General features: G+C 62.0%; 105 protein-coding genes (1 of these 105 running past the window's edge). 72 read left to right on the top strand and 33 right to left on the bottom strand.

Annotation, left to right across the window (positions count from 1 at the left end; translation table 11 throughout):
• Together Q1J79_RS15625 and Q1J79_RS15620 are read right to left on the bottom strand one after the other, a co-directional pair.
• A protein-coding gene (locus Q1J79_RS15625) for a putative hydro-lyase (RefSeq protein ID WP_300302161.1) crosses the window boundary here: on the bottom strand, positions 1 to 228 show its beginning. It extends 573 nt beyond the left edge of the window; only the first 228 of its 801 coding nucleotides appear in the window; it begins with the start codon at positions 226 to 228; the stop codon falls past the left edge of the window.
• 110 nt (positions 229 to 338) lie between these two features.
• Positions 339 to 1,253, bottom strand: a complete 915-nt coding sequence (locus Q1J79_RS15620) for a LysR family transcriptional regulator (RefSeq protein WP_300302158.1) — start codon at positions 1,251 to 1,253, stop codon at positions 339 to 341.
• A 124-nt stretch (positions 1,254 to 1,377) separates the two neighbouring features.
• Between Q1J79_RS15620 and Q1J79_RS15615 the strand changes: the two genes are divergently transcribed.
• From Q1J79_RS15615 to Q1J79_RS15605, 3 genes are read left to right on the top strand one after another with little or no spacing between them, the layout of a single operon-like run.
• Positions 1,378 to 2,319 carry a MurR/RpiR family transcriptional regulator gene (locus Q1J79_RS15615; RefSeq protein ID WP_300302156.1) on the top strand — a complete coding sequence of 314 codons (942 nt, stop codon included), beginning with the start codon at positions 1,378 to 1,380 and terminating at the stop codon, positions 2,317 to 2,319.
• On the top strand, positions 2,316 to 3,650 hold the full coding sequence (locus Q1J79_RS15610) for an aspartate aminotransferase family protein (protein ID WP_300302155.1): 1,335 nt from the start codon (positions 2,316 to 2,318) through the stop codon (positions 3,648 to 3,650). The genes Q1J79_RS15615 and Q1J79_RS15610 overlap by 4 nt, the downstream gene beginning before the upstream one ends.
• The gene (locus Q1J79_RS15605) at positions 3,650 to 4,516 is read left to right on the top strand and encodes a 3-keto-5-aminohexanoate cleavage protein (RefSeq protein ID WP_300302153.1); all 867 of its coding nucleotides are present in this window, start codon (positions 3,650 to 3,652) and stop codon (positions 4,514 to 4,516) included. The genes Q1J79_RS15610 and Q1J79_RS15605 overlap by 1 nt, the downstream gene beginning before the upstream one ends.
• A gap of 4 nt (positions 4,517 to 4,520) precedes the next feature.
• On the opposite strand, the gene Q1J79_RS15600 is transcribed toward Q1J79_RS15605, so the two are convergent.
• On the bottom strand, positions 4,521 to 5,777 hold the full coding sequence (locus tag Q1J79_RS15600; protein WP_300302151.1) for a D-amino acid dehydrogenase: 1,257 nt from the start codon (positions 5,775 to 5,777) through the stop codon (positions 4,521 to 4,523).
• Between the two features lie 185 nt (positions 5,778 to 5,962).
• Here Q1J79_RS15600 and Q1J79_RS15595 point away from each other — a divergent pair, with 185 nt between their 5' ends.
• The 4 genes from Q1J79_RS15595 to queC all read left to right on the top strand — a co-directional run bounded on the left by Q1J79_RS15595 (position 5,963) and on the right by queC (position 11,482).
• Complete coding sequence (locus Q1J79_RS15595) at positions 5,963 to 6,886, top strand: LysR substrate-binding domain-containing protein (protein WP_300302149.1); 924 nt, start codon at positions 5,963 to 5,965, stop codon at positions 6,884 to 6,886.
• Positions 6,887 to 7,123: 237 nt separating this feature from the next.
• A complete protein-coding gene (locus tag Q1J79_RS15590; protein WP_300302146.1) occupies positions 7,124 to 8,101 on the top strand; it encodes a TAXI family TRAP transporter solute-binding subunit in 978 nt (325 codons plus the stop codon).
• A gap of 88 nt (positions 8,102 to 8,189) precedes the next feature.
• Positions 8,190 to 10,772, top strand: a complete 2,583-nt coding sequence (locus Q1J79_RS15585; RefSeq protein ID WP_300302144.1) for a TRAP transporter permease — start codon at positions 8,190 to 8,192, stop codon at positions 10,770 to 10,772.
• A complete protein-coding gene (gene queC, locus Q1J79_RS15580; protein WP_300302142.1) occupies positions 10,769 to 11,482 on the top strand; it encodes a 7-cyano-7-deazaguanine synthase QueC in 714 nt (237 codons plus the stop codon). Before Q1J79_RS15585 ends, queC begins: the two co-directional genes overlap by 4 nt.
• Positions 11,483 to 11,503: 21 nt before the next feature.
• Here the strand turns inward: queC and Q1J79_RS15575 are convergent, their stop codons facing one another.
• The 4 genes from Q1J79_RS15575 to Q1J79_RS15560 all read right to left on the bottom strand — a co-directional run bounded on the left by Q1J79_RS15575 (position 11,504) and on the right by Q1J79_RS15560 (position 15,632).
• A complete protein-coding gene (locus Q1J79_RS15575) occupies positions 11,504 to 12,079 on the bottom strand; it encodes a VUT family protein (protein WP_300302140.1) in 576 nt (191 codons plus the stop codon).
• Positions 12,080 to 12,162: 83 nt separating this feature from the next.
• Positions 12,163 to 12,585, bottom strand: a complete 423-nt coding sequence (locus Q1J79_RS15570) for an EamA family transporter (RefSeq protein ID WP_300302139.1) — start codon at positions 12,583 to 12,585, stop codon at positions 12,163 to 12,165.
• Entirely contained in the window at positions 12,586 to 14,142 is a 1,557-nt protein-coding gene (locus Q1J79_RS15565) for a gamma-glutamyltransferase family protein (RefSeq protein WP_300302138.1), read from the bottom strand.
• Positions 14,143 to 14,165: 23 nt separating this feature from the next.
• A complete protein-coding gene (locus Q1J79_RS15560) occupies positions 14,166 to 15,632 on the bottom strand; it encodes a M81 family metallopeptidase (protein WP_300302137.1) in 1,467 nt (488 codons plus the stop codon).
• Between the two features lie 233 nt (positions 15,633 to 15,865).
• Between Q1J79_RS15560 and Q1J79_RS15555 the strand changes: the two genes are divergently transcribed.
• Genes Q1J79_RS15555 through Q1J79_RS15525 form a run of 7 tightly spaced genes read left to right on the top strand, consistent with a single transcriptional unit; the run spans position 15,866 to position 24,584 of the window.
• Complete coding sequence (locus tag Q1J79_RS15555) at positions 15,866 to 17,467, top strand: ABC transporter substrate-binding protein (protein WP_300302135.1); 1,602 nt, start codon at positions 15,866 to 15,868, stop codon at positions 17,465 to 17,467.
• A 33-nt stretch (positions 17,468 to 17,500) separates the two neighbouring features.
• A complete protein-coding gene (locus Q1J79_RS15550; RefSeq protein WP_300302132.1) occupies positions 17,501 to 18,442 on the top strand; it encodes an ABC transporter permease in 942 nt (313 codons plus the stop codon).
• A complete protein-coding gene (locus tag Q1J79_RS15545; RefSeq protein WP_300302129.1) occupies positions 18,442 to 19,284 on the top strand; it encodes an ABC transporter permease in 843 nt (280 codons plus the stop codon). The genes Q1J79_RS15550 and Q1J79_RS15545 overlap by 1 nt, the downstream gene beginning before the upstream one ends.
• A gap of 3 nt (positions 19,285 to 19,287) precedes the next feature.
• Complete coding sequence (locus tag Q1J79_RS15540; RefSeq protein ID WP_300302126.1) at positions 19,288 to 20,922, top strand: ABC transporter ATP-binding protein; 1,635 nt, start codon at positions 19,288 to 19,290, stop codon at positions 20,920 to 20,922.
• 44 nt (positions 20,923 to 20,966) lie between these two features.
• A complete protein-coding gene (locus tag Q1J79_RS15535) occupies positions 20,967 to 22,265 on the top strand; it encodes an ArgE/DapE family deacylase (protein WP_300302124.1) in 1,299 nt (432 codons plus the stop codon).
• Between the two features lie 19 nt (positions 22,266 to 22,284).
• The gene (locus Q1J79_RS15530; RefSeq protein ID WP_300302122.1) at positions 22,285 to 23,673 is read left to right on the top strand and encodes an amidase; all 1,389 of its coding nucleotides are present in this window, start codon (positions 22,285 to 22,287) and stop codon (positions 23,671 to 23,673) included.
• Positions 23,674 to 23,723: 50 nt separating this feature from the next.
• Positions 23,724 to 24,584, top strand: a complete 861-nt coding sequence (locus Q1J79_RS15525) for an NAD(P)-dependent oxidoreductase (protein WP_300302120.1) — start codon at positions 23,724 to 23,726, stop codon at positions 24,582 to 24,584.
• Here the strand turns inward: Q1J79_RS15525 and Q1J79_RS15520 are convergent.
• Genes Q1J79_RS15520 through Q1J79_RS15495 form a run of 6 tightly spaced genes read right to left on the bottom strand, consistent with a single transcriptional unit; the run spans position 24,581 to position 29,631 of the window.
• Positions 24,581 to 25,156 (bottom strand): CatB-related O-acetyltransferase, encoded by a 576-nt coding sequence (locus Q1J79_RS15520; RefSeq protein ID WP_300302117.1) that lies wholly within the window; start codon positions 25,154 to 25,156, stop codon positions 24,581 to 24,583. The genes Q1J79_RS15525 and Q1J79_RS15520 overlap by 4 nt on opposite strands.
• Position 25,157: 1 nt before the next feature.
• Positions 25,158 to 25,694 (bottom strand): dTDP-4-dehydrorhamnose 3,5-epimerase, encoded by a 537-nt coding sequence (gene rfbC / locus Q1J79_RS15515; RefSeq protein WP_300302116.1) that lies wholly within the window; start codon positions 25,692 to 25,694, stop codon positions 25,158 to 25,160.
• 2 nt (positions 25,695 to 25,696) lie between these two features.
• The gene (locus Q1J79_RS15510; protein ID WP_300302114.1) at positions 25,697 to 26,920 is read right to left on the bottom strand and encodes a class I SAM-dependent methyltransferase; all 1,224 of its coding nucleotides are present in this window, start codon (positions 26,918 to 26,920) and stop codon (positions 25,697 to 25,699) included.
• Positions 26,917 to 27,966, bottom strand: coding sequence for a CDP-glucose 4,6-dehydratase (rfbG, locus tag Q1J79_RS15505; RefSeq protein ID WP_300302112.1), 1,050 nt, complete (start codon positions 27,964 to 27,966; stop codon positions 26,917 to 26,919). The genes Q1J79_RS15510 and rfbG overlap by 4 nt, the downstream gene beginning before the upstream one ends.
• 4 nt (positions 27,967 to 27,970) lie before the next feature.
• Positions 27,971 to 28,744 carry a glucose-1-phosphate cytidylyltransferase gene (rfbF, locus tag Q1J79_RS15500; protein WP_300302110.1) on the bottom strand — a complete coding sequence of 258 codons (774 nt, stop codon included), beginning with the start codon at positions 28,742 to 28,744 and terminating at the stop codon, positions 27,971 to 27,973.
• Positions 28,741 to 29,631 (bottom strand): glycosyltransferase family 2 protein, encoded by an 891-nt coding sequence (locus tag Q1J79_RS15495; RefSeq protein ID WP_300302108.1) that lies wholly within the window; start codon positions 29,629 to 29,631, stop codon positions 28,741 to 28,743. The genes rfbF and Q1J79_RS15495 overlap by 4 nt, the downstream gene beginning before the upstream one ends.
• A gap of 150 nt (positions 29,632 to 29,781) precedes the next feature.
• Between Q1J79_RS15495 and hutC the strand changes: the two genes are divergently transcribed.
• The 3 genes from hutC to Q1J79_RS15480 all read left to right on the top strand — a co-directional run bounded on the left by hutC (position 29,782) and on the right by Q1J79_RS15480 (position 32,712).
• Entirely contained in the window at positions 29,782 to 30,540 is a 759-nt protein-coding gene (gene hutC, locus Q1J79_RS15490; protein WP_300302106.1) for a histidine utilization repressor, read from the top strand.
• Between the two features lie 14 nt (positions 30,541 to 30,554).
• Positions 30,555 to 32,231 (top strand): urocanate hydratase, encoded by a 1,677-nt coding sequence (hutU, locus tag Q1J79_RS15485; protein WP_300302104.1) that lies wholly within the window; start codon positions 30,555 to 30,557, stop codon positions 32,229 to 32,231.
• 145 nt (positions 32,232 to 32,376) lie between these two features.
• A complete protein-coding gene (locus tag Q1J79_RS15480; RefSeq protein WP_300302102.1) occupies positions 32,377 to 32,712 on the top strand; it encodes a hypothetical protein in 336 nt (111 codons plus the stop codon).
• A 27-nt stretch (positions 32,713 to 32,739) separates the two neighbouring features.
• Here the strand turns inward: Q1J79_RS15480 and Q1J79_RS15475 are convergent, their stop codons facing one another.
• Both Q1J79_RS15475 and Q1J79_RS15470 read right to left on the bottom strand, forming a co-directional pair.
• On the bottom strand, positions 32,740 to 33,882 hold the full coding sequence (locus tag Q1J79_RS15475; RefSeq protein WP_300302100.1) for a glycosyltransferase: 1,143 nt from the start codon (positions 33,880 to 33,882) through the stop codon (positions 32,740 to 32,742).
• Between the two features lie 138 nt (positions 33,883 to 34,020).
• Positions 34,021 to 35,775: a glucan ABC transporter ATP-binding protein/ permease gene (locus Q1J79_RS15470; RefSeq protein WP_300302098.1), complete on the bottom strand. Its 1,755-nt coding sequence runs from the start codon at positions 35,773 to 35,775 to the stop codon at positions 34,021 to 34,023.
• A 102-nt stretch (positions 35,776 to 35,877) separates the two neighbouring features.
• Between Q1J79_RS15470 and Q1J79_RS15465 the strand changes: the two genes are divergently transcribed.
• Genes Q1J79_RS15465 through Q1J79_RS15420 form a run of 10 tightly spaced genes read left to right on the top strand, consistent with a single transcriptional unit; the run spans position 35,878 to position 46,566 of the window.
• Positions 35,878 to 37,188, top strand: coding sequence for an amidase (locus Q1J79_RS15465; RefSeq protein ID WP_300302096.1), 1,311 nt, complete (start codon positions 35,878 to 35,880; stop codon positions 37,186 to 37,188).
• On the top strand, positions 37,127 to 37,927 hold the full coding sequence (locus Q1J79_RS15460) for a winged helix-turn-helix transcriptional regulator (RefSeq protein WP_300302094.1): 801 nt from the start codon (positions 37,127 to 37,129) through the stop codon (positions 37,925 to 37,927). The genes Q1J79_RS15465 and Q1J79_RS15460 overlap by 62 nt, the downstream gene beginning before the upstream one ends.
• Complete coding sequence (locus Q1J79_RS15455) at positions 37,924 to 38,421, top strand: transcription termination/antitermination NusG family protein (protein WP_300302092.1); 498 nt, start codon at positions 37,924 to 37,926, stop codon at positions 38,419 to 38,421. The genes Q1J79_RS15460 and Q1J79_RS15455 overlap by 4 nt, the downstream gene beginning before the upstream one ends.
• Positions 38,422 to 38,466: 45 nt before the next feature.
• On the top strand, positions 38,467 to 39,813 hold the full coding sequence (gene rimO, locus Q1J79_RS15450; protein ID WP_300302089.1) for a 30S ribosomal protein S12 methylthiotransferase RimO: 1,347 nt from the start codon (positions 38,467 to 38,469) through the stop codon (positions 39,811 to 39,813).
• A gap of 9 nt (positions 39,814 to 39,822) precedes the next feature.
• Positions 39,823 to 40,725, top strand: coding sequence for a hypothetical protein (locus tag Q1J79_RS15445; RefSeq protein WP_300302087.1), 903 nt, complete (start codon positions 39,823 to 39,825; stop codon positions 40,723 to 40,725).
• Positions 40,722 to 41,951, top strand: a complete 1,230-nt coding sequence (locus tag Q1J79_RS15440; protein WP_300302085.1) for a glycosyltransferase — start codon at positions 40,722 to 40,724, stop codon at positions 41,949 to 41,951. Before Q1J79_RS15445 ends, Q1J79_RS15440 begins: the two co-directional genes overlap by 4 nt.
• Positions 41,936 to 43,276 (top strand): O-antigen ligase, encoded by a 1,341-nt coding sequence (locus Q1J79_RS15435; RefSeq protein WP_300302083.1) that lies wholly within the window; start codon positions 41,936 to 41,938, stop codon positions 43,274 to 43,276. Before Q1J79_RS15440 ends, Q1J79_RS15435 begins: the two co-directional genes overlap by 16 nt.
• Positions 43,266 to 44,345 (top strand): peptidoglycan bridge formation glycyltransferase FemA/FemB family protein, encoded by a 1,080-nt coding sequence (locus Q1J79_RS15430; RefSeq protein WP_300302081.1) that lies wholly within the window; start codon positions 43,266 to 43,268, stop codon positions 44,343 to 44,345. The genes Q1J79_RS15435 and Q1J79_RS15430 overlap by 11 nt, the downstream gene beginning before the upstream one ends.
• On the top strand, positions 44,335 to 45,078 hold the full coding sequence (locus tag Q1J79_RS15425) for a bifunctional 2-polyprenyl-6-hydroxyphenol methylase/3-demethylubiquinol 3-O-methyltransferase UbiG (protein WP_300302079.1): 744 nt from the start codon (positions 44,335 to 44,337) through the stop codon (positions 45,076 to 45,078). Before Q1J79_RS15430 ends, Q1J79_RS15425 begins: the two co-directional genes overlap by 11 nt.
• A gap of 6 nt (positions 45,079 to 45,084) precedes the next feature.
• On the top strand, positions 45,085 to 46,566 hold the full coding sequence (locus tag Q1J79_RS15420; RefSeq protein ID WP_300302076.1) for an oligosaccharide flippase family protein: 1,482 nt from the start codon (positions 45,085 to 45,087) through the stop codon (positions 46,564 to 46,566).
• Positions 46,567 to 46,581: 15 nt separating this feature from the next.
• Here the strand turns inward: Q1J79_RS15420 and wecB (Q1J79_RS15415) are convergent, their stop codons facing one another.
• Both wecB (Q1J79_RS15415) and Q1J79_RS15410 read right to left on the bottom strand, forming a co-directional pair.
• Positions 46,582 to 47,628 carry a non-hydrolyzing UDP-N-acetylglucosamine 2-epimerase gene (gene wecB / locus Q1J79_RS15415; protein ID WP_300302237.1) on the bottom strand — a complete coding sequence of 349 codons (1,047 nt, stop codon included), beginning with the start codon at positions 47,626 to 47,628 and terminating at the stop codon, positions 46,582 to 46,584.
• 69 nt (positions 47,629 to 47,697) lie between these two features.
• A complete protein-coding gene (locus Q1J79_RS15410) occupies positions 47,698 to 48,873 on the bottom strand; it encodes a glycosyltransferase (RefSeq protein ID WP_300302073.1) in 1,176 nt (391 codons plus the stop codon).
• 807 nt (positions 48,874 to 49,680) lie between these two features.
• On the opposite strand from Q1J79_RS15410, the gene Q1J79_RS15405 reads away from it, so the two are divergent.
• The 40 genes from Q1J79_RS15405 (at position 49,681) to Q1J79_RS15210 (ending at position 92,304) form a co-directional block, all read left to right on the top strand.
• On the top strand, positions 49,681 to 50,379 hold the full coding sequence (locus Q1J79_RS15405) for an NTP transferase domain-containing protein (RefSeq protein ID WP_300302071.1): 699 nt from the start codon (positions 49,681 to 49,683) through the stop codon (positions 50,377 to 50,379).
• The gene (locus Q1J79_RS15400) at positions 50,373 to 51,374 is read left to right on the top strand and encodes a Gfo/Idh/MocA family oxidoreductase (RefSeq protein WP_300302069.1); all 1,002 of its coding nucleotides are present in this window, start codon (positions 50,373 to 50,375) and stop codon (positions 51,372 to 51,374) included. Before Q1J79_RS15405 ends, Q1J79_RS15400 begins: the two co-directional genes overlap by 7 nt.
• Before the next feature lie 42 nt (positions 51,375 to 51,416).
• On the top strand, positions 51,417 to 52,562 hold the full coding sequence (locus Q1J79_RS15395; protein ID WP_300302067.1) for a DegT/DnrJ/EryC1/StrS aminotransferase family protein: 1,146 nt from the start codon (positions 51,417 to 51,419) through the stop codon (positions 52,560 to 52,562).
• Positions 52,559 to 53,587, top strand: coding sequence for an NAD(P)-dependent oxidoreductase (locus Q1J79_RS15390; RefSeq protein WP_300302065.1), 1,029 nt, complete (start codon positions 52,559 to 52,561; stop codon positions 53,585 to 53,587). The genes Q1J79_RS15395 and Q1J79_RS15390 overlap by 4 nt, the downstream gene beginning before the upstream one ends.
• 59 nt (positions 53,588 to 53,646) lie before the next feature.
• Positions 53,647 to 54,657: an N-acetylneuraminate synthase family protein gene (locus tag Q1J79_RS15385; protein ID WP_300302062.1), complete on the top strand. Its 1,011-nt coding sequence runs from the start codon at positions 53,647 to 53,649 to the stop codon at positions 54,655 to 54,657.
• 6 nt (positions 54,658 to 54,663) lie between these two features.
• Positions 54,664 to 56,526: an asparagine synthase (glutamine-hydrolyzing) gene (asnB, locus tag Q1J79_RS15380; RefSeq protein WP_300302059.1), complete on the top strand. Its 1,863-nt coding sequence runs from the start codon at positions 54,664 to 54,666 to the stop codon at positions 56,524 to 56,526.
• Positions 56,523 to 57,149: an imidazole glycerol phosphate synthase subunit HisH gene (hisH, locus tag Q1J79_RS15375; protein WP_300302055.1), complete on the top strand. Its 627-nt coding sequence runs from the start codon at positions 56,523 to 56,525 to the stop codon at positions 57,147 to 57,149. The genes asnB (Q1J79_RS15380) and hisH overlap by 4 nt, the downstream gene beginning before the upstream one ends.
• 8 nt (positions 57,150 to 57,157) lie before the next feature.
• Complete coding sequence (gene hisF, locus Q1J79_RS15370; RefSeq protein WP_300302052.1) at positions 57,158 to 57,895, top strand: imidazole glycerol phosphate synthase subunit HisF; 738 nt, start codon at positions 57,158 to 57,160, stop codon at positions 57,893 to 57,895.
• Positions 57,896 to 57,908: 13 nt separating this feature from the next.
• Positions 57,909 to 59,018, top strand: coding sequence for an N-acetyl sugar amidotransferase (locus Q1J79_RS15365; RefSeq protein ID WP_300302049.1), 1,110 nt, complete (start codon positions 57,909 to 57,911; stop codon positions 59,016 to 59,018).
• Positions 59,019 to 59,021: 3 nt separating this feature from the next.
• Positions 59,022 to 59,888, top strand: coding sequence for a class I SAM-dependent methyltransferase (locus tag Q1J79_RS15360; RefSeq protein WP_300302046.1), 867 nt, complete (start codon positions 59,022 to 59,024; stop codon positions 59,886 to 59,888).
• The gene (locus tag Q1J79_RS15355; protein ID WP_300302043.1) at positions 59,881 to 60,657 is read left to right on the top strand and encodes a GNAT family N-acetyltransferase; all 777 of its coding nucleotides are present in this window, start codon (positions 59,881 to 59,883) and stop codon (positions 60,655 to 60,657) included. Before Q1J79_RS15360 ends, Q1J79_RS15355 begins: the two co-directional genes overlap by 8 nt.
• A gap of 16 nt (positions 60,658 to 60,673) precedes the next feature.
• Positions 60,674 to 61,957 carry a DegT/DnrJ/EryC1/StrS aminotransferase family protein gene (locus tag Q1J79_RS15350; RefSeq protein WP_300302041.1) on the top strand — a complete coding sequence of 428 codons (1,284 nt, stop codon included), beginning with the start codon at positions 60,674 to 60,676 and terminating at the stop codon, positions 61,955 to 61,957.
• Positions 61,958 to 61,976: 19 nt separating this feature from the next.
• Positions 61,977 to 62,723 (top strand): glycosyltransferase family protein, encoded by a 747-nt coding sequence (locus Q1J79_RS15345; RefSeq protein WP_300302038.1) that lies wholly within the window; start codon positions 61,977 to 61,979, stop codon positions 62,721 to 62,723.
• Positions 62,723 to 63,745: a Gfo/Idh/MocA family oxidoreductase gene (locus Q1J79_RS15340; RefSeq protein ID WP_300302035.1), complete on the top strand. Its 1,023-nt coding sequence runs from the start codon at positions 62,723 to 62,725 to the stop codon at positions 63,743 to 63,745. Before Q1J79_RS15345 ends, Q1J79_RS15340 begins: the two co-directional genes overlap by 1 nt.
• A gap of 2 nt (positions 63,746 to 63,747) precedes the next feature.
• Positions 63,748 to 64,842 carry a hypothetical protein gene (locus Q1J79_RS15335; RefSeq protein ID WP_300302032.1) on the top strand — a complete coding sequence of 365 codons (1,095 nt, stop codon included), beginning with the start codon at positions 63,748 to 63,750 and terminating at the stop codon, positions 64,840 to 64,842.
• A 3-nt stretch (positions 64,843 to 64,845) separates the two neighbouring features.
• Positions 64,846 to 65,370, top strand: a complete 525-nt coding sequence (locus Q1J79_RS15330) for a GNAT family N-acetyltransferase (protein ID WP_300302030.1) — start codon at positions 64,846 to 64,848, stop codon at positions 65,368 to 65,370.
• Positions 65,371 to 65,383: 13 nt separating this feature from the next.
• Entirely contained in the window at positions 65,384 to 66,565 is a 1,182-nt protein-coding gene (locus Q1J79_RS15325) for an acylneuraminate cytidylyltransferase (RefSeq protein ID WP_300302028.1), read from the top strand.
• Positions 66,562 to 67,389 carry a sugar phosphate isomerase/epimerase gene (locus tag Q1J79_RS15320; protein ID WP_300302026.1) on the top strand — a complete coding sequence of 276 codons (828 nt, stop codon included), beginning with the start codon at positions 66,562 to 66,564 and terminating at the stop codon, positions 67,387 to 67,389. Before Q1J79_RS15325 ends, Q1J79_RS15320 begins: the two co-directional genes overlap by 4 nt.
• A gap of 6 nt (positions 67,390 to 67,395) precedes the next feature.
• A complete protein-coding gene (locus tag Q1J79_RS15315; RefSeq protein ID WP_300302024.1) occupies positions 67,396 to 68,172 on the top strand; it encodes an SDR family NAD(P)-dependent oxidoreductase in 777 nt (258 codons plus the stop codon).
• A gap of 24 nt (positions 68,173 to 68,196) precedes the next feature.
• Positions 68,197 to 69,024, top strand: coding sequence for an SDR family oxidoreductase (locus Q1J79_RS15310; RefSeq protein ID WP_300302022.1), 828 nt, complete (start codon positions 68,197 to 68,199; stop codon positions 69,022 to 69,024).
• Positions 69,018 to 69,848 (top strand): SDR family oxidoreductase, encoded by an 831-nt coding sequence (locus Q1J79_RS15305; RefSeq protein WP_300302020.1) that lies wholly within the window; start codon positions 69,018 to 69,020, stop codon positions 69,846 to 69,848. The genes Q1J79_RS15310 and Q1J79_RS15305 overlap by 7 nt, the downstream gene beginning before the upstream one ends.
• 61 nt (positions 69,849 to 69,909) lie before the next feature.
• The gene (locus tag Q1J79_RS15300) at positions 69,910 to 70,797 is read left to right on the top strand and encodes an N-acetylneuraminate synthase family protein (protein WP_300302018.1); all 888 of its coding nucleotides are present in this window, start codon (positions 69,910 to 69,912) and stop codon (positions 70,795 to 70,797) included.
• A 24-nt stretch (positions 70,798 to 70,821) separates the two neighbouring features.
• Positions 70,822 to 71,532, top strand: a complete 711-nt coding sequence (locus tag Q1J79_RS15295) for a formyltransferase family protein (RefSeq protein WP_300302016.1) — start codon at positions 70,822 to 70,824, stop codon at positions 71,530 to 71,532.
• Positions 71,532 to 72,437: a polysaccharide deacetylase family protein gene (locus Q1J79_RS15290; RefSeq protein WP_300302014.1), complete on the top strand. Its 906-nt coding sequence runs from the start codon at positions 71,532 to 71,534 to the stop codon at positions 72,435 to 72,437. The genes Q1J79_RS15295 and Q1J79_RS15290 overlap by 1 nt, the downstream gene beginning before the upstream one ends.
• Before the next feature lie 114 nt (positions 72,438 to 72,551).
• A complete protein-coding gene (locus Q1J79_RS15285) occupies positions 72,552 to 73,808 on the top strand; it encodes a hypothetical protein (RefSeq protein WP_367182992.1) in 1,257 nt (418 codons plus the stop codon).
• Between the two features lie 91 nt (positions 73,809 to 73,899).
• Positions 73,900 to 74,799 (top strand): phytanoyl-CoA dioxygenase family protein, encoded by a 900-nt coding sequence (locus Q1J79_RS15280; protein WP_300302010.1) that lies wholly within the window; start codon positions 73,900 to 73,902, stop codon positions 74,797 to 74,799.
• A gap of 43 nt (positions 74,800 to 74,842) precedes the next feature.
• Positions 74,843 to 75,595 carry a class I SAM-dependent methyltransferase gene (locus tag Q1J79_RS15275; RefSeq protein WP_300302007.1) on the top strand — a complete coding sequence of 251 codons (753 nt, stop codon included), beginning with the start codon at positions 74,843 to 74,845 and terminating at the stop codon, positions 75,593 to 75,595.
• Between the two features lie 100 nt (positions 75,596 to 75,695).
• Positions 75,696 to 77,195, top strand: coding sequence for a hypothetical protein (locus Q1J79_RS15270; RefSeq protein WP_300302004.1), 1,500 nt, complete (start codon positions 75,696 to 75,698; stop codon positions 77,193 to 77,195).
• A gap of 104 nt (positions 77,196 to 77,299) precedes the next feature.
• Positions 77,300 to 78,520 (top strand): radical SAM/SPASM domain-containing protein, encoded by a 1,221-nt coding sequence (locus Q1J79_RS15265; protein ID WP_300302002.1) that lies wholly within the window; start codon positions 77,300 to 77,302, stop codon positions 78,518 to 78,520.
• Positions 78,521 to 78,567: 47 nt separating this feature from the next.
• Positions 78,568 to 79,122 carry a DapH/DapD/GlmU-related protein gene (locus Q1J79_RS15260; protein ID WP_300302000.1) on the top strand — a complete coding sequence of 185 codons (555 nt, stop codon included), beginning with the start codon at positions 78,568 to 78,570 and terminating at the stop codon, positions 79,120 to 79,122.
• On the top strand, positions 79,119 to 79,940 hold the full coding sequence (locus tag Q1J79_RS15255) for a phytanoyl-CoA dioxygenase family protein (RefSeq protein WP_300301998.1): 822 nt from the start codon (positions 79,119 to 79,121) through the stop codon (positions 79,938 to 79,940). The genes Q1J79_RS15260 and Q1J79_RS15255 overlap by 4 nt, the downstream gene beginning before the upstream one ends.
• 31 nt (positions 79,941 to 79,971) lie before the next feature.
• Positions 79,972 to 81,015, top strand: coding sequence for a hypothetical protein (locus Q1J79_RS15250; RefSeq protein ID WP_300301996.1), 1,044 nt, complete (start codon positions 79,972 to 79,974; stop codon positions 81,013 to 81,015).
• Positions 81,016 to 81,018: 3 nt separating this feature from the next.
• Positions 81,019 to 82,803, top strand: coding sequence for an ABC transporter ATP-binding protein (locus tag Q1J79_RS15245; protein WP_300301994.1), 1,785 nt, complete (start codon positions 81,019 to 81,021; stop codon positions 82,801 to 82,803).
• A gap of 8 nt (positions 82,804 to 82,811) precedes the next feature.
• On the top strand, positions 82,812 to 84,449 hold the full coding sequence (locus Q1J79_RS15240; protein WP_300301991.1) for a hypothetical protein: 1,638 nt from the start codon (positions 82,812 to 82,814) through the stop codon (positions 84,447 to 84,449).
• Positions 84,437 to 86,092 carry an asparagine synthase C-terminal domain-containing protein gene (locus Q1J79_RS15235; RefSeq protein ID WP_300301989.1) on the top strand — a complete coding sequence of 552 codons (1,656 nt, stop codon included), beginning with the start codon at positions 84,437 to 84,439 and terminating at the stop codon, positions 86,090 to 86,092. The genes Q1J79_RS15240 and Q1J79_RS15235 overlap by 13 nt, the downstream gene beginning before the upstream one ends.
• Positions 86,089 to 87,354, top strand: a complete 1,266-nt coding sequence (locus tag Q1J79_RS15230) for a glycosyltransferase (RefSeq protein WP_300301987.1) — start codon at positions 86,089 to 86,091, stop codon at positions 87,352 to 87,354. Before Q1J79_RS15235 ends, Q1J79_RS15230 begins: the two co-directional genes overlap by 4 nt.
• Positions 87,355 to 87,358: 4 nt before the next feature.
• The gene (locus Q1J79_RS15225; protein ID WP_300301985.1) at positions 87,359 to 88,597 is read left to right on the top strand and encodes a glycosyltransferase family 4 protein; all 1,239 of its coding nucleotides are present in this window, start codon (positions 87,359 to 87,361) and stop codon (positions 88,595 to 88,597) included.
• Positions 88,597 to 90,429 carry an asparagine synthase (glutamine-hydrolyzing) gene (gene asnB / locus Q1J79_RS15220; RefSeq protein WP_300301983.1) on the top strand — a complete coding sequence of 611 codons (1,833 nt, stop codon included), beginning with the start codon at positions 88,597 to 88,599 and terminating at the stop codon, positions 90,427 to 90,429. Before Q1J79_RS15225 ends, asnB (Q1J79_RS15220) begins: the two co-directional genes overlap by 1 nt.
• A gap of 31 nt (positions 90,430 to 90,460) precedes the next feature.
• Positions 90,461 to 91,573 (top strand): glycosyltransferase, encoded by a 1,113-nt coding sequence (locus Q1J79_RS15215; RefSeq protein ID WP_300301981.1) that lies wholly within the window; start codon positions 90,461 to 90,463, stop codon positions 91,571 to 91,573.
• A gap of 32 nt (positions 91,574 to 91,605) precedes the next feature.
• Positions 91,606 to 92,304 (top strand): methyltransferase domain-containing protein, encoded by a 699-nt coding sequence (locus tag Q1J79_RS15210; protein WP_300301979.1) that lies wholly within the window; start codon positions 91,606 to 91,608, stop codon positions 92,302 to 92,304.
• A gap of 14 nt (positions 92,305 to 92,318) precedes the next feature.
• Here Q1J79_RS15210 and Q1J79_RS15205 read toward each other — a convergent pair whose 3' ends face one another.
• Positions 92,319 to 93,269 (bottom strand): Gfo/Idh/MocA family oxidoreductase, encoded by a 951-nt coding sequence (locus Q1J79_RS15205; RefSeq protein ID WP_300301977.1) that lies wholly within the window; start codon positions 93,267 to 93,269, stop codon positions 92,319 to 92,321.
• Positions 93,270 to 93,525: 256 nt separating this feature from the next.
• On the opposite strand from Q1J79_RS15205, the gene Q1J79_RS15200 reads away from it, so the two are divergent.
• From Q1J79_RS15200 to wecB (Q1J79_RS15190), 3 genes are read left to right on the top strand one after another with little or no spacing between them, the layout of a single operon-like run.
• Entirely contained in the window at positions 93,526 to 94,884 is a 1,359-nt protein-coding gene (locus Q1J79_RS15200; protein ID WP_300301975.1) for a DapH/DapD/GlmU-related protein, read from the top strand.
• Positions 94,779 to 96,011 (top strand): DegT/DnrJ/EryC1/StrS aminotransferase family protein, encoded by a 1,233-nt coding sequence (locus tag Q1J79_RS15195; RefSeq protein ID WP_300301973.1) that lies wholly within the window; start codon positions 94,779 to 94,781, stop codon positions 96,009 to 96,011. The genes Q1J79_RS15200 and Q1J79_RS15195 overlap by 106 nt, the downstream gene beginning before the upstream one ends.
• 59 nt (positions 96,012 to 96,070) lie before the next feature.
• Positions 96,071 to 97,150, top strand: a complete 1,080-nt coding sequence (gene wecB / locus Q1J79_RS15190; protein ID WP_300301971.1) for a non-hydrolyzing UDP-N-acetylglucosamine 2-epimerase — start codon at positions 96,071 to 96,073, stop codon at positions 97,148 to 97,150.
• 53 nt (positions 97,151 to 97,203) lie between these two features.
• On the opposite strand, the gene Q1J79_RS15185 is transcribed toward wecB (Q1J79_RS15190), so the two are convergent.
• From Q1J79_RS15185 to Q1J79_RS15145, 9 genes are all read right to left on the bottom strand, one after another.
• Complete coding sequence (locus Q1J79_RS15185; protein ID WP_300301969.1) at positions 97,204 to 98,301, bottom strand: hypothetical protein; 1,098 nt, start codon at positions 98,299 to 98,301, stop codon at positions 97,204 to 97,206.
• A 234-nt stretch (positions 98,302 to 98,535) separates the two neighbouring features.
• On the bottom strand, positions 98,536 to 98,907 hold the full coding sequence (gene hpxZ / locus Q1J79_RS15180; RefSeq protein WP_300301967.1) for an oxalurate catabolism protein HpxZ: 372 nt from the start codon (positions 98,905 to 98,907) through the stop codon (positions 98,536 to 98,538).
• 7 nt (positions 98,908 to 98,914) lie between these two features.
• A complete protein-coding gene (locus Q1J79_RS15175; protein ID WP_300301966.1) occupies positions 98,915 to 100,312 on the bottom strand; it encodes an AtzE family amidohydrolase in 1,398 nt (465 codons plus the stop codon).
• A 9-nt stretch (positions 100,313 to 100,321) separates the two neighbouring features.
• On the bottom strand, positions 100,322 to 100,510 hold the full coding sequence (locus Q1J79_RS15170; RefSeq protein WP_300301964.1) for a DUF4089 domain-containing protein: 189 nt from the start codon (positions 100,508 to 100,510) through the stop codon (positions 100,322 to 100,324).
• Positions 100,507 to 101,574: an ABC transporter ATP-binding protein gene (locus Q1J79_RS15165; RefSeq protein ID WP_300301962.1), complete on the bottom strand. Its 1,068-nt coding sequence runs from the start codon at positions 101,572 to 101,574 to the stop codon at positions 100,507 to 100,509. Before Q1J79_RS15165 ends, Q1J79_RS15170 begins: the two co-directional genes overlap by 4 nt.
• On the bottom strand, positions 101,571 to 102,542 hold the full coding sequence (locus Q1J79_RS15160) for an ABC transporter ATP-binding protein (RefSeq protein WP_300301960.1): 972 nt from the start codon (positions 102,540 to 102,542) through the stop codon (positions 101,571 to 101,573). The genes Q1J79_RS15165 and Q1J79_RS15160 overlap by 4 nt, the downstream gene beginning before the upstream one ends.
• Before the next feature lie 31 nt (positions 102,543 to 102,573).
• Positions 102,574 to 103,419 (bottom strand): ABC transporter permease, encoded by an 846-nt coding sequence (locus tag Q1J79_RS15155; RefSeq protein WP_300301958.1) that lies wholly within the window; start codon positions 103,417 to 103,419, stop codon positions 102,574 to 102,576.
• Positions 103,416 to 104,429, bottom strand: a complete 1,014-nt coding sequence (locus Q1J79_RS15150; protein WP_300301955.1) for an ABC transporter permease — start codon at positions 104,427 to 104,429, stop codon at positions 103,416 to 103,418. The genes Q1J79_RS15155 and Q1J79_RS15150 overlap by 4 nt, the downstream gene beginning before the upstream one ends.
• Positions 104,430 to 104,473: 44 nt before the next feature.
• Complete coding sequence (locus tag Q1J79_RS15145; protein ID WP_300301952.1) at positions 104,474 to 106,099, bottom strand: ABC transporter substrate-binding protein; 1,626 nt, start codon at positions 106,097 to 106,099, stop codon at positions 104,474 to 104,476.
• 334 nt (positions 106,100 to 106,433) lie between these two features.
• Between Q1J79_RS15145 and atzF the strand changes: the two genes are divergently transcribed.
• Entirely contained in the window at positions 106,434 to 108,257 is a 1,824-nt protein-coding gene (atzF, locus tag Q1J79_RS15140; protein WP_300301950.1) for an allophanate hydrolase, read from the top strand.
• Here atzF and Q1J79_RS15135 read toward each other — a convergent pair.
• The 6 genes from Q1J79_RS15135 to Q1J79_RS15110 form a co-directional block, all read right to left on the bottom strand.
• The gene (locus Q1J79_RS15135; protein ID WP_300301948.1) at positions 108,211 to 108,921 is read right to left on the bottom strand and encodes a GntR family transcriptional regulator; all 711 of its coding nucleotides are present in this window, start codon (positions 108,919 to 108,921) and stop codon (positions 108,211 to 108,213) included. The two genes, atzF and Q1J79_RS15135, sit on opposite strands and share 47 nt — an antisense overlap.
• 77 nt (positions 108,922 to 108,998) lie before the next feature.
• The gene (locus tag Q1J79_RS15130; RefSeq protein WP_300301946.1) at positions 108,999 to 109,661 is read right to left on the bottom strand and encodes a cysteine hydrolase family protein; all 663 of its coding nucleotides are present in this window, start codon (positions 109,659 to 109,661) and stop codon (positions 108,999 to 109,001) included.
• 10 nt (positions 109,662 to 109,671) lie between these two features.
• Entirely contained in the window at positions 109,672 to 110,592 is a 921-nt protein-coding gene (locus Q1J79_RS15125; RefSeq protein WP_300301944.1) for an ABC transporter permease, read from the bottom strand.
• Positions 110,592 to 111,674, bottom strand: a complete 1,083-nt coding sequence (locus tag Q1J79_RS15120; protein ID WP_300301942.1) for an ABC transporter permease — start codon at positions 111,672 to 111,674, stop codon at positions 110,592 to 110,594. Before Q1J79_RS15120 ends, Q1J79_RS15125 begins: the two co-directional genes overlap by 1 nt.
• Positions 111,671 to 113,251, bottom strand: a complete 1,581-nt coding sequence (locus Q1J79_RS15115; RefSeq protein ID WP_300301940.1) for an ABC transporter ATP-binding protein — start codon at positions 113,249 to 113,251, stop codon at positions 111,671 to 111,673. Before Q1J79_RS15115 ends, Q1J79_RS15120 begins: the two co-directional genes overlap by 4 nt.
• A 22-nt stretch (positions 113,252 to 113,273) precedes the next feature.
• Positions 113,274 to 114,266, bottom strand: a complete 993-nt coding sequence (locus Q1J79_RS15110) for a BMP family protein (RefSeq protein ID WP_300301938.1) — start codon at positions 114,264 to 114,266, stop codon at positions 113,274 to 113,276.
• Between the two features lie 274 nt (positions 114,267 to 114,540).
• On the opposite strand from Q1J79_RS15110, the gene Q1J79_RS15105 reads away from it, so the two are divergent.
• The gene (locus Q1J79_RS15105) at positions 114,541 to 115,341 is read left to right on the top strand and encodes a cysteine hydrolase (RefSeq protein WP_300301936.1); all 801 of its coding nucleotides are present in this window, start codon (positions 114,541 to 114,543) and stop codon (positions 115,339 to 115,341) included.
• The last annotated feature ends 2 nt before the right edge of the window (positions 115,342 to 115,343 follow it).

Genomic DNA, 115,343 nt, shown 5'->3' with positions numbered 1-115,343 from the left:
CGGCAGGCGCGGATCGCCCGGCTCGCTGGCGGCCAGCAGCGGACAGGGCTTGGGGTTGAAGTGGCAGAAGCGGAAGAAATCGTCGGCCAGCGCCTTGGGCAGGATGGCGAGATTGCCCTGCACATAGCCCGGCGCGATGCCGGCGGTGGGGCCGCGATGCTCGCCGCGCCGCACGGCCTGGCGCGCCGCATGGCCGCTGCCGTAAACCCTGGCCGTCATCGCATTCATGCAATCCCCCATGCCGATGTGACAATCCGGTTATGCCATCATGGCGGGCACCATGCTGTCCAATCGCGGTTTCGGATGGAGTGCGATAAGAAATTCTTATGGCTTAAAAATCAGGCGCGACGCTGCTTATTCCGGCGTTTCACCTCTGCCTGCGCCAGTTCGCGGGCGATTTCCACCACCGCCTCGGCCATGTAGCTGTCGGGCTTGAGCGGGTAGCTGGCGGAGAAATTCAGATCCGGCAGGCTCTGCTCGGCGCGCACCAGCCGCAGGCGTTTCTCGGCCAGTTCGCGGCGGATCACCACCGGCGGAATCGCGCTGATGCCGATGCGATCCAGCGTCATGCGCACGATGGTGCTGAGCGAGGCGTTGCCATACATGCGCAGGTTGGGCAGATCAGAGCGCGTCATCATTTCGCGGATGGTGATGAACGGCCGGGTGTTGCGCGGATAGGTGATGATCGGCCAGCGGGCCAGCATGCTCAGCGGTACCGGTTCGGGCCCGAGCTCCAGATCGGGGCTGGCAACCCAGGCCAGCGGATAACTGGAGAGCGCGACATTCTTGATCCGCGGCTCGCTGACCGGGCCGAGCAGGAAGGCGATATCGAGCTGATGCGCCACCAGCCGCTCGCGCAGGATCGGCGAGGTATCGACCTCGATTTCCAGCGTCAGCGCCGGATAGACCGCATGCATGCGCTCGATCAGCCGGGCAAGCCAGGTATGCACGATGGTTTCAGCGACGCCGAGCCGCACCACGCCACGCATGGCGCGTTTCTCGCGCGCCGCCTGCAGCAGGTCGGCGCGCAGCTGCAGCATGCGCTCGGCATAGGGCAGCAGCTCGTTGCCCTTGAGCGTCAGCGCCACGCCGCGCGGTTCGCGGTCGAACAGCTTCACGCCGAGTTCGGATTCCAGCAGGGCGATGCGCTGCGACACCGCCGGCTGGGTGGTGTTGAGCCGCTCAGCGGCGGCGCGGAAGCCGCCGAGATGGGCGACCCAGACGAAGGTTTCCAGGTTGCGCAGGTCAGCCATAGCAATCTCCCGCAATAAAGCCGTCTCAACTATAAGCATTGCTTATGGGAAACGCAGCCCCGGCAGTTGAAACAACTGTTTCAATATATAATTTAATGAATCACTTGTTGCATGAGCGGCCGAAATGGGCTTCACTGACCCGATGCCTGCCGTCCGCCATGTCCAGCCCGACTCGCTGCCGACCCGCATCGCGGCGGCTTTCGAGACGCTGCCGCCGCAGTTGAAAGCCGCGGCGCGGTTCGTGCTGGACCATCCCGACGACGTGGCCCTGCTGTCGATGCGCGAGCAGGCCCGCCGCGCCGGCGTGCCGCCGGTGACCATGACGCGACTGGCACGCCAGCTCGGATTCAGCGACTTCGCCGCCTTCCGCGACGTGCAGGCCAGCCTGCTGCGCCGCAGCCCGGGCAAGGCCTTCAGCGCCGAATTCAGCAACCGCGCCGGCCGCCTGCAGCAGCGCCAGCAGCAGGGCGGCGACGCCGCGCTGGCCGGCCAGATCGGCTGGGCGATGGCCGAGCATATCGCCGAAAGCCATGACGATGCCGGCATCACCGCCCTGGTGGCCGCCGCCAAGCTGCTGGAGGGCGCACGGCGCGTGCATTTCCTCGGCCTGCGCTCCTGCCATGCGGTGGCCTTCCATGCCCATTACATCTATGGCCTGTTCCGCGCCAACGGCCTGCTGCTGGACGGCGCCGGCGACACCGGCATCGATGCCCTGCGCCATGCCGGCCGCGGCGATGCCCTGCTGGCGATCAGCGTCGCGCCCTATGCCAGCGCCACGGTGGAGCGCGTCGCCTATGCCCGCCAGCGCGGCCTGACCGTGGTGGCGATCACCGACAGCCGCGTCTCGCCGGTGGCCGGCCTGGCCCAGCACGGCCTGCTGATCTCGACCGACACGCCCTCGTTCTTCCATGCCATAACGCCAGCTTTCGCCATGGCCGAAACCCTGGTGGCGCTGATCGCCGCCCGCGCCGGCGAGGAAGCGTTGGCCGCCATCCGCAATGCCGAGGTCCAGCTCGGCGCCTTTTCCACCTACTGGTCTCCCAAGCGCAAGAAAGCCACGCCATGACTAGCCGCATCCTGCACCGCATGATCAACCACGCCTATCCGGTCGCCGTCGGCGGCGAAGGCATCGAGATCATCGATTCCCAGGGCAAGCGCTACATCGATGCCTCGGGCGGCGCGGCGGTGAGCTGCCTCGGCCACGGCCATCCCGACGTGACGCGGGCCATGCACGAGCAGGCCGACAAGCTGGCCTTCGCCCATACCAGCTTCTTCACCACCGAACCGGCCGAGAAGCTGGCCGACAAGCTGGTCGGCCATGCGCCGAAAGGCATCAGCCACGCTTATTATGTCTCCGGCGGCTCGGAGGCGATCGAGGCGGCGCTGAAAATGGCGCGGCAGTATCATGTCGAGCGCGGCGAACCGCAGCGCCGCCATTTCATCGCCCGGCGCCAGAGCTATCACGGCAACACGGTGGGCGCGCTCTCCGTCGGCGGCAACGCCTGGCGGCGCCAGCAGTTCGCGCCGATGCTGATCGACGCGCATCACATTTCTCCCTGTTTCGAATATCGCGACCGCCGGCCCGACGAGACGGCGGAGGAATATGGCCGGCGCGTCGCCGAGGAACTGGAGGTCAAGATCCTGGAACTGGGCAAGGACAGCGTGATCGCCTTCATCGCCGAGCCCGTGGTCGGCGCGACGCTCGGCGCCGTCACCGCCGTGCCGGGTTATTTCAAGCGTATCCGGGAAATCTGCGACACCTACGGGGTGCTGCTGATCCTCGACGAGGTGATGTGCGGCATGGGCCGCACCGGCACGCTGCATGCCTGCGAGCAGGAAGGCATTTCGCCCGACATCATGACCATCGCCAAGGGCCTGGGCGGCGGCTACCAGCCGATCGGCGCCGTGCTGCTGGGCCAGCATATCTTCGATGCCTTCAGGAATGGCACGGGCTTCTTCCAGCATGGCCATACCTATCTGGGCCATCCGATGGCCTGCGCGGCGGCCCTGGCGGTGCAGGAGGTGATCGAGCGCGACCACCTGCTCGACAACGTCAAGGCGATGGGCGCGCATCTGATGGACCGCCTGCAGGAGCGGTTCGGCAACCACCGCCATGTCGGCGACATCCGCGGCCGCGGCCTGTTCCAGGCCATCGAGCTGGTGCAGGACCGCGCCAGCAAGGAAACCTTCGACCCGGCGCTGAAGCTGAATGCCCGCATCAAGGCGGAAGCGATGAAGATCGGCCTGATGTGCTATCCGATGGGCGGCACCATCGATGGCAGGCATGGCGACCATGTGCTGCTGGCGCCGCCCTTCATCTGCAAACCCGGCGATATCGACATCATCGTCGAGCGGCTGGGCGACGCGGTCGACACCGCACTGAAGGGCATCGCCTGATGCCGGCCCCGTCGACGAAGATGGTTCCGATCCTGCCCGCCGTGGTGGCGCCCGCCATCATTGCCGTCGCCCCCAATGGCGCCCGCAAACTCAAGGCCGATCACCCGGCGGTGCCGCTGAGCGCCGACGAGCTGGGCCGCTGCGCCGCGTTATGCCAGGATGCGGGGGCTGCGATGATCCACCTGCATGTGCGCCAGGCCGATGGCCGGCATTCGCTGGATACCGACCTCTATCGCGCCGCCATCATTGCGGTGCGCCGCGAGGCCGGCGACGACATCATCATCCAGGCCACCTCGGAGGCCGCCGGCATCTACAACCGCCATGAGCAGATGGCGGCGATGCGGGCCCTGATGCCGGAGGCCTGCTCGCTGGCGATCCGCGAGATCGTGCCGGATGCACAGGCCGAGACCGAGGCCGCCGCCTTCCTGGCCGAGCTGCACCAGGCCGGCGTGATGATGCAGTATATCCTCTATTCCGACAGCGACCTGCATCGTTTCCACGACCTGAAGGCGCGCGGCATCGTGCCGGGCGAGAAGCATTCCGTACTGTTCGTGCTCGGCCGCTACAGCGCCGGCCAGCGTTCGGAACCCAGCGACCTGCTGCCCTTCCTGCATGACTGGAGCGGCGCCGACGGCGCCTTCGCCGTCTGCGCCTTCGGCCCGAAGGAATCGGCCTGCGCGCTGGCGGCCCTTGGCCTGAACGGCCATGCCCGCATCGGCTTCGAGAACAACATCCTGCTCAGCGACGGCAGCGTGGCGGCGGACAATGCCGCGCTGGTGCGCCAGACCGTGCAGCATGCCGGCCTGATGGGGCGCGCCATCGCCGATGCGAGGATGGCGCGGGGCGTCCTGGCGGCCTTGCGCTGAGCGCCTAAGCCGCCGCCAGCGCAAAATCCCGCTCGGGCACCGGCGCCGGCCGGCCGGCCAGCCTGGCGGCGATGGCCTCGGCCGAGCCAAAGGCGAGCGTGAAGCCGAGCGCGCCATGGCCGACATTGAGCAGCAGGTTGTCGATGCCGCTGTCGCCCAGGATCGGCAGGCCTTTCGGCGTCGCCGGCCGCAGGCCGGTCCAGGGCTCGATCTGCTGCCAGGTGGCGACATGGGGAAAGGCCTCGCGCGCCTGCGACACGAGCTGGCCCAGCCGGGCCGGGTCGATCTCGTCATTGGCGCCAACGATATCGGCCATGCCGGCCACCCGCAGGCGCGACCCCAGCCGGGCATAGACGGTCTTGCAGGCCGTGTCGGTGATCGAGACGCGCGGCGCAGCGGCATCGTCGGCGATCGGCAGCGACAGGCTGTAGCCCTTGATCGGATAGATCGGCAGGTCAAGGCCCGCGCTCAGCCCGATCCGGCGGCTGGCCACGCCGGCGGCCAGCACATAGGCATCGGCCTCGTAGACGCCGGCCTCGGTCTGCACGCCGAGCAGATGCCGGCCGGCCCGCAGCAGGCCACGCACTTTTGAGCCATAGACGAAACGCACGCCGGAATTGGCGCCCGACAACAGGTTTTCGATGCCGAGGCAGAGCCGGTAGGGATCGGCCGCCTCGTCGCCAGGCGTGAACACGCCGCCATGGATGCGATGGGCAATGGCGTCCAGCGCCGGCTCGATGGCCAGGCAGCCGTCGCGGTCGAGCACCTGCTGCTCGCTGCCCAGGCGGCTCTGGTATTCCGCCTGCGCCCGGGCACCGGCCAGGCCGGCCGCGTCGCCCTGCAGCACCAGCTTGCCGGCGCGGCTCCACAGGAAATCGAGCGCGCGGATGTCCTCGGCGGCATGCAGCACGTCGCGGCTCAGATAGGCCAGCCGCAGCAGCTTCTCGGTGGTGGCGAGCGCTTCGGCGCGCGTGCAGGCGGCGAGGAACTTCAGCAGCCAGCGATACTGGAACAGCTCGAAGCCGGGCCGGAAGCGCACCGGCGATTGCCGGCCGAACAGATATTTCGGCAGGTCGAGCCACACCCCGGGCGCGGCCAGCGGCGCGACATAGGAATAGCTGAGCTGGGCGCCATTGGCATGGCTGGCGCCCTGGGCGGTGGCGCCGGCGCGGTCGACTACGGTGACGCGATGGCCATCACGCGCCAGCCGCCAGGCCGTCGTCATGCCCACCACACCCGATCCGATCACCACGATATCCATGCCGTACTCCAGGGCGCCGGCCCATTGGCGGGCGCCTGTATCCAACCTAGGCGTATCCAACCTAGGTAGCCCGGACTGCCACAGCCACTGCCGATGCAGCCGGCAGCCATAACATCGGGTTATGCCGACCCTTGGGAGAAAGCCATAGCAAAGCTAGAGTGCGGGCGGCAGAATCGGAACCCATCATGCAACTGCGCCATCTCGAAGTCTTCCACGCCATCATGCTGACCGGCACGATCACGGCCGCCGCCAAGCTGCTGAACATCTCGCAGCCGGCCGCCACCCGGCTGCTGCTGCGCGCCGAGGACCAGCTGGGCTACAAGCTGTTCGACCGGGTGAAAGGCAGGCTGCTGCCGACCCGTGAGGGCCAGGTGCTGCATGCCGAGAGCGAACGCATCATCAGCGGCCTGGAGAACCTGCGCAAACTGTCGCGCAACCTGGGCGCCGCCACCAGCGGCCACCTGCGCATCGCCGCCGCGCCGGCCCTGTGCATCGACCTCGTGCCGCTGGCAATCAGTCGCTTCCGCCAGAAGCACGCCGATGTCAGCTTCGAGGTGGAAACCCGGCAATATGCCGATCTGGTGCGCGTGGTGCTGAACCACGAGGTCGATCTGGGCATCGGATTCGACATCCAGCCGCATCCCGGCCTCGACATTCAGCTGCTGGCCGAAGCGCAATTCTACGGTATTTTTCCGAAGACCATGGAAAACCAGGTGCCCGCGAGTGTGAAACTCGACTGGTTCCGCAAGCATCCCTTCATCGGCCTGCGCAGCGACGACCCGCTGGGCGCGGCGTTCAGCGCCGCGCTCAAGCTGTCCGGGGTCGACCTGCAACCCATCGTCGAGGTCAAGACCAACCAGATCGCGCTGTCGCTGGTGGCGCGCGGCGCCGGCGTCGCCATTGTCGACCAGTATACCGCCGCGGCCCATGACCCGCGCCAGGTCATCGCCCGCCCGCTGCTGCCGCACATCGATTTTGCGGTGCACGTGATGCGGGCCAAGCACCAGCCGGCCTCGGTGCTGGCGCGCAAATTCGGCGCCGTGCTGGCGCAGACGGAAAAATCGGTTTCTGCCGCACTTGTGACCCCCGGCAAGCCACAACGGACTTGACGAAACCGGTCGGACCGGTGTCCATACCATCGGGTTATGGACACGGTACCGATACGCATGGCGGCAGGCTTGGTCTTTCCGCTATCACAGGGGCGTATGGGCCGGTATGCCGCAACGGGGTGCGGCCTGCCATTACACAGTTCCGGGCCTGTGCCGGCGCGGCCGTATCGGCCGGCGATCATCAATCAATCCGGCTGCCGTCAACCTGACCGCAGTCCATTACGGAGGAGAAACAACATGCAGTTTGCAACCAAGCACCTGCTGGGCGGCGTGCTCGGCGCGGCCCTGCTGGCCGCCCTGCCCGGCGCCGGCTTCGCGCAGCAGAAATTCGTCACCATCGGCACCGGCGGCGTGACCGGCGTGTATTACGCGGCCGGCGGCGCGATCTGCCGCCTGCTGAACAAGGACCGCAAGGCGCATGGCATCCGCTGCTCGGTCGAATCGACCGGCGGCTCGGCCTACAACATCAACACCATCAAGGCCGGCGAGCTTGATTTCGGCATGGCCCAGTCGGACGTGCATTACAACGCCCTGAAGGGCGTCGGCGCGTTCAAGGATGCCGGCGCTTTCGCTGACCTGCGCTCGGTCTTCTCGGTGCATCCCGAGCCGTTCACCGTGCTGGCCCGCAAGGAAATCAACGCCACCAAGTTCGAGGACCTGAAGGGCAAGCGCTTCAACGTTGGCAATCCGGGCTCGGGCACCCGCGCCTCGCTGGAAGAACTGCTCGGCGCGCTGGGCTGGAAGCTCTCCGACTTCTCGCTGGCCTCCGAGCTGAAGGCCGACGAGCACGGCCCGGCGCTCTGCGACAACAAGATCGACGGCTTCTTCTATGGCGTCGGCCATCCGTCGGCCAACATCCAGGACCCGACCACCACCTGCGGCGCCAAGCTGGTCTCGATCACCGGCCCGGCCATCGACAAGCTGGTGGCGGCGAATTCCTTCTACGCCAAGGCAACCATCCCGGCCGGCCTGTACAACAACAACCCGCAGGCGACCCAGACCTACGGCGTGCTGGCCACGCTGGTCTCCTCGGCCAAGGTCGACAACGAGACGGTCTACCAGCTGGTGAAGGCCACCTTCGAGAATTTCGATGAATTCAAGAAGCTGCACCCCGCCTTCTCGGCGCTGAACCCGAAGAACATGGTCAAGGACGGCAACTCGGCCCCACTGCATCCCGGCGCCGTGAAGTACTACAAGGAAAAGGGCTGGATGTAATCCGGCACTACACTGTTCAGCCGGCCCGTGTCGCAGCGGGCCGGCTTTTTTTTGAGCAGACCGGGCGACTGATTTTCGAGGACCGACCATGAGCAACGCAGCAACGCAACGCCAAGCCACCGAGCAGGACTTGCAGCAACTCGTCGCCGACGCCGATCTGGGCGGACGCGACCCCAAGGGCGCGGTCGCCAAACTGATCCTCGCCATTGCCGTGGCCTGGTCTGCCTTCCAGGTCTGGTATGCCTCGCCGCTGCCCTTCATCTTCGGCGTCTTCATCCTCAACGACACCGAGGCGCGCGCGATCCACCTCGGCTTCTCGGTCTTCCTCGCCTTCACCTGCTATCCGGCCTTCAAGCGTTCGCCGCGCAGCCATATTCCGGCACTTGACTGGATCCTGGCCATCGCCGGCGCCATCGCGGCCTCCTACCTGTTCCTGTTCTACGCCGCGCTGGCCACCCGCCCGGGCCAGCCAACCTGGTATGACCTCGCCATCGCCGGAGTCGGCCTGCTGCTGCTGCTGGAATCGACCCGTCGCACGCTCGGCCCGCCGATGGTGATCGTCGCCGCCGTCTTCATCCTGTTCACCTTCGCCGGCCCGTGGATGCCCGAGGTGATCCAGCACAAGGGCGCCTCGCTGACCAAGTTCCTGCAACACCAGTGGCTGACCACGGAGGGCGTCTTCGGCGTGGCGCTGGGCGTCTCGACCGGCTTCGTTTTCCTGTTCGTGCTGTTCGGCTCGCTGCTCGAGAAGGCCGGCGGCGGCAACTGGATGATGCAGATCTCCGTCGCCCTGCTCGGCCATCTGCGCGGCGGCCCGGCCAAGGTGGCCGTGGTGTCGTCGGCGCTGAATGGCGTGGTATCCGGCTCGTCGGTGTCCAACGTCGTCTCGGGCGGCATCTTCACCATCCCGATGATGAAGCGCACCGGCCTGACCGGCGTGAAGGCCGGCGCCATCGAGACGGCGTCCTCGGTGAACGGCCAGATCATGCCGCCGGTGATGGGAGCGGCCGCCTTCCTGATGACCGAATATGTCGGGCTGCCCTATGCCGACATCGTCAAGCACGCCTTCCTGCCGGCCGTAATTTCCTATATCGCGCTGTTCTATATCGTCGACCTCGAGGCGCAGATGATCAACGCCAGACCGCTGGAGCGCGCGGTGAAACGCGGCCGGCGCGAATACTGGCTGCGCCAGGGCCTGGGCTGGAGCGGCAGCATCGCGGTGATCTGCGCGCTGTATTACGGCATCCTCGGCATCCAGGCGGTGACCGGCGCGGCGGCGCCCTGGCTGCTCGGGATCGGCGGCGGCGCGCTGTATCTGCTGTCGCTGTGGTATGCGGCGAAATTCCCCGACCTCGAGCTGGACGATGCCAGCAACCCCGACATCAAGGTGCCGGAAGCCTGGAGCGTGGCGCGCACCGGCCTGCATTTCCTGCTGCCGATCGTGGTGCTGCTGTGGTGCCTGATGGTGGAGGAGCTTTCGCCCGGGCTGTCGGCCTTCTGGGCAACCGCCACCGTAATGGCCATCGTCGTGACGCAGCGGCCGGTCATCGCCTTCTTCCGCGGCACGCAACAGCTTGGCGATGCGGCCCGCCTTGGCATTGCCGATCTGGTCGAAGGTTTCAACCTTGGCGCCCGCAACATGATCGGCATCGGCATCGCCACCGCGACGGCCGGCATTATCGTCGGCACCGTGACCCTGACCGGCATGGGCCTGATGATGACCGACTTCGTCGAATTCATCTCGGGCGGCAACGTGATCGCCATGCTGCTGCTCACCGCATTCATCTGCCTGATCCTCGGCATGGGCATCCCGACCACGGCCAACTACATCCTGGTCGCCACCCTGATGGCGCCGGTCATCGTGGAACTGGGTGCCCAGGCCGGGTTGGCGATTCCGCTGATCGCCGTGCATCTGTTCGTGTTCTATTTCGGCATCATGGCCGACGTGACGCCGCCGGTCGGTCTGGCCTCCTTCGCGGCGGCGGCGATTTCCGGCGAGGACCCGATCAAAACCGGCCTGCAGGGCACGATCTATTCGATGCGCACCGCCGTGCTGCCCTTCGTGTTCATCTTCAATCCGCAAATCCTGATGATCGATATCGACCATACGGCCGAGGCGATCCTGGTGATCGTCATCGCCACGGTGGCGATTCTGGTCTTCGCCGCCGCGACCATGGGCTGGATGCTGACCAAAAGCCGTAAATGGGAATCGGCGCTGCTGCTGCTGGTCTGCTTCGCGATGTTCCGCCCCGGCTTCTTCTGGGACAAGCTGTATGAACCCTATACGGAAGCGCCGGCGAAGCAGGTCTTCGAGGTCGCCGGCAGACTGCCGGCGGACGGTCGCCTGCTGATGGTGGTGGCCGGCACGACGCTGGAAGGCGACGACGTCACCAAGACGATCAGCCTGCCGCTGGCAGCGCCCGGCGAGGCCCGCAAGCGGCTGGCCGATGCCGGGCTGACCCTGACCACGCTTGGCGACCGCGTGCAGGTTGGCGCCATCAAATTCGGCTCGGCCGCCAAGCGCGTCGGCCTGGAAAGCGGTTTCACCATTGAACATGTGCTGCTGCCGGCCGACCGGCCGAGCAAGCACTGGGTGTATCTGCCGGCATTCGCCCTGCTCGGCCTGGTCATGCTGCTGCAATGGCGGCGCAGGAAAGCCGCAGCAGCATGAAGGCCGTCGTCCTCTGCTCGGGCGGCATTGACTCGGTCACGCTGGCCTACCGGATCGCAGCCGAGAACGGACTGGAGCGCCTGATCTCGTTTGATTACGGCCAGCGCCATCGCCGCGAGATCGAACATGCCGCCGGCATCGCCGCCGCGCTCGGCGCGCGCCACGACGTGGTCGACATTGCCGGCCTCGGCCGCTTCCTCACCTCATCCTCGCTGATCAGCGGCGGCGACGCGGTGCCCGACGGGCATTATGCCGAGAGCAACATGAAGTCGACCGTGGTGCCCAACCGCAACGCCATCATGCTGAGCATCGCCTTTGGCATCGCCGCTGGCGCCAGGGCCGATGCGGTCGGCATCGCCGTGCATAGCGGCGACCACTTCATCTATCCCGATTGCCGGCCGGCCTTCGTCGAGGCCTTCCGCGCCATGCAGGCCTGCGCCCTGGAAGGCATGTGGGAGGTGCAGCTCTACGCCCCGTTCGTCGGCTTCACCAAGGCCGACATCGTGCGCGAGGGCGCGCGCTTACGCGTGCCCTACGAGAAGACCTGGAGTTGCTACAAGGGCGGCGCGAAGCATTGCGGCCGCTGCGGCACCTGCGTCGAGCGGCGCGAGGCCTTTTATCTGGCCAATGTGGCGGACCCGACCGACTACGAGGATCCAGATTACTGGCTGCAGGCGATCGCCAGGATGAAGGCTGAGCGCGGCGCCTGAGCCAGTCCCGGGTGCCGCGCCTCAGGCGGCGGCGGTGATGCCGAGCCGCTGGTCGCGGTCGCGCAGCAGCCGGATCACCGGGATGCTGAGCAGCACCATCCAGGCCTTGCCGATGATCTGGCCGGCCAGATAGTCGAGGCTGCCGAAGGCGAGATACAGGAACACCACCGAGTCGACGCACAGGCCGACCAGGCTGGAGAGCAGAACGGCGCGCACCAGGCCGCGCTTCTGCAGCGGGGTATAGACGGCAAAATCGGCCAGCTCGGAGAGCAGGAAGGCGACAGCCGAGGCCATCACCAGGGCCGGCGGGGCAATCAGGCCCGACAGCGCCGCGCCAACGGCGATGGCGCCCAGCGTCCAGCCTTTGCCGAGCCGGCGCTGCACCAGGTCGCGCAGCACCAGAGCCAGGCCGATCATCAGCACGCCACTGGGCGCGGTGATTCCCCCGGAAATGCCAAAACTGGGTGCGACGGGAATCAGGCAGGGGCCCTGCGGCACGCAGATGGTGCCCAGATTGCCGATCAGCCAGTTGGCCGCCGGCACGCAGGCGATGAACGCCGCTAGAAATGCATAACCCTCGAGACGCACGCGATCCATGGCCGGAAACCCTTTCATTCCGGCGCGGATATACGGCGCGGGCCGGGCTCGTGCAAGTGCGAAGGGATTAGTGCCTGATCCGCCTAGCTTTTACGGGCCAGAACCCCGCTGGCCAAATACACGCCGACCATTGTGCAGAGGATGCCGGCCAGCACCAGCGGCTTGGGGATTTCGCCCAGCACCAGGCCACCACCCAGCGCGGAGAGCACCGGCACCAGCGCGCCGACGGCGGCGGCCCGGCTGGGGCCGATATGATGCACCCCGAGGGCGAAGGTCCACAGGCCGAGCAGCCCTGCAATCACCCCCTGCCAGCAGGCCTGCAGGATCACGTCGGCCGTCGGCGCCTGCAGCACGGCCGGGATGCAGTAGCGCAGCAGAGCCAGGTCGACCGGCGCCAGCGTGGTGGTGGTGCCCAGGCGGGTCGCCACCTGCCAGCCCGCGCCGATCACGCAGGCGCCAATGGCGGCCGCAAAGCCGATGATCGTGCCGCGCCGCGACGGCTGCACTCAGGCGCCTGCCATGCCGGCCCAGGGCTGGGCGATTTCGGTCATGCCGATGCGGTTGCCGTCGGGTTCGATCATCACCGCCGAGGGACAGGCATAAGCGAGCGGAAACGGATCGCGGCGCTTTTCGCCAGCCTGGGGGAAGCGCGCCTTCACCGCCGCGCGAGTGGCGGCATCAAGCAGCGGATCGCAGAAAGGCTGGCCCGGGATGCTGGCGTCGATGCGCGGCTGATGGAAGGCGGCATCGAGCGGCATGCGGTAATCGATCAGGAAGGACAGCAGTTGCATCACGGCCGGCATGATGCGACGGCCACCCGAGGCACCGATCGCCAGCCACGGTTTATCGCCATCCACCGCCAGGCTGGGCAGCATGTTGGAAAGCGGGCGCTTCGCCGCCCCCAGCGAATTCGGCCTGCCCGGGCGCGGATCGAACCACATGATGCCGTTATTCATCAGCACGCCGCTTTCGGGCAGCATGACGCGGCTGCCAAACAGCGACAGCAGCGTCTGGGTCAGCGCCACCATGTTGCCCTCGCCGTCGATGACGCAGAGATGGGTGGTGCAACTCTTGCCGTTGTCGCTGTCGCCCATGCCGGCCAGGCGCTTCTCATAGGCCGCGGTCAGGCCTTCGGCATAGGCGACGAAGCTCTGCGGCGACAGGCCGGCACGATCCAGCTTTGGCCCGGCGGCTTCCAGCGCATCGCGCAGACTGGGCCCCGCGGTGAGGCCGGGCGGCAGCATCAGGGTCTTGTCTCCATACGCATAACGCAGTGGTTCGGCGAGGCGGGCGCGGTAGCCGGCCAGGTCCGCGGCGGCGATCTTCGAGCCACCGGCCTGCAGGTCGCGCACCAGTTTTGTGGCCAGCTCGCCCTCGTAATAATCGCGCGCACCGGCCGTGCTCAGGCGCTGCAGGCTGGCCAGCAAAGCATCGTTCTTCAGCCGCGTTGTCGCGCCGCCCCAATCGGCTGCCGGCGGCAGGCCATCGGGCAGGAATACGCCGCGCGAGGCCGGGAAGCGGCCGAGATCTTTCGCCGCCGAAGCAACGACGGTGCTGAGGAACCAGTCGGCCTCCATGCCCTCGCGGGCCAGTTCGATGGCCGGGCCGAGGCTCTGCTGCCAGCTGCGGCTGCCGAAGCTTTCCAGCGCCAGCCGCATGCCCTCGGGCTGGCCCGGCACGGCGATGGAGGGATAACCCAGGATGTTGCGGTCCTCGACCACCAGAGGCCAGCCGAACAGGTCGCCGCCTACGCCCTCGGCCAGCGGATAATCGGCCGGGTCAAGGCCGGCGGCGCTGACCATGCCGAAATCGACCACATGGCCTTTCTGCTTTTTCGCATCCCAGACCAGCATGAAACCGCCGCCGCCGATGCCGCTCATCCACGGCTCGAGCACGGCAAGCGAAAAGGCGGTGGCCACGGCGGCATCGATGGCGTTGCCGCCGCCACGCAGCACTTCGGCGCCGATATCGGCCGCCTTCTGGTTCTGCGCGGCGACAACGCCGCCTTTGCTGCGCACGGGCTCTTTGCTGTAACGCAGGGAACGGCTCAGATTCTGCGACATGGTCTGATGGCTCTCTTTTTTGGTTATGCAGCGGAAAACGGATCGGCGACGCGCGGCCAGTACGGACCACGCACTTTCTGGAACGGGATATCGGCGAAATCCGAGCGCATCGCGCCCGGCGCCTCGACATACAGAATGTCGCCGGCGATGGGAGCGAAGCCGGCATGGAAATGCTGGGTCGATTTCACCACCACCATGGCCTTGTCGGCGAGCCGGATGCCGAATTGCTCGAAAGCGCCGGGATGGAAGGTCTGGGTGCGCAGGGAATTCAGCACCAGGTCGCGGCCGCCTGCGGCCTGGATCCAGACCGAGGGCCCCATCGGCAGACTGCCGGTCAGCGCCGGCTGGGCAGCGTCCATGATTATGGACTTGACCGTGACACGCAGATCGAGCGGATCGCCCGAGGTGACGCCGCATTTGCCGCCGACCCGCAGATCGAAGCTGGCCCCCTCGCCGGCATCGCAGCAGAAGCGCACCGCCATCGGATCCCAGTAGACGCCGCTGGCCACGTTCTCGATGCCACGCTCGATGATGCGACGCAGGATGAACGTGGCGTCGCCCGCCGCGCCGCCGCCGGGATTGTCGGTGATGTCGGCCAGCACCACCGGCCGCCTGCCGGTGTGGCCGAGCGCGCGATCCAGCGCCGCATCGATGCTCAGATTCTTTGGCGCTGTCTGCTCGCGCAGCGACCATATTTTGTGGCCGAGCCGTTCCGCCAGCGCCTGCGCCCTGGCCTTGTCGCCATCGGCAACCACGATCATCTTGGCCGTGGCGTCCGGCACGTCCTGCATCGGGAAGCCATGGGCAAACGATACCGACAGGATGCCGTCGCGGCCCTCGCAGGCCTGCATCTCGCGCACGAAGGAGGCCATCGGCTCGACCGGCGTGCGCCACAGATTGATCATCCGGGTATCGAACACCGCCATCACCGGCTTCGCGCTGCCCTGCTGTTTGGCCAGCAGGATATCGTAGAGTTCCTGCGCCCGCGCATTGCTGTCGACATGCGGGTATTCCTTGAAGGTGACCAGCGCATCGGCATTGGCCAGCATCTTTTCGGTGATCGAGCAATGCAGGTCAAGCTCAGCGCCGACCGCCGCCATTGGTCCGACAATGGTCCGGATTTTCTCCAGCAGGTCGCCTTCGCAATCGTCATAGCCATCGGCCACCATGGCGCCATGCAGGCTGAGCAGCACCATGTCGACCGGCATGGCCGCCTTCAGGTCGGCCAGGATTTCGTCGCGGAAGCCTTCATAGACCTTGCGGACGGTGACGCCAGCGGGCTGGGCGAATGCCGACAGGCTCTCCGCCACTTCTGCCTGCTGCGCCTCTGCCGCGCGCCGCCAGACATGCAACGGGCCGGAGAACAGATTCTCCGGATGCCGGGTTGCATCGCCGCGATACAGCATCCATTCCGAGAATCCCTGCTCGCCGGTCGGCAGCGGCGAGAAGGTGTTGGTTTCCGTGCCCAGGCAGGCGATGAAGACTTTCATCGGCCACGCGGCTGTTGCGCCGCTCCCTGAATCCGGACCTGCGTGTAATCGACAAGATTCGACATGGACCAATGTCTCCCGGTTATATGCGGAACGCCACGCCAACGAGCATGCTGCACAGCGAAACGGCATTCGAACGATAGCTTGCGAAAACGGCAAAGAGCCGCTTGACCTCCGTATGCATACCATGATCAGCTTTCGTTAGAGGTCGAACAAATACAAGGGGGAGTGCCATGCGTCCGCGTCATTTTCGTCAACTCGTATCCGTTATCGGTTTGAGCATCGGGCTGGGCCTGCTGGCCGGCGCCGCCACTGAAGCCGTCGCCCAGGATAAAAAGGTCCTGCGCTTCATCCCGCATGCCGGTCTGCGCATCACCGATCCGATCCTGACCACCGCCTTCATGTCGCGCAATCACGGCTACATGATCTACGACACGCTGTTTGCGGTCGACGACAAGATGCAGGTCAAGCCGCAGATGGTGGAGAAGTACGAGGTCAGCGGCGACAAGCTGACCTATACCTTCACGCTGCGGGCGGGCCAGAAGTTCCATGATGGCGCCCCGGTCACCTCGGCCGACGTCATTGCCTCGCTGGCGCGCTGGGGCAAGAACGACACCATGGGCCAGAAGCTCTTCTCCTATACCAAGGAGTGGAAAGAGGTCGACGCCAATACCTTCCAGCTCGTGCTGAAGGAGCCCTACGGCCTGGTCCTCGACTCACTGGGCAAGCCCAGCTCGAACGTGCCTTTCATCATGCCCAAGCGCATGGCCGACACCCCGGCCAACCAGAATGTGCCCGATGAGATCGGCTCAGGCCCCTACCGCTTCGTCAAGGCTGAATTCCAGCCCGGCGTGAAGGTGGTTTACGAGAAGAATCCGGACTACAAGCCGCGCAGCGAGCCGCCCAGCTTCACCAGCGGCGGCAAGGTCGTGAAGGTGGACCGCGTCGAGTGGACCAGCATCAGCGATCCGCAGACGGCGATGAACGCCCTGATCAAGGGCGAAGTCGATATCTGGGAACAGCCGGCCTTCGACCTGCTGCCGGAGCTGAAGAAGCAGAAGGATATCGAAATCCGCAACCTGCAGCCGCTCGGCATGAATTACATGCTGCGCATGAACTGGCTGCAGCCGCCGCTGGATAACGTGAAGGTGCGCCAGGCCATCCTGCATGCGATCCAGCAGGAGGATTACCTGGCCGCCCAGGTGGGCGATCCGGACTACTACAAGGTCTGCGGCGCGATCTTCGGCTGCTCGACCCCGCTGAAGACCGAGGAAGGCGCCGTCGGCATCAAGAAGGCCGACGTTGCCAAGGCGAAGAAGATGCTGGCGGAAAGCGGCTACAAGGGCGAGAAGATCGTCATCATGGCGCCGACCGACCTGAACAGCATCAACCAGCTGCCGCTGGTCTCGGCCCCGCTGCTGCGCGCCATCGGCATGAATATCGAAGTGCAGTCGATGGACTGGCAGACCCTGGTGGGACGTCGCGCCAAGACCGACCCGATCGATCAGGGCGGCTGGCACATCTTCCACACCGCCTGGGGCACCGCCGACATGATGAACCCGATCACCAATGCCGGTGTTAAGGGTCTCGGCAAGGTCGGCGGCTTCTTCGGCTGGACCGAAGACGCAGTGATCGAGAAGCTGCGTGACGACTATGCCCGCGAAACCGATCCCGCCAAGCAGAAGGCGATCGCGACGGCCGTGCAGAAGCGTCTCTACGAGATGGTCCACTACATCCCGCTCGGCGAATATTTCCAGCCGTCGGCGGTGCGCAAGAACATCAAGGGCACCCTGCCCTCGCCGGCCTTCGTCCTGTGGAACATCGAAAAGAACTGACGTAGTGGCATGATAGTTGCGTAAGCGTTTTCCATGCTTCGTCTGATTCTTTCACGTCTGGTGGCCGCCATCCCCGTCATGGGGGTGGTGGCCATTTTCGTTTTCCTGCTGCTGCGGCTCAGCCCCGGCGATCCGGCCGCGATTTTGGCCGGCGACGCCGCCACGCCGGAGATGATCGCCGCCATCCGCGCCGATCTTGGCCTCGACCGGCCGATCTGGGAGCAGTTCATCACCTGGGCCGGCCAGCTGGCGCAGGGCGATCTCGGCAAATCGGTGCTGTCCAAGCAGCCGGTCGCGCACATGATCGGCCAGCGCATCGAGCCGACCATCTCGCTGGCGCTCACCACGCTGCTTTTCGCGGTGATCGTGGCGGTGCCGATCGGCATCATCGCCGCCTGGAAACAGGGCGGCTGGATCGACCGTGGCATCATGGCCCTGTCGGTGGTCGGATTCTCGATCCCGGTCTTCGTGCTGGGCTATATCCTGATCTATTTCTTCTCGATGAAGCTCGACATCTTCCCGGTGCAGGGCTTCGCCTCGCTGAGCGAAGGGCTGCTGCCGTTCCTGGAGCGCATCGCCCTGCCGACGCTGACCCTCAGCTTCATCTACATCGCGCTGTTCGCGCGCATCACCCGCGCCGCCATGCTGGAAGTACTGGGCGAGGATTATATCCGCACCGCCCATGCCAAGGGGCTGAATGAGAGCACCGTGCTGGTCCGGCACGCCCTGCGCAACGCCGCCGTGCCGATCGTGTCGGTGATCGGCATCGGCTTTGCCCTGCTGATCGGCGGCGTGGTGATCACCGAAACCGTGTTCAACATCCCCGGCGTCGGCCGCCTGGTGGTCGAGGCGGTGCTGGCGCGCGACTACCCGATCATCCAGGGCGTCATCCTGCTGTTCTCAGGCGTCTACGTGCTGATCAACCTGGCCATCGACGTCGCCTACGTCCTACTCGATCCGCGGATTCGTTACTGATGCGTGCCCTGTTCCGTCATGCGATCTTTCGCAATACATCCGTGCTGATTGGCGGTGGCATCCTACTGCTGCTGCTGATCATTGCCCTGCTGGCGCCAGTGCTGTCGCAATTCGATCCGGGCCAGATCGCGCCGCGCTTCCGCCTCAAGCCACCCTCGGGTGAGTTCCTGATGGGTACCGATATGCTGGGTCGCGATGTATGGACCCGCGTGCTGCATGGGGCGCAGGTCTCGCTGCTGGTCAGCGCCTGCGTTGCCGCCATCGCCATCAGCATCGGCCTGACCATCGGCCTGGTGGCCGGTTATATCCGCTGGCTTGACGGCCCCGTCATGCGCGCCATGGACGGCCTGATGGCAATCCCGGGCATCCTGCTCGCCATCGCCCTGGTGTCGCTGTCGGGCGCCACGCTGGTCACCGTGATCGTCGCCATCGTGATCCCGGAAATTCCGCGCGTCGCCCGCCTGGTGCGCGGCGTGGTGCTTTCCATCCGCGAGGAGCCTTATGTCGAGGCGGCGATCGGCCTCGGCACGCCGACCCCGAAAATCCTGATCCAGCATATCCTGCCCAACACCATCGCGCCGCTGATCGTGCAGGGCACGTATATCTGCGCCTCCGCCATCCTGGTGGAAGCCATCCTCAGTTTCCTGGGCGCCGGCCTGCCGCCGGAAATCCCGACCTGGGGCAACATCATCGCCGAGGGCCGCGGCGTGTTTCAGCGCGCGCCATGGATCATCCTGTTCCCCGGCGGCTTCCTCGCCTGCACCATCCTGGCGGTCAACATCCTCGGCGACGGCCTGCGCGACACGCTTGATCCGCGCATGAAGAAACGGCTGGGGGCCTGAGCCATGTCCGACACCAAGAGCGCGCCGGTCCTCAGCGTCAAGAACCTGTCCGTCGCCATACCCAAGGGCGGTGATCGCAGTCTCGCCGTGCAGAATGTCAGTTTCGACGTGATGCCGGGCGAGATCGTCTGCCTGGTCGGCGAGTCCGGCTCGGGCAAGTCGGTCACCGCGGGCACCGTGATGGGGCTGGGCAGCCTGCCGATCACCAACGGCGAAATCCGCCTGGAGGGCGAAGACCTGCGTCAGGCCAGCAAGGCGCGCATGCGCGCCCTGCGCGGCAGCCGCATGTCGATGATCTTCCAGGAACCGATGACCGCGCTGAACCCGGTGCACCGGGTTGGCGAACAGGTTGCCGAACTGATGCGCGCCCATGGCTGGGACTCGAACAGCCAGGGCCGCGGCCTGAGCGTCGAGGAACGCGTCGAGCAGCTGTTCGGCGACGTGCATCTGCCCGACCCGAATCGCCTGATGCAGGCCTATCCGCACCAGCTGTCCGGCGGCCAGCGCCAGCGCGTGATGATCGCCATGGCGCTTGCGCTGGAACCGGCCCTGCTGATCGCCGACGAGCCGACCACGGCTCTGGACGTCACCACCCAGGCACAGATTCTGGTCCTGCTGCGCGAATTGCAGCAGAATCATGGCACCGGCGTGTTGTTCATCACCCATGATTTCGGCGTGGTGGCCGACATCGCCGATCGCGTGGTGGTGATGCGGTATGGCGAGGTGGTGGAAAGCGGCAGCGCGAAAGACGTGCTGTACAATCCGCAGCACGACTATACCAAGATGCTGATCAAGGCCGTGCCGCGCCTGACCCCGCGCCAGGCCACGCCGATTACCGATGCGCCGTTGCTGCATGCCGAGAACCTGACCAAGACCTACACCACGACCAGCATGTTCAAGGGCACCCGCGTGGTGCATGCCGTGGCTGGCGTGACCCTGGACCTGCATAAGGGCCAGACGCTGGGCATCGTCGGCGAGTCCGGCTCGGGCAAGTCGACCGCGGCGCGCTGCATCGCCCGGCTGATCGAACCGAGCGGCGGCAGCATCATGCTGGACGGCAAGGATATCGCCTCCTTAAGCGAACGCGGCCTGCATCCCTTCCGCCGCCGCATCCAGGTGGTGTTCCAGGATCCCTATCGTTCGCTCAACCCACGCCGCACCGTGGGCCAGTCGATCATCGAGGGGCCGCTGAATTATGGCATATCGCATGCCGAGGCGATGGAGCGGGCACGTGGCCTGATGCAGACCGTCGGGCTCGACGGCGCCGCGCTCGACCGCTATCCGCACCAGTTCTCCGGCGGCCAGCGCCAGCGCATCGCCATCGCCCGCGCCCTGGCGATGGAGCCGGAAATCCTGGTCGCGGACGAAGCGGTGTCGGCGCTGGATGTCTCGGTGCAGGCCCAGGTGCTCGACCTGCTGGAAAGCATTCGCGACCAGTTCGGCATCGCCATCCTGTTCATTACCCACGACCTGCGCGTCGCCGCGCGGCTATGCGACCGCATCGCGGTGATGCAGAGCGGCAAGGTGGTTGAGTTCGCCGAGACGGCCAGGCTGTTCGCCAGCCCGCAGCACGAATACACGCAGCAGCTTTTTGCCGCCCTGCCTGGACGGCACTGGCTGGAGGCGGCTGCCTCCTGAGCCTGCGGTTACGAGCAGGCCCGGACGCAGGAAGGAGGAACGTCATGTCGGATATCCTGGATGCGCCCGTCGATCAGGCGCAGATCGAGGCCGCCGTCGCGACATTGCGCGGCGAAGCCGTCGATCTGCTCTGCGATCTGGTGCGCCACCCTTCCCTGCTCGGCGCGGAACGGAGCGCGCAGGATCGCATGCGCGGCGTATTCGAAGGCATGGGCCTGCGGGTGGATGAATTCGCCATCGATGAGGCAAAGATCAGGGATCACCCGGGCTACTCGCCCTCCATCGTCTCTTATGACGGCCGCCACAATATCGTCGGCCTGCATGAGCCCAGGCATGGCCGGCACGGCCGTTCGCTGATCTTCAACGGCCATATCGACGTCGTGCCGGTGGGGGCCGAAAGTCTGTGGACCAGACCGCCGTTCGAGCCCTGGATCAAGGGCGACCGCCTCTATGGCCGCGGCGCCGGCGACATGAAGGCCGGGATCGTCGCCTATACCATGGCGCTGAAAGCGTTGCAGAACCTCAAGCTGGAACCGGCCGCGAAAGTTATCCTGCAGTCGGTGGTGGAAGAGGAATGCACCGGCAACGGCGCCCTGGCCTGCCTGGTGCAGGGCTATACCGCCGATGCGGCGATCATCCCCGAACCCACGCCGGGCATCCTGCAGGCGCAGATGGGCGTGATGTGGCTGGCGCTGGAAATCTCGGGCAAGCCGGTGCATGCCTCGGTGGCCCATACCGGCGTTGGCGCCATCGATTTCGCCGCCTACATGTTCGGCGAACTGAAAAAACTGGAGCAGCAATGGAATGCGCCGGAAGGTCGCCATGCCTGCTACCACAAGCACGAGCATCCGGTAAATTTCAACCTCGGCAAGATCCAGGGCGGCGAATGGGCCTCCTCGGTGCCGACCGCGGCCCGTGCCGATATCCGGCTTGGCTTCTATCCGGGCAAATCGCCGTCGGAGGTGCGAGCCGAGGTGGAGGCCCTGCTGGCCGATGCCTATCGCCGGCATCCGATGAGCAACAGCCTGACCTACAAAGTGATCTACGAGGGCTTTCAGGCCGAAGGCTTCGAACTGGACATGAACCAGCCGGTGATCACCACCCTGAGCGACTGCTTCCACGCCGTCACTGGCAAGACAGCCGAATATACCGCCTTCACCGGCACCACCGATGCCCGCTTCTTCAATCTCTATGGCAACACGCCGGCCACCTGTTACGGCCCCTATGCCGAAAGCATCCATGGCATCGACGAATGGGTCTCCATCGACAGCATGATGGAAGTCGCCAAGGTGCTGGCCCTGTTCATGACGCGCTGGTGCGGCGTGAATCGTCTCGACAGCTGACCAGACCCGGAGAACGAGCATGACCGCGCTGCATGACCTGACTGCTCATGACCTGTGGATGGGCTACCGCACCGGGCGGCTGTCGCCGGTCGAGGCAACCAGGGCCGCGCTGGCCCGCATCAAGGCGTGGGAACCGAAGCTCAATGCCATGTACCGGACCGATGAGGCTGGAGCACTGGTCCAGGCGAAAGCCGCCGAACAGCGCTGGCGCAAAGGCGAGGCCTTAAGCCCGCTGGACGGCGTGCCGATCACGCTGAAGGAGAATATCGCCAGCCAGGGCGTGCCGACGCCGATCGGCACGGCGGCCGCCGACCTGACGCCGAGCGCGGTCGACGCGCCACCCGCCGCCCGCGTGCGCGAGGCCGGCTGCGTCATCCTCGGCAAGACCACGATGCCGGATTTCGGCATGCTCGCCTCGGGCGTTTCCAGCCTGCACGGCACCACGCGCAATCCCTGGGACACCCGGCGCAACACGGCCGGCTCGTCATCGGGCGCCGGCGCCGCCATCGCCGCCGGTTATGGCCCGCTGGCGGTGGGCACCGATATCGGCGGCAGCGTACGCCTGCCGGCGGCCTATAACGGCATCTTCGCACTGAAACCCAGCCTGGGACGCATCCCGATCAGCCCACCCTGGCTCGGCCGCGTCACCGGTCCGATGACCCGCACGGTGCTGGATGCCGCGCTGCTGATGAACCATCTGACCCGGCCGGATGCACGGGACTATATGGCCCTGCCCTATGAGGACCTGGACTATCCCAAGCTGCTCGACGGCGAGGCAAAGGGCAAACGCATCGGCCTGCTGCTCGAGATCGGCCACGGCACCAAACCGCAGCCGGCGGTACGTGAAGCCGTGGAGCGGGCAGCCAAACTGTTCGCCGCTGCCGGCGCCCATGTCGAACCTGTCAAACCCTTCATGACGGCCGCGATGGCCAAGGGACTCGATGCCGTGTTCCAGGCTCGCGCCTGGGCCGATTTCGAACTGATGGCGCCGGAGCGACAGGCGAAAGTACTGCCTTTCATCGCCAGCTGGTGCCGCGGCGCCGCGAAACTCAGCGCCGCCGATGCGATGCGCGGCCTGGCCCAGGTCTTTGCCCTGCGCGAAGCGGCCGTGGCTGCCACCCAGCCCTATGATTTCCTGCTGTCGCCAACCTCGCCGATCACCGCTTATGCAGCGGAAGAGGCCTGCCCCGGCAACGACCCCGAGCATCCCTTCGACCATATCTGCTTCACGGCGCCCTTCAACATGTCGGAACAGCCGGCCGCCTCGATCTGCGCCGGCTATGACGAAGACGGCCTGCCGATCGGGCTGCAGATCGTTGGTCACCGCTTCGACGATGTCGGCGTGCTGCGCATGGCACATATTTTCGAACAGATGCGCCCCTCCCTACGGCCCTGGCCCGAGCCTTAAAGCCGCCGAACGGGCTTCCGCCGCGGCGAAAAACCCGCTAAGCATCCGCCATGACCATCCTGGTTTCCGGCGGCACGGGCTACATCGGCCGGCATCTGGTGCGGCACCTCATCGCACAGGGTGAGACCGTGCATGTGCTCTGCCAGCCGGATTCGGACACGACTTTCCTGCCGGCCGCCGTAACCATCCACCGAGGCATACAGGCCGCCGACCTGCCGGCGGTGCTGTCCGGGCTCCGGCCGCAGACCTGCTTCCATCTCGCGACGCGCTACCAGCATGACTACGGACCGGCCGACATCGCGCCGCTGCTGGACAGCAACCTTGTGTTCGGCACCACCCTGGCCGATGCCGCCATGCGGTCCGGGTGCCGCAGCTTCATCAACGCCGGAACCGCCTCGCAGATGGATCGCGACGGCAACTACGCCCCCGCCTCGCTCTATGCCGCAAGCAAGCAGGCCTTCGAGGATCTGCTGGCCTATTTCGCCCTGCGGCGCGGCATGGCCTGCCGCACCGTCCTGCTGTACGACACCTATGGACCACAGGACACCCGCGGCAAGCTGCTGATGAACCTGATCGCCAGCGCCAGAACCGGGATGCGGCTGGAATTGTCGCCGGGCGAGCAGGAGGTCGACCTCCTGCATATCGGTGATGCCATCGACGGATTGCTGGCCGCGGCCGCGGCCACGGATCAGATGGCGCGCTATGCGCTGTCATCCGGCAGCCCGCTCAGCCTGCGGCAGCTGGCGTCGATGATCGAGAGGATTGCGGGCCGGGCGCCGAATATCGCCTGGGGTGCGCGGCCCTATCGCGATGGGGAGATCATGCAGACCTGGAAGACCGGCACGCCACCGCCCGGATGGCGCCCGCAGCGGCGGCTGGAAGATTTCCTGCGCGCCGAACTGGGCGGCTAGCCCCGCGCCCGGGCGATGAAAGCCTCGACCGGGCCGTAGAATTCCGCTTCGAAGCTGCGGATTTTCTCATCCGGCCAGTCCCACCAGCGGATCTGCAGCAAGGCGTCGATCATCTCGGGCGCGAAGCGGTATTTCGCCAGCCGCGCTGGATTGCCGACGACGATGCCATAGGGCGGCACGTCGCGCGCCACCACCGCACCGGCGCCGATGATGGCGCCATCGGCAATCGTGACTCCGGACATGACCATGGCGCGGGCGCCGATCCAGACATCGTTCCCGATCACCACCCCGCCCTTGGTGATGGCATCGACGTTGCCGGCATCGGGATCAAGCAGCATGGTACGGAATGGGTAAGTGGATGGCAAAGCAACAGGATGATCGGCCTGGCCGAAGATCAGCACATCGGGCCCAATCGAGCAGAACTGCCCCACCGTGACCGGGGCCTGCGCCGACGGCCGCACAAAACTGTTGCGGTGCAGGCCATAGGTGTGGCGGCCGACGGCCACATGCGGCGGCCATGCTTCCGCCCGGCGCAGCCCGAGTCTTTCCCTCAGTTTGCGGAAGGCAGCCATGTCAGCTCTCCGATCTGAAATCCGGCCATTCGGCATCGCGCCGGTTGATCACCGCCGGTTCCAGCGGCCAGCGGATTGAGAATGCCGGATCATTCCAGCGCAAACCGGCCGAAAGCTCGCGCCGCTCGCCCGCACCAAGCTCATAGAGCACGTCGGTGTCGTCAACCAGGGTGATGAAGCCGTGGGCGAAGCCGCCGGGTATGAACAACGCGCGGCTGTTCTCCGGCGTCAGCTCCAGGCCATACCATTGTCCATGCGTGGCCGAGCCGGACCGGATATCGACGGCGACATCAAAAATCGCGCCGGCCAGGCAGCGCACCAGCTTGGCCTGTTCGGCCGGCGCCTTCTGGTAATGCAGGCCACGCAGGGTGCCGCGCCGCAGGTTGCGGCTGATGCCGCTCTGGCGCGGCAGGAAGTCGATTCCGGCATCAGCAAAGCTGTCGGCATCGAACAGGCGGTGAAAAAAACCGCGCTCGTCGCCCTGCGGTTCGGTCTCGACCGTGAAGAGTCCGGCCAGGGGCGTCGGCGCGATCTGCATGGTCAGAAAACCTGCAGCTTGGGGATCGCGATCACGAAGCGGCCCTGCCAGGCGCGAATCTGCGCCTGCTCGGCTTCGATCTCGGCGCGCAGGTTCCAGGGCAGGATCAGCAGGTAATCCGGCCGGTCGGTGGCGATGGCGGCCGGATCGCGAACCGGGATATGTGAGCCAGGCAGCAGATGGTCCTGCTTGTGCGGATTCTTGTCATAGACGGCAAAGATGTCGGCGCTCGTCACGCCGCAGTAGTTGAGCAGGGTATTGCCCTTGGCCGCCGCGCCATAGGCCGCCACGCGCCTGTTTTCGCGTTTTGCCTGCGCCAGGAAATCGAGCAGCTGGCGGCGGACCCCGGCCACGCGGGGGGCAAAATCATCATAGGCGGGCAGTTGGTCGAGGCCGGCCTTTGCCTCCCTGGCACGGATAAGCGCCAGTCCGGCGCCCTCGGCATGAGCCGCATCCCGGTGGCAGATGAACAGGCGGAGCGAGCCGCCATGGGTGGGTAGTTCCTCGACGTCGAACACCCGCATGCCGTGGGCGCCGAACACCTTCTCGGCAACCAGCAGCGAGAGATAGGAATAATGTTCGTGATAGATCGTGTCGAACTGGACCTGCTCGATCAGGTTCAGCAGGTGCGGGAATTCGACCGTCAGAACACCCTGCGGCTTGAGCAGGATCGGGAAACCGGCCACGAAGGCATTCAGCTCCGGCACATGGGCCAGCACGTTGTTGGCGGCCATCAGGTCGGCGGCAAATCCGGCCTGGTGCAGCCGCTGCGCCGTGTCGCGATTAAAAAATGCCACCTCGGTGCGGATGCCCTTCTGCTCGGCGACGGCGGCGACATTGGCTGCGGGTTCGATACCGAGCACCTCGATCCCCGCCGCCCTGAAATGCTGCAGCAGATAGCCGTCATTGCTGGCCACTTCCGCCACCAGCGAGCCGGCGCCAAGGCCGAAACGCGCCTGCATCGCCACGGCATAGCGGCGGGCATGCTCCACCCAGCTGGTGGCATAGGAGGAGAAATAGGCATAGTCGGAAAAGATCGCCTCGGCCGGCACGTCATGATCGACCTGCACCAGCAGGCATGTTTCGCAGACGCGGGCATGCAACGGATGGCGCGGCTCGGGCTGGTCCGCCTTCCCGGCCGGCAGATAGGAATTGGCCAGCGGCTGCAGCCCGAGATCCACGAAGCTGCGGTTCAGCGGCGCATGGCAGAAACGACACTCACTCATAAACGATCCTCGAATGCGGCAATCTGGCGATCGGTCATCGCGGCCGGATTTTCGCCCGCCAACCAGTCCTTGTACCAGTTCACTGTCTCGGCCAATGCCGCCGCGGTGCTGAAATGCGGCCGCCAGCCAAGCGACTGCACAGCCAGACGCGCATCCAGGCCAAGCTGGCCCTTCTCGGCGATGGCGGGCTGCGGTTCGGTACGCCAGGCCGGCGCGTCGAAGGCCTGGGTCAGTTGCGTGGCGATGGTCCCGACGCTGATCTTCTCGTCTTCCAGGGGGCCGAAATTGAGGCCGCCGGGCAACTCGCGCCGGACGAACAGCGCCTCGGCATAAAGCAGATAGCCGTACAGCGGATCGAGCACATGCTGCCACGGGCGCGTCGCTTCCGGCCGACGCAGCAGCACGGCTTCGCCGCGTTGCGCCGCCCGCACGATATCGGGGATCAGGCGTTCGGCCGACCAGTCGCCGCCGCCGATCACATTGCCGGCCCGTGCCGTCGCCAGCGCCACGCGCTGACCGAGGAAACTCTTGCGCCAGCTATGCACGGCGATCTCGGTGGCCGCCTTGGACGCCGAATAGGGATCATCGCCACCCAGCGGCGCGGTTTCCGGGAAAGCCAGGCCACGCTCGTCGTTGGCATAGACCTTGTCGGTGGTGACGATCAGGGCGGCAAGCGGGCGGTCGTAGCGCCGCATGGCCTCCAGCAGGTTGATCGTGCCGATCACGTTGCTGGTCCAGGTGCCAAGCGGGTCACGGTAGCTGGCCGGCACCAGGGCCTGGGCCGCCAGATGCAGCACAACATCCGGCGCGGCAACCCGCAGCGCCCGCTCCACCGCCGGCGCATCGCGCAGGTCAGCGAGGGTTTCACCGGCCAGCGGCGTCGCCAGCAGGCGGCTCAGATTGGGCTCACCCTCGGGCGGCAAGGCAAAGCCGTGCACCTCCGCGCCAAGCCGGTGCAGCCAGCGCGCCAGCCAGGCACCCTTGAAGCCGGTATGCCCGGTGAGCAGAACCCGCCGGCCGCGCCAGAAATCGCGGTTCAGGCCCATGAGGTCAGGCCCAGGTCTTCCACGGCGCCTGCCCCGTGGCCCAGAGATTCTCCAGCACCGTGCGTTCGCGCACGGTATCCATTGGCTGCCAGAAACCGTCATGGCGGAAGGCGCGCAACTGGTCTTCCTCTGCCAGTCGCTCGAGCGGCATGCGTTCCCAGACGGTGGTGTCGTCGGGGATGTAGTCAAGCACACGCGGCGACAGCACGAAGAATCCGCCGTTGATCAGGCCACCATCGCCTCGCGGCTTTTCTTGAAAGCCCGTAATCCGGTCGCCCGCCAGGGTCAGCGCGCCGAAGCGGCCGGGCGGACTCACCGCCGTCATGGTGGCCAACCGGCCATGCTTGCGATGGAACGCGATTGACGCCGCCACATCGATATCGGCGACGCCGTCGCCATAGGTCAGACAGAAGGCATCCTCGCCCTGCAGCCAGCGGGCGACCCGCCGCAGGCGGCCGCCGGTCTCGGTATTCTCGCCGGTCTCGACCAGGGTGACGCGCCAGGGCTCGGGCGCGCCATTCAGATATTCGATGCGGTTGGCGGCCAGGTCGACGGTGACATCAGCGGCATGCAGCACGTAATTGGCGAAATATTCCTTGATCATGTAGCCCTTGTAGCCGAGGCAGATCACGAAATCGGTGATGCCATGGGCCGCATAGATCTTCATGATATGCCACAGGATCGGCCGCCCGCCGATTTCAACCATCGGCTTGGGTCGCAGGATGCTTTCCTCGGCAATGCGCGTGCCGCGCCCGCCGGCGAGAATGACAGCTTTCATTTCGATTTCATGCCCAGCAGAAAAGCCAAGGTGCCACACCAGCGGGCCGTATCGCGCAGCCCCTTCTGGCGAAAATCCGTCAACAGGTAGAATGGCGCCTTGGCGCCGAAACGCAACAGCGCCGGCAGCGCAATGCGCCAGGCAGCGGCCCAACCGCGATATTTCCGCTCGACATAGAGCCGCGACCAGGCCATATGCCAGAATTTCTCCCAGTGCTTGTCCCAGCTGCGCCTGATCGAGCCGCCGCCGACATGGTCGACCACTGCATCCGCTACCCGCACCAGCGTCCAGCCGGCCTTGCGCAGGCGGATGCAGAAATCGTCATCCTCATAATAGAGGAAGATCGCCGGATCGAAGCCGCCCACCACATCCAGCGCCTGGCGGCGCAACAGCATTGCCGCGCCGGAGACATAATCGGCGCAGATATCGCCCTCGGGCTCAGGATCGAGCCGGCGGCGCGGATAGCTGGCGCGGAGAAACATGTCGACGTCATGGGACACTTCCCAGTCCCCGGCCGGAGTCTTCAGCGCCGGCGCCAGCACGCCAGCCTTCGGGTACCGCTCGGCGGCGGCGAACAGCCGCTCCAGACAACCCGGCTGCAGTTTGGCGTCAGGATTGATCAGCAGCACGAAATCGGTCTGCGCGCGGGCCAGGCCCTGGTTGGCGGCATTGCCGAAGCCGACGCCAACCGGATTGGCGATGACCGTGGCGTCCGGGATCACGCGGCGGATGATCTCGCGCGTCGCATCCCCGCTGGCATTGTCCGTCACCACCACCGGCACGCCCGGCGGCAGGGTGGCCAGGCATTCGCCGATCACGCGCTCGCTGAAATGCGTCACCGTCACGATGGTCAGCGCTGGATGGGAGGGGGTGGCGGCCTGGGTCACTTGGATGCCTTGAGGGGTAGGATTGCACCGGGGTTTTACACAGATTCGCCGGGCCATGCGAGAAGCAGCCGCGGGATAGCGGCACAACCCGGCTGGACTTGTATATACAATTGAACCTATACTTCCGCCACAAGACAGGGGCAGGAAGACATGACCGGGCAAGACGCGCATAGCGGGCCGACCCCGCGCTATCGCCGGGTCAAGGAATTCATCGTCAAGCATATCGAGGCCGGCGACTGGCGGGCCGGCGACCAGGTGCCGTCGGAAAGCAACCTGGTCCGGCAACTGAAAGTCAGCCGCATGACCGTCAACCGCGCTTTGCGCGAACTGACCCATGAAGGCCTGCTGGTCCGCGTGCAGGGCACCGGCACGTTCGTGGCCGAGAAGCGCCCGATCTTCAACCTGGTCGAGCTGCGCAACATCGCCGAGGAAATCCGTGAGCGCGGCCAGCGCCATGCAGCCCGCGTCGAACTGCTGCAGGCCGAGAAGGCGACCACGGAAACCGCCCGCGACCTCGGGCTGAATGCCGGCACCGGCGTCTACCACTCCGTCCTGGTGCATCTGGCCGACGGCATCCCGCTGCAGGTCGAGGACCGCTTCGTCAATCCGCAGACCGCGCCGGGTTATCTGGAGGCGGATTTCGAGGCGGTCACGCCAAACGAATTCCTGATGCGCGTCGCCCCGGCCTCGGAAGTCGAGCATATCGTCGAGGCCGCCATGCCGGATACGCGCATCCGCAAGCTGCTGAAGATGGCTGCCAGCGAGCCCTGCCTGCGCCTGCGCCGCCGCACCTGGTCGGGTGCCCAGATCGTCTCGGTCGCCACGCTCTGGTATCCCGGCCACGCGCATCGCTTCGCCACCCGTTTTTCCTATCGCGCCGACGGCACGTCGAAACGCACCTACCTGTGAGTCAGAGGCACCCCATGTCCGCACCATCTCGCCGCGACAATTCCCGCGTCATCCGCAGCCCGCATGGCAACGACCTGCACACCAGCAACTGGCAGATCGAGGCCGCCTACCGCATGATGCGCAACAATCTTGACCCCGATGTGGCCGAGAAGCCGGAAGAGCTGGTGGTCTATGGCGGCATCGGCCGGGCGGCACGCAACTGGCAGGCCTTCGACCAGATCCAGAAGGCGCTCACTACGCTCAAACCTGACGAAACCCTGCTGGTGCAGTCGGGCAAACCCGTCGGCGTGTTCCGTACCCACGAGGACGCGCCGCGCGTACTCATCGCCAATTCGAATCTGGTGCCAGCCTGGGCCAACTGGGAGCATTTCAACGAGCTCGACCGCCTGGGCCTGATGATGTACGGCCAGATGACCGCCGGTTCATGGATCTATATCGGCAGCCAGGGCATCGTGCAGGGCACCTACGAAACCTTTGTGGAAATGGGCCGCCAGCATTATGGCGGCAGCCTGAAGGGCCGCTGGATCCTCACTGCCGGACTCGGCGGCATGGGCGGCGCCCAGGCGCTCGCCGCCACCATGGCCGGCGCTTCGATGATCGCCATTGAATGCCAACCCTCGCGCATCGAGATGCGGCTGCGCACCGGCTATCTCGACAAGCAGGCCAGCAGTCTCGATGAAGCGCTGGCCTTGCTGGACGAGGCCAGGATTGCGGGAAAGGCGATTTCCATCGGCCTGCTTGGCAATGCCGCCGAAATCCTGCCCGAGATGGTGAAGCGCGGCATCCGCCCTGACGCAGTGACCGACCAGACCAGCGCCCATGATCCGCTGAACGGCTATCTGCCGGCCGGCTGGAGCCTGGACCGGTGGGAACGCGCCAAGGAAACCGATCCGCAGGCAGTGGTAAAGGCCGCAAAAGCCTCGATGGCCGGGCATGTGCGCGCCATGCTCGATTTCCAGAAGATGGGTATCCCCACTTTCGATTACGGTAACAACATCCGCCAGATGGCCAAGGAAGTGGGCGTGACGGAAGCCTTCGACTTCCCCGGTTTCGTGCCGGCCTATATCCGGCCGCTATTCTGCCGCGGCATAGGCCCATTCCGCTGGGTGGCACTGTCGGGCGACCCCGACGATATCTACAAGACCGACGCCAAGGTGAAGGAACTGATCCCTGACGACCCACACCTGCACACCTGGCTCGACATGGCGCGCGAACGCATCCACTTCCAGGGCCTGCCGGCGCGCATCTGCTGGGTCGGCCTCGGCCAGCGTCATCGCCTCGGCCTCGCCTTCAACGAGATGGTCGCCAAGGGCGAGCTGAAAGGCCCCATCGTGATCGGCCGTGACCATCTCGATTCCGGTTCGGTCGCCAGCCCGAACCGCGAAACGGAGGCGATGAAGGACGGTTCGGATGCCGTATCGGACTGGCCTTTGCTGAACGCCCTGCTCAACACCGCTTCGGGCGCCACCTGGGTGTCGCTGCACCACGGCGGCGGCGTCGGCATGGGTTTCTCGCAACATGCCGGCGTGGTGATCGTGGCCGACGGCACCCCGGCAGCCGCACGTCGACTGGAGCGCGTGCTGTGGAACGATCCTGCTACCGGCGTGATGCGTCACGCCGATGCCGGCTATGACATCGCGGTGCAATGCGCCCGGGATCAGGGGCTGAATCTGCCGTTTTTGCAAAAATAAACCGACTCTCCCGTGGAACGCCCTGCCACCGCCGAGGGATTCCGCGTTATGCTGAAAGCCTCAGCGCGGAGATCACGCCATCACGCCGCACGCCTTTCTCAGCCGGTTGAATCGCCGCCACCTTGCGGCCAGCGGTGGTGCATTGGTGATTCTGCTGCTGCTCGGAACCGTAGCCTGGCTGATCCGGCCCGGCAGTACCGGACGAGAGGACCGTTATTACGTACCCGGCGTAACGCCCAGCCGGGAAGACTGCGTGATCGCGAAGATGAAGAACTATAACCGCATCGACCGCCTGGTGATGCAGGCCATCGCCACCGAATGCGAATTGACGGTACAGAGCATCGAGGGGCATGAAACCCTGCGCAAAGCCTGGGAAGCGCGCCAGGCAGTGCGCGAAGCGGCGCCAAAACCGGCAGCGCCGTCGCCGGTCGCCGAGCCTGCGCCGCCAGAGGGCGACCGGGTGCGGCGGGTATGGCGCTAAGGCCGTGAGCGGAAAACCTGCCGGCTCTCAGCCAGCCCGGCCTGTGAGCCTGTTATAGATCGCCCGATACCCGCTCACGCAGGCCTCCAGCGAATAATGCTCGGCAACCCGCTGCTGCGCAGCCCGGCCCAATGCCTGGCATTCTCCGGCATTGCCGGCCAGGCGGTTGATCGCGGCCGCCAGGGCGGCTGGCTGGCGAGGCGGAACCACAATGCCGGCGCGGCCCGCATCAACTGCTTCGGCATTGCCGCCTACATCCGTGACGATCACCGGCAGCCCGACAGCCATATACTCGATCACCGCATTGGAGAACCCCTCTTCATGCGATGTCAGCAGGGCGATATCAGCAGCAGACAGAAGCCGCGGGATATCGGTGACTGGTCCGAGAAACCGGACGTGATCGGCCAATCCAAGCTGTTCCGCCTGCGCCACAAGCCGGGAACCGATCCCGTCATCACGCCCGGCGCAGAGCAGAACCCATTTATCCGGCAATGACGGCTTGGCTATCGCCAGCGCCTCCAGCAGGTCGCTGTGTCCCTTATACCGCAGCAGATTGGCCACAATCACGAGAACAAGCGCTGATTCATCGAGGCGCAATTCACCACGAACCGTTTCCTTTGCAGGAAGATTGGCGAAAGCGGCGGCATCAACCCCGTTGTACAAAAGATGCAGCTTATGTTCAGGAACGCCCTCGTCACGCAACTGGGCCACCACTGGAAGGGAGTTCCCGACAACGGCATCCATGCATTTGTGCAACAGCCGCTCCGCCCGGCCGATCCAGCGCGAGCTATGCTGATAATTGTTCTGGCTACGGCGGCTCATCACCTTGATGCGGCAGAACGTCAGCAATGCGATCGGCGCCCCGATGATATAAGCTGACGGCAAAAAGAAATGGACAATGTGGGGGCGGCGCATCAGAAGGTGGAAGAATAGCATCAACGCACTCAGCCCCAAGGCGAAAAGGCGCCGCATGCCAGGCTTGGGGCGGGAGTTCCTGCCGATCACCCCGACGCCCGCCGCCTCCAGTCCGGGGGCCAGCTCGCCTTTCTGCATCAGGCAATAGACTTCGACGTCGTAACCTTGCCGTACCAGTTGCGGCAGTACCTGCGCCAAGTGACGTTCGGCACCCCCGCGCTCCAGAGAGCCTATCACAATCAATAAACGTTGCATGGTATGCGACAAGCAGCCCGATCAGTATCCAGCATGAATGGTTATGCGCCGCAGCATGATAAAAGACATCCCAAGGAAAGTATATTCCCTATGGATATCCGCGCCGCGGCTGCCATGAACGCACGCGCGGCACCGATTTCAATGTGCACCCTGGAACTGGGTGCGGACCAGATCAGCGAACAAACCACCCTGTTGTACCAGCTCGTCGAAGGTACCGCGCTCCACCGCACGGCCATTCTGCAGCACAAGGATCAGATCGGCCTGGCGCACCGTGGCCAGCCGGTGAGCGATAATGAAGGTGGTGCGGTTCTGCATCAGGGCATCCAGCGCCTTCTGGATCCGCGCTTCAGTGGCGGCATCCAGCGCTGAGGTCGCTTCGTCGAGAATCAGCACCGGCGGATTCTTAAGCAGGGCACGGGCGATCGCCAGTCGCTGGCGTTCGCCGCCACTTAAATTCACGCCGCGCTCGCCCACCAGCGTGTTGTAGCCCTGGCTCTGGCGCGTGATGAAATCGTGCGCCTCGGCCAGCCTGGCCGCCTGCTCGACCTCGGCGTCACTCGCTTCCGGCCGGCCGATGCGGATATTGTCCGCTATGGAGCGATGGAATACCGCGCTGTCCTGGAACACCACGCCGATATTGCTGCGCAGACTCTCCAGCGTGAAATCGCGAATATCCGTGCCGTCGATCAGGATGCGGCCCGATTGCGGGTCCCACAGACGGCTGAGGAGCGCCATCGACGAGGTTTTGCCAGAGCCGGTCGGGCCGACCAGCGCCACCGTCTTGCCGGCCGCAACCTCGAAGGTGAGATCGGTCACCGCCGGTCGCTTGTCGTCGTAGGAAAGCGTGACATGCTGGAAAGCAACATCGCCGCGCAGATGCCCGGCCACGCGCGCACCGGGTCGGTCCCGCACGGCAGCCTCGGTATCGAGCACCTGGAAAAACTCACCCAAACTGTGCATCTGGAAGAACATGCGACTGATGAAGCCCATGGCAGCCTCCAGCCGGCCGATCAGCATCGTGGCAAAGCCCATGAAGCTGACGATCTCGCCCACGCTGGTCTGGCCGTGCAGATGCAGCCAACTGCCCAGCATGAAAATGGCGATGATGGTGATGGTGGAGGCCATGCGGCTGAGCACGGTCATCAGCGCCCAGAGATTGAGCACCGGGAACTGCGCCTTCAGCAGGCGCTCCATCACCGCGGCCAGGTCGCGCGCTTCCAGCGCCAGGCGCACGAAGCTCTGCACCAGCACGACATTGCCCAGCGCATCGCCGGCGCGCGCCGCCAGTTCGGAATGATAGGCCTCGACACGACCCTGTGCCTTTTCGGTTTTCGCCACCACGATGGCGCTGACCAGGGCGAACACCACGATCAGGCCGATCAGCAACAGGCCAAGCCGCCAGTTGAGATACAGCGACAACGGCAGCAGCGCCAGCACGGCCACGAAAGTCGAGAGATGCTCGCGGAAGAAGGCCAGCCAGAGGCCGAACAGGTTATCGGCGCCATTCAGCATGATCTTCAGCAGGGTGCCGGAATGGGTCCCACTGTGGAACGCGGCCGGCAGGCTGAGGACGTGTTCGAAATACAGCGCCATCGCCGCCAGGCGGCGACGATGCGCCAGACGGTCGGCATGCAGGGCAACCAGGATACCCGCCAGGATGCCGGCAATACCGGCGCCGCACCAGACCAGCAGCAGTTCGATGGTCTGGGCCCAGCTCTCGTCGGACGACAGGCCAGCCGTATTCGACAGCACGTCGATGATGCGGCCGAACAGGATCGGCTCAATGAAGCCGACGCCGGCCAGGCCGATATTGGCCAGCGCCAGCACGATCGCCAGCGGCCGCTCCGGCTTCAGCAGGGCCAGCACCCGGGCATAGATGTGCACGAAATTCATGGCGTGAGTATGGAACGCGCCAAAGCGGCCCGCTAGGCCTTGCCGCCGGGTGCGGATCGGCGATAGTGCGCCCTGCCTGTTTGCCCAGCCGGAGACGACCCGATGACCGCGTCCGCCAAACCCGCCACCGCCCGGGAACGCCTGGAAGCCTGCCTGGCAAGGATCGCGGATCCGGCCGGTGAAGGCAGCAGGGCCTTCACCCGGCTCTATGCCGACCGGGCCCGCACCGAGGCCGAGGCTGCCGATGCCCGGGCCCGGCAGGGCCTGCCGCTGGGCCCGCTGGATGGCCGGATCGTCTCGGTGAAGGACCTGTTCGACATGCCAGGCGAACCGACCACCGCCGGCTCGAAACTGCTGCGCGATGCCAGCCCGGCCACGACCATGGCGCCGGCCATTGCCCGCCTGCGCCAGGCCGGCGCGGTGATCATTGGCAAGACCAACATGACCGAATTCGCTTTTTCCGGCGTCGGCATCAACCCGCATTACGGCACCCCGGGCAACCCGGCCGACCGCAGCCGCATTCCCGGCGGGTCCAGCTCGGGCGGCGCCGTCTCGGTGGCCGATGGCATGGCCGAGATCACCATCGGCTCGGATACCGGCGGCTCGACCCGCATTCCGGCGGCGATGTGCGGCATCGTCGGGCTGAAACCGAGCCAGTACCGGGTGCCGACCGCCGGGGCCTTCCCGCTGTCCTTTGCGCTGGACAGCATCGGCCCGATGGCACAAACGGTGGCCAACTGCGCCCTCGCCGACGCGGTGATGGCCGGCGAAACGCCCCTTCCCCTTACCCCCGCACCGCTGGCTGGCCTGCGCCTCGGGATCCCGCGTGGTCCTTTGCTGGAAAATATGGAACCTGAGGTGGCGCAGGCTTTCGGAACCGCCATTGACCGCCTGGGCAAGGCAGGTGCCGCGCCGGGTGAGCACCCGCTGCCCCTGCTGGCCGAGATGCAGGCGGTGAACGCCAGAGGCGGTTTTGCTGCCTCGGAAGCCTTTTTTGTCCATCGCGCGGCATTGGACAAGCGCCCGGATGAGTTCGACCCCATTGTGCGCGGGCGGATCGAGCGTGGCCGGGCCATCCCCGCGGCTGACTACATTTTTATGCAGCGCCGACGGGCCGAGCTGATCCGGGCCATGGACGCCGCTCTGGCCGACCTGGATGCCCTGATCCTGCCGACCACCCCGATCCGGGCGCCGAAAATCGCCGATCTGGCCGCCAGCGAAGAGGCATTCACCGCCGCCAATACCCTGCTTCTGCGCAATACCGCGGTTATGAACTTCTTCGATCTCTGCGCCATTTCCCTGCCCCTGCCGGTGACTGGATTGCCGGTAGGCCTGATGCTGGTAGCGCGGAATGGCCATGATCGCCGGCTGCTGCGGATGGCGGCAGGGGTGGAATCCTGCATCGCAGGCTAAATCTGCAAGCTTAATCAAACTCATATTCTGTTTGACCGAGCTGGCAGCGCAGTTTATCGTTCACGCTATGAACGGAAAGTCAGGGAACGACAAAAGCGACGCGCCCGAGTCAGACGCGGCCACCATGGTCGCCCTGCTGGCGGCGGTGGACGATACCGACCAGCATAGTCAGCGCAGTCTGGCGACCCAGCTCGACATGGCCCTGGGACTTGCCAATGCCTTGCTGCGCCGTTGCGTGTCAAAAGGCCTGATCAAGATCCAGACCGCCCCGGCCCGGCGTTACGCCTATTACCTGACGCCCAAAGGTTTTGCCGAGAAAAGCCGCCTCGTGGCGGAATACCTGGCCACATCGCTGAATTTCTTCCGCCATGCCCGGGGCCAGTATGAGGATGCCTTTCAGGGACTGCTGGGCCGTGGCATGACCAAAGTAGCCATCGCCGGCAATGGCGAACTGGCGGAAATCGCCCTTCTGTCGGCCTCTGCCGCCGGCATTACCGTGGCTGCGATCATCGCTCCGGGCCGCAATATCGAACTTTTCCACGGCCGCCCGGTGGTTGGCGATCTGGATGCCGCCATCGCGCTTGGCGCCGAGGCCGTCGTGATCGCCGACAGCATCGCGCCGCAACGGATACATGACCAGCTTTTCACCCTGCTGGGACCGGATCGCCTGATCGCGCCAAGACTGCTGCACATCACGCCGCGGGCTGCATCTCCCCAGAAGCGGGAGCGCGCGGCATGATTCAGTGGTATGCCGTTTATACTCAGCCGGGCCGGGAAGCGATGGCCGCGCGCGAGCTCGCAAATCAGGCCTTTGGCGTCTATCTGCCGCGCTATCAGAAGATGCGCCGTCATGCCGGCCGAACCAGCATCGTCGATGCCCCCCTGTTTCCCCGCTACCTCTTTGTCGGCATTGATACGGAAACGCAGCGCTGGCGCTCAGTCAACGGAACACGCGGCGTCATCGGCATGGTGATGAGCGGGGAACGACCGATCCCCGTTCCGGATTCTGTAATTGCCGAAATCCGCGCCCGCGAGGATGAAAAGGGATATATCCAGCTGAACCCGCCCGGCTTCCGGCGTGGTCAAGCCCTGCGGATCGTCGAAGGACCAATGGCCGATACCGAAGCCTTGTTCGAAGAAGCCGTGGATGGCAACCGCGCCATTCTGCTGGTTTCACTGCTAGGCCGGCTGGTGCGCACCAAAATGCCGCTCCGGCAGGTTGAGGCGGCCTGATAATGCCTAGTCAGCCCGCCGTTTCGGGCGTATAAGCCCGCCGCCATGACTAAACTCGCCCCGCCTCAGGCCGCAGCCAAGATCGGTATTGTCAGCCTCGGCTGCCCGAAGGCGCTGGTTGATTCCGAACGCATCATCACCAAGCTGCGATCGGAAGGCTATGCCATTTCCGGTTCCTATGACGCGGCTGATGTGGTGCTGGTCAACACCTGCGGCTTCCTCGACAGTGCCAAGCAGGAATCGCTGGAAGCCATCGGCGAGGCGATGCGCGAAAACGGCCGGGTGATCGTCACCGGCTGCATGGGCGTCGAGGCCGACAAGATCCGCGGCATGTTTCCCGACGTGCTGGCGGTAACCGGGCCACAGCAATACGAGGCCGTAGTCGAGGCCGTGCATGAAGCCGCACCGCCCGCGCACGACCCTTTTGTCGACTTGGTACCGCCGCAGGGCATCAGACTGACGCCACGGCATTATGCTTACCTGAAGATTTCCGAAGGCTGCAACCACAGCTGCAGCTTCTGCATCATCCCATCCATGCGCGGCAAACTGAAAAGCCGCCAGGCAAACGATGTGCTGTTCGAGGCCGAACGCCTGGTGAAGGCCGGCGTGAAGGAACTGCTGGTGATTTCGCAGGACACTTCGGCTTATGGCGTCGACCTGAAACATGCCGAAAGCCAGTGGCGTGACCGCAAGGTGAAAGCACGGCTAACCGAACTGGCCGATGCGATGGGCGCCCTCGGCGCCTGGGTGCGGCTGCATTACGTCTATCCCTATCCGCATGTCGACGAGCTTATCCCGCTGATGGCCCAGGGCAAGCTGCTACCTTATCTGGATATCCCGTTCCAACATGCCGAGCCACGCGTGCTGAAAAGCATGCGCCGGCCGGGCAACCAGGAGAAAGTGCTGACCCGGATCAAGGCCTGGCGCGACATCTGCCCTGATCTGACCATCCGCTCAACCTTCATCGTCGGCTTCCCCGGGGAAACCGAAGCCGATTTCGAATTCCTGCTGCAATGGCTGGAAGACGCCGAGCTGGACCGTGTGGGCTGCTTCAAATACGAGAATGTCGAAGGCGCCAGCGCCAACGATCTGCCGGGCCATGTGCCGGATGAGGTCAAGCAGGACCGCTGGGAGCGCTTCATGGTGACCCAGCAGACAATCAGCGCACGACGCCTGAAACGCTTTGTCGGCCGCACTCTGGATGTGCTGGTGGACGAGACGAAACGGACCACTGCCGTTGGCCGCAGTTTTGCCGATGCGCCGGAGATCGACGGCATCGTGAAAATCAAGAATGCGGCCGGCCTGAAGACCGGCGACATGGTCAAGGTGAGAATCGAGAAGGCGGGGGCTTACGATCTGAGCGGGGTGTGCGTCAGGGCAGAAAACACATAGAGGATTGGCTTGGTTTCGGCGGCGCAAATTGAAAAAGCGATGCAGGACCCATGGATGGCGATGACATGGGGTCTTTGCCGTGCGTGGCCGAACTACTACCGCTCCCGACTGTTACGTCTCGCCTCCGACTGCGGGATATCCAGGCCCGGTTTCATTCTGTCTTTTGATTGCGACACTGATCACGACAGCGCAGTAGTCGAGAAACTGCATTTCCGACTTCGCCGCCTGGGATTACATCCAATCTACGCCGTGCCTGCAGAAGTACTGCGGTCTGCGCTGCCGGCATACAAGGCTCTGGCGGAAGATGGAGCCGAGTTCCTCAATCACGGTTTCCGTCGCCATGCCGCACGGACAGAAAACGGCACGGCCATCTCGACCTTTTTCTATGATCCGACGCGCCCTGAGGAATGGGAGCAGGATATCCGCCGCGGTCATCATGCCGTGGTGGAAGCATTGGGCCAGGTGCCGCGCGGCTTCCGCACGCCTCATTTCGGCAGCTTTGAGGCCGGAGCGACTCTTGATCGTCTGTGGCGGTTTCTGGCGGGGATGGGCTACCTCTACTCATCCTCAACCCGTCCGCTATTCGCCGCGAAACACGGCCCGGCCTTTCGGCGCCATGGGGTCACTGAAATACCCGTCAGCGGCTGCCTTGACCAGCCAGCGCAGATTCTGGATAGCTGGGGTCTGCTATCCAATGGCGCCGGCGGTAGCAGCCGGCTGATCGCCCAGCTCGATGCCTATCGCGCCATCATGCAGGCTGGCGCACCAGTTCTGCTGAACATCTATCTCGACCCGGCTGATGTGGCAGAGAAAGAACAGGTTATTGCAGCGCTGGGGCGCATGGCGCCATATGAAACCGAAGGCGGCTTTAATCGACTGGCCATTCCTGCAGCCGGGCATACCATCTCATGAAGCGCCTACTGGCAGTCTCCTATTGCTTTCCGCCCGTCGCCAGCCCGGAGGCTTTTGTTTCCGCCAAGCTGATGGGGGCATTGCAGGGTTTCAAGGTTGATGTGATCTCGGCCAGCCCCGACCTGTTCCCCGGCCGGGCGGATACAAGCCTCGATCAATACGTCAAAGACAGGTTCGGGCGGATAGAGCGCCTGACCACCTCATGGCCGCTCCGCAAACTCATGCTCATGCCACGGCTTCCGCTGCGGCCTGATCGTTATGTATTGCTGAAATCGTTGGCATTGCGCCGCGCTCTGGACATGCAGCCTGCCAACTACGACGCCGTGATGACACGTTCGCAATACCATTCGTCACACCTTGTCGGCCTGGCGCTAAAAAAGCTTTTCCCGCGCCTGCCATGGATCGCAAGCTTCTCCGATCCATGGACGGGGGGGATTTATGAAAGAACAATCCCCTTCCTTTCCGCTTACAGCCTGCATCTGGAGAAGGAAGCATTGACGCATTCCGATGCACTTATCTTTCCCACAGCTGAAATGCGGGATTTTGTCGCCCGCCAGCATCCCGGATTGCAGATAATTGCGCGCAGCACAGTCATTCCGCATGGCTTCGACCCCACCCTGTACACCCCTCCTGTTCCGCCACAGCATGAAAAAGTGAGCCGGATTAGCATGTTTGGCAGCTTCTATGGGCCGCGCAGCCCGGAACCCCTGCTGAATGCCGTGGCGAGGCTGGCTGAAAAACCCGGAAAACCAAATTTCACGGTGGAAATATACGGCCGGAATTCAGATGTGCTGCATTCCGCCCTTGCCCGCTATCCGCAACTCAGAGACATCGTCCGGCATATGGGAGAAGTCGATCACGTCTCTGCTCTCAGAGTCATGGCGGGCGCCGACATCCTCGCAATGATTGATGCCCCGATGCCTCCGCCTTCCATTTTCATGCCCTCCAAGCTGGCCGACTACATTGGCGCAAACAGGCCCATTCTAGCCATCACTCCTGAAGGCGCGGCCGCAGATATCGCGCGCATGGTGGGTGGCGTGGTCGCATCACCCAATAATTATGCGCAGATTGCTGAAGCATTGGAGCAACTCCTGGAGAAGGCCAAATCCGAGCCCGACAGCCTGTCCAGTGCAGAAAGCCATCGTGATGCCTTTCGCATTTCTGAGTTGTCAATCAGCCTGGCCACCACCATAGAGAGAGCCATTGCCAAATGCGCTTCTCGCTGACATCGGATCAGGCAATCCGTCATCAGATGGCTTCGACCGCGTTACTCCTCGCTGTCGCCACCAGCCAGATCGGTTTCCTCGGATATCACACCAGCACTGGCTTTCAGACGATGCCGATCGGGCTTGTCATCGGAACGCTGATGGTCACTGGCCTGCTCGGGTTCCTTGCTGATTACAGAGCCTTCATTGCGAACCTTCCGCGACTGCTGCCGCTTCTCCTGTTTGCCGTCTGGGCAGCCATAACCTGTTTGCAGGCCGAAGACGCCTCAACCGCACTGCGGCGATACGCCATGGTATTCTTGCCTGGACTGCTGATTGCCGGGCTTGCATCCTCTGACGCCTTTCCAGCACGAACCTTTGCGAAAGTCGCCTGGGTCCTGATTGGCATATCCCTCGCCTCGCTTGCCTTTTCCCTGCTATGCAGCATTATTGGAATACGCATCCGCACAGATAACATTGATATAATATGGGCCCTGTGGGACGATCCACATGCTCCAGGCGTCGCGTTGGGCAGCAGGCAGATACATGCCCTGCTCATAAAATTCATGCGACCGTCCGGCTTTTCAAGCAATCCAAATGGCGCCGGCCTGCTCGCAGCCCTATCGATTGCGTTCTTGATATTGATGTACATTCTAGACCGACGCCGCGGAAAGATGCTCCTGTGGCTTGCTCCGCTCTCATACGGCCTGCTTATCACCATATCGCGCGGAGCACTGCTTTTCATCGTAACCTTCATCGCCACATACGCCCTCATGCGCATGCGCGCGAAGAAACTATCGGCTGGCATAATAATTCTCGCAGCCCTCCTGCCGGCTGGCCTGCTTGCCGCGATGCAGCTCAGCATTCTGGGAACTCCTCTTCCGCGCGGCGCCCCTCCCGACGTATCGTCGGCAGCCGCGTTATATGAAGCCTTTCACCTTACCGAGCGGCTGGAAGTCTGGCGCATCGCGTATGATGCGCTGTCGGATTACTGGATTACGGGAGCCGGCTTTGGCATGGTCCAGGAATCAGTGTACGCCCCCCTCGGACTTGCAACAGCCGCACATTCGATCCCGCTCAGCATTCTCCTGGAGACCGGGCTGATTGGCTTCATTCTTATGCTGGCGGTTTGGTTCAGCCCCGTCATTTCCGTTCTGAGGAATGCCGCCCCAGGCGCCCTGCACATCGGCATTGCCGCAATTCTGGTCGGGCTTTATGCCCATCAATCCTTTGATAGCTCCATTTTCCGGTTCCATCCGCTACATTTCATGTTCTGCTACCTGATCGGGCTGGCCGCAAATCCCGCCCTGGACTTTCGGCAGACAGGCCCATCGCATGTCTCTTGATCATCTTGCGTTACTCCAGCGCCGAGACATTCCGATGGCTGATTGGAATGCGGCCGCGGATATCTTTCCGAATGCGTGGCTGTGGCATAGGGCAGAAGCCATTGAAGCCTATGCAAGCTGGCCCAACAATTCGGATTGCAGCTTTGCCATTGTCGATCAAGCCTCTGGCGGACAGATCGTAGCAATCCTGCCACTGCTCCGCAGTCGCAGCCACCGCCTTCTTTCCCGCCTCGAATCAACTGGCGGCCTGGCCACCGCAGACAACCAATCCCCTCGGCAAATCCGGAATATTGAGGTTGCCGCAAGAAACCACCTGCTTAATATCGCCCGAAGATTCAATGCCCACAGGGTCGATCTTTCTCTATCTCCATTGGCTCCCCGGCACATCCTGGCTGAATGCCCGCCAGTTAATCCGCTTATTATGCTTGGCTGCCAGGAAGCATCGACACAGTCCTGGATCGTCGACCTGCGCGGCACGACAGATGATGTCCTTTGGCAGCGCGTTGATCAGCGCGTTCGCAAGTCAGTCAAAAAGGCACGGGCCGCCTCCGTAACCATTCGGGAGGCAACAGCGATGGACTTGCCCGCCTACCTCCAACTGCACGCAGAAAATTGCCGGCGCAACGGATTACCGCAAAAACCGCCGGAGTATTTCAAATCAATATTCGAAACATTCGGCCAGCAGGCCATGGCTTTGATTCTGGCCGCAATCGACGCGACTGGAAGCCCAATCGCATTCCATGCTTTTGCCATATATAAAAGGGCGGCCCTGTACTGGACTGTCGCCAGCAGCCAGCAAGCACTCCTGTGCGGAGCCAACGACCTCGTGCAGTGGGAGGCATTGCGACAGTTCCGTGCCCGTGGCGTGGATTTCTATGAGACCGGAGAGGCCTTCCCGGCTCTGCATGACAGCAAACTGAAACGGATCAGCGATTTCAAAAAGGGCTTTGGCGGAAGACTCCACCCTTATTTCCGCGGCACCATCATCACAAGGCCGATCCTGTCTGCGGGATTGGATCTGGCACGGGCTTTGCGCGCCGCATATACGGCGAATTCCGATGAGCATTGAGCGCTCGCATTTTGACCGGGAATCCTCTGCTTACCCTGAGACGGTGGGCGAGACCCGCGCCCAGTCGCTGAAGTGGCAACTGATCTTGGAGCGCGCTGCGCCGGGATTGGTGGCGGCTGATATCGGCGCAGCCAGCGGCCGCCACGCAATTCCGCTTGCGGGGTTCGGCGCCACCGTGGTGGCCGTCGATATCAGCACGGAAATGCTGGCTCGGCTGAAAAAGCGCTCGCTGGAGGCCGGCGTTAACGTACATGCCGTTGCGTCCGGGCTTCCGGAACTAGCCCTGCATCCCGAACGATTTGACCTGGCATATTGCTATTCAACCCTGCTCCTGCTGCCGCACGATCAGCAGATCGCCGCAATACGGACACTGGCGGGGCTGCTCCGGCCAGGCGGCACCCTGATTCTCGACCTTGCAGGCGCGCGTTCACTGTCCCTGTTTTACTGGCGCCGGTATTACAGGAAGTTGGGTTTCCCCGGCATATTCGGGTGGCGCCTCAGCCAAGTAAAAAACCTGGTTGCGGAGAACAACCTGATCGTGACCGGGATATACCCGCAGGGCGCCCTTTCACAGTTCCTGTTACTGCCAGGAGCGACACGTTTTCCGCAGCTTGAGCGCCTCATCCGTGGCAACAGGGATCGGCATGGGCTCGACGAGGCGGTATCCAAATGGCTGCCGGCACTGGCGGAACGGTGGTATGTGATGGCGCAACGTCCATCCCGAGGCAGTTAGGCGCAAATGCGCAGCCGATGGGCCATAGATCGGGCTCTGCTGCTCCGCTTTGGTGCAGAAGCCATTACCAAAGGCAGCAGTTTTCTGATCATGCCCCTTCTGGTTCGCCTGATGGGTGTTGATGGCTATGGCCAGTTCACCTTCAGCCAGGCCGCAATCTCGGCGATGGTGCCGCTGGTATCTCTCGGCCTGGGCTTCAGCCTGGTCCGCCAGATAGCGGGCATCACCGATCAAGAAACTATCCAGCAGAGGCTGGGGGGCGCGATTGCGATCGCCTCGGCTATTGCTTTGCCGCTGACCGTCGCCCTGTGGTTCTCCGCACCGCTGCTAGCGGCATTTATTGGGCCAACCGCGGATAGCACCCCCTTGATAAAGATGTCCTGCCTGCTTCTGCTGGCTTCCGTTTGGCAGGGACTAACCATGGAAGCCCTGAGGGCACGATTGGAAACCGGCGCCGCCACCGCATTACAGGTGGCTGAGGCCGTCGCTCTGCCATTCGGAATCGGGCTTCTGGTCTGGGCCAACAGATTGGACCCGGCGGCTTTCATCGGATTTGCTGCCGCCCTGAAGCTGGTGGTGGCTGGCTGCGCGTTTTACAGAGTCATTGATCGCTCCGCTCTTTTCCGGCCGCGTTTGTGGCTGCTTCCCGTGGAAGACATCCGCAATGCCCTCTCTATCGGCACGCCATTTATGGTTGCCGGGCTGGGAGAATGGCTGATGGCGCTTGGAGATCGGTTTGCAGTTGGCTCGATCACCGGCGCCGAATCCGTCGGCCACTATGCCAGTGCACAAACTCTGGTGGCCGTGCTGGCATCATGGGGGGCACCATTCTGGTGGGTTCTGTTCCCGCGTTTTTGCGCTTCATTGGAGCAGCGCGACCGCATGGCCGCCGTGACATCGGCGCGGGCCGTCGGGGGCCTGTTTCTGGAGGGGGGAATTCCGCTTCTTGTTTTCCTTGCTCTTGCCGGATCACAGATCCTGCAACTGCTGGGTGGGCCCAAGCTGCACGTAGAACCAACCGTTATCACCCTGCTGGCGGGCGCCGCATTCATAAATCAGGCGGCCTCGCCTTGGGAATATGCGCTTTATGCCGAACGTCGGGGCGGCATGCTCATGCGGGCGACCCTGATCTGCGGCCTAGCAACCTTGGGACTCAGCATCATGGCGTTGCCTGTTTTGGGGTTAACCGGCGCTGCACTGGCTGCTGTAGCCGGTCGGGTAGGCTTTGCAGCCATGATCATCAGCGCCGCATACAAAATGGGCTATGATCACACCATTCTGGTTGGCAAAACGCAGCTGCGCCGGATTGCCACAGCAACCATGACCAGCAGCATCGCGGCCGGCAGCATCGCGGTCGCAGCCAGCTTCAACGCCATCCCCGGCAAGGCTCCCCTGTCGGTTCTTGCGGCGGCGGCATTTATCAGCGTGTATGCTGCCTCCGCCTTCGGGTTGAGATTTTTTCGCCCTCGGCAACAAGGGGGCTTCTGAGGCGAGCCGGGCCCTCTAGCGCAATTCGAAGCGCTGCAGGATTGCCTCGACGACGCAGACGGCGGCATGACCATTCCCCTGGATTTCCCGCCAGCGGGTTACTGCAGCAGCATCAATCTGCCTGCCAAGAAAGCCTGATACGGCTTCTTCCATGCCGGCGCCGCGGCTGCCGGCCATCGCAGCCAAACCAAGGTCAACGATCTCCTGCCGCTCGGTTTTATCTCTGATCACAACAACCGGTATGCCGAGAGATGCGCCTTCTTCCTGAACCCCGCCTGAATCGGTAATGATTACTCGCGCACCGGCCATCGCACCAAGGAAATCTGGGTAGTCCATGGGGTCGACGATCGCGAGGCGATCGCCGGAACCAAGGAAATGCGCCTCTATGGTTTCAATGACCTCGGGATTCGGGTGGCGGGGCCATAGAATGCGGTACCCGGGATAGCTGTTCAGCAGGGTTTCCAAATGACCACAAACCGCCGCAAGGGGTTCGCCAAGATTCTCGCGGCGATGCAGCGTGACCAGGAAATAGGGCATCGCATCGCCCTGCCGCACATCCCCCATGGTCTTCATGGTATGAGTCTGAATATCCAGGCCTGTATTGCCCACGACAACGATGCGGTCCGCGGGAATATTCTCTGCCATGAGGTTGGCCCGCGCTGCCTGGGTTGGCGCCAGATGCAGGCTGGCCAGGCGCGCGATCAACTGGCGGAAGCCCTCTTCTGGCCATGGCGCATTCAGATCGTTTGTGCGAAGCCCCGCTTCCAGGTGAATAGTCGGGGTTCCGGTCAGATATCCGGCAAGGGCGCCGGCAAGGGCGGTTGCGGTATCGCCCTGGACGAGAATCCAATCAACTTTGTGATCCTGTATGAAGCGATCCAGCGCGCTTACGATGCGCCGCACCACTTCTGCCGGCGTCTGGTGGTGCACCATAAGATCAAAATTTACGTCAACGGCGAAATCCAGGGCATGCAGCGTCTGGGTCAGGAGGCTGCGATGCTGCCCTGAGCAAACCACTTTCACTGAATGCGGATCGAGCCTGTTCCTCAACCCTCCAATCACTGGAGCCAGCTTTATCGCTTCCGGACGTGTCCCGAATACAACTATTCCCGTCACGCAATTCCGACCTTTTTATCTTATATCGCGTTTATTTGCTGTTGCGTCGCGCATAATGTCAGCAATCCTGCGGGCAACAACATCCGGATTCCAATGCTCCCTTGCGAAGGCGTATGTCTGCCTGGCAAGGTCTTGTCGCCATCGACAATCGTCCGCAAGTCTGCAAAACGCCGCAGAATAAGATTCCGCAGTTGCGTCAGTGAAGACTACAGGAAACCCGCGATACTCATCAAGCACCGCGGATGGCTGATGATTGATGACCACCACCAGGCCAGCAAGCGCTGCTTCCATGACGGGCTTGGCCAGTTCGGCATAATCAGTCCGCAATACCAAGACTTCATAATTTCCGAGCTCGGCGATCAGTTGCGCGTTCTCCAGCGCAGGGATGAATCGTACCCTGTGGTCAATACCAAGCCGCGCCGCCAGATCTCTGGCTATGGGCAGCAGAGGGCCGCTGCCAACCACAGTCAGCAGCATGTCCTGACGCGAGGCAACGGCTTCAATGACTGGTGTCGGATCACGCCCCGGGATAAGACGGCCTATCCACAACAAGCGCAGATTATTGCCAGTGCCATCCGGTCCATTTTCATGGCGAACCGCCTGCGGTTGCGCCGCTACGACATTGGGCAGAACAACAGCGCGGTCGCGCACCGGCTCTGACAGAAAAGAAAGTATTGGCGAATACACCGCTATGATGCGCTGCGCGCCGCGCAAGGCCGCCTCGACGCTTGGCGCAAGCAACCAACGCCAAAATCGATCGCGCAACGAAGCATACTGCCTGCGAATGACTGGATCCGGTGTCGCATGCAGACTGATGACATAGGGGATGCCTATGGCGGGACCGATCACGCCGGCGGCCGCGGCAGCAAAGCCGTCGCCGTAAGCCCGTATGAGATCAGGTTTCTGTTCACGCAATCCTTTCAGTACAGACCTCAATGCTCTCCGCAGCAGGACCGGACGCATCCCGAGGGTGCGCAGGGCAAGGCCAAACCGCCCCATATCGACAGATATGAAGGTCCATTCCGCAGGCGCCGTCAGTGTCGCCAGAGTCGCGGCCGCTGGTTTATCAGCCAGCAAACCGACGATGGTTATATGATCGGCGACACCTGCAGGATTGAAATAAGCCGGCAGGATTTCGCCCTTTGCATCCCAGTCCGTTATACGGTCATCGAGCAAGATCGCTAAACGCATGTCTGCGGGGCCTTCCCATCGGGATCCGGTATCTCATCGCCTAGCTTGCTGGACTGAAACAGTAGCTGCGGCACTTGAACATTGAGAAGCTGTGCAGTTCAAGAGCCAGTCCCGACACGGCCGAATGAATTCAGAATCACGGCCTCGAAAAGAACACGGCAGCTGGAATCCACGCAAAGCTGATGGTGCCGCACCAAGCGCGGAACCCATGGCCGCAAAGGGGCTCCTCGACTGCCTCTGGCTGGGGTGACCCTGTAAACCCAACCCAACCAACTGCCGGATATGCTTTGTCGAACAGGTGGCGGCCGCCCCGGGGCCAGTCTGTCCCGTCCGGACCGATCTTGGTCATCGGCCCCAGGGCACGCATGGTTTTGACAGGGCCGAGCACAGCATCTGCATCCGGATCATGTCTCCTTGGGCCCGGCTCTTCCCGGCCCGCTCCTGGCCCACCATCTGTTAATTACAAAGCCATGAATATCGAACGCCGAGCCACATTAACTACAACTCATTGAAATAATTCAATATATGCTGCGAATTGCCCTATGTAGCCGCCTTCTTTCAGTGCAATTCACATACCCAAGCAATTGCAATCAAACATAGAATCGGGCTAGTGTTCAGTCCATGAACGTCAGCTCGTTCTAGCGGGCAAACCGTTAATCTTCGTTCTCTACCAGAGGTTACAATCGCCCTCTGGCCCGCAATTGCCCGCCTCCGTATTGCGGGCAGGACAACCCGAGTGCCGACCCGGATGCAGCCCTGGCTTCACCCGGAGTGCGGTAGCATGACCGGATTTGCGACTCTCTCCGAATGCCGCTCACCGCAATACTTCAGGCCCGTATGTCTTCGCGTCGGCTCCCGGGCAAAATGCTGGCCCCGGTCGCGGGACGACCACTTCTTGCATGGCTGATTGAACGCCTGTCCGCTTGCACCACGCTGGATGGCATCATCCTCGCCACATCCGATCACCCCAGCGACACCCCCTTGGCGGAACTCGCGGAGAAACTCGGAATCCGCTGTTATCGTGGGCCGTTGGATGATGTTGCCATGCGATTTATCCAGGCAATCGATGTTTTCGGCCTGCCGTCTTTTGTCCGGATTTGCGGTGACAGCCCCCTGATTGATCCGGCGCTGGTGGATTATGCCGTCCGCCTTTTCGAAGCTGGGCCTTGCGACATTACAACCAACGTCCACCCCCGCAGCTTCCCTAAAGGCCAGTCCGTCGAGGTGGTCAATTCCGCCGCCTTCAAGGCAGCTTATGCCGCAATGACCGAGAATGAGGAACGAGAACACGTCACGTCGTGGTTCTATAATCACACGGCGGAGGTGGCCATCACGAACTTCACGGCTCGCCGGGACATGTCCAGCATCAGGCTGTGCGTCGATACAGCCGAGGACCTGGCATCCATCCGCGCTCTTGCCGCACGCATGACGAGCGACCAGAGCCGATACAGCCTTGATGACTTGCTGGCATTGCATGCCGAAACAGAAAAACCGGGTGCGTGGTGATCAGGGTTGGCATCATCGGCCTGGGCGTGGGAGAGCGGCACATCGCCGGCTTCGAGGCGGACGAACGCTGCCGCGTCGTTGCTCTCATTGATCAGGATCCGGCAAAGCTTGCTGAAGTTTCCAACCGCAATCCCGGCCGCAGAACCGGCAGCTCTGCGGATGAAATTCTGAATGACCCTGAGATCGATGTGGTTTCGATCGCATCCTATGACAGAGACCACCATTCTCAGGTCATGCGCGCGATTGAAGCCGGCAAGCATGTGTTCGTGGAAAAGCCGCTCTGCCTGTTCGAAAATGAATTGCAGGATATCCGCAGCGCTCTCCGGCGTCGCCCCGACATCAAGCTTTCGTCCAATCTGATTCTGCGCCGGACCCCGCGTTTCATCCGCCTGAGAGAACGCATCCAGCATGGCGAGATGGGTGAAGTTTACTATCTTGAGGGCGACTACAATTATGGCCGACTGCACAAGATCACCGAGGGCTGGCGCGGCAAGCAGCCGTATTACTCGGTTGTGCATGGTGGCGCCATACATCTCCTGGACCTTCTGATGTGGCTGACCGGCCAGCGTCCCGCCGAGGTTTTCGCCTTCGGCTCACGGTTGGCCACGTCTGGGACTTCGTTCTCCTTCAACGATTGCGTCGCTGCGCTGCTGCGCTTCCCATCCGGCATGCTTGCCAAGGTGACCGCGAATTTCGCCTGCGTCATGCCCCATACCCACCTTCTGTCAGTATATGGAACGGCAGCGAGCTTCCAGCACGGCCCCGGTGGCGCAGCGCTTTACCAGTCCCGTTCTCCCGATATTGCTCCCGCCCGGATCGACGATGCATATCCTGGTGCTGAGAAAGGGGATTTGATTCCAAGTTTTGTGCGCTCCATCCTTGATGGGAGCGAGCCTGAAATCAGCGCCGCAGACGTACTTGACTGCATGGCGGTTTCCCTTGCAATCGAAGCCGCTCTGCAAACCAACGCCCCGGTCCGGGTCGATTACCATTGAACCCACCCATTCACCACAAGCCCTGCCGCCAAGAGTGATGCAATGACGATTCCCTTTGGAAAACCCATGATAGGCGACGAAGAACGCGCCGCCGTGCTGGATGTCATGTCCGGCCCGATACTGGTGCATGGACCGCGCGCGACACAATTCGAAAATGATTTTGCCGCCTGGACCGGATCCCCCCATGCAATTACCGTTTCGTCCTGTACGGCCGGCATGCATCTGGTTTGGTTTACTCTTGGCATCGGTCAGGGCGACGAGGTCATAGTTCCGGCGCAGACACATGCAGCAACTTCGCATACCGTTCTGCTGACCGGCGCGACGCCGGTCTTTGTCGACTCTGAGGCAGAAACCGGCAACATTAATATCGAAGCCATCGCCGCGGCCATCGGGCCACGCACCAAGGCCATTGCCGTAGTTCATTACCTCGGAATGCCCGTCGACATGACGCCGGTCATGGCGCTGGCGAAGCGCCATGGGCTCTTTGTGCTCGAAGATTGCGCGCTGGCCGTTGGCACCCGACTGGATGACATCCATGCGGGCATGCTGGGCGATGTCGGGGTATTCTCGTTTTACCCGGTCAAACACATGACCACCGCCGAAGGCGGCATGATCATCACCAAGCATGCCGACCTCGCTGCAAAACTCCGCATCAAGAAGGCCTTCGGCGTTGACAAGGCGATGCACGAACGCAAAGTGCCAGGCATCTATGATGTCGTCGACCTCGGTTACAATTACCGCATGAATGAAATCCAGGCCGCCATCGGTATCGAACAACTGAAAAAAGTCAGCAATTTCCTGGACCGGCGCGCAGAGAATTTCGCGGCTCTCGACGCCGGCCTGCGTGACGTTGAGCCTCTGCAATTGTTCCGCGCTGATGGCGGCCGCTTCAAATCAAGCCACTACTGCTTCAATATGATGCTGCCAGAATCCTGGGCCGCGCGACGTACGGACATCATCCTCAAGCTGAATGCCCGTGGCATTGGCACCAGCGTCCACTACCCGGGCCCGGTGCCACAGATGTCGTATTACAGGGAGAAATTCGGCCACAAGCCATCCGACCATCCGGTTGCCGGGTGGATCAGCACATGCTCCATCGCACTGCCTGTTGGCCCTCACCTGAATCGCAATGACATGTCCCGCATCGTGGATGCCGTAAAAACCGTTATCAACGAGGTATCGAAATGACGTTCCCCATCGCAAACCGCCGCATTGCCCTCATCGGCGGGGCCGGATTTATTGGCCACCATCTTGCCCTGAAACTCAAAGAACTTGGCGCCGACGTTCACGTGATAGACAGCCTGCAGGTGAACAACCTCTATGCCTTCGGCCGCGCCCAGGGCGACATTGTCAATCGCGACCTCTACATCGACATCACGTCGGAGCGCCTCGACCTACTGCGCAACGCTCGGGTTCCCCTGCACCTGCAGGATGCGCGCGAGTACCACGCCCTTACCAGCGTGCTGAAGGACATAAAGCCCGAAGTCGTCGTCCAGCTTGCCGCCGTGGCGCATGCCGGCAAATCAAACAAGGATCCCTACAGCACCTTCGACCATAGCCTCCGCACCCTCGAAAACGCCCTCGACTACAGCCGCGGCAACGTCGAGCATTTCATCTTCTTCTCGTCGAGCATGGTGTATGGCAACTTCATGGACGATTCCGTCTCGGAAGAAACCTCCTGTGAACCGCTAGGCATCTATGGCGCCTTGAAATTCGCCGGGGAAAAAATGGTCATCGCCTATAATCAGGTCTTCGGGCTGCCTTACACGATCATTCGGCCATCCGCGCTTTACGGGGAACGCTGCGTCAGCCGCCGGGTTGGCCAGATATTCATTGAAAACGCCATTCAGGGCTCGGATGTCGTCGTACATGGCGACGGTTCCGATCGGCTTGATTTCACTTATATCGGCGATCTGGTCGATGGTATCGTCAAGACGGTAGAGCGCAAGGAAGCGCGCAACCAGATTTTCAACATGACTTATGGGTCGGCCCGCTCGATCAGCGAAATGGCCCAGATAATCGAGACGCACTTCCCGGACGTTACCGTGCAGTACAAGGAAAAAGACGCCTTAATGCCCGAACGCGGCACGCTGAATGTGGATAAGGCCAAGAAGCTGATCGGTTATGAGCCGAAGTGGCCGCTCGAAAAAGGCTATGTCCGGTATATCGAATGGTACAAGCAGAAGTTCGGAAGAGCGTCAAAGCAGAACTGAGCATGGATGTCCTGCTCGGTGTTCGGAATCCGCGTATTTCCAGAAGGTAGCAAGCAAACATGAACCTGTTTGGGAAAGACCTGGATAGCGAAACCGTCTTCGTGGCCGAGATCGGGGTAAACCACGAAGGCGACATTGCCGCGGCAAAGCGCATGATAAGCTTGGCCAAGGAAGCGGGGGCGCATGCGGCCAAGCTGCAGAGCTATACGCCGGCACGCTATGCCACGGCATCGGACCCAGAACGGTTGAAGCGGGTGACCCAGTTTTCCCTGACGGAAGAGCAACACCGCCAGCTTGCAGACCATGCCAGACTTACGGAACTGCCGCTATTCTCAACACCTCTCACTGAAGATTGGGTGCCGCTCCTGTCCGAGCTTTTTCCAGTCATCAAGATCGCCTCGGGAGATATCACATTCCGCCCCGTGCTTTCGGCCGCGGCCCGTACTGGCAAACCGATCATACTCTCCACGGGCGGCAGCACTTTTGATGAAATCAACCAGGCCATTGCATGGCTGCGAGATGAAATCGGAGACGAGGCGCTTACTGACAGAATCATGATTCTGCAATGCACTTCATCATATCCGTGCCCCGTGGATGAGGTGAACCTCGCCAGTATCCCGTTTCTGGCCGAGAAAACGGGGCTTCGCGTCGGTTTTTCCAACCATATGATCGGCCTGGAGGCCTGCTTCGCCGCGATTGCGCTCGGAGCCGGCCTGATCGAAGCGCATTTTACCGACAGTAGAAGCGGCCGGAGCTTTCGCGACCATGAATTATCGCTTGAGCCTGCGGAGTTCGCACGTTTGGTTTCTGAAGGGCCGAAGTGGCGATCAATGCGTGGCCATGTTGGAAAGATCGTACAGCCATCCGAAGTTTCGGTGAGGCCGGCCATACGCAAGGGCGTGATTGCTTCGCATGCACTGAAGCCCGGCGACGTCCTGTCCCTTCAGAATCTCGCCTATGCGCGGCCCGCGACGGAATTCGCTGCCAGTGAGCTCCCTACGCTGATTGGCCGACGCCTGAAGGCGCCCGTTGGCAGCGGCGAGCTTATTCGGAAGGCCGATCTGGAATAAACTGCAATGTGCGGAATTGCCGGGGTCATAGGTCATACGCCGCCTGCGGTTGACGCCCAGGAGCGCGCGCTGCATACCATGCAGCATCGCGGCCCTGACGGATTCGGCCGCTGGACAGGCCGCCTCCGCGATGATTCGGTCACCCTGCTTCACACCCGGCTTGCGATCATTGATCTCGACCAAAGGTCGGCGCAGCCGTTCGCGGCAGATGATTGTGTGCTGGCGTACAACGGTGAAATCTACAATTTTCCGGAACTGCGCCAGGAACTGGAAGCCCTGGGACAACAGTTTTCCACCTCATCTGATACCGAGGTTGTGCTTCGCGCCTATCGAGTCTGGGGACCGGATTGCGTCAGCCGGTTCGAAGGAATGTGGGCTCTTGCGCTCGTCGATCTGCGGGAGCAGCGGATATGGATGAGCCGCGACCGCTTCGGCGAAAAGCCGTTGTTTGTCGCACACTGGGACAATCGATTGTACTTCGCCTCCGAGGTGAAGACGCTCAGCGCGCTGGCTAATCGCAAGCCGGTGGTGAACCCACGGCAGCTGCAGCGCTATCTGGTCAACGGCTACAAGTCCCTGTGGAAGCAGCAGGAAACATTCTGGCGGGATGTAGAGGAATTCCCCGCAGGCTGTTCCGCCGTGTTTTCCGACGCCGCCGGCTACAGGCCTGCCCCATACTGGAAGCTCTCGTATGCCCCCGTGGCCATGACAAGGGCCGAGGCTGTGGCCGGCGTAGCCGATCATTTAAGTGAAGCCGTCCGTCTGTGCCTGCGATCCGATGTCCGCCTGGCGTTCTGCCTGTCAGGCGGAATCGATTCTGGTGTCTTGGCCTCGATTGCCGCGCGGAAATTCGGCCGCGACATTCAGACATTCTCGATCGTCGACACCGACGAACGATACGATGAAAGCGACAATATAAAATCGGTCGTCGCGGCACTGGGGTGCCGGAACACGGTCATCCACACCAGTCGCGAGGGCTTCATCGACCGCCTGCAACGCCAGGTGATCGCTCATGATGCCCCCGTGGCCACGATTTCCTATTACATTCACGACTTCCTGTCCGAGGCGATTGGCGCCAGCGGGTATAAAGTGGCCATTTCCGGCACCGGCGCGGATGAGATATTCACGGGATATTATGATCATTACGCTTTCTGGCTGGCGACGCAGCGCGACCGCCACGATTTCGAAGACCTGCTGAAAGACTGGCGCGACGGCTTTGGGAAATTTGTTCGCAATCCGCATCTGCAAAACCCGCGCGTGTTCATCGAAACGCCGGCCGAACGGCGCCATATATATCTCGATCGCGGCATTTTTAACAATTTGATGATCGCGCCTCTTTCCGAAGATTTTTGCGAGCAAAGCTATGCATCGGATACCCTTCGCTCCCGCATGCTCAACGAAATCTTTCACGAATCCGTTCCGGTCATGCTGCATGAGGACGACCTGAATTCGATGAGTCACTCAGTGGAGAATCGATCACCATTTCTTAATCGAGCACTTGTCGAATTTATGTACCAGGTTCCCACGCAGCATCTCGTTGACGCCGGCTACACCAAATCGCTGCTACGGGATTCCGTGGCCGGCCTCCTGCCCGATCCAGTCAGGCTTGATCGGCGCAAGAAGGGCTTCAACGCATCGATTACGTCCCTGATAGATACCACTGATTCTGCGGCACGGGACTGGATGCTTGATAGCAGCAGCGCCATCTTCGACTATATCGCTCGCGATCGCTTCGTCGCCTTCCTTGATGGCGACTTCGACAGCAACGCGAGGTCAAAATTCCTGTTCTCATTCCTTTCAGCCAAGGCATTCCTCGACAGCCCGCTGGCCCTTGGCACGCCTCAAACACTTATAGGAGATGCCGCGTGACAACGGTTGCCATTGTCGATTTCGGCATGGGCAATATCGTTTCCGTTGCTGCTGCAGTGGAGAAGCTTGGTTGTCGCTCTGTCGTGACTAGCACTCCATCGGAAATAGCCGCCGCCGATCGCATCATTCTCCCTGGAGTCGGCGCCTTCGGCGACGCAATGCGCAACCTGCATGAACGCGGCCTCGTACCCGCGCTGCGCCATCTGGTTGAGAAAGAGCACAAGCCGATCCTAGGTATCTGCCTTGGTGCGCAGCTGATATGCAACGAAAGCGAAGAGTTCGGGCGCCATGAAGGGTTCGGCTGGATCGACGCCATGGTGACGCGGCTGGATTCGAAGCCCGGCTGCCGCATACCGCATGTCGGGTGGAACGGCTTTAGCCGGCGCCGCGACAGCTGCCTGCTCAGGGGAATACCCGAGGATGCTTTGTTTTATTATGTCCACAGCTTCGGGATTCAGTGCCAATCGGAGCAATCCCTGATCGCGGACTGCGAATATGGCACCCGCTTTGCCGCGATTATTGAATCCGGCAATGTTTTTGGAACCCAGTTCCACCCAGAGAAGAGCCAGCGATACGGCCTTGCCGTCCTCAATAATTTCCTCAATGAGGATCTTGTATGCTGAGGAGCCGGTTGATTACCGTTCTGACCATCAATGGCGGGGTCCTGTTCCGGACCAAGACCTTCACGCCAGACTACAGATACACGCATAATTTCGTGGATGGCTGGCTTGTCGATGAGATCATCCTGCTGGATGTGACCCGGCCGGGCACCGCCCCGACGGGCGCGACATCGTTCGAAAGCGTAGTGAGCGCCGTGGCCAAACGATCATTTGTCCCGCTTGCCGTTGGCGGGGGCATCCGCAGTCTTGATGATGCCCGGCGGTTTATGGCGCTGGGTGCCGATAAGGTCGTGATCAACTCCGGCGCCATAGACAGGCCGGAACTGATCAGTGAAATTGCCCGTGTTTATGGCTCACAATGCGTGGTTCTCTCCATAGATACGCGCAAGACAGAACTCGGTAACGAGGTTTTCAGCCACTTTGGCAGCAAACCCTCCGGAATGAGCGCTAGCGAGTGGGCGCGGCAGGGCGCCCAACTGGGTGCCGGAGAAATCATGCTGAATTCGATCGAACGCGACGGCTCCCTGGAAGGCTACGACATTCCCCTTTGCCGCGAAGTTACATCGGCTGTCGATGTGCCGGTTCAAATCTGTGGCGGCGCCGGAGCATGGCCGCATTTCGTGCAGGGAATCCTTTCCGGGGGCGCCTCGGCCGTTTGCACGACCAATATCTATCATTTCACCGAAACAAGCATTCAGAGCGCGAAAGCCTTCATGAGCAAGGCCGGCATTCCGGTTCGGTTATCGTAAGGAAGAGAGCATCGTGATCCTTTTCTGCAAGAAGTGCCTGATGCCAAACACGCGGCCGCGCGTTCAGTTTGATGCTGATGGCATCTGCAACGCCTGTCACAACGCAGAGCAAAAGCTGCAAATCGACTGGGATGACCGCAAGAAGCAATTTTTGGAATATGTCGAAAGATTCCGCCCCAGCCAGGGTCCCTATGACTGCATAGTCCCATGGTCTGGAGGGAAGGATTCGAGCTACATCGCGCACAGGCTCAAATTCGAATTTGGATTAAACCCCCTGCTGGTCACGTTCTCTCCCCTGATTCCCAATGAAGTGGGGCAAATCAACCGGGAGACCTTCCTCGGCCTTGGATTCGATCAGATTATGGTGCGCCCCAATCAGAAGGTTGCGCGCCGCCTGGCACGACGCTTTTTCCGCGAGCGCGGCAATCCGAAGGTGGCCTGGGATGCCGGCGTGAATACCGTGCCGGTGCAGATTGCCGTCCGCTTCAACATTCCGCTGATCTTTTATGCGGAACATGGTGAAAGCGAATATGGCGGGCGCGTCCTGTCGGAAGAATCGAAGAAGATCCGGGATTTCACTGAAGTCCTGGAGCATCAGATCGGCGATGACCCGCGCAACTGGGTTGATGACGAAATCAATGAACACGACCTTGCGCCTTATATCTATCCCGAACAATCAGAGATCGACCGCGTTGGCGTAAAGGCTATGTACTTTGCCTATTTCTTCCGCTGGTCAATGCTGGAGAATTATCGGTACATCAGCAAAGTGATGCCCTTCGCAACCGAGCCGAAAGGCCGCTGTGATGGCACGTTTACCAACTTCGACAGCTTGGACGACAAGATTGACAATCTTTATTACTATCTGCAGTTCATAAAATTCGGCTTCGGCAGAGCGACGCGCGATGCATGCCGGATGATCCAGAACGGCCAGATGACGCGTGAAGAAGGCCTTGAGCTAGCTCGCAAGTATGACGACGAGTTCCCCCAGACCCATTTCAACAGCCACCTTGAATATCTTGGCCTCAGCGAGCCGGAATTTCATGCCATTATTGACCAGCACCGAAATCCCGAATTATGGGAACACCGCGGCAATGCCTGGAAGCTGCGCTACACACTGGAATAAGCCATGACCAATCTAACCGTCTTTTCCTGCGACCTTTGCGGCAGCGCCGAAGCATCCGAGATTCCGGAAGCTCGGCATTACACGGGCGGGCACCCCCTGCATGTGTGTCGTAGTTGCGGCTTCGTTTTCGTGCGACAGCGCCGTTCGGCCGAAGCAATCGCGGCAAGCTGGTCAAACGATCTGTTTGGCGCCAAATATACGGCGCGCATCCCCGCGGTTGTCGCCCGTCAGACCTTTGTTGCTGAAATGCTTGATCAGGCCGTCAGTTTGGCCGGCAAATCCGTTTGCGATATTGGCGCGGGCGAGGGATCTTTCCTGGAGATGATCCGCGACGGCCGATATGGCGCCGACGTCTTCGGAATTGAGCCTTCTCCCGGCAATGGAAAGCTGATGGCAGGCATGGGAATACCCCACCATGTCGGTACGATTGAAACTTACATGGCTTCCGACAGCAAACGGCGCTTTGACGTTGCCGCCATCATGTGGACGCTGGAAAATTGCCAGGACTGCCTTGGAATGCTCAGGTCCGCGGCCGAAATGCTCAAGCCTGGTGGGCATGTGGTGGTATCGACGGGCAGCCGCATTCTTGTTCCATTCAAGAAGCCATTGCACTACTATCTGGGCACCAATGAACCCGATACGCACGCCTTCCGGTTCTCGGCAAACAGCCTGAAACGCGCGCTGCTGCTTTCCGGTTTCACGCCGCGCCACATCAATCGGTTCATAGACCATGATGTTCTCTGCATCATTGCAGAGAAATCCCATGAACCGCTTATTCCAGATACGTTGCCATCCGATGACCCGGATGCGGTGCTCGATTTCTTTGCACGCTGGCACCATGAGACCCAGGAGTTTTTCAGGCTTGCCTGAAACAGAACGCATCGCCGCTGGACTGTTGCTCGAACAGTCCGCCTTCGAAAGCGAAATATATGGCCGTCCGGCTGCCAGGCTGTTGCTCGATCAGGACGCGGGCAATCTGGAGCAGATCGACCGGTTTCTCGCCGGTGCCGCCCACCGATGGCAAAAAGCAGGTTACCTGCTCATCAGTTGCAGGTTACCGCAGGCACTGGATGCGAGATTGGGCGAGAAATTCGATGCCGCCGGATTTCGTAAGATCGAAACATTGGTGACGCTCGAACGACAAATCCCCGTCGCATCCGAGGGATTGCCGCGGCCTGACAAAGCTGAGCCTCGCGACTTTGACGCCTGCATAGAGTTGGCTAAATCCGCATTTAGTTACGATAGATTCCATGTCGATAGACGACTGCCTGCTTCAAAGGCCGACCAACTGAAAGCGGCATGGGTCCGCAATGCCCTGAACGGCCGGGCCGACACTGCCCTGGTGGCACGGAATGGCATAGGCGACATCGTCGGCTTCAACCTGCTGCTACGCCGAGGCAATGCTGCGATTATTGACTTGATAGCCGTTGCTGAAACCGCGCGCGGGCAGGGCTATGGGCGAAAGCTTGTCGAGGCCGGCATTGAAAGCTACCGCGGCCAGGCCCTGACCATGCGGGCAGGCACCCAGATCGACAATACCGCCTCGCTTGCATTGTACCGTCAGTGTGGTTTCCACCAGATTGAAAGCGCCATCACTCGGCACTGGGTTGCGCCCACTGCCACGGGGCTGATCCAATAACAACCGGAAAAGACCGATGACAGAACTTGCCATTCTGGGCGGCCAGCCCATTATCCCGCGTCCTTTCGCTCCCTATCGCTCACTTGGCACGGCGGAAGAGAAAGCCGTCCAGCAGGTTGTGCGTTCGGGCTGCCTGTCGGGCTTCTATGGCAGCTGGGAAAGCGGCTTCCTGGGCGGCGGCGAAGTCCAGGCTTTCGAGGCGGAATGGAAATCCCGGTTCAAAACCGGCCATGCCATTTCGGTCAATTCAGCCACGTCCGGCCTGATGGCCGCGCTGGGCGCGATTGGAATTGGTCCCGGCGACGAGATCATCGTTCCCGCCACCACCATGTCGGCTACTGCTACGGCCTGCATCGTGTATGGCGGCATTCCCGTCTTTGCAGACATCAACCCTAACACCTTTTGTCTCGATCTCGATTCAGTGCGAGAGAACCTGTCGGGCAAGACCAAGGCCATACTTGCCGTCAACCTGTTCGGCCAGGCGGCCCCCTTATCCGAACTGCGCCGCATCGCAGATGAGCGTGGCATTTTCTTGATCGAAGACAATGCCCAGGGCCCGCTTGCCACTGAAAGCGGTCGCTACTGCGGCACGATCGGCCATATTGGCGTTTTCAGCCTCAATTATCACAAGCATATTCACACCGGGGAAGGCGGCATGTGCATCACGGATGATCCGCGGCTGGCACAGCGGCTGCAGATGATCCGAAACCACGCCGAAGCCGTAGTGGAAGCTGCCGGCGTGAGCGACATCACCAACATGTTCGGCTTCAACTTCCGCCTGACCGAGCTCAGCGCCGCCATCGGCCGCGTTCAGCTGGCCGCGATCGATGAGCATGTCAACCGCCGGGAGCGATTCGCTACCCGGCTCACCGCCAACGTCGCCAACCTGGAAGGCATAATCCCGCCTCCCGTGCGGGAAAACTGCCGCCACGTATACTATGTCTGGGCTCTGCGGTGCATTTCCGAGCAGCTTGGCATCAAGCGTGACACCTTTATTGCCGCAATAGCGGCCGAAGGTGTTCCATGCTTCCCCGCATATGTCCGGCCGCTCTATCTCCTGCCCATGTTCCAGCGCCGCATCGCCATGGGCTCAGACGGCTTCCCGTTCAACCTTTCGCAGCGCACCTACGACAAAGGTCTGTGCCCGACCGCCGAGCGCCTGCACGCAGAGGAAATCGTTGGCTTCGAACCCTGTGCATGGCAGCTGGACGAATCCGATGCCGACCTTATTGGCGCCGCGATCCGTAAAGTGCACGCCCAGCGCGATAAGCTGCGGTCCCGGGAGCGCAATGCCGCCTGAGTCGCAGGGGTCAGCCCGCATGACCAGCCCCAGAATCATCGCCAGCATTGAAGCCCGGATGAGCTCGTCGAGGCTGCCTGGAAAAATGATGCTGGATATCGGCGGCATACCTGTTCTTGGTTTGCTGATCGAACGCCTCCGGCTGGTGAGCCGCATAACGGATATCGTGGTCGCCACCAGCAACAACCCGGCCGACGATCCTCTGGCTGAGTATGCAGCCCGGATAAATGCCGCCGTCTTCCGCGGGGACGAAACGGATGTCCTCAACCGTGTCGTCGCGGCACAGGCGCATATGGCCTCCGATATCGTCGTGGAGATCTGCGGCGACTGCCCCTTGATTGATCCAGACGTCGTCGACGCCGCCATCAGCCGTTTTCTTGACGGGACAGCTGACGTGGTGACGACCACCCAGCCTCAATCCTATCCGCAAGGCATGGATGTCCAGGTTTTTTCCCTTTCCGATCTAAAATGGGTCGAGGAGAACATTACCGACCCCGCTGTTCGCGAGCACGTATCATTGTATTTTTATGAGCACCCCGATCGGTATCAGATCGTCAGTCTCGCAGCCCCATCCGGCCAGGCAAGGCCGGATCTGCGTCTGCAGCTGGATTATGCGGAGGACTTCGCGCTTATCCAGGCCGTATACGGCAATCTTTCCGGTAAACAGGGAAACCGGTTCAAGCTCGATGAGATCCTCGCTTTTCTCGACGCCAATCCGGAAATCGCCCGGATAAATGCGCATTGCGAAGAACGCGCGGTCAGGTGATGGCCAAACTGAAAGCCATCCTTATTGGTTTTGGCAAAATCGGGTCCGGCTATGCATCCGACCCGCTGATGGCGCGTTATTTCCCTTATGCCTCTCACGCCCAGGTCCTGCGTGACCATCCGGCCTTTGATTGGCTTGCCGTCATTGACCCGTCCTCTGAAGCCCGCGCAGCGGCGTTGCGCGACTGGGGCATTCCCATTGCGGTAGCCGATATTTCAGACCTGCCGGCGACCATCGCTCCCGACATTGTGGTGCTTGCCTCACCACCGGAGAGCCGGACTGACAACCTGAAGCGATTCCCTTCGGCCAAACTGGCTATCGTGGAAAAACCCCTCGGACGAACGGCAGAAACCTCCTCCCGCTTCATTGACTCCTGCCACAACCTTGGCATTGCCGTTCAGGTCAACCTGTTCCGACGCGCCGAGGAGACAACCCGATATCTGGCGAACGGGGGAATGCTGGAACGCATAGGCCGGCCACAGGCGGTTTTTTCGGTCTACGGCAACGGCATGCGCAATAACGCCGTTCATATGGTTGATCTTTTCCGCATGCTATGCGGCGAAGTAACGACGGCGCAGGCATTATCAGCCCCCCGCCCATTGGCGGACGGCCCCATACCAGGCGATATCGCCCTTGCCTTCGCGCTCACCACGGCGGAAGGCACATGCTGCACATTCATGCCGCTGGACTTCGCGCATTACAGAGAAGTGGGCATGGATATATGGGGAGAACAGGGGCGGCTCGAAATCCTGCAGGAAGGCCTGCTGAACAGGATATCCCCTCGCCAGCCCCATCGCGCACTGCAGAACGCCATGGAAATTGCCAACGACAGACATGACCTTCTGCCATCCCGGTATGGACACGCCTTGTACAACATTTACGACAATGCGGTTGCATTTCTGGAACATCAAACGCCACTTGCCAGTCCCGGAAAGAGCGCCCTTGTCAACGAGATCATTCTGGATGCGGTGACCGAATCTGCGGCCAACGGTGGCATTCTGATCCGCCTGGACTCCAACTGATCATGCCACTCGACCTGCTGCTATTTGTCGAAGACCCGGGTGCCGCCAATCTTACCATTGGGATTCCCGCGGCATTCGAACGCAATGGCCGCTCTGCCGCAATCTGCGCCACCGGAAACGCCAGCGGATATCTCGAAGCGATGGGACAGCAGCATGCCGACTGCCCGGCTGGCGCGTCGCATCTTGATGAACTGCGGCCGACAGCTCTGGCCATCGGAACGTCAGAGCAGGTCGATTCCGCTGTCTTGCCTCTGGTCATCGAGGCTCGCACACGCGGCATTCCAACCATTGGGCTTATTGATGCCCCGGCAAATGCTGACCGCCGCTTCCGCGGCGATACGGATGAACCGCTGGCCTATCTGCCCGATCATTTGATTGTGGTGGATGAGACAGCTCGCGAGGCTTTTCTTCGACTGGGCGTGACGTCAAACAGGATACACGTTGCCGAGAATCCGCGATTCGAGCAGGTCCGCCGCAAAGCCCTGGAAACCACGCCCGGGCAGCAGGCAACATTGCGCCGGAAACTGGCAGGCGATGCCCGCAGACCACTGATCGTCTTTCTGTCCGAGCTATCTACCGGCCTCAATCCAGACGACTTCGCACGGAGCGGCGATTATTCTCTGCACGGGCGCGGACAATCGAAAGCCAGGACCTGCATTGTCCTGGAAGAGCTTCTCGATGCCGTCCGCGACATTGAGCCCAAACCGGCCATAATCCTCCGCCTTCATCCCAAGGATACTCGCGACGCCTATCTGCCATATACGACCGAGCTGGCCGGAATAAACATGGAAGGCGATGCCATCGACATCTGCCTTGCCGCCGATCTGGTAATCGGAATGACCACATCGCTGCTTGCCGAATGCCGGCATATGGGACAGCGGGTCATTTCCATCCTGCCACGGCGATCCGAGCAAGAGTGGCTTGCCGATACCGCGGCGGGGCGGATCAGGACCATCTGGCAGTCTGAAGACATTGCGCCGGCGATCCGCCGGATGCTGGGCGAGCCCTCCGGCACGCCGACCAGAGCCATACATGCCAGCATGTCGGATACCCTGCTGTCCCTGCTCCCCCGCATGGCGGATAAAACCCATCCTTAAGCCATGGATATTCCCCTCATACGCTGCGCGCGCCTGACATTGCTGCCCTTCGCGGAACGGCATCTGACCAACCGCTATGTCAGCTGGCTGAACGATCCCGAAGTCGTCCGCTTCAGCGAACAGCGCCACAGCCGCCACAGCGTCGAGAGCTGTGGCGTATATGCCGCCAGCTTTTCCGGTAGTTCAAACAGCTTCATTGCCATGGAAACCGAACCACACGGCCATATTGGCAATATGACCGTGACAAGGGACCTACCCAACCGTACAGCCGACCTGGCGATCATGATCGGACATCGCCCGGCCTGGGGGCAGGGTTATGCCGCGGAAGCGTGGAGCGCGATCATGCGGCACCTCCTGCAGTCGGAAAAGCTTCGCAAGGTAACGGCCGGCACCATGGCCGAAAATCATGCCATGCTGAAGTTGATGCGCAGGACAGGCATGAAGATTGAAGGGCACCGCAGCCGCCAATTCGTTCTCGATGGTCGCGAAGTAGATCTCGTTCTGGCTGCTGCATTTTCTATTCCATAGTGAGCCAGAACACATGACCACTCTCTGCATCATTCCCGCCCGCGGCGGATCAAAGCGCGTCCCCGGCAAGAACCTGATGCCTCTCGCAGGCCATCCCATGCTTGCCTATTCGATCATGCACGCGCTGGGCTCAAAGCGGGTTGATGAAGTCACGGTTTCAACCGACAACGCTGAAATTGCCAGAGTTGCGAAGCAGTTTGGCGCTTCTGTAATAGAAAGACCCGCTGAACTTTCCAATGATACGGCGACGAGTGAATCGGCACTACTTCACGTTCTTGACACCCGTAGAAGCATGGGACTGCCTGAACCGGACACTGTAGTATTCCTGCAATGCACATCGCCAGTCAGGCGAAAAGACGACATCGACAACGCGATCGAATTATTCCACAAAGAATCTGCGGACTCGGTTTTCTCCGCCTGCGAGAACAACCGCCTGATCTGGGGGATGACGCCGAACGGGCCAGTCTCGCTGACATACGACTGGAAGCAGCGCAAACGCGAGCAGGACATGGAGCATCAATATCGCGAAAATGGCTCGATATATGTCGTCAAGCCGCATCTGCTCCGCAGCACCAACAACCGTATGGGCGGACGCATTCGCGTATATGAGATGGATTACTGGAGCTCCTTTCAGGTCGACACCGAGGAGCATGCCCAGCTGATCGACTGGCTCCTGCGCAAACCAGAATACACCCTGCCACCAAGGTTGCCGCAGAAGATCGATCTGGTGGTGTTCGATTTCGATGGCGTGATGACCGACAACGCCGCTTACATAGACTCCGAAGGCAGAGAACTGGTCCGTGTACAACGTGGCGACGGACTTGGGGTCGACAGATTGCGGGCCCTGGGCATTCCGATGCTGATCCTGTCGACCGAGCGAAATCCGGTAGTTTCTGCGCGCGCTGCGAAGTTGAGAATTGATGTGGTTCAGAACGTTTCCGACAAAAAGGAGCGCCTGCAGAGCATCATTGCGGAGCGCGGCCTGGCGCCGGAGAATGTCGTGTTTGTTGGAAATGACGTAAACGACCTCGGCTGCTTCGACGTTGCCGGCTATACTGTTGCGGTTGCCGATTCCCACCCTGAGCTTCTGGAACGGGCTCGTCATGTACTGACCCTCCGCGGCGGAAATGGCGCGGTCCGCGAGTTATGCGACTTTATTGCCCAGGACATAGAGAGCCGGAAGACACCGAAATGACCGTCATCGGGATTATGCAGGGGCGCTTGTCCACCCCTGAGAACAACAGCATCCAGGCATTCCCCCGCACGTTCTGGCGCGACGAGTTCCCGCGCGCCGAAGCGGCCGGCCTGTCTTCCATCGAATGGATACATGACCGTTACGGCTTTGATTGCAATCCAATCCTGAGCGAGGCCGGACGCAACGAAATATGCGCCCTCGCGAAACGATATAATGTGGCGGTTCGTTCGGTTTGCGCCGATTGGTTCATGGAAAATCCCTTGGTCCAGTGCACCGAGCAGCAGCGCGGGGAGCGTACCGACCACCTGCGATCGCTGCTGGGCCAAGCCCGGGAAATCGGGGCGCGGCGGGTGGTGTTGCCATTCGTCGACAATTCATCCCTGTTCCGACAGCAGGACCAGCAAACGGCCCGGCAGGTTCTGTTCGCTGTCGAGGCGGATGCACGTGCTGCTGACGTGGAAATCCATCTTGAGACCGACCTGGGGCCGGCAGATTTTGCAGCATTCATTGCGGAACTGCCCACCGACCTGTTCAAGATCAATTATGATACCGGTAACAGCGCATCGCTGGGCTTCAAACCAGACGAAGAGTTTTCGGCCTATGGCGCCCGGGTCGGCAGCGTGCACATCAAGGACCGCATCAAAGGCGGCAGCACGGTACCGCTGGGCACAGGCAGCTGCGACTTTGCAGGCGTCCGGAACGGCCTGCGTGATTCCAGGTATTCTGGCGACTTTATCCTGCAGGCGGCACGCGGCCCCCTCGGCGAGGAAGTCGCGTGGGCACGGCAGAATCTTGCCTATGCTCTTAGCTGGCTGAACGGCTGATCCGCAATGGACCTCGTTCTGGCAGGCAAGACGATTATTGTCGGCGGTTCTTCTCGCGGCATCGGCAAAGCGATTTCCGCGGCGTTCCTCGACGAAAACGCCAGAGTTGTTCTGACCGGACGCAACGAAACCGACCTCGAGGCGGCGCGCGAAGAACTTGGTCGCGGGCGGGCCGATCGCGTTATGGCGATAGCCGGCGACCTGACGGATCGAACCGCATGCAACCGGTTGATGACAGAGGCAATTGGGCAGTGGGGCCGCATCGATTGCGTAGTCGCCAATGCCGGATCTGGGCGCGGCACAGCCGGCTGGGCCATCCCGGCTGATGAGTGGACGGAGATGCTGCAACGGAATCTATGGCCTGGCATCGGGCTGGTCGAAGCCGCCTTGCCGCGGATGATTGAGGCTGGAGATGGTAACGTGGTGATGATCGGATCCATCGCCGGGCAGGAAAGCATTGGCGCGCCGATTGCCTACGCGGTTGCGAAGTCGGCGATCGCCAGCTACTGCAAGAATCTCGCCCGGGCGGTCGGCCCGCACGGCATCCGCGTAAACTGCGTAGCGCCGGGTAATGTTCTTTTTTCCGGCGGAACATGGGACAGAAAACTGAAAGAAAACCCTATTGCCGTGCAGGAATATATCGAACGGGAAGTGCCGCTCAATCGCTTTGCGTCCCCTGAGGAAATTGCCGATATAGTGGTATTCTTGGCATCCGCCCGAGCCTCGTTCATTACCGGCTCATGCATCGTGGCTGATGGCGGGCAGACCCGCGGTGGCCATTGATGCGCCTTCAGATCAGAGCATAACGTGCAGACATCGAACCCTTTTGATTTAAGTGATCGCGTCATCATCGTCACCGGCGGCGCCGGCCTGCTCGGGCGCCAGCATGCCGAAGCGATTGCTTCGGCAGGGGGGCTTCCAGTGCTGCTTGATGTCAACCGCGATCGTGCCGAAGCCGCCGCGGCCGAGATTGGTAAGCGTCATGGCCGGCAGATCCCGGCTTTTGCCTGCGATATAACTGCACCATCGGAGATTGAAGCGGTCTGCGCCAGCCTGCAGCGGCGATATGGCCGCATCGATGGCCTTGTCAATAATGCCGCCAACAACCCCAAGGTTGAAGATGGCGGAGGCATCGAGTTCTCGCGCCTGGAAAACTTCCCAATGGATGTCTGGCTCAATGACATTGCTGTCGGCCTGACCGGCGCGTTCATCTGCAGTCGCGTCTTTGGCGCCGCGATGGCTGCCCGCCGTAGCGGCGTCATTCTGAACATTGCCTCCGATCTCTCGGTTATCGCACCTGATCAACGGCTGTACCAACAGGCCTCCCGCCCGAAAGAACAGCAGCCGGTAAAGCCCGTAACTTACTCTGTCGTCAAGGCGGGACTGGTCGGCTTGACGCGCTACCTCGCCACGTACTGGGCCGACCAGGGCATCCGGTGCAATGCCCTCTCTCCCGGCGGAATCTTCAATGGCCAGCCCGATGAATTTGTCCAGCGCCTAACCGGACTGATTCCGATGGGGCGCATGGCCAGTTCGGATGAATACAACGGAGCCGTGACGTTCCTGCTGTCTGATGCCTCACGATACATGACGGGCCAGAACATTATTATCGACGGGGGGCGGACGGTATGGTGAATAACCTAGCCAGCGACATATTCTCTCTGGCGCATAAGACCACGCTCGTCACCGGCGCAGGCGGATTCCTTGGACGCACTTTTTGTGAAGCGCTGCTGGCCAATGGCAGCGATCTGGTCGTGCTGGGTCGCTCTGATAAGCTTAATGCAACTGCCGATGAATGGCGGGCACGTTATTCGGAGCGCCGAATAACGGTGAAACTGCTCGACATGTATGACCTAACTCGACTTGAGTCTGAACTCACAACGATCGGACCGATCGATATCTTGATCAACAATGCGCACGAGCTTGGCCCCGCCACCGGCTTCAACACGACAGAGGGCTCACTCGACAAGGCTGACTTCGAGCAATGGTCGCGCAACCTGATGGCCGGCGCCTACTGGCCAGCTTTGGCCAGTCGCGTCATTGGCGGGGCAATGTGCCAGCGCGGTAAAGGCAATATCATCAACATTTCATCCATGTATGGAATCGTCGCCCCGAGCCCGATGCTGTACGAGGGAACAAGCTTTTTGAATCCTCCCGGCTATTCCGCGGCAAAAGCGGCAATGCTGGCCCTGACCCGCTACACAGCTTCGTTCTGGGGCCGCAAGGGAGTAAGGTGCAATGCACTGGTCCCAGGACCTTTCTCCAATACGGAAGATGCCGGCGCCAACAGCGTTGGCAAGGCCGACCCCTTCCTTGATCGGCTGCGCGACAGAACCTGTCTCGGCCGCATCGGGTCGCCTTCGGAACTGGTTGGCGCTCTCCTGTTTCTCGCCTCCGACGCAAGCAGCTACATGACCGGGCAGGCCCTGGTTGTCGATGGCGGCTGGACTACAACCTGAAACTCCGTCATGCGCCTCGGCGCGAAATCAACCCATACAGCACCAGAAGAAGGATACAGCCATGATTGACCCTGTCCGCATTGGCGACCGCTTGGTCGGCCCCGGTCACCCCTGTTTTGTAACCGCGGAAATCGGCATCAACCACAATGGCGACATGGAAATCGCCAAAAGGCTGGTTGATGCTTCCGTCGAGTCCGGCTGCGACGCGGTCAAGTTCCAGAAGCGTACCGTCGATGTGGTTTACACGGCGGAGGAGCTTGCCCGTGAACGCGAGAATCCGTTCGGTCGCACGAATGGCGACCTCAAATACGGCCTGGAATTCGGGCTTGATGCCTATAAGGAAGTTGACAGCTACTGCCGCAGCAAAAACATCCTGTGGTTTGTTTCCGCCTGGGATGAGGCCTCCGTCGACTTCACGGAGGCGTTCAATCCGCCCTGCTATAAAATCGCCTCGGCCAGCCTGACGGATGACGGCCTGCTGAAGCGGCACAGGGATACCGGTCGCCCAATCATTCTTTCCACGGGCATGAGCAGCCTGGCCCAAATCGACCACGCCGTCGAAATACTGGGCACAAAAGGGCTGATTATCCTTCATGCCACCAGCACCTACCCGTCAAAACCCGAGGAACTCAATCTGCGCTGCATTCCGATGCTGACGGAGCGCTACGGCGTGCCAGTCGGGTATTCCGGTCACGAAGTTGGCCTGAGCACCAGCGCCGCGGCAGTGGCGCTTGGCGCCTGCATGGTCGAACGCCATATAACGCTCGATCGCGCCATGTGGGGCAGTGACCAGGCTGCGTCGGTTGAGCCGCAGGGCTTCCATCGCCTCGTGCGCGACATCCGCACGATCGAAACCGCCTTGGGCAATGGCGAGAAAGTCGTATACCCCAGCGAAGTTCCGATCCGCGAAAAATTGCGCCGGATCGACACGCGTCGTCTCGTCGGCTGACAGCGGAAGCGTGGGCCAGAGCCAATGCGGATATGCCTCCTAACCACCGAAACGCCGCATCATGCCTATTTTGCGCAGACGCTGGTGGCGGATGGCCACGACGTATTGACTCTGGCCGAGCATAAGAGAGTCTCTCCGCCATACGAAACCGCACATCACTTCGAAACGGAGCGCGACATCTTCGAATGTGAGGCATGGTTTAACGGCCGCCAGGTGCAGTTGGCTGACGTTGCAGACACCAGATCTTTCGAGGACATCAATGCTCCTGAGAGCATAAAGCTGCTGGCCAGCCATTCGCCTGATATCTGCATAACCTTCGGCACTGGTCGCCTGCGGTCGGAGATTATCGCAGCCGGTGGCGACCACCTGCTGAATCTGCACGGCGGAGATCCCGAGCAGTATCGCGGCCTTGACACGCATCTTTGGGCCATATGGCATCGCGATTTTTATGCCTTGTCCACCTGCCTGCATCGGGTGGCCACCGGGCTCGACACCGGGGATATTCTTGCCTGCCTGCCCATTGACATCCGCCCTGACGCGGCCTTGCATCAGTTACGCAAGGCCAACACCGAAACATGCGTGACGCTGGCCCGGCTGGCCATCCACCAGCTTGAGTCGACTGGCCACCTGCTGACCCGGCCGCAACGCCAATCAGGCCGGTATTATTCATTCATGCCAGCGGCACTGAAGTCGGTATGCATCGAGCACTTCGCTCGATACACTGGGAGCCTGTGATGGATTACGCGCAGCACCTGCAGGAGGACAAGTTTGTCATCTTCCTTTTCCACGGTGTGATCGAGAAGCAAGTGGCGCAGGTTCGGAACTACACGCGGAAGCACCTAGAGAAAGACTATTTTGCCGGCAAGCTGAAGGAGCTTATTTCTGCCGGCGGCAATCCGGTATCCATGGATGACATCGCTTCGCATCACGCTGCGGGCGAACCGCTTCCCCCCAGAAGTTTTGCCGTGACATTCGATGACGGCTTTCTGAACAACCTGACTGTGGCCGCGCCGGTCCTCGCCGACCTGTCGATACCTGCAACATTCTATGTGACAACCGATTTCATTCAGTCCAACCGGATGTCATGGGTTGATCGGATCGAATGGGCGATTGAAGAAACAGCCTCCGGGCTGCTGCATCTGCCATGGCGCAATGATGCCCATTTCTCGGATGCGGACAGCAAGCGGCAGTTGCTGGACGAGATTCGGCGGCATGTAAAAAGTGACCGGAAAATTCGTATGGACGACCTAGCCAGCGATATTCAACGGCAACTGGGGCTGCCGGAGACATGGGCATCGGAAAACTTGCTGGACAGGAAAATGGATTGGGACGAAGTCGCCAGACTGCACGGCCATCCACTCTTTGTCGTCGGCGGGCATTCGCACAGCCACGCCATTCTCTCGTTTCTCACCGAAGATGAGCTTGAATATGAAATCGCCCACTCACTGGAGCTGCTGCGCGACAATGCCGCGGTTTCACCCAAGCATTACTCCTACCCGGAAGGCCTGGCGCATTGTTATTCCGAGTCAATCATCGCCAGGCTGAAGCGCCATGATGTTCAGGTATGCCCGTCTGCAATAGACGGAAAGAACGACGCATCCACCGACTTGTTCCACTTAAGGCGGATCATGGCTGTCTGAGCGCGGGCGCCTAGCGCCTTGCTTCGTTCCAGACGCCGCCATTTTTATTCGGACCAGCACAACATGAAACCTCGCGTCCTCATCCGCGCCCACACCGTCCGCCGGGATATAGGCATGTCTGCCTTGGTCGAAATGGGCCTGCAGCAGCTTGGCTATGAAACGTTTATATGCAGCGTGCATAACTTCCAACGCACCCTACGCTGGTGGAAGCCGCATGTCGTCATCACGCAGACCGCAGGCTCCGCGCATCAGGCGCGGGAAATACTTCCGGGCGCGCTCGTGGTTTTCCTCGATGCTGAAGGCTATCAGCCTGAATACAATTCGTGGGCGACGTTCTGGGAAAAGAATCAGCCCTATTACGACGCCCTGGATCTCATTCTTGCCTGGGGCCCCATACTCGGCGACGAAGTCAGGAGGCTGATGCCGACCAGCGATGTCAGCAAGCTCCATGTCGTCAGCTCCCCGAAGTTTGACTTGCTCGAGCATATGCGGAAGAGCGCGCCGCCAATCAGCGCCAGGAATTCGATCGGCATAATCACGCGCTATCCCTCAATCAACAACCACGAGGGCGTTCCCGCCATTCGCGGCCTGCACGTGAAATCCAACCTGGACTCGACAATAAACTCCTGCCTCGCGTACCACGCTCAACACACTATTATATCGCGCATATTGCGAGAAACCGATTTCAGCATCAGCATCCGCCCCCACCCGCTTGAGGATATTTCTTCATATCATAAATACGTAATCCCATCATTCGGCAAAGAATACAGCGATCGCCTATCGATCGATGACAGCCTCGATATCTCTGAGTGGATCATCAAGCAGCGGGCGCTTGTATCCCCAACCTCCACCGCTTATGTCGAAGCCTATCTTCTGAATGTGCCTTTTATAAACGTCGACCGCATCACCGACATGTATGAATACAATGCGGTTTTCGCGATTGTCTGCCGGCAATGGCTGGAATCCGCCTATGTGCCGAATACGATCGACGAGGCTATCGAACTCGTCCGTGACGCACCAAACCTGTCGATCCGTCGGCCCGTGATGGACCAGCAGATCAGCGACTATTGCGGACTTCCCTGCGGCCGGCCGTCGACGCTGCAAGTTCTGGAAGCAATCCATCGCCTTGTTGTGCAGCATGGGACAAAGCTGCACCGCGAGGCCGGCCTGCCGCTCGCCCTCCTGGGGTTTATTGATGACCTGCTGTATCGAAGGCTGATGCTACGGGATCGCCGGCACAAGAATTTCCACTACAACCGCAACTACCATAAATTGCCACGGCATATCAGCGCCACATTCCAGGAGTTGCAGCTAGAAATTCGCGCGATTCAGGCCGTCGCCCCATCAACCGCAACCTCAGCAGCCAGCTAGCCGTATCCGGGCAGGCGCGGAAATACCGCCGTTTTTACCCAAGGCCACGGTATCATCGATCGCCAGTTCAGCAGTGCAGGAGACAACGTCAATGCTGAAAGAAAACCTTGATCGCATCCGCCAGTATGCTGGCGACCCAATGAATTCTGGACCTGCCCTTGCTTTGAGCCGACACCTCTTCGGCAACAATGCCGGTATGAAGCAAAATGTCTATGGCAACCTGGAGCTTTGGAATTCGCGGCGCAACGGTCCCTTCGCGGAACAGGTCGGCACCCATCCGGTTGCGCAGGCAATTGATCAGGTCGGCTATGTCAAGGCCCCCTGGAGCTACCCTGCCGAGCTGATCGACCGGATGCAGGAACGCTTCGCGCAGAACATCGCGATCGACAATGTTGTCACGCAAAGAAATCGCGATGGCGGCCTTCTGAATATCGCGGCCCGCGACGTCCTGCACAGCATGCCCGAGGTGCGCGAGTTCCTGAATGACGAATTACGCTCGGTGTTGCGTAGTTATTTCGGATCTTTCGTTAGAGTCTACAAGCCGGACTTCTGGCGCAATTTTCACATTCCCGAGGCAGATCTCGTCGAACGAGAGCGATATTCCGAACGTTGGCACAATGACTCCGGGAAGACATCCATCCTGTCCATCCTGATTCTGATGTCGGATGTTTCCGAAGAAAACGGCCCCACCTGGTGCATCAGCCGCCCGACCACCCGGGCGCTGATGAAACATGAATACAAATCGCGCGACCTGACGCCATTGGAGAACATTGCCGAAGGCAGGGCCGAGGTCATCAAGTTCGTCGGCCGCAGGGGCGATGCATGGCTGCTGAACACCAGACGCACCCTGCACCGTGCCGGCATTCCGGCTCCCGGCAAACAGCGTGATCTTCTCGGCCTGAAATTCACGCCGGCTGCCGGAGATTCTGATGTCTGGGACGAAATCCCGCGCCCCGAGGAAAAGCAGCTGGTCTGGCACCGATACCCCTAACCCAAAACACGTATTCCACCCAATCTTCGAAGGCTTTATCCATATGGAACAGACGTCAAAGCTCGCCGGCCTTGTCCGGCGACTGCAGCAGTTTCTTCTGGTGCGGGAAATCCGCATCGCCGTTTCCGCGTTTCGCTATGTTTTATATGCACTGATTCTCCGTCGGGTGCGGCGCTTCAGCGGCGACGACCGCAATCTGGGCGCCAACACGCTCGACTATAACTTCAAGAAAATCGGAAAAAGCCTTCACGTTGATAATCGCATTCACATGCTGGCGCGGCCGGTTACCGCGATATCATACGTTGCCACCCAGCTGCCTTTCGCGAAAACGCTGTCGATCGGGCCCAGAGCCGAAGGCGAGTTGCTCGCGCTGGCGGGATACGGATTCTCCTGGTCGAATATCCACGGGCTTGACCTATTTTCATACTCGCCGCGCATCGATGTAGGCGATATGCATGCGATGCCATACCCCGACTCGTCCTTTGACGTGATCGTGTGCGGCTGGACGCTGGGATACAGCGACAATCGCCCCAAGGCGCTGGCGGAAATGGTGCGCGTCCTGAAGCCAGGAGGGATCCTCGCCATCGGCGAGTCCTATCATTCCAAAACCTATGAAGAGGGTGCCGTATACCACGGTTACGAGCTGGGAAGCCGCGACCGAATCAACCAGCTCGACGAGATCGTCGCACCGATCAAGGACAATATCCTCAACTGGTACTTCCGGCAGGAAGCAACCGAAGAAGACTACCGGCGGGAAATCACTGCGATCGTCGGCGTGTTTTCCATCAAGAAATGATGACCGTTGGTCTTGAGAGCCCTGCATCATGACAGCTTCGGGAGGCCGCCCGCACGCCTTCCGCACACACCATCTGGAAAGATCCGCCTGGGGTCGATGATTGTCTGAACAAATTAATTATAGCCGCCGCGCGTTATTTATCGAAGCGGCGTTCTCACCCCGCATCCAAGCCCTGTTGCTGGAACTGGCTGCGAGCGACTGGACCGCGATTTCGCCATCCTGTCTTTTCTTCCGCGACTTCGAGGGCTTGCCCAAGCAGGCGCCGTTCGATCTGGACCTGCTGTGTGATGCCGCCGAATGGGATTCGCTGCTGCGCCATGTTCACAAGCTTTCGGAGCAGGATGGGCTGCTGTGCTTTCACCGGAAAGCTGACAGCTCGGTCTATATCCTGCTCCTGGACCTTGCCGGCCCTCCGGATGCTCGGCGCCACTGCTTTATCGAAATCCGCCCCGACCTCGCCATTCCGGCCAAGCAATTCGCCGTGCAGCCGGCCGCCCAGGTCAGCATCCTGCCCGCCACGGTCCCGCGCGCGTCCGCAGCGGGCCTACCCGTGCCGGTTCCGTCATGGCATTGCGCCTTTCTAATGCTCCAAGCACTTCGCAAGGCGCGGCCGGACCGTTACATCGCCGCACTCGATGCATTCGCTTTGGCCACCCGGGAAGCAGCGTTGCATATCCTCGCCGATCTGGGATTTGAGCCGGATGCCGTCCGCCGCTGGCTGGCCGACCCCAAGCCGCTTCCCCGCCGGACCAGCAGTCCTGCACCTGCCTGGCGGGATCGAATCGCCATGTTATGCGTGAAATATCTGTTCTTCCTGCCGATTCTGTCCTATGAGTTTTTTTCCCTGCATGGACCGGATGGCGTTGGAAAAACAACAACTTGCCGGGAAATGGAGGCCCTGTTCACTGGGCTGCCCATTGGCCTGTACATGTTCCATCACAGCGAGGGCTGGAAACATGGCCGACGCCGGCCCAGGGAAACCGCTGCCGCCGCACCCCGGCAGGTTGCTGCACCCCTGGCGGCGGCCGGCTCAGCAGAAAGCTCGCAAACTGGCCAGGCAGCGGGCCCCTTGCACCGGGTATTACGTGCAATCTATCGCCTGCTGCCCGAAGGGCTGCAGGACCTGTGGGTCTGGAACAGCCATTTCATAAATTACAACAGGAACTTCTCACGCTTCCTGTATCGCTACCGGGGGAAAGGGGAAATCCTGTTTTCCGACCGCTATCTTTACGATGTGCGGATCAAATACATCGTCGAAACGCCCAAGCCAAAGTGGCTTGTTCGAGCCTACTACAAGTTGCATTGCGGCCTTATTCCGCCACCATCATATGCCTACATCCTGACCGATGATCCGGCAGCCATCGCAAGCCGCAAGAACGAACTAACCGCCAGCCAAATCGAGAAATTCATCGGCGCGATCCGGATTGCCCTGCAGCAGCATGGGGTTGCGGCCGAGGAAATCGCCATTGCCGGCCGCTCACCCCAGGCGGTGGCCATCGATATAGCGACGCGGCTGTTTCGACGAATGGACGCCAGGGTGATAGAATACACAAAAGCTTATATGACCCATCTTGAATCGATGGGTGGCGAACGTGGGTGAACGCCACTGTGCCGAGCAGGCGGGCGTAATTATATTGGTGGCAGCAGGATTCGCCAGATGGCGTTCTGCGCGCACACAGACCGCAAGATCAGGATGAAGTGTCAATGATTGCTCTGAACGCGAAGCAGAAGAAATTCATCAAGCAGAGCGCGCCCTTCCTGCTCGGAAGGTATCGCGACTGGAAGATGGCGAGTCAGTATGGTGACGACTTCTGGAATACGCGCATCTCCAAGGTCGTCCGGCTTGTCGATGACCTTGAGAACAATCCATACGACAAGATTCGCCCGCGTGATTACAACGCGTACCCCAAGCAGTCGCGCCATGCGATCATCGAGATCAACAACACATGCAACCTGAATTGCGCCATGTGCCAGACCATGTCCGCTACAAGGAAGCGCGGCCGCATGGAAATCGATCTTTTTAAAGAGACGCTGGAGAAGCTGGTTTCTGACGGCATCAATAACGTCGCCCTCCACACGCTCGGCGACCCGCTTGCCAATCCCCGCCTGCCTGAAATCTTTGCCGAGCTGCGTCGCTATGGCGTAACCACCTCGATTTGCACAAATGGCCTCCTGCTCGACCGCCACGTCGACACCCTGCTTGAATACATGGACATCTGTCCCTCCATCGCATTCTCGGTCGATGGCGCCACCAAGGAAACATACGAGCGTATCCGCATTGGCGGAAAATTCGAAACGCTGCTCGAGCAGCTTGAAATCAGCAACCAGCGCCTGCGCCCGAAAGGCATGACCGTCAAGATTCACTGCACCTTGTCCAAGGACAATCTGCATGAAGTCGGACTATTCATCGAAACTTTCCGCAAGTATGTACCTTATCCGGCCCTGGACATCAGTTTTGGCGTCATCACCGGCCTGGCACCGGACAACACCTACTTCGAAAGCGTCAACCCGTTCCCCAACCATACCCATCGCAATCTCATGTGCTGGCGGCCCAAAGGCGATCCACTCTGGGTCAATATCGACGGGACCGTTTCGGCCTGCTGCCGTGACTATCATGGCGAGTTGATTATCGGAAACATCAAGGATTCAACTTACCGGGAATTGCAGGAGAGCGAAGGGCTGCACGCCCTTCAGAAGGCTCACGAGTCTGGTGACCTCTCGGCATACCCGCCATGCGACACCTGTTTCCGCCCGGACAAGAGGCTGGACGAGATTGTCAACGCCGTGTTGCAGCATGCCGTCTACATGGCTCCGGATGAAAGCCGAGATTTCTACCAGTCGGTTGCCGACGACATGGTCAGCATCCTCCGCAGCAACGGTAATTACGCGGAGAAGATCGAAGAGCTGACAAAACGTGCCGCCTGACGGGGATATGAAGGTGCGGACTTCACTTGCATGACCAGGGTCGGATTATGATGACGCGTAGCGGGTTACCTTCCCGTCTGCGTCTGAGCCAGCGCCTGCTGCTGCGACTGGCGAATGCCATCGATGTCGCACGCCGCGCATACCTGATGTCGCAGATAGGGCTACACGGCAAGAATATCGTACTTCGCCCCAACATCACGATCACCCATCCAGAGCGCCTTTTGCTGGGCAGCAACATCATGATCAATCACGGCAGCATGATCTTTGCTTCCGGCCGGGTGACCATGGGAAGTGACGTTGTCATCGGGCCAGGCAGCATGATCCTGACAGGGAATCATGTGGGCGAGATATTTTACGGCAATACGGAAACCCAACCGATCACGATCGGCAGCAATGTATGGCTTGGCGCTGGCGTTGTCGTCACGCCTGGCGCCAGCATTGGCGACAATGTCATCGTCGCCGCCGGCTCGGTGGTAAGTGGTCAGATCCCATCAAACTCGATTGTCGGCGGCGTCCCGGCGCGAATAATCCGGGAGCTTGTCCTGCCGTTTGAACCCAGGCACTACACCGCAGCAACAGAACCGGGCGAGCCTTTGACATGATCATGCCAGAAGAACGGGAAAAATTCGAGAAGAGCGGATATCACTATCTTCCAGGCCTGCTGTCCGCTGACGAGGCGCAGCAATACAGGATGCGGATTAATCGGGCATTCGGCCTGCCCGAGCGAGAGCTAAGCAACCGCGACATAGATTCCAAAACCTATACCCTGCCCGACGGCATCACCAAAATCCCGGATTTCTGGCCACTGATTTTCAATACGAAACTTCTCGAAACGATCCGAGGATTGCTCGGAGGCGACATTCGTTATACCCAGCACTCTGATCTTCACATAAATCTTGGCGCAGGAAAATATCATCGCGACTCCGCCTACCGCGACTTCGGCGTGGGCCCGGACTGGGACGAAAGCAAGAGCGCCTACAAGGTGGTCCGCGTCGCGATCTATCTTTCCGACTACGACAACAGCGGATCGTCCCTGGTCATCCTGCCCGGCACGCATCGGCATGAATCCTGGCTTAATCGCATGGAAGTCCGGTTCTGGAATGAATTGCGTACTCGCTGGCGACGGTTTCTGGACACCAATTCATTGCCGCAATGGGCGATATCGATGCCCAAGACGACCATCCGCCACAAACCAGGTGATTGCCTGATCTTCGATCAGCGCGTACTTCACGCCGGGGGCGTAGTGGCAGGCGCAATGCCGAAATACGCGGCATACCTGTCCTTCAGCCTCGATAATATCCACGCCTACAATCATCATGCCTATTACCTCTCGCGGCCAACCTACCTTCGCCAGATTCCGGAAGAACTCTCCGGCCAACTCGAAGGGGCTGGCCTGAAACTGACCAGTTCACAACCCTGATCCACCCAGAACCCTTCCCCAGTTCACAGTAATGAAGCGTATTCTAGTTGGCGGTCCTGCCCGCTGCGGCAAAACGACAACGGCCCGTCTCCTTGGCACGCAGAACCAGGATTGCTTTTACCTCGGTGTCGACGCGCTTTTCCCGGCGATGCTGCGCAGGCCCCTGCTGAACCGGCTCCGCCCCTGCCGCGACACGGTTGCCCATTTCCTTTCCCGCCTGCGCTATCAGGACGATGACAGGCTCGTCACGGAATCGGCACTCACCTACAGTCCCGTTGCTCTTGAAACACTGCTGAACAATGCCGGCATAAAGCAGGACGATCATCCGGTCACAGCCTATGGACGAGCCATCGATGCAATGGCCGCAGCCCAGGGGGCGACCGCATGGATCGCCTTCGACGTGCATCCGGAATTCCGGTTTCATGCCCTGCGCCGCCTGATTCCGGGACTGCAGTTGCTTTTGGTATTCCGTGATCCGCTAGAAGCGATTGCGGCCCAGATATACTGGCGCCAGGATTCGTCCTACCGGCATTCCCGGAAGAGATTCCGGCGGGCTTTCCTGCTCTGGGCCCTGTCTGCGCAAGTTGCCATTGATCTTCGCAGGAGGCATCCTGCCGACGTGGCGGTACTGGCTCTGCCTGACGTCCTGGACAATGCTGGCGAATGCGCGGTTTTCGGCGTGCCGCTTCACCGGCCGGCCAACACGATAAAGACACCTGATCTTTTGTATAGCAAGCATGCGACCGGCTACCGCCTGCCGAACGGAGCCATCGTACCGCTTCTTTCGGAAGCCGAGGAACAGGCAATCACCACACTGCTGTTTCCGCTCGCCGCACAGCTTGGCCTTGATGTGCGACCGGCACTGTCCAGCCACAGGTCGGGGGCACCTGCCCTGCTCATCGCGTATATGACTGGTCTGAAATGGCTGTCGCGCCTCAGACCAAGCCTCGCCCTTACCATTCTGGACTTCGCCGACAACCCGGTAGCCGTACTGCGTGGCCAGCTGAGTTATCTGCGGGATGCTCTTGGAGCTGCAATGCACCGCAAATCCCCGAACACATCGCTGCCCGAGTAGATCATGCGCAACATCCGAAAGAAACTGGCCAACCTGAAGGCCCTGTACTCCCAGGCCGGCCACAGCCTGATCCTGCTGCTTGGAATTGTCTTCCTTGCCAGCTTTACGGAAGTCATTGGCATCGCAATGCTTCTGCCGATTTTGGAATACAGCAACATCGGATCGCAAACCAGCGAACTGACCGTTTTTGTCTTCGACTCCCTGCGCGCGGTCAACCTGGAGATCAATCTTGGGAATCTCCTGATCCTCATGGTCCTCATATTCCTGCTCAAAGGCGCCATCGTTTTCACCCGACTCTATGCCGGAGAAAAAATCATATCCGGCCTGATCCTTCGCCACCAAGAACAGCTGATCGGGGCTTATTCATCGGCATCGTATCTTTACTACACGAAGCTGCGCAGCGGCACCTTGAACAATCTGATATTCAGCGAGGTTGAGAGATTCGGCCGGTCAATCTCGAAGATGGTATCCGTTGCCGCAGCCATCATCGCCGTAGCCATGCATTTGGCCGCGGCGGCAACGCTCCGCGTCGATGTGACGATCAGCATCGTCATTGCCGGACTGATCATGGTCAGGTTTCTCAGAGTGCTTGTCACCAAGACCAGATCGACGTCGATTGATATGTCCCATATCTATGCTGACGCTCAATCTGCACTAATCCAGAGTATGCACAGCTTTCTCTACCTCCGTGCATCCGGCTCGATGCGGATGATGCGCGACCATATTGTCTCCCTGCTGCGGCGTTACATCAGGCTGAAGAACCACATGGCCATCATGTCATCAATGCTGCAGTCCGCCGTGGAGCCCATGGCGATCGTCCTTTTGGCCGCGCTAATATATATCCAGACCGTTGTCGAGGGCCGGCCGATCGGCGAAATCGTCGTTCTGGCTCTGCTGTGCTATCGCGCCTTCACCCGCATCATGGGCGTGCAGCAGGAAATCCAGCGATACAACGAAAGCGTTGGCGGGGTCATCACCGTGACCACGGAAGGCGGCAAGCTGGCCCAGAATCGTGAAGCTGCCGACGGCAGTCGTACTGTCGCGCTGGACAAGGAGATAGTCTTCGACAACGTGTCGTTCAGCTATGACGGCAAAATTCCGGCCCTTTCCGGGATAAACCTGCGAATCCCTGCAAACAGCACCCTCGGTATCGTTGGCGAGTCCGGCGGAGGGAAAAGCACGCTGATTCTGCTCCTGGCTGGCGTTATTACTCCTACCGCGGGCAGTATCTCCGCCGACGGCGTGGATTTCGGCGTTATCGATAAGCAGGATTTACGCGAAAAAATCGGCTTTGTTACCCAGGATCCGGTCATATTCAATGGCACGGTCGCAGAGAACATCACGCTGTTTGCGTCAAATAGCGACGATGCCGAAATACGCCATCGCATCAACGAGGCCGCCCGCAGAGCCCACTGCCTCGATTTCATCCTGAAGCTTCCCAATCAGTTCAGCGCATTGCTTGGCGAAAGAGGCGTCAATCTTTCCGGGGGCCAGAAGCAGAGGATCGCCATTGCCCGGGAACTGTTCCGCAACCCGCGGCTGATGATCCTGGATGAAGCCACCAGCGCGCTCGACAGCGAATCCGAACAGATCATTCGGGAATCCATCGAACAGATGCAGGGCGAAAGAACAATTGCCATCATCGCCCACAGGCTCTCCACGATCCGGCACTGCGATTACATTATTGTGCTGGCAAAGGGTGAAATCGTCGAACAGGGCACCTATGACGCGCTGATCGGCAACAAGAATTCCCGCTTCCACGCCCTGGTCGAAGCGCAGCGCTTGTAAGCAGCTTCATGAACCAATTCAATACATTTGCGCTTGACATTGCCTCTTACGATGCAATGGCCAGGAGCGGTGCGCGCATACTCCGTTGGCCGACCGGGCAGAAACAATACGAAATTCTGTCCTATGATCTGCCCCGCGGCCTGACCGCATACATCCGCGGCATGGCGGGCAGCGGAGGGCTGGATTATGTCGCTGCAATCAGTTGCCTGTTCGATATCTACCTGTGCATGGCCCGCCTCGGCCGCGCCGCGATAGATCTGACGAATATCCGCCAAGCCGGCGGAAGCGCGCTTTTCGATCCGGCGGGAAATCCGATTCTCGCCTACCTTCAGTCGGACACGCCAAGGCTGGCCGAAACCTATACCGACATCATACCGGATGGCGAGCCAGGCCTCAGCTTCTCGCTGTCGGCCAAGGACAGGCTGCGCGCCCTCAAACGCGACCTTATTATGATTGCGACGCCGCGATCGGGCCGCTGCGACGCGCTTGCCCGTGGCGGCCTGATCGAGAATTTTCTGTCTGGCTGCGGACGCCAATCGATCAATTTCAATCCGTATCTGGTCGATTGGCCGTCGCTGGGGCCAATTCCGCGGGTAATGCGTGACATCGCGGATGCATTGACGACCATTTTCCAGGATCTGCTGGAGCGGCATGTTGATCTTGCGCCCGGTCTGGCTGAGAAGGTGCGGCACGCAGCCGACCTCTTTGCACAAGCATGGCTCAATCGGTCATGGCATAATGCCTGGCACCTGCAGCGATGGCATTTCCCTTGGCGGATTGGGGATGTTGCCGTTGGAACATCCCCAAAAATGCTTGGGCGCCTGTTAGGCCACCTGTACCAGAGCCACGGGAAAACCGTGATTCGCTGCGCCCATGGTGGCGAACGGCCCTTCTTTGACGATGACCACTGGGGATTATCCGAATTTCCGTTCTGCGACCGCTACCTTGGCCATAGCCATGGTGAGGCTGACGCCATCGCGCGACGCCATCGAGAGGGCCGCCTCATCAGAGTGCATGATCAACCGCCGGTTTGCGTCGGCCTGGGCTCGCGGCGCCATCAGAACATTTACACGATGATGCATGATCGCGCCGACCTTCCTGCCCGGCAGGCAAAAAAGGTCATGTTCGTCGCAAGTTCCTTCCTGGGAGAATTCAGTTCGCACATCCCAGCCATCAAGCCCGCCGATGTCCTGATTGCTGACCTCGAGATACAGGTCATGTCCGAACTCCGGAAGGCGGGCTTCGAAATTCTGTTCAAGCCGCACCCTAAAGCAGTGATTGGGTCCGGCAGCATATATCAGGGATGTTTCGATGCCCTTGTCAGCCGGCCGTTCGACCCGCTTCGGGATGACGTCGATGTATATGTTTTTGACTATGCGGGCTCGGCGTTCTTCGATGCCCTGGCCTCCCGCCGCGGTGTCGTACTGATCGACACGAAGCTGCGTCCATTCGATCCGACCACCATCGATGATCTCCTGGCCAGGATCGAAATTGTCCCAGCCAGCGCTGATGAGCAGCTGCGGCTCCGGGTTGACCCCGTTGCCCTGGCTGCGGCCACGAAGCGGGCGGGGGAACGCCAGGAATGCCCGGACTGGTTCGCCCGCCGCTACTTCGATGGCGCAGAGAGCTGCGAATGGATCGGATGATGCAGGCCCAATCGGGGCTTCCGTGGATTGTCGAGAATGATCGGCCGGAATGGAAATCCGGCCAGCTCGGGCCGGTCAGCTACTGGTATGCGGGTGATCGCCGTTCTGCGGAGCGGCTGGCTGGATTATTGGCGAAGACCTTCGATAATGCGCCGGTTTTGTCCGAGGCGTTGAATGCCTGCGCTGGCTCATTCGCCATGATCGCCGCGACCAGTGAGCATATCCTTGCCTGCGTCGATCACTGCCGCAGTTTCCCGGTGTTTCATACCATCGGCCCTCAGGTGTATGTCGGAACCGATGCCACAGCGACGCTGGCAGCAGCCGGCGCGGCCAGACCTGACATGACCTCCGCTCTGGAATGCGCCATGTCGGGCTACTCGACCGGACCGCATACCCTATATGAGAACCTGAAACAGCTTGAGCCGGGGCAGGCTCTGCTATGGCGCCGCAGCGACGGGAAATGCCTGCCGCTCCGGTATTTCCGGTATCTGCCCGGGGATATCTTTCCAGCAAGCGAAGTCGAACTGCAGGACAGGCTGGATGCCGTCGTCAACCAGGCCATCGACAGAACGATTGCCGCGGCGGATGGCGCCCCAATCGTTATCCCCCTGAGCGGTGGCCTTGATTCACGCCTTATCCTGGCCAAGCTACACGCCCGCAATTACCGTAACCTGCATTGTTTTTCATATGGGCAGGCCGGCAATGCGGATGCCATGGTGGCACGCGATATTGCCGACCACCTCGGCGTATCATGGCGGTTCGTACCGACTCCCGGACGCGTGACCCGCCGGTTCTTCAACAGCAGTCTGCGCCGGGATTATTGGCAATATGCCGATGCCCTCTCGGCAGTGCCCAACAACCAGGACATCCTGCCCCTGCAACTGTTGCGCGCCCAAGCCGGAATCCCGGCCGATGCCATGATCGTCAACGGGCAAACCGGAGATTTCATCAGTGGCGGGCATATCCCTGAGCCCCTGTTTCAGCTCGGACTTTCGGCAGGCGCCCTGGTCAGCCGGATTTCCGAACGCCACTATTCGCTCTGGACATCCCTCAGAACCCCAGCCAATCAGGCGCAGATCGCCGGGCGGATTCGCTCCCTCATCGAACTCGATGCCGAAGACAGCCAGCCCCTCGGCCAGGAACAGGCCATCGCGCTCTGGGAACGGTTCGAATACGAAGGACGGCAGGCGCGCTATATCGTGAACGGCCAGCGCGTATATGACCATCTTGGTTATCGCTGGCAACTTCCTCTCTGGGACGCAGATCTGGTCCACTTCTGGCGCGACGTTCCGCCGGCATTCAAACGCAGACAGAAACTCTATCGTGACACTTGGGTGCGCTGGGATTATGAGCGGCTGTTCAGTCGCCCGACCCGCGCGATCAGCGCGTGGAGCAAGCCAGTTTCCGCCTTCATCATTCCGCTTTCTGTCATGGCGCGCCTGCTCCTTGGTCGCCAAAGGCGGGACCGCATGATTGGCTATGCCCGCTACATAGACCGCTTTGGCAATCATTATCAGTCTTTTGGCTGGAAAGCTTTCGCCCGCGCAGCGCCTGACATCCGCAATCCCGTGGCGCTCTACGCCAAGGCCTGGCTCGAGGAGCGGGGGTTTGCCGCAATCTGGGATACGGGAAGGCCAACGTGAAAGTCCTGTATATTTGCCGTGTCTTTACCGGACTTGAGACCTCACTGCTGGCAGGAAAATGGGCCCCGACCGGCGTTCCGACAATTTACAAGGTCATGGAGGCTCTGGCCCGTCCGCCGCATGACAGCCGGTTTCTGTTGGCGACCCGGGGCATAGGACGGGATTATGCCACGGCCTGGAATACGTCGCAGGACAAATGCGTTGAACTGGAAGGCTTTCCGAAACCGCTGCATGTCCTTGCCGGGGAGAGCAGGTTTCCTGTCTGGCTTGGGCGCCTGCGCGGCATTCTCACCAGCCTCCGGCATCTGTTCTGGATATGGTGGCATTTCCGGACTTTCGCTCCCGACATCGTCTATGTTGACCGGGCCCATGCCCTGATCGGAGCCATACTCGCCCGCTTCTTCGGCGCCAAGGTTGTGTTGCGGGTGATGGGTGTCTATCCCTCGATGTGGGACACCCTGTCCGGCCGCGGTGTTGTCGCCCAACTGGAACGCTGGGCGTTTAAGGCGCCGTTTGCCATGGCCCTATGCACGCAGGATGGCAGCGGCGGCGAATTCTGGATGGACAAGGCACTTGCCCCAGCCACTCCCCGTCGGATGATGCTGAATGGCGTCGACCTCCTTGCGCCGGCGCCAACCCGGCCCCCCTTGCCGATCCCAGAAGGCAGAACGGTGGTTCTGTTTATCGGCAGACTCGAATGGAACAAGGGCTGCGAACCGTTTGTTGAAGCCTTGCTGTCGCTTCCGGATGATTATGCCACCCGCATCCATGGCGTCATCATTGGGACGGGCAGCCAGCGCGACAAGCTGCTGCGCCGGATTGAAGCCACAGGCGCGCAAGAACGATTCACCTTCATCGACCGGCTACCTCATGCGCAGATCCGAGACGCGCACAGACAGGCCGACATATACGTATCGCTCAACCGGCTCGGACAGCTCAGCAATGCGAACCTGGAGGTCATCTCAGGTGGCAACTGCTTCGTTGCGCTGGACGCCCAGCTCGACAGAAAGATTGATGTCGGAACCTGGAACCTTATTCCGCCTGGGGCCGCGGTGCGAATTCCGATCGAGCGCGAGGTGCCCGCGCTTGCACAGGTGATCATGGAATTGTCTGATGCACCAGAGCGTCGTCGTGAAATGGCCGGGCAGATTCGCGCCGCGGCCGCCGGCTTCATACCGTCCTGGTCTGACCGGATAGCTGCGGAACTGTCATTGCTGGAAACGATTGCCACCGGCGGCAAAGTCCCGACGACAGCCCCGTAAAGACATGCCCCTTAACATCGCCCTCCCGATTTCCAGTTTCCTGCCCAGTCTGGGCGGCGCGGAGGTCGGATTGCACAATATCGCGATCCGGCTCATGGCCCGCGGACATAATCCGACCGTGATTGCGCCGGCACCTCATCTTGCCATGCTCCGTCGCGCCAACTGGAACCTGCCTTATCCGGTTGTTTCATTTCCCCCGAAGATCTGGGGGATGATGCGCCATGCCCCGTCAATCGGTCACGCCCTGTTCGATGCATTTCTCACACATCTGCAGCGCCGTCACCGTTTCGATATCTGGCACGCGACCATCGGCTACCCGGTTGGCGTCAATCTGGTCCGCTACGCCCGCACGCGACAGGCCATCCCGCATCTCGTGCGCTGCACCGGCGAGGACATCCAGGTCGACCCGGATATCGGCTACGGCATGCGCCTTAACCCAGAGGTTGATCGGCAGGTGCGGCAATGGTTGCCCAGGGCGGATTGCCTGGTGGCCATTACTGAAAGCGTCGCGCGCGAGTATTCCGCCATTGGCGCGAAAGAAGCCATTATCGCCCGCATTCCGAATGGCGTCGACGTCGCCCGTTTCCAGCGCGGCGTCAACCGCGCCGCGATCCGGAACGGCCTGGGCATCGCACCGGACACAACCCTGCTGTTATGCGTTGGCAGGAATCATCCGAAGAAGGATTTTGATATCCTTCTGCAGGCCGTCGAACGGGGAATAGATGCCGGAGCCGATATCGCCGCGGTCTTTGTTGGAAAGGGCGTCACTGAGCTTGCGTCCAGGATCAGCCGTGAGACTGCCCGCAAACGGATACACCTCATCGAGCCTCCGGCCAGCCCGGCACAAGGCGCCGATGCCCTGCTGCTGCCGTCAGATAGGCTGATCGATATCTATAAGTCAGCAGATGTCTTCGTCCTGCCGTCACGGATCGAGACATTTGGAATCGTACTGGTCGAGGCAATGGCCGCCGGATTGCCGGTGATTACCACTGACGCGCCCGGCTGCCGCGATGTCGTCCGCGCCGAGCAAGATGGCATTGTGGTTCCTGTCGGCGATGTGGGCGCCCTATCCGAGGCTATCCTGAATGTCGCCGGCTCTCCCGCATTGCGCGATTTACTCTCAAAGGCCGCACGCCGGCGCGCCGATGATTTTTCATGGGACGCCATTGTTGATCAATATATCGCTCTCTACGGCAGACTGATCGCCGCCCACCAAGAATTGACCAGAAAAGGCGGCCATTAATGTGTGGTTTTGCTGCACTATTCGAGCGGGACCGCGACTTCCCGCAAGATCTCCTGCAGGCAATCGGGCAGGATCTGCGTCACCGCGGACCAGATTCGGAAGGCATCGTTGATAGAACCGGCATGGCGCTGGTATTCCGCCGCCTGTCCATTCTGGACATCCGGCACATTGCCGACCAGCCGATGACGGACGATTCCGGGCGTTATACCCTGGTATACAACGGCGAAATTTATAATTATCGCGCCCTGCGCAGCGAACTGGAGACTGCCGGCCACCAGTTCAAAACCAATGGGGACACCGAGGTCCTGCTGCATGGCTTCATGCAATGGGGCGAGGGCGTGCTGGGAAAAGCCGAAGGGATGTTTGCGTTCGTCATTGTTGACCATGCCACCGGCAAGGTTACGGCGGCGCGCGATGCCCTGGGGATCAAGCCCCTGTATATCAGCCGGCAAGGCAACCTCATCGCCCTGTCAAGCGAGATGCGGCCCCTGCAAAGGCTGGTCCGCAGCGGCCCCTGCCGGATCGCATTGGCCGAACTTCTGGTCTACCGTTTCGCCGCGGGCCGCCTCAGCAATCTGGAAAATATCGATCGCATCCCTCCTGGCACCGTGGTGACCTTCAATCTGGATGGCAGTGGTTATGCCGAGCGGCGCTATTTCGACATCACCGACAGCATAGGCCATACCAACCGGATCACGCCGCAGGCTGCGGCAGACATGGTGCGGGAATCCGTTGAATCTTCCGTTGCCGCTCATCTGGCAAGCGACGTGGATTATGCCGTCCAGCTGTCGGGGGGCATCGATTCCAGCCTGGTAACCGTCCTCGCGGCGAAAGGGCGCACCCGCCCCCTGCATAGTTTCGCCATAGGGTTCCCGGATTCGCCACACGATGAATCGGCGTATCGCCGCGAAGTCATCGAGACCGCAGGCACGGTTCATCATGAAATGCCCGTGGACAGTGTGATGTTCGCCGATGCGCTTCCGCGGGCGGTGTCTCATATGGAAGGGCCAAGCCCGCACCTTGGCTGCATACTTCTCATGCTGCTGTGCGATCGCATCCGCGACACCACAAAAGTCGTTCTCACCGGCGAGGGCGCCGACGAGGCTTTCGGCGGTTATGAGCGTTATGCCCAGTGGCAAAGCCTGCAACGCTACAGGCGCCTTGCGCAACTCGTTCCAGAGCGCCTGTGGCCGCTGCTAAAGCGCTATGGCTGGCTCAAGCATTATTCGGACCACGACCCTGCCATTTTTTCCAGCGTATTCTCGGACTATTGGAAGCTTCCCGAGCTTTTCCCGTCTCTGGCGCCTGCCGCCGGAGCCAGGGAGGAGATCGCCGCCCGCTTTCCGGATTTCCGCGACCGCATGATGGCGGTCGACCAGACGGTATACTTGGAATCCCTGCTGCTCCGGCAGGACAAGATGGCCATGGCGGCCTCTGTCGAAGCCAGGGTGCCGTTTGCGCATGCGCCCCTGTTCCAGGCCATGAACAGCATTCCCCACCATTTGCGCGTGCCCGGTGGGCGAACCAAGCCGCTGCTCAAGGGGCTGGCGGAGAAATTCTTCTCATCTTCGTTCGTCCACAGGCGCAAAGTCGCCCTGACGATACCACTGGCCGAGTGGCTGGCCGTTCCCACCGGCCTCGGACGCTATCTGGAGCTGCTTACGGAGCCCAATGCCAGATTGCCTGGATATGGGGATCGGGTCGCCATTCGCCGCATGGTGGACAGCTTCCGCGGCGGCGACCGCTCCGTGGCCCGCATTCTCGTCCACATGATCAATATCGAAACCTGGTTACGCAGCGTGGCCAATCCGGTGACGGGGGCGAGCCGGTGATCAATCCTGCTGCCATTGTAGCTACCTGCATATGATGGCAGGCAAAACCACGGTCCATATCCTGACGCCCGGCTTCTCGACGCCGAACGGGCGCGCTTTCCTTTATCCCCTGGTGCGATTCAGGACGGCTATCGAGAATTATGGCGTGCATATCCGATTCTTTGCCTCGATTGCTCCGGAGCTGGGCGATTGCGACACCCTGATATTCGACAGCAAATTCTTCCGGAATGCCTGGGGCGCGGAGAAACAGCGCACCATGGATCTTTTCGCCTCATTCCGTGAAAAAACGGGGCGGTTCTTCTTTTTTGACATCGGCGACAGTGCAAGCTGGCTCATCGATGGGGCGCTGCCTTCCGTCGATGCTTATTTCAAATCCCAGTTGTTGCGGGATCGATCTCTGTACGCCCGCCCGCTATATGGCCGTCGGCTTTACACCGACTTCTACCATAGCACCGCTGGCGTCACCGACGACAATCCGGTTGGCTCAGAAGCGCAGGTCAGGGACACGGCGCTGTTATCCAAACTTCGCGTCTCCTGGAATTCCGGTCTGGCCGACTACTCCCTGGCCGGCCCCTTCCGCATGGCATTGTATAATCACCTGCCGCTTGCATCGCTGCTGAGAGCGCCCGGCGGATGGGCCAGGCCGGATGCCGCGCGAAGCATCCCGGTGTCCTGCCGCATGGGTATTTCCTATGAGCGCGCAACGGTGCGCTGGCAGCGTGAGCGGATTCGCGAACTTTTGAAGTCATACATGGAAACCAGCAAGCTGTCTCGCCGCGCCTATCTCGGAGAGCTGGCGCAAAGCCGGGTTGTCGTGTCTCCCTTCGGCCTTGGCGAGATCACCCTGAAGGATTTCGAGGTGTTTCTTGCTGGCGCAACGCTGCTGAAACCCGATATGAGCCACGTTGAAACCTGGCCGGCCCTGTTCGAGGCCGGCCAGACCATGTTCAGTCATCGATGGGACCTGAGCGACCTCAAGGCAATAATCGACGAAATACTGGACTCCCCGGGGCGTGCCGTTGAAATCGCCCGGAACGGACAGGAATGCTACCGCCGCCATGTCGCCGGCCCGGAAAGCGCAGACATTTTCGCGCAATATTTTACGGCCATTGTCCGGGCCGACATGCGCGGCGCCCGCACCTGATCGGCGCCCAGCGATAAGGGAATAGAATTGCGATGATCAACGCCCATTCCGAGTCGGAGTATCTTTACCGTGGCCTGCGGGCCCTCGTCGGGTTCCGGTTGCAAACCTGGAAATCCTGGCTCCGGCACGGCCATTTCATACGCAGTCGCGCAATAGCCCGTTATCTGGCCAGCAACGCAGTTGTGAAAGTTCACTTAGGGGCAACACACAACACGCCAGGATTCCTGAATTCCCAGGTCTGCGGAGAGATCCCCATCGACATATCGGCGCCGCTGCCGTTCCCCGATGCCTCGATCGATCTCCTTTATTCCTCGCACGTGGTCGAACACCTGCACCGCCTGCAATTCCGCGAGTTCCTGGTGGAATCCATGCGCGTGCTCAAACCAGGCGGCCTGAATATCATGGCCACGCCATCGCTGGGAAAAATCATTTCCGTTCTGTACGGCTCCGATCAGGCGGCCAGAGAAACCCTTCTGGGCCGCGGCGCGCGGTTCAGCAGCGAGCCCTTCCACACCGCAGGACAGCAAATAAACATCACCATGCGCGCTTTTGGCCATCGCTGGCTGTACGACAGGGAATACATGACCAATATCGGACAGCTGGTTGGTTTTCGTCGCGTCGACGTGATCGGCAACACGGATTTACCGGATGACGGCCTGCGGGAATATGTCAGGCAACGCAAGCCTGCCGCATGGGATCTGGAAACAGAAACCTACGTCTTCGAAAAATAGCCCGCAACGGCACTCTAGCTGTCGCGCAGTTGCAGAGCCAGAGGATGACAATCTCCACGAATGCCCGCCGGAGTGGCCTGGCGAATTTCATAAACCGCCTCGATGCTGGGGCGCGCATCCTCCAGCCCGAAACCGTTGCCCCTGAAAATGGCTTCATAGCTAGCGGTATGCAGATCGGTGAAGCCTTCCGAGAATTCCAGCTCCTGGCCATCGATCTGTATGGAACGATACGTGCGCTTGCCCGCATCGCGGGCGGCAGGCGGCAGGTGGCCCGCATTAATGGAAAGAAACCAGCGCACGCGCGCCCTTTCATATTCCAGATAACCGACCGCCGCATCGGGCCGGTGGTGGTGGACAACCATGCTTTTCCGCGCACCGAAAACCCAGTGCAGCATGTCGAAAAAATGTACGCCTATGTTGGTTGCTACGCCGCCCGATTTTGAGACATCGCCCTTCCAGCTCGTGTGATACCAGTGCCCCCGGGCGGTTATATAGGTCAGATCGACGTCAAATATCTTGTCTTTCGGCCCGGCTGCCACCGCCTGCCTGAGTTGTTCTATAACGGGATGCAACCGCAGCTGCAGGATATTATAGATTTTCCCCTGGCCTTCCTTCTCGATCTCGGCAAGCGCATCAATATTCCATGGATTGAGGACCAGCGGCTTTTCACAGATCGCGTCGGCCTGATTCCGGAGGGCGAAACGGATATGGGCATCGTGCAGATAGTTCGGGGAGCAAATCGCAACATAATCGACTGCGGTTCCGCGTCGGCGCAGTTTGTCGATATGGCGGTCAAATCTCTCGAACTCGATAAAAAAGTCAGCATCGGGAAAATAGCTGTCCAGTATGCCGACGCTGTCATTTGGATCCAGCGCCGCGATCAGGCGGCCGCCCGTGTCCTTGATCGCTTTCATGTGCCGCGGAGCGATGTATCCCGCCGCACCAATCATCGCAAACTGCTTCATTTAACATTCCCGGATTGTGGCCGTCGCCCTCAGCCCATGCGCTTTGCCTGGCCTGCATTGGAGCGGTTGGGCGGCGCGCCGCGTCGTATCGCCACCCGTCGATACGGCGACCACAATAATTCGGTTCGCCCCGTCACCTCAAGACTGCCGGGCGTTTTTCCAGGCCCTGTTCCGCAAAGCCTGACACATCCGGCCGGCATGCCGGCCGGATGGTATCCTTTTGCCCTTTTGCCCCGGCTGAGATAGACATTCTCTGATGAACAAGCAGCAGAATACGGCCATTCACGCCGCGGATGTCGAGGCCGAACAGGCCCTGCACGAGGCTGGCCTGGCCCAGGCCTCCCGGGAAGCCGCCGGCATCATCCTGCTGGGCCACCTGTCTGCCGGACACCGGCAGGCGACCATCCCGAAACTGAAGGCCGGACAGGCCATAGCCTGCCTGGGATCAAGCCGTCTCGCACCCGCCGAAGCCGTCGGGTTTGACCGTGACGTCACGGGCAGGGGCGGCAGGCTTGTTTGGCTGCCCGCATCAACCGCCAGCACCGGGACACGCAGCCTCGCCGCGGCGATCGCATCCGGACGCCTTGGCAGAATACGCGTAATCCAGATCGAATGGTTCAGGCCCGCCTCCGTGATCTGGGAGCCGCTGACAGACGGTCTTGCCGCTTTGATGGCGCTGGCCGGAGCATCGCCTGACGAGGTGACCGCTCAGGCCGATGCCGCTCAGGCTACGGTAATCTCCGCCGGTCTGCTGTTCCCTGATCTGCAGGCCCAGCTTCTGGCCGGCATCGGACATCCCAGCGAAAGGCTGGCTGTCATCGGCGAGCACGGCCGGGTCGTCTGGGACGGGCATTGCGCCACGCTTGAGCTCCATGGCGCAGGCCCGGAAACCCTGTCGCTCAAACAATCGGGCGGGCCGCTGGCGACTGTGCATGCTGTCCTCGACGGGCACAAGGGAATCGGCGCGGAGCTGCTGCGGACAGTAATTGCCCTGGCTGCTTCGGTTGCAACGGGCCGGCCGGCCTCTCCGACTGGAGAATATTGGCGCACGGCAAATGTATTCGTTCATGCCTCCTCCGTCATCGACGATGGCGTTTCGATAGGCGAGGGCACGAAGATATGGCATTTCAGCCATATTCTTCCCGGTGTCCGTATTGGGCGCTCGGTCAACATCGGTCAGAATGTGGTTATTGGCCCCGATGTCGACGTTGGCGATCGCTGCAGGATTCAGAACAATGTGTCCCTCTACAAGGGCGTCACACTCGAATCTGGCGTGTTCTGCGGCCCATCCTGCGTATTTACCAACGTCAACAATCCGCGCGCCGAGATCGAACGAAAGAGCGAATACAGGCCCACGCTCGTCAGGCAGGGCGCGACGATCGGCGCCAACGCAACGATCGTCTGCGGCCACACCCTGGGACGTTATTGCTTTATCGCGGCGGGCGCCGTAATCACCGGTGACGTACCGGATTTCGCCCTGATGGCCGGCGTGCCGGCACGACGGATCGGTTGGGTATCCCATGCCGGCGGCAGGCTGGGACCCGACCTTATTTGCCCCATCGAAGGCCGACAGTATCGCCTCACCCACGACGACCGGCTCGAAGAAGTATCCTGATGGCATCTCCACTTGCATTCATTGATCTCCAGGCTCAGCGGAAACGCTTGGGTGACTCGATCGACACCGCGATGCGTCGCGTCGTTGACCATGGGCACTTCATCCTTGGGCCGGAAGTCGGGCTTCTGGAGCAGAAGCTGGCGCAATTCTGCGGCGCCGACCATACCGTCAGCTGCGGCAATGGAACCGATGCCATCTCGCTGGTTCTGATGGCGGAGAATATCGGGCCCGGAGACGCGGTTTTCATGCCCGCCTTCACTTTTGTTGCCACGGCAGAAGCGGCAGCCCAGCTGGGGGCAACCCCATACTTTATCGATGTCAATGCCGACGACTTTGCCATCAATCCAGATCATATCGACGGCGCCGTTTCCGACGCGCGCAGCCGCGGATTGCGGCCACGCGCGATCATTGCCGTCGATCTGTTTGGCCTGCCGGCCGATTATGCCAGGCTGACGGCGACCGCCAGCCATCATGGCCTTGTTCTCGTCGCCGATGCCGCCCAGAGTTTCGGCGGGCGTTACCAGAACCACATGGTCGGCAGCCTTGCCGATTACACCACCACCAGTTTTTTCCCGTCCAAGCCGCTCGGCTGCTATGGCGACGGCGGCGCGATCTTCACGAATGCGGCGCCGCGCGCAGACCTGCTGCGCTCTTTGCGTTTTCATGGCAAGGGACAGGACAAATACGACAACATACGGATCGGCATGAACAGCCGACTTGACACGATCCAGGCGGCAATCCTGCTGGAAAAACTGACGATCTTTGCCGATGAGCTGGAGTTGCGCGAAACAGTGGCGGCCCGGTACGACGCCCTGTTGCGCCCGCATGCCGGCAAGGTTATCCGTCCGGTCGTGCCGGCAGGGCGGCGCTCGGCATGGGCACTCTACACCCTGCGTTCGCCGGAGCGGGATGCCATCAGAAATGCATGCCAGGCGGCAGGCATTCCCACCAACGTTTATTATCCCATTCCGCTGAACCGGCAGACCGGATATCGCAACTATCCGGTCTCTCCAGCGGGGGTGCCGGTTTCGGAACAGCTTGCGATGGAAGTGATAAGCATCCCCATGCATCCCTATCTCACCGAGGAAGACCAGGCCCGTATAGTGCAGGCGATTGTCGGCCACTGATACCCATCAGCAGGCCGCCGCGGCAGGTAGGCCGCTCCGTTCCCGCAGCTAGGATTGACATGAAGATTGCCACCATAGTCGGGGCGCGCCCCCAATTCGTGAAAGCCGCCGTCGTGACACAGGCGCTGAAGGCGCAGGGCAATGCCGACGAGATTCTCATCCATACCGGCCAGCATTACGACGCCGCGATGTCGGACGTTTTTTTCGAGCAGCTTGGCCTGCCTGAACCAAGCTACAATCTCGGCATTGGCTCCGGCACGCATGGCGCCCAGACGGGCCGGATGCTGGAGGCGACGGAAGCCGTGCTGCTGCAGGAGAAGCCTGATCTGGTTCTGGTATATGGGGATACCAATTCAACTCTGGCCGGCGCCCTCGCGGCCGCCAAGCTTGGATTGCCTCTTGCTCATGTCGAGGCTGGGTTACGCAGCTATCAGCGCGCCATGCCGGAAGAAATCAATCGACTGCTGACCGACCAGGTTTCCGATCTTCTGTTTGCGCCAACCGACCAGGCGGTCAGGAATCTGGAGCGCGAAGGCATCGCGGCGGATAAAATACGGCTGGTCGGCGACGTCATGTTTGACGCCGCGCTGTATTATGTCAGCCGGGCTGAGGCAGGAACTCTGCTGAATGCCCATCGACTCCGCGAGAAGCAGTTTGCCCTGGCCACAATCCATCGTGCCGAGAACACGGATGATCCGGTCCGCCTGAAAGCGATTGTCGAGGCATTATGCTCGGCCTCGCGGCAGCTTCCCATCCTGTTGCCGCTACATCCGAGAACCAGATCCGCCCTGGCCCGCGCCGGCTTGCTGGAACAACTTGAGAGCCGCGTCACCTGCATCGCCCCGTTAAGCTACCTCGACATGCTTGCGATGGAGCAGGCGGCGGCGGTGGTTGTCACCGATTCGGGTGGCGTGCAGAAAGAAGCCTTCTTCTTCGGCGTTCCCTGCCTGATACTTCGCGACAGAACCGAATGGCGCGAATTGGTGGAATCGGGCTGGGCCGTCCTCTGTGAGCCGGAAGGGCTGGCCGAAGCGCTCCGTCACCCGCCGCGCGCAGGTGAAGTACCGGGCCTGTTTGGCGGCGGCAAAGCCGCCGAACTGATCGCCAAGGCCCTGCTGCAATCGGCGCTACCGGCCTGAACGCGGCCGGCCTGCCGCCGCCGCCGCGGCCACCCCGCGCAGGGACGGCCATCTCACTTGGGAGGAAAGGCCTCATCCTCAAGTTTGAGATGTAATGCATGCTTGCGGCGGAAAGCCTGATCCCAGCGCTCCGGCAGCGTGAGGTCAGGCAGCGTCAGCACCCTGTGCAGGGTAAACATGGCGCGGCTCAGTCTCGCCAGAAGGACGGGAAGCGCATCCCAGGCCGCTCCCAACCGCATGAACCTCACAATGCGGGCAAGACTGAACGGCGGAGCCTTGACCGCCATGCGCTCAGCCATGCTTGCGACTGGCAGGCCAGCCTTGAGTTTCTCAAGGCCACGCCGGTTCAGGTCAACCTTGCTCCGTGCAAACGGAAGGTTGGAATCCGCGCTGCGGCTGTAGTGGAACACCCGGATCGGCGTGCCATCGTCCGCTTCCCACCGGCCCTGCGCATTCTGGCGGGGATTGACAAGCTTGAGCGTCGATGGCGATACGTTAATGCCGATGTCACGAACAATGGAAACGTCGAAAGAGCCGACAAGGTAATCGAGGTATTTCTGTTCGTTGTAAAGCCCGTCCACGGGCAAGGCGCGGCATTCATCGAAGGCTTGCGCCTTCCATATCCGTGCCGCCCGCAGCCCGGCAGCCGCAAACCCGACGATGCCGGCCGAGAACAGCCCAAACGTATTGGACTTCCGCCAGTGCCGCAGATTGTGGCGCGCCGCCACCAGCAGCACCTGGCTTTCCAGGCAATCCGTAATCAGATCGGGTATCGGTTCCTCGAACAGCAGGTCGCTGTCGAGCACCATCACGCCTTCATGCCCCTGCTCAAGAGCCCATACCGCAAGCGCGGCCTTGGTGGCGAAGGCGCGCTCCGGGCGCGTCATGCGGGCGCATAGATTCACCCAGTTCGCCTCACCCCATACCGTGCTGGCCCGAACCAGGATCAAACTGTCGTCTATGTGGGGGGAAAAGGCATTCCAGGCGTGATCGTCAAGGCAACAGACAACAAGCGGGCTGCCGGGATGCATCGCCTGGAGGTTCAGCCACAACCCTGCAGTTTGATCCACGTAACCTGTGGACGTCACTGTTGCAAAACAGAATGACATGGTTTTTTGCATGAATGCCGTCGATGACGACCTGTAGAGCATGATTGCATCTGCGGGTCAATAACTGCCCGGACCGGGCGCCCCGTTCAGCCCGGCCGGCTGGCATGGTATCGCCGGATTCCGGCGGACAGGAGCAACAAAAACGCCGCGGCGAAACCTGCGGCGTTTTTGTTGCGGGGAGAGGATTTCGACCTCTGGCCCTCAGGCTACAGGCCGGAAGCCACCCCCTTCCCTGCGCTGCCGTCAATCATCTTCACCTCGCCCCTTGATCTGAAGTCACAGCAGGCTGACATGGGCCGAGACCACGCGCCAGCCATCGGGCGTGCGCAGCCAGGTCTGGCTCTGCCGGCCGGTCTTCGGGGTGCTGGCGCGACGGAATTCGGTATTGGCCGTGGCGAAATCGCGGCCATAGGTGGTGATCACCGTGTTGAAGATCTCGCGCTCCAGGCCCTGGGATGGTCGCGCGGCGCGGAAGGCCATGATCTGCTCATAACCATGCAGGTTCTCGGTCACGCCATAGCGGATGGTATGCGGACTGTTGAAAAACAGTTCGTCCAGCACGGCGACGTCATTGCCGGTCAGGGCCTTTTCGTACCGCAGGAAGACGGCAGTCACTTCCGCCAGAATCTCGGGGATGTTGATTTCCATACTGCCCTCACACGGCTTTCGAATCCGCGATACCGATCTGCTCCAGCCGCCGCGCCACCCGCAGGGCCAGATCCTCCCGCCACGGCGCGGCGATCACCTGCACGCCGATCGGAAGATTGCCGTGAGCCTTGCCGCGACCGGCCCAGGGCGTCGCCACCACCGGCAGGCCGATCGCCGAAATCGGCTGGGTGAACAGGCCGAGATTGGCCCGCACCGGCATTTCCACACCGTTCAACGTCATCATCACCTGGCCCAGCCTGGGCGCCACGCGCGGTGTGGCCGGCGCCAGGATCACATCGACATCGCGGAACACCTCGGCGACGCGGGCGCGATACCAGGCGCGAAAGCGATGCGCCTGCACCAGCCAATCGGCCGGCAGCATCAGGCCGGCGAAAAAGCGGTCGCGCACGGCAGGGTCGAAATCCGCCGCCCGCGCCTTCAGGCGCTCGCGATGCAGGTTGGCGCCTTCGACGGCGGTGATCACATAGGCGGCGGCGCGGCCGCGCGCGGCCTCGGGCAGGGTGACCGAACGGGTGACCCCCAGCGCCCTAGCAAAGGCGGCGACTGCCTCATGAGCCTCCGGCTCGCCGCCGCTGGCGAAGTAATCGCCGGCGATGGCGATGCGCAGGCCGTCGATGCCGGCTTCCAGCCTGGGCAGCACCGGCTCGGCCGGCTTCTGCGCGCACCAGCCATCGGCCGGATCAGGGCCCTGCATGGCATCGAAGCTGAGCGCGAGATCGGTGACCGAGCGCGCCAGCGGCCCGAGATGGTCGATATCGGCGACGAACAGGAAACTGCCATGGCGGCTGAGCCGGCCGAAGGTCGGCTTCAGGCCAAACAGGCCGCAGAGTGAGGCCGGCACCCGGATCGAGCCATTGGTATCCGAGCCGAGGCTGAGCGGCACCATGCCGGATGCCACCGCCGTGCCCGAGCCACCCGACGATCCGCCCGACATGCAGCCAGGATCATGCGGATTGCGCGACGGGCCGTAATGCATATTCTCGCCGGTGAAGTCATACGCGTATTCGCCCATGTTCAGCGCGCCGGTCAGGATGGCGTCGGCGGCTTCCAGGCGCTGGATCAGCGTCGCGTCGGCGGTCGCCACGGCATGATCGCGATTGATTTTCGAGCCGGCCAGCGTCGGCAGGCCGGCGACATCGAACAGGTTCTTCACCGCGAAGGGCACGCCGGCCAACGGACCGAGCGGTTTGCCTTCGTCACGCGCCTGGTCGATTGCCGCGGCGCGCGCGCGGGCACGCTCCGATGTCACCGCCGTAAAGGCGTTGAGCGCGGGATTGGCCGCCTCGATGCGGGCCAACGACACGCGCAGGACCTCGGTGGCAGACACCTTGCCACCGCGCACCGCGGCGGCAATCTCATGGGCCCTGCTCTGCCAGTCGATCATCGCGGGCCCCTATGACTCGAACCGCGAGGCCGGCTCGACATCGTCGGGCAGCGGGAAATCCAGGAATGCCTGGGCGATCGCATGCGCGCGGTTCAGGTTGTCGATCACGCCGGGTTTCCAGGCTTCGTCCAGGGTGATTCCAAGGGCCTGGGCCGCGGCGGCCATATAGGCTTCGGCATCGAAAGGCGGATGACTCATGCAACCTCCCTGGCAGCATTGGCGGTGATGGGAAAATGGCAGGCGACCGAATGGTCTGCGGAATGCTCCTGTCCGACGCCCTGCAGCAACGGCATGCTCTGCTCGCAGGCCACCCTAGCCTGCGGACAGCGGCCATAGAAGCGGCAGACTTTCGGCGACGGGTCGATCGGGCTGCGCGGTTCGCCGGCGATGCGCAGACGCGGCGCGGCCTGGCCGGGCATGAAATGCGGGATCGCCGACAGCAGCGCCCTGGTATAGGGATGCGACGGGTTCCGGAACACCTCCTCGGCCGGGCCGCTTTCGACGATCTTGCCGAGATACATCACCATGACGCGGTCGCAGAGCAGGCGCACCACATTCAGGTCATGGCTGACGAACAGGTAGCTCATGCCAAGCCGCGTCTTGAGGTCGTTAAGCAGTTGCAGAATCACCACCTGCACCGACACGTCGAGTGCCGCGGTCGGTTCGTCGAGAATCAACAAGTCGGGCTCGACGGCGATGGCGCGAGCGATGCCGACGCGGGCCTTCTGGCCGCCGGAGAGCTGGTGCGGGAAACGGCCAAGCAATTCCAGCGGCAGGCCGCACATAGTGGCCAGCGCTTCCACCCGCGCCCACAACTGCTCACGCGGCAGGGGCTTCAGGCGCCGGATCGGGTCGGCGATGGCGGCAAAGGCGGTGAAGCGTGGATTGAGGCTGTCGCCGGCATCCTGGAACACCATCTGGATGCGCGGCCGATAGGACGAACTGCCGAAACCCCTGGCCGGCAGATGGCCGATCTCCGCGCCATCCAGCCGGATGCTGCCATCGGTGAGGTCGAGCAGGCGGGTCAGCAGGCGCACCAGGGTGGATTTGCCGCATCCGCTTTCGCCGACCAGGCCAAGGGTTTCGCCCTTCGCCAGCGTGAAGGTGACGTCGTCGACCGCATGCAGCTTCGGCACCGGGCGGTCGGCGCGCCCAAACCATGTATTGGGTGCCCTGGCGAACGGTCCCGGCGCTTTGCCGACCGGGAAATGCTTGTGCAGCGACTGGGCGTCGAGCAGGGGCTTGTCGAAAACATCGCTCATAGCGGATTCCAGCAGGCGACCATGCTGCCCTTTTCGTCGCCCAGCACCAGCGGCAGCGGCTGTTCGCAGCGCGGCTTGCGCCGCTCGCAACGGACGCTGTAGCGGCAGGCAGGGATGACGGTGGCGCGCAGGTCGGGCAGGTTGCCCGGGATCGAGACCAAGTCGGCCAGGCGGGCGGTCGGCCGCGGCGTGGCGGCGATCAGCCTGGCGGTATAGGGATGGCGCGGATTGGCGAAGAGCGCTGCGGTCGGCGCCATCTCGACGACATGGCCAGCATGCATCACCACGATATGGTCGCAGTATTCCGCCGCCATCCCGAGATCGTGGGTAATGAGCAACGTCGCCATGCCCTGCTCGGCGCCCAGTTCGGCGATCAGGTCCATGATGGCGGCCTGCGTCGTCACGTCCAGGCCGGTGGTCGGCTCGTCGGCGATCAGCAGTCTGGGTGAGCAGGCCAGCGCGATGGCGATCATGATGCGCTGGCACATGCCGCCCGACAGCTCGAACGGATAGGCCCTGGCACGGCGTTCCGGATCGGGGATGCGCACGCGGGCCAGCATTTCGATGGCGCGTTTTGGCGCCTCGCGCCGGGTGATGCCGCCATGCTGCAGCAGCACGTCGGCGATCTGGTCGCCGACCCGGCGGATCGGGTTGAGTGCCACCCGTGGATTCTGGAAGATCATCGACATCTCGCGGCCGCGGATCTCGCGCAGGGCGCTCTCCCTGGCCTGCAGCAGGTCGAGGCCGCCGAACACGGCGCTGCCGCTGTCGACCCGGCCGGCGGCATCGAGGATGCCCATCACGGTATAGGCGGTGACCGACTTGCCGGAGCCGGATTCGCCGACGATGGCGACCATCTCGCCTTTGCCGATATTGAAGCTGACCTGCTCCAGCGCCTTGACGATGCCGCTGCGGGTGCGGAATTCGACGCTCAGGTTATCGACGGCAAGGACAGGGACGGCGCTCATGTGCGCCCCGCTTTGTATCTGGTCGGCGTGGTCATGTGCGCCTCCGGGGGTCTACAATGTCACGCAGCCCGTCGCCCAGCAGGTTGAAGCAGAACACCGCCGTCATCAGGGCCAGGCCGGGGAACAGCGCCACCCACCATTCCCCCGAGATCATCAGGGCGGCGCCCTCGGCCACCAGGATGCCCCATTCCGGCGTCGGTGGCGCGATGCCCAGGCCGATGAACGACAGCCCGGCGGCATTCAGGATCGCGTAGCCCATGGTGAGCGAGCATTGCACCATCAGGATCGGCAGGATGTTGGGCAGGATCTGCAGCAGCAGGATGCGCACCTCCGAATTGCCCGACAGCCGCGCGGCCTCGACGAAACCGGCATTGCGGCGGATATTGGCCTCGGCGCGGGCAACGCGGGCATAAAGCGGCGTATTGATGATGGCGGTGGCCAGCACGATGTTACCGACGCTGTTGCCCAGGGCGGCAACGATGCCCATCGCCAGCACGAAAAGCGGAAAGGCCATGATGGTGTCGGCCAGGCGGCCAACCAGGCGATCGACCCAACCGCCAAAGAACCCCGCGGCGATGCCGGCCAGGGCCCCGATGGCGAAGGTAAGGATCACCGAGGCGAATGCGATGCCGAGATCGAGCCGGGTCGCCACCAGCACGCGGCTGAAGATATCGCGCCCCAGCGCGTCGGTGCCGAACCAGTGCCGCGCCGAGGGTGGCTTCAGGCTCTGGGCGGCATTGGTCGTCAGCGGGTCATAGGGCGCCAGCCAGGGCCCGAAGATGGCGCAGAGCAGGATGAATCCGAACAGGGCGAAGGCAAACAGCGTGACCGGGTTTTCGCCCAGCACATAGCGGATATGCTTCCACGTCGCCTTCATGATTCGAACCCCACGCGCGGATCGATCACGATGTAGAGGATGTCGATGACCAGGTTGAGCGTCACATAAAGCATCGCCATGGTCAGCACGAAGCCCTGGATCGGCGCGTAATCCGAGGCGATCAGCGCCTCGATGGCGAAGGTGCCGATGCCGGGCCAGGAAAACACCTTCTCGACCAGCACATTGGCGCCGAGCAGGAAGGAAAACACCATGCCCAGCGTGGTGACCACCGGCAGCATGGCGTTGCGGAAGGCATAGCCATAGACGATCTTGCCCTTGGGCAGGCCGGCGGCGCGGGCGGTGCGGATGAAGTCGCTGTTCAGCACCTCCAGCATGGCGGCGCGGGTCATGCGGGCCAGCGGCGCCAGGGTGAAGATCGCCAGCGCAGTGACCGGCAGCAGCAGCTGCGCCAGCGCGGCGCGGAAGACCTCGAAATTGCCTTCGATCAGCGCGTCGATGGTGTAGAAGCCGGTCACCGTGTTCGGCGCCGAATAGAAGATGTCGAGCCGGCCGAGCGGTGCCGGCGCCCAGCCGAGGCGGTAATACAGCACATAGACCAGCAGCAGGCCGGTGAAGAAGGCGGGCAGCGACACGCCGGCGGTGGTGATGACGCGGCAGGCATGGTCGATCAGTGAGCCCGGCCGGGTGGCGGCCAGCACGCCGAGCGGCACGGCGATCAGCACCGAGACCAGCAGGCCAAGCAGGGTAAGCTCCAGCGAAGCCGGCAGGCGGGTGACGATCTCGGTCAGCACCGGCTGGCCGGTGGCGATCGAGTTGCCCAGGTCACCCCGCGCCAGATCGCTGATATAGACGACGAACTGTTCCGGCAGGCTCTTGTCGAGGCCGAGGCTGCGGCGGATTTCCTCGATGGCCTGCGGCGTTGCCGCCGGTCCGGCGAAATAGGCGGCCGGGTCGCCGGGCAGGGCGCGGGTGAGGACGAAGGTGACGACCAGCACGCCGATCACGCTGGGGATCGCGCTGATGATCCGCTTGCCGATCAGGGACAGCATCGCCGGCCTTCGTCCGTTACGCTACACAGGGCTCAACGCAGGGCTTACTGCTTCTCGATCTGGCGGAAATCGAGCTGGCGGTGGAACCAGTAGGTATAGCCCTTGATGTTCTTCTGCATGCCGACATCGAGGATCTGCTGATACAGCGGGATGCGTGGCGCATCGTCGATTGCCAGCTTGATGAAATCCATCACCTGGGCCTTGTACCTGGCCGGATCGGCCTCATAGCGCGCGGCGTCGATCAGCGCGTCCATCTTCGGATTCTTGTAGGACATGGTGTTGAACACCGCATTCTGGCCGTGATACCCCCAGAAGAAGAAATAATCCGGGAAATTCAGCCAGCCGCCAAAGCTGGCGATATGGATCGGGCGGTTCTTCTGCAGCATGGCGTTGCGGAAATTGGCGCCGGGAATCTTCTCGATGGTGGCCTTGATGCCGATCTTGCCCAGCGCCTCCTGCAGCAACACGGCTTCCGGCTCCGACGCAGTGGCATCGCCAAGGTCAATCGAGATGGTGGTCTCGAACCCATCCGGATAACCGGCCTCGGCCAGCAGCTGCTTGGCCTTGGCCAGATCGGTCTTGTAGGGGAAGGGCTGCGGCCAGACAGCCTCTTTGGGCGCATCGGCCGGGCCCATCGCCATCGGAATGCCGCGGCCATAGATCGCCGACTTGTAGATCTGCTCATAGGGCACGACATGGGCGACGGCCTGGCGCACCTTCGGATTGTCGAAGGGCTTCATGGTCGAGACCATGCCGATATATTTCAGCGAATTCTCGATCGGCACGCCGACCACGATATACTTGCCCGACCCCTTCTCGGCGACGATCTCCGAGGAATCCTTCTGCGGCATGTCGACCGAGATGTCGGCATCGCCGCGTTCCATCAGGGCGCGCCGGTTGCCCGGCGACGGCACCTCGCGGATGATGACGCGCTTGATCTTGGGCAGCGGCCCGCTTTTCCAGTCGTCGTTGCGGTTGAAGGTGATTTCCTGGCCCGGCGTCCATTTGTCGAGCTTGAAGGCGCCGCCGGCGGCGGAGTTGGTCTTCATCCACTCCATCGCCCAGGGATCCTTGTCGGTGGCATGCTGCTTGGCCAGCTTGGAATTGAAGATCGCCGGCACTACCACCGCCATGTCAGGCAGCGACAACTTGTCCTGCTTCGGCAGGTCAACGCGGAAGGTGTAGTCGTCCACCACCACGAACTGCTCGGGCTTCTCCAGGCTGCCGGCCTTCATCTGGAAGGTCGGGAAGCCGCCGACGCTCACCGCGCGGTCATACGACCATTTCACGTCATGGGCGGTGACCGGCGCGCCATCATGGAACTTGGCATTCTTGCGCAGCTTGAAGGTCACCGACTTGCCGTCGGGCGCCATCGCATAACTCTCGGCCAGCTCGGGCACGATCTTGCTGTAATCGTAAGACTGCGTACCATCGGGCAGCGTCTTGATGCCAAAGCTGACCAGCCGGTCATACATGTTCCAGGCCGCCACATAGGAGCGGAAGCTGGTGCCGATGCCATGGATGTCGAGATTGTTCGGCCCGTTCTCGACGAGCACGACCAGCGTCTCCTTGCGGGATTGCGCGGCGGCCGGCATGGCCGTGACCGACAGGATCGCTGTCGCCGTTGCGATCAACGCGGATGAGGCGAAGAGAAAGAGACGACGATGCATGGCAGTTCCCCCGGCAGCAGTTTCGATACCTGCCGCAGTGCAACTGCTATGCCAGCGGGGAGAGAATCAGCGCCTATTCCCGTAATCCCATGGCCGGGCATGCAGAATCCGTCTCCAGCAGATTCGGGCCGACAGCATCAGCCGGTCCCGCCACAGGCCATTAAGCACATAAAATAGGCATATTTCGATTTGAAAACGACTAAATAACAAGCAGTTATTTCCGCAAAAATCCATTAATATCAATGTATTGAATGCATATTTATACGGCACACTCATTGCATGCAGTATACATAATAATTGCTGTTCCGACCGCCTTCACCAAGGATTGCCCGCCATGACCCAGTCATCCCGCCCCGCCATTTCCCTGGACATGGCCCGGCTGCACGAGGCCTATCGCAGCGGCGCCCAGACTCCCGGCCAGTTGGTCGAGCTGCTGTTCGACGAGATCGCCGCCCGTGGCGCGGATGGCGTCTGGATCAGCCTGGTCGAGCGCAAGGCCGCGCTGGCGCGGGCCGCCGAGCTGGAGCAGCGCGGGCCCTCGCCGGACCAGCCGCTCTGGGGCATTCCCTTTGCGGTGAAGGACAATATCGATGTCGCCGGCCTGCCGACCACCGCGGCCTGCACCGCTTTCGCCTACACGCCCACGCAATCGGCCACCACGGTCGGGCGCCTTCTGGCCGCCGGCGCGATGCTGATCGGCAAGACCAATCTTGATCAGTTTGCCACCGGCCTGGTCGGCACGCGTACGCCCTATGGCGTGGCACGCAACCCGTTCAACGCCGATTACATTCCGGGCGGCTCCAGCTCGGGCTCCGCCGTGGCGGTCAGCAGCGGCCTGGTCAGCTTCGCGCTCGGCACCGATACGGCGGGATCGGGCCGCGTGCCGGCCGGTTTCAACAACATCGTTGGCCTGAAGCCCAGCATCGGCCTGCTCAGCGCCCGCGGCGTCGTGCCGGCCTGCCGCTCGATCGATTGCGTGTCGGTCTTCGCGCTGACGGTACCCGATGCCATGGCCGTGCTGCAGGCCGCGGGTGGTTTCGATGCCGGCGACGATTACAGCCGCGCCGCGCCGACCGGCTGGGCCGCCGTCATGCCTGCGCCACCGGCTTCGTTCCGCTTCGGCCTGCCCCGCAAAGCCGACCTGAAATTCTTCGGCAACGCCGCCGCCGAAGCCCTGTTCGCACAGGCCGTGGCACGGCTGACGGCAATGGGCGGCCAGCCGGTCGAAATCGACTACACGCCGTTTGCCGAAGCCGCCGGCCTGCTCTACCAGCCGGCGGGAACCGCCGAGCGCACGGCCGCGATCGCCGACTTCCTCGCCAGCCATGGCGATGCGATGCATCCGGTGACGCGCGGGATCATCGACAGCGGCAAGGCCGCCAGCGGCGTGGATGTGCATCGCCTGTATTACCGCCTGCAGGGCCTGCGCCAGAAGACGATGCCGGTCTGGCAGGACATCGATGTCCTGCTGGTGCCGACCAGCGGCACGATCTATCGCATCGACGATGTCGCGGCAGAGCCGCTCCAGCTCAATGCCAATCTCGGCTACTACACCAATTTCGTGAACTATTTTGACCTCGCCGCGCTGGCGGTGCCGAATGGCTTCCAGCCCGATGGCCTGCCCGCCGGCATCACGCTGATCGCGCCGCGTTTCCACGAACCCGTCCTCGCCGCCATCGGCCAGGCCGCTCATGCCGCCGCCAGCCTGCCGCTGGGCGCCGGCCCGCATAGGCTGCCAGACGTCGCTGCCGCGCCGGCGCCATCCTATCCCTTCGTGCCGCTCGCCGTGTTCGGCGCCCATCTCAGCGGCCAGCCGCTCAATCACGAACTGCTGAATCTGGGCGCCAGGCTGGCCGGCCCGGCCCGAACCTCGCCAGACTACAAACTCTATGCCCTGGAGGGCGCCATCCAGCGCCCCGGCCTGGTGCGCGTCGAGCCGGGCAGTGGGGCAGGCATCGAATGCGAAATCTGGCTGTTGCCGACGGCCGGCTTCGGCAGTTTCACCGCCCGCATCCCCGGGCCGCTTGGCATCGCCGATGTGCGGCTGGACGATGGCCGCGAGATCAAGGGATTTGTCTGCGAAGCGGCGGCCATTCCCGCCGCGCGCGACATCACCGCATACGGAGGCTGGCGGGCCTATCGTCAGGCGGCGCGCTGAGCGCCGCTTTTTTCGAGCGGCGCTCCTCGACAAAATCGACCGATGCGACGGTCACCCTGGAGACATGTTGGCGCATCGCCTTTTCCGCGGCATCGCCATCGCCGCGCAGGATGGCGTTCACCACCTCGTCATGCTCGGCATGCGAACTGCTCAGCCGGCCAATCACGCGGAACTGCGACTGCCGATATGGCATCAGGCGCCGCCGGACCGATTGCGCCGTCTCTTCCAGAAAGCTGTTTTTGCTGCCCTTGTAGATCAGGGCATGGAAGGCGGTATTGAAGGACGAATAACCGGCCAGGTCGCTCTGCCTGACCATGCGCAGCGATTGCTCATGCAGGCTTTCCAGCTCGCGGCGCTCCTTTGCCGTCATACGCAGCGCGGCAAAGCGGGCGCAGGTCGCCTCCACCTCGGCCATCACCTCGAACATTTCCTCGATCCGCTGCCGGTCCGGCACTGCGACCACCACGCCCTTGCGCGGGCGGTGCTCCAGGAACCCCATCGCGGTCAGCGCCTTGAACGCCTCGCGGACCGGGGTGCGCGACAGGCCAACCCGCTTGGCGATTTCCACTTCATCCAGCCGGGTACCCGGCGCAAGTTCGCCGGACACGATCTGCTCGGCGAGCGTTTCCCGGATCTGGTCGGCAAGAGTGAGAAACTGGGACATACGCGACAACCAACAGCAAGTTCAACAACGATCTGATTATAAACGAATACCGGAAATCCGATGCAGGTTTTTGCCATTCAGCGCAGGGCCGCCAGCACGGCATCGCTCGGCGCAGTCCAGCCGACAATGCCGCCCTGGGCCCGGATCATGGCCAGGGTGGCCGTCTTGAAGGCCGGGAAGTAGCTCTGCGTGGCATCCTCGGCCAGCAGGCATTCATAACCGCGGTCATTGGCCTCGCGCATGGTCGTCTGCACGCAGACCTCGGTGGTGACGCCGGCGAAGACGAGATGGCCGATGCCGAGCCCCTGCAGGATATCGCCCAGCGGCGTGGCATAGAAAGCGCCCTTGCCCGGTTTCACGATCACGGTTTCGTCCGGCAGCGGCGCCAGCTCGGGCAGGATGTCGTTGCCCGGCTCGCCATCGACCAGGATACGGCCCATCGGGCCGGCATCGCCAATGGTAAGCGCGCCGCCACCACGCGCGCGTTTGGCCGGCGGACAGTCGGACAGATCGGACTTGTGCCCTTCGCGGGTATGGATCACCGGCAGGCTGGCGGCGCGGAATCCGGCGATCAGTCGCGCCACGGTCGGCACGATGGCTTTCAGCGGCCGCACGTCGTTGCCCAGCACCGAGCCGAAGCCGCCCTCCTCGATGAAGTCGCGCTGCATGTCGATCACGACCAGCGCCAGCTTGCCGGATGGGAAACCGTAATCGTAAGGCTGGGCGGCGATGGATGGCACGGTCTTGTCCTCACTTGCCGCGCTGGAACGGCAGGGTCAGCGCGGTGGGTGGCTCCAGCCGGCCGACCACGCCGGCCACCGCCAGCAAGGCCAGCAGATAAGGCAGCATCAGCAGGAAAGCCGTCGGCACGTTGATGCCCATGGCCGGCAGCTGGAACTGCAGCGCCGTGGCGGCGCCGAACAGCAGGCAGGCACCGATGGTGCGGCCGATATTCCAGCCGCCGAAGATCACGCCGGCCAGCGCCAGGTAGCCGGCACCATTGGTCATGTTTTCGGTGAAGGTGTTGATATCGGCAATGGACAGGAACGAGCCGGCCAGCCCGGCCATGAAACCCGTGATCAGGATGGCGAGATAGCGGACACGCAGCACCGGGATGCCGGCCTTGTCGGCAGAGCGCGGCTCGTCGCCCACGGCGCGCACCGCCAGGCCGAAGGCGGTGTATCTCAGCATCAGCCAGATCAGGCCGACGAAGGCCAGCCCAACATAGACGAACACCGATTGCTGCAGGAAGGCCGTGCCGATGAAGGGCAGGTCGCTCAGGCCCGGAATATCGAGTTTGGGCAGGCCAGGAATTTCCTCGCGCGACAGGCCGCCGAAGATGATGCGATAGAGAAGCGTCGTTGCACCCAGCGCCAGGATGTTGAAGCCGATGCCCACCACCAGCTGGTTGGCGCGCAGATGCACGCTGAGCAAAGCCTGCACGGTGGCGACGGCAAGCGCGGCGATCACCGCGCAGCAGATGCCCAGCACCGGATTGCCGGTGGCCCAGGAGCCGAGCGCGCCGAAAAAGGCCGCCGTCAGCATCATGCCTTCCAGGCTGAGATTCAACACCCCGGCACGTTCGCTGACCAGTTCGCCGCTGGCCGCCAGGATCAGCGGCATGGCCAGCCGCAAGGTGGAGGCGATGAAGATGGCCAGCGTCTCCTCCATCAGCGTGGCTCCTTGTCCAGTTTCTCGATCAGGATCACCGAACCGGCCACCGCGATGACGATCAGGCCCTGGATCACCAGCGTCAGCGCCGCCGGCACGCCGGCCATGATCTCCATCGAGATGCCGCCGGAACGCAGGAAACCAAAAAACAGCGCGCCGGCCAGCACGCCAATGGCGGAGCCGCGCGACAGCAGGCCGACCACCAGGCCATCAAAGCCGTAGCCCGACGAGAAGCCGGTCTTCAGGTAATACTGTTCGCCCTGCAGCATGATGGCGCCGGCCAGACCGCCGAAACCGCCGGCAATCGCCAGGGCCGCCATCAGCAGCAGGCCGCCGGGCATGCCGGCCCGCCTTGCCGCCAGCTCATTCAGCCCGATGGCGCGCAAGCGCAGGCCAAAGGTCGAGCGCTGCAGCACCACGGCCGTCGCGACGGCGGCCAGCAGACAGATGATCAGGCCGACATGCAGCGGCGATTCCGGATCGGGAGTCAGGCCGGGCAATCGCGTCAAAGGCGGGATCGGCAGCGATTCCGGCAGCGTCGCCGATGAGGTCTGCGGCTGGCGCAGCAAAGCGGTCGACTGCACCGACCAGTAGACCATCAGCAGGGCGATGAAACCGAGCAGCAGCGTGGAGATCACCTCGTTGGTGCCGAACCGCACCTTCAGCAGGCCGGCAATGCCGCCCCAGGCCGCACCCGCCAGCGTGCCGGCCAGGATCGGCAGCAGCACGGCCAGGCCCAGCGGCAGATCGGCCACATGGCCATGCAGCGCCACGGCGGTGGCGGCGATGCCGCCCACCGCGATCTGGCCTTCGCCGCCCACATTGGTGAGATTGGCGCGGAAGGCGAGAATGAAGCCCAGCCCCACCATCGACAGCGCCACGGCGCGGTTGACCGAGGCGCCGAAGGCAAAGGCGGTGCCGAAGGCGCCATCGAGAAACGCCTCGATGGCCTCGGGCACCGAGCGGCCGCTGATGGCGATCAGCAGCAGGCTGACCAGCAGCGAGGTGATCACGACGCCCAGCGGGATGGCGAGCCGCGCGATGCGGCGGCGGTCCGGCAGGGCAAGGACAAGCGCGCTCATGCCGCCTGCCCCGACATCAGCGCGCCGATGGCGCCGCGTTCGCTGGCCCTGGCCGGCCGTTCGCCGACCAGGCGACCGCGATACAGCACCACGATGCGGTCGGCCACGGCGATCAGCTCGTCCAGTTCGCTGGAGATCAGCAATACGCCGGCACCACGATTGGCCGCCGCGCGGATCTGGCGGTAGACGGCTTCCACGGCATTGATATCCAGGCCACGGGTCGGCTGCGCCGCGACCAGCGCCTTCAGCGGCGACAGCGTGAGTTCGCGCGCCAGCACCGCCTTCTGCTGGTTGCCGCCCGACAGGCCGGAGAATGCGGCTTCCGGCCCGGCGGCGCGCACGTCGAAATTCCGCATCAGGCCGCGCGCGGCCTCGTTCAGCGCCTTGCGCCGCAGCAGGCCGAAGCGGGTGAACTGGCCCAGCTTGTTGAGATACATGTTCTCGGCCACGCTCATGCCCGTGACGCAGGCCACCGCATGGCGATCCTCTGGCACGATGCCGCCACCCGCCGCCGTCACCGCTGCCGCGCCCGCCGCGGTCAGGTCGGTGTCGCCGATGAAGAACCGTCCGGCGCTGGGCCGCAGCAATCCGGCCAGCACCATGCCCAGCTCGCTCTGCCCGTTGCCCTCGACGCCGGCCAGGCCAACGATCTCGCCGGCGCGGATTTCCAGGGTGAAATTGTCCAGCCGCGTGGCGCCATGGCGATCGCGCACGCCGAGGCCGTCACAGACCAGGGCATGCGGCGCCTTTTCATCCCCGCCTGCCCGTGTTTCCGTCCTGCCGGCGGCTTCCGCCAGCGCCACGTCCAGCGACTTCACCTCGCGCCCCACCATGGCCCGCACCAGCGCGCCCATGTCGGCCGAGGCCATCTCCGCCTTTGCCACCACCTGACCGCCGCGCAGAACCGAGACGCGGTCCGCCACTTTTGCGATCTCGGCCAGCTTGTGGGTGACGAGGATGACGGCGCGGCCGCTATCGGCCACCCGGCGGCAGATATCCAGCAGCGCGCCAATCTCGCCCGGCGGCAGCACGGCGGTGGGCTCGTCCAGCACCAGCAGGCGCGGTTCGCGCATCAGGCATTTGACGATCTCGGTGCGCTGGCGCTCGCCGACCGACAATTCGCCGACCACGGCTTCCGGGTCCAGCGTGAAACCAAAGCGTTCCGCCGTCGCGCGGATCATGGCGGCGAATTGCCGCCGCTTCAGGATGCCGCGGCTCTGCCCCAGCATCAGGTTCTCGACCACCGTCATGCGCGGCACCAGGCTGAAATGCTGGTGCACCATGGCGATGCCGCTGTCCAGCGCCTCGGCCGGACCGGACGGCGCCCATTCCTTTCCGGCAAATCGCATCACCCCTTCATCGGGCCGATAGACGCCGAAGATCAGGTTGCACAGCGTGGATTTGCCGGCGCCATTCTCGCCCAACAGGCAATGCACCTCGCCGGCACGGAACTCCAGCGCAACATCCTTCAGGGCCTGCAGGTTGCCGAATCGTTTGCCAAGCGACTCAAGCGCCAGCAGCGGCCGCATCGCTGCGGCCGCCGTCTGTCCCACCCCGCCTTCCGGCATGCCGTGCATGACGACGTCCTTCCGGATGGCCTCAGGCGTCGAGCACCTTGATCTTGCCCGACAGCAGGTCCTTCTTGATCTGGTCGAGCCTGGCGATCATCTCCGGCGTGGCGCCTTTGCAGATGGCGATGTCAGACGATTGCGGCCCCATGGCCAGGCCAAAGGGCTTGAATTCCGGCTTCCAGCTGCCGGCCACCGCCTGCTCGATGGCGTATTCGACCTGGAAACCGACGCCGGTGATCGAATAGGCGATGTAGAGCGGATCGGTGCCGCAGCGATTGGTGTAGCTGCCGATGATATGCGTGCCCTTCTCGCGCGCCGCCTGCTCCATGCCGCGCAGGCCGAGATTGAGGATGTGGTAATGCACGTCGGCGCCCTGGGCGATGGCGGCGAGCGTGGCTTCCTTCGACTTGGCGACATCGTCGAAATCGCCGGTGTAAGTCTCGAAATACTTGATGCCCGGGTTGATATACTTGGCGCCGTTGCCGAATTCCTTGCCGGTATTGACGATGGCCGGAATCTCCAGGCCGCCGACATAGGAGACCGCGCCGTTTTTCGACAGCATCGCCGCCGCCGCGCCGGCGACGAAGCCGATCTCGGCCTGGCGCACGTCATAGGCCGCCACATTGGCCGGCTTGGCCGCATCGGCATTGCCGCCGACGATGGCGAATTTCGCCTTCGGGAAGCGCGGCGCCACCTTGAAGACGGAAGCCTGGGTCTGGCCGCCGACGCCGATCACCAGCTCGTTCTTGCCGGCCAGCGCGACCAGCACCTGCTCCATGTCGGCGAATTTCACATTCTCGATGTATTTCACCGTGATCTTGGCGCCGAGTTTCTTCTCGGCCGCCTTCAGGCCGTCATACCCCGATTCCATCCAGCCCTTGTCGGCCTTCGAGCCGGGGATCAGCACGCCGACGGTGAGGGCGCCCGCCGCCCGCGCCGGCCTGGCCAGGCCGCCCAGCATGACAAGTCCGGCAGCCCCGGCGCTGCCCACGAGGAATTCCCGGCGGTCAAATTTCAGCATGGTCACGCTCCCCCTTTAATGAGTCTCCATCAGGGGATCAGCAATCGGCATGCCAGAGCCGCGAGGCAGCGTAGGAGCCTGTATTTGCTGTCTAAAAGCCGGCAGCCCGGCGCCGGGGCAGTGTATGGGCTGCCAGTTCTGCATGCAGTATGCAGGAAATGCACTTTATTTAATCAACACTAGGTCGGCCAGTCCCGGCAATCCGCATAAAAGCCCATGGCAGGGAATTTGCTACGTCGACGTGGAGCATCGACCCAGCCGGATGAGGCAGACCATGAGCGACATCGATCAAACGTCCCGCGTCGAACCGCCCCTGCAGCAGCTCGGTGCGCCCAAGGCCCGGCATCTCTGGGCCGCGAATGCCGGTCATGTCGACATGGCCCGGCCGCCGCTGGCGCCACGCCCGCTGCCGGTCGCGGCGGCGCCGCAGAATGTCACGATCGACCTGAACCGCAGCGCGATGGTGGTGATCGACATGCAGAACGATTTCTGCGCCAGGGGCGGCTGGGTCGACCATCTCGGCGTCGACTACACGCCCGACCGCAGGCCGATCGCGCCGCTACAGCAGCTGTTACCCGCCCTGCGCCAGGCCGGCATGCCAGTGATCTGGGTCAACTGGGGCAACCGGCCCGACCTCGCCAACATGCCGCCGAACCAGATCCATCTCTACAAGCCGGCCGGCACCGGCATCGGCCTGGGCGATCCCCTGCCCGGCAGCGGCGCAAACGTACTGCAGAAAGACAGCTGGGCCGCCGCTGTGGTCGACGAACTGGCGCCGCTGCCGCAAGACATCAGGGTCGACAAATACCGTATCAGCGGCTTCTGGGACACGCCGCTCGACAGCATCCTGCGCAACCTGGATATCCGCACGCTGCTGTTTGCCGGCGTGAACACCGATCAATGCGTGCTGCACAGCCTGACCGACGCCAATTTCCTCGGCTATGGCTGCGTGCTGGTCGAGGATTGCTGCGCCACCACCTCGCCGGATTTCTGCACCGAGGCGACGATCTGGAATGTGAAGAAATGCTTTGGCTTTGTCACAGGCTCGCAGGAGATCCTGCGCGCCCTGGCCTAGGG

Origin of the sequence: Ferrovibrio sp. (genome assembly GCF_029255545.1) — a bacterium.
Lineage (GTDB): Bacteria > Pseudomonadota > Alphaproteobacteria > Ferrovibrionales > Ferrovibrionaceae > Ferrovibrio.
Note: the sequence above shows the minus strand (reverse complement) of the source record. Positions and strands in the feature narration are given on the sequence as shown.

Bases quoted from the DNA above. Each gene is read 5' to 3' on its own strand.
- hutU (WP_300302104.1), top strand. From the start codon at position 30,555: ATGTCCGCACCATCTCGCCGCGACAATTCCCGCGTCATCCGCAGCCCG.
- Q1J79_RS15145 (WP_300301952.1), bottom strand. From the start codon at position 106,099: ATGCATCGTCGTCTCTTTCTCTTCGCCTCATCCGCGTTGATCGCAACG.
- Q1J79_RS15460 (WP_300302094.1), top strand. From the start codon at position 37,127: ATGGCCATGATCGCCGGCTGCTGCGGATGGCGGCAGGGGTGGAATCCT.
- Q1J79_RS15385 (WP_300302062.1), top strand. From the start codon at position 53,647: ATGAACCTGTTTGGGAAAGACCTGGATAGCGAAACCGTCTTCGTGGCC.
- Q1J79_RS15275 (WP_300302007.1), top strand. From the start codon at position 74,843: ATGGAACAGACGTCAAAGCTCGCCGGCCTTGTCCGGCGACTGCAGCAG.
- Q1J79_RS15475 (WP_300302100.1), bottom strand. From the start codon at position 33,882: ATGCAACGTTTATTGATTGTGATAGGCTCTCTGGAGCGCGGGGGTGCC.
- Q1J79_RS15175 (WP_300301966.1), bottom strand. From the start codon at position 100,312: ATGATCGACTGGCAGAGCAGGGCCCATGAGATTGCCGCCGCGGTGCGC.
- Q1J79_RS15155 (WP_300301958.1), bottom strand. From the start codon at position 103,419: ATGAAGGCGACGTGGAAGCATATCCGCTATGTGCTGGGCGAAAACCCG.
- Q1J79_RS15410 (WP_300302073.1), bottom strand. From the start codon at position 48,873: ATGCGTTTAGCGATCTTGCTCGATGACCGTATAACGGACTGGGATGCA.
- asnB (WP_300301983.1), top strand. From the start codon at position 88,597: ATGTGTGGTTTTGCTGCACTATTCGAGCGGGACCGCGACTTCCCGCAA.
- Q1J79_RS15255 (WP_300301998.1), top strand. From the start codon at position 79,119: ATGATCATGCCAGAAGAACGGGAAAAATTCGAGAAGAGCGGATATCAC.
- Q1J79_RS15590 (WP_300302146.1), top strand. From the start codon at position 7,124: ATGCAGTTTGCAACCAAGCACCTGCTGGGCGGCGTGCTCGGCGCGGCC.
- Q1J79_RS15335 (WP_300302032.1), top strand. From the start codon at position 63,748: ATGCCACTCGACCTGCTGCTATTTGTCGAAGACCCGGGTGCCGCCAAT.
- rfbF (WP_300302110.1), bottom strand. From the start codon at position 28,744: ATGAAAGCTGTCATTCTCGCCGGCGGGCGCGGCACGCGCATTGCCGAG.
- Q1J79_RS15525 (WP_300302120.1), top strand. From the start codon at position 23,724: ATGACCATCCTGGTTTCCGGCGGCACGGGCTACATCGGCCGGCATCTG.
- Q1J79_RS15535 (WP_300302124.1), top strand. From the start codon at position 20,967: ATGTCGGATATCCTGGATGCGCCCGTCGATCAGGCGCAGATCGAGGCC.
- Q1J79_RS15205 (WP_300301977.1), bottom strand. From the start codon at position 93,269: ATGAAGCAGTTTGCGATGATTGGTGCGGCGGGATACATCGCTCCGCGG.
- Q1J79_RS15250 (WP_300301996.1), top strand. From the start codon at position 79,972: ATGAAGCGTATTCTAGTTGGCGGTCCTGCCCGCTGCGGCAAAACGACA.
- Q1J79_RS15105 (WP_300301936.1), top strand. From the start codon at position 114,541: ATGAGCGACATCGATCAAACGTCCCGCGTCGAACCGCCCCTGCAGCAG.
- Q1J79_RS15605 (WP_300302153.1), top strand. From the start codon at position 3,650: ATGCCGGCCCCGTCGACGAAGATGGTTCCGATCCTGCCCGCCGTGGTG.
- Q1J79_RS15360 (WP_300302046.1), top strand. From the start codon at position 59,022: ATGACCAATCTAACCGTCTTTTCCTGCGACCTTTGCGGCAGCGCCGAA.
- Q1J79_RS15245 (WP_300301994.1), top strand. From the start codon at position 81,019: ATGCGCAACATCCGAAAGAAACTGGCCAACCTGAAGGCCCTGTACTCC.
- Q1J79_RS15405 (WP_300302071.1), top strand. From the start codon at position 49,681: ATGCCGCTCACCGCAATACTTCAGGCCCGTATGTCTTCGCGTCGGCTC.
- Q1J79_RS15225 (WP_300301985.1), top strand. From the start codon at position 87,359: ATGCCCCTTAACATCGCCCTCCCGATTTCCAGTTTCCTGCCCAGTCTG.
- Q1J79_RS15555 (WP_300302135.1), top strand. From the start codon at position 15,866: ATGCGTCCGCGTCATTTTCGTCAACTCGTATCCGTTATCGGTTTGAGC.
- asnB (WP_300302059.1), top strand. From the start codon at position 54,664: ATGTGCGGAATTGCCGGGGTCATAGGTCATACGCCGCCTGCGGTTGAC.
- queC (WP_300302142.1), top strand. From the start codon at position 10,769: ATGAAGGCCGTCGTCCTCTGCTCGGGCGGCATTGACTCGGTCACGCTG.
- Q1J79_RS15340 (WP_300302035.1), top strand. From the start codon at position 62,723: ATGGCCAAACTGAAAGCCATCCTTATTGGTTTTGGCAAAATCGGGTCC.
- Q1J79_RS15215 (WP_300301981.1), top strand. From the start codon at position 90,461: ATGATGGCAGGCAAAACCACGGTCCATATCCTGACGCCCGGCTTCTCG.
- Q1J79_RS15185 (WP_300301969.1), bottom strand. From the start codon at position 98,301: ATGCTCTACAGGTCGTCATCGACGGCATTCATGCAAAAAACCATGTCA.
- Q1J79_RS15280 (WP_300302010.1), top strand. From the start codon at position 73,900: ATGCTGAAAGAAAACCTTGATCGCATCCGCCAGTATGCTGGCGACCCA.
- Q1J79_RS15545 (WP_300302129.1), top strand. From the start codon at position 18,442: ATGCGTGCCCTGTTCCGTCATGCGATCTTTCGCAATACATCCGTGCTG.
- hpxZ (WP_300301967.1), bottom strand. From the start codon at position 98,907: ATGGAAATCAACATCCCCGAGATTCTGGCGGAAGTGACTGCCGTCTTC.
- Q1J79_RS15240 (WP_300301991.1), top strand. From the start codon at position 82,812: ATGAACCAATTCAATACATTTGCGCTTGACATTGCCTCTTACGATGCA.
- Q1J79_RS15510 (WP_300302114.1), bottom strand. From the start codon at position 26,920: ATGAGTGAGTGTCGTTTCTGCCATGCGCCGCTGAACCGCAGCTTCGTG.
- hutC (WP_300302106.1), top strand. From the start codon at position 29,782: ATGACCGGGCAAGACGCGCATAGCGGGCCGACCCCGCGCTATCGCCGG.
- Q1J79_RS15165 (WP_300301962.1), bottom strand. From the start codon at position 101,574: ATGAGCGATGTTTTCGACAAGCCCCTGCTCGACGCCCAGTCGCTGCAC.
- Q1J79_RS15135 (WP_300301948.1), bottom strand. From the start codon at position 108,921: ATGTCCCAGTTTCTCACTCTTGCCGACCAGATCCGGGAAACGCTCGCC.
- Q1J79_RS15470 (WP_300302098.1), bottom strand. From the start codon at position 35,775: ATGAATTTCGTGCACATCTATGCCCGGGTGCTGGCCCTGCTGAAGCCG.
- Q1J79_RS15345 (WP_300302038.1), top strand. From the start codon at position 61,977: ATGACCAGCCCCAGAATCATCGCCAGCATTGAAGCCCGGATGAGCTCG.
- Q1J79_RS15160 (WP_300301960.1), bottom strand. From the start codon at position 102,542: ATGAGCGCCGTCCCTGTCCTTGCCGTCGATAACCTGAGCGTCGAATTC.
- Q1J79_RS15260 (WP_300302000.1), top strand. From the start codon at position 78,568: ATGATGACGCGTAGCGGGTTACCTTCCCGTCTGCGTCTGAGCCAGCGC.
- Q1J79_RS15615 (WP_300302156.1), top strand. From the start codon at position 1,378: ATGGGCTTCACTGACCCGATGCCTGCCGTCCGCCATGTCCAGCCCGAC.
- rfbG (WP_300302112.1), bottom strand. From the start codon at position 27,966: ATGGGCCTGAACCGCGATTTCTGGCGCGGCCGGCGGGTTCTGCTCACC.
- Q1J79_RS15440 (WP_300302085.1), top strand. From the start codon at position 40,722: ATGAAGCGCCTACTGGCAGTCTCCTATTGCTTTCCGCCCGTCGCCAGC.
- Q1J79_RS15420 (WP_300302076.1), top strand. From the start codon at position 45,085: ATGCGCAGCCGATGGGCCATAGATCGGGCTCTGCTGCTCCGCTTTGGT.
- Q1J79_RS15125 (WP_300301944.1), bottom strand. From the start codon at position 110,592: ATGGAGGAGACGCTGGCCATCTTCATCGCCTCCACCTTGCGGCTGGCC.
- rfbC (WP_300302116.1), bottom strand. From the start codon at position 25,694: ATGCAGATCGCGCCGACGCCCCTGGCCGGACTCTTCACGGTCGAGACC.
- Q1J79_RS15305 (WP_300302020.1), top strand. From the start codon at position 69,018: ATGGTGAATAACCTAGCCAGCGACATATTCTCTCTGGCGCATAAGACC.
- Q1J79_RS15210 (WP_300301979.1), top strand. From the start codon at position 91,606: ATGATCAACGCCCATTCCGAGTCGGAGTATCTTTACCGTGGCCTGCGG.
- Q1J79_RS15170 (WP_300301964.1), bottom strand. From the start codon at position 100,510: ATGAGTCATCCGCCTTTCGATGCCGAAGCCTATATGGCCGCCGCGGCC.
- Q1J79_RS15455 (WP_300302092.1), top strand. From the start codon at position 37,924: ATGATTCAGTGGTATGCCGTTTATACTCAGCCGGGCCGGGAAGCGATG.
- Q1J79_RS15235 (WP_300301989.1), top strand. From the start codon at position 84,437: ATGGATCGGATGATGCAGGCCCAATCGGGGCTTCCGTGGATTGTCGAG.
- Q1J79_RS15350 (WP_300302041.1), top strand. From the start codon at position 60,674: ATGACAGAACTTGCCATTCTGGGCGGCCAGCCCATTATCCCGCGTCCT.
- atzF (WP_300301950.1), top strand. From the start codon at position 106,434: ATGACCCAGTCATCCCGCCCCGCCATTTCCCTGGACATGGCCCGGCTG.
- Q1J79_RS15550 (WP_300302132.1), top strand. From the start codon at position 17,501: ATGCTTCGTCTGATTCTTTCACGTCTGGTGGCCGCCATCCCCGTCATG.
- Q1J79_RS15520 (WP_300302117.1), bottom strand. From the start codon at position 25,156: ATGGCTGCCTTCCGCAAACTGAGGGAAAGACTCGGGCTGCGCCGGGCG.
- rimO (WP_300302089.1), top strand. From the start codon at position 38,467: ATGACTAAACTCGCCCCGCCTCAGGCCGCAGCCAAGATCGGTATTGTC.
- Q1J79_RS15120 (WP_300301942.1), bottom strand. From the start codon at position 111,674: ATGAGCGCGCTTGTCCTTGCCCTGCCGGACCGCCGCCGCATCGCGCGG.
- Q1J79_RS15320 (WP_300302026.1), top strand. From the start codon at position 66,562: ATGACCGTCATCGGGATTATGCAGGGGCGCTTGTCCACCCCTGAGAAC.
- Q1J79_RS15290 (WP_300302014.1), top strand. From the start codon at position 71,532: ATGGATTACGCGCAGCACCTGCAGGAGGACAAGTTTGTCATCTTCCTT.
- Q1J79_RS15560 (WP_300302137.1), bottom strand. From the start codon at position 15,632: ATGAAAGTCTTCATCGCCTGCCTGGGCACGGAAACCAACACCTTCTCG.
- Q1J79_RS15390 (WP_300302065.1), top strand. From the start codon at position 52,559: ATGACGTTCCCCATCGCAAACCGCCGCATTGCCCTCATCGGCGGGGCC.
- Q1J79_RS15610 (WP_300302155.1), top strand. From the start codon at position 2,316: ATGACTAGCCGCATCCTGCACCGCATGATCAACCACGCCTATCCGGTC.
- Q1J79_RS15620 (WP_300302158.1), bottom strand. From the start codon at position 1,253: ATGGCTGACCTGCGCAACCTGGAAACCTTCGTCTGGGTCGCCCATCTC.
- Q1J79_RS15595 (WP_300302149.1), top strand. From the start codon at position 5,963: ATGCAACTGCGCCATCTCGAAGTCTTCCACGCCATCATGCTGACCGGC.
- wecB (WP_300301971.1), top strand. From the start codon at position 96,071: ATGAAGATTGCCACCATAGTCGGGGCGCGCCCCCAATTCGTGAAAGCC.
- Q1J79_RS15565 (WP_300302138.1), bottom strand. From the start codon at position 14,142: ATGTCGCAGAATCTGAGCCGTTCCCTGCGTTACAGCAAAGAGCCCGTG.
- Q1J79_RS15265 (WP_300302002.1), top strand. From the start codon at position 77,300: ATGATTGCTCTGAACGCGAAGCAGAAGAAATTCATCAAGCAGAGCGCG.
- Q1J79_RS15465 (WP_300302096.1), top strand. From the start codon at position 35,878: ATGACCGCGTCCGCCAAACCCGCCACCGCCCGGGAACGCCTGGAAGCC.
- Q1J79_RS15530 (WP_300302122.1), top strand. From the start codon at position 22,285: ATGACCGCGCTGCATGACCTGACTGCTCATGACCTGTGGATGGGCTAC.
- Q1J79_RS15325 (WP_300302028.1), top strand. From the start codon at position 65,384: ATGACCACTCTCTGCATCATTCCCGCCCGCGGCGGATCAAAGCGCGTC.
- Q1J79_RS15115 (WP_300301940.1), bottom strand. From the start codon at position 113,251: ATGCACGGCATGCCGGAAGGCGGGGTGGGACAGACGGCGGCCGCAGCG.
- Q1J79_RS15110 (WP_300301938.1), bottom strand. From the start codon at position 114,266: ATGCTGAAATTTGACCGCCGGGAATTCCTCGTGGGCAGCGCCGGGGCT.
- Q1J79_RS15315 (WP_300302024.1), top strand. From the start codon at position 67,396: ATGGACCTCGTTCTGGCAGGCAAGACGATTATTGTCGGCGGTTCTTCT.
- Q1J79_RS15430 (WP_300302081.1), top strand. From the start codon at position 43,266: ATGTCTCTTGATCATCTTGCGTTACTCCAGCGCCGAGACATTCCGATG.
- Q1J79_RS15540 (WP_300302126.1), top strand. From the start codon at position 19,288: ATGTCCGACACCAAGAGCGCGCCGGTCCTCAGCGTCAAGAACCTGTCC.
- Q1J79_RS15575 (WP_300302140.1), bottom strand. From the start codon at position 12,079: ATGGATCGCGTGCGTCTCGAGGGTTATGCATTTCTAGCGGCGTTCATC.
- Q1J79_RS15600 (WP_300302151.1), bottom strand. From the start codon at position 5,777: ATGGATATCGTGGTGATCGGATCGGGTGTGGTGGGCATGACGACGGCC.
- Q1J79_RS15295 (WP_300302016.1), top strand. From the start codon at position 70,822: ATGCGGATATGCCTCCTAACCACCGAAACGCCGCATCATGCCTATTTT.
- Q1J79_RS15425 (WP_300302079.1), top strand. From the start codon at position 44,335: ATGAGCATTGAGCGCTCGCATTTTGACCGGGAATCCTCTGCTTACCCT.
- Q1J79_RS15395 (WP_300302067.1), top strand. From the start codon at position 51,417: ATGACGATTCCCTTTGGAAAACCCATGATAGGCGACGAAGAACGCGCC.
- Q1J79_RS15330 (WP_300302030.1), top strand. From the start codon at position 64,846: ATGGATATTCCCCTCATACGCTGCGCGCGCCTGACATTGCTGCCCTTC.
- Q1J79_RS15300 (WP_300302018.1), top strand. From the start codon at position 69,910: ATGATTGACCCTGTCCGCATTGGCGACCGCTTGGTCGGCCCCGGTCAC.
- Q1J79_RS15285 (WP_367182992.1), top strand. From the start codon at position 72,552: ATGTCTGCCTTGGTCGAAATGGGCCTGCAGCAGCTTGGCTATGAAACG.
- Q1J79_RS15200 (WP_300301975.1), top strand. From the start codon at position 93,526: ATGAACAAGCAGCAGAATACGGCCATTCACGCCGCGGATGTCGAGGCC.
- Q1J79_RS15435 (WP_300302083.1), top strand. From the start codon at position 41,936: ATGCGCTTCTCGCTGACATCGGATCAGGCAATCCGTCATCAGATGGCT.
- Q1J79_RS15150 (WP_300301955.1), bottom strand. From the start codon at position 104,429: ATGCTGTCCCTGATCGGCAAGCGGATCATCAGCGCGATCCCCAGCGTG.
- Q1J79_RS15585 (WP_300302144.1), top strand. From the start codon at position 8,190: ATGAGCAACGCAGCAACGCAACGCCAAGCCACCGAGCAGGACTTGCAG.